The 115,343-nt window shown below is 49.1% G+C and carries 89 protein-coding genes, 4 tRNA genes, 4 rRNA genes, 1 other RNA gene and 1 pseudogene (2 of these 99 only partly in view); 36 read left to right on the forward strand and 63 right to left on the reverse strand.

All coding sequences use genetic code 11. The annotated features are described in order from the left end of the window. A protein-coding gene (gene modA / locus NFHSH190041_RS17985) for a molybdate ABC transporter substrate-binding protein (protein WP_261923082.1) crosses the window boundary here: on the forward strand, window positions 1-77 show its 3' portion. 706 nt of this gene lie to the left of the window's left edge; only the last 77 of its 783 coding nucleotides appear in the window; its start codon lies off the left edge, out of view; its stop codon occupies window positions 75-77. A gap of 108 nt (window positions 78-185) precedes the next feature. Continuing rightward, a complete protein-coding gene (locus NFHSH190041_RS17990) occupies window positions 186-509 on the forward strand; it encodes a hypothetical protein (protein ID WP_261923083.1) in 324 nt (107 codons plus the stop codon). Between the two features lie 114 nt (window positions 510-623). Here the strand turns inward: NFHSH190041_RS17990 and NFHSH190041_RS17995 are convergent, their stop codons facing one another. From NFHSH190041_RS17995 to NFHSH190041_RS18025, 7 genes are all read right to left on the reverse strand, one after another. Beyond that, entirely contained in the window at window positions 624-3,071 is a 2,448-nt protein-coding gene (locus NFHSH190041_RS17995; protein WP_261923084.1) for a DUF1561 domain-containing protein, read from the reverse strand. Between the two features lie 886 nt (window positions 3,072-3,957). Beyond that, complete coding sequence (locus tag NFHSH190041_RS18000) at window positions 3,958-6,363, reverse strand: RICIN domain-containing protein (RefSeq protein ID WP_261923085.1); 2,406 nt, start codon at window positions 6,361-6,363, stop codon at window positions 3,958-3,960. Window positions 6,364-6,386: 23 nt separating this feature from the next. Further along, window positions 6,387-8,837 (reverse strand): DUF1561 domain-containing protein, encoded by a 2,451-nt coding sequence (locus tag NFHSH190041_RS18005; RefSeq protein WP_261923086.1) that lies wholly within the window; start codon window positions 8,835-8,837, stop codon window positions 6,387-6,389. Between the two features lie 1,355 nt (window positions 8,838-10,192). Continuing rightward, window positions 10,193-10,798: a hypothetical protein gene (locus NFHSH190041_RS18010; protein WP_261923087.1), complete on the reverse strand. Its 606-nt coding sequence runs from the start codon at window positions 10,796-10,798 to the stop codon at window positions 10,193-10,195. Between the two features lie 464 nt (window positions 10,799-11,262). Then, window positions 11,263-11,886, reverse strand: coding sequence for a C-GCAxxG-C-C family protein (locus NFHSH190041_RS18015; RefSeq protein WP_261923088.1), 624 nt, complete (start codon window positions 11,884-11,886; stop codon window positions 11,263-11,265). Between the two features lie 281 nt (window positions 11,887-12,167). Then, window positions 12,168-13,208 carry a YncE family protein gene (locus NFHSH190041_RS18020; protein WP_261923089.1) on the reverse strand — a complete coding sequence of 347 codons (1,041 nt, stop codon included), beginning with the start codon at window positions 13,206-13,208 and terminating at the stop codon, window positions 12,168-12,170. Between the two features lie 347 nt (window positions 13,209-13,555). After that, the gene (locus tag NFHSH190041_RS18025; RefSeq protein WP_261923090.1) at window positions 13,556-14,017 is read right to left on the reverse strand and encodes a hypothetical protein; all 462 of its coding nucleotides are present in this window, start codon (window positions 14,015-14,017) and stop codon (window positions 13,556-13,558) included. Between the two features lie 620 nt (window positions 14,018-14,637). Between NFHSH190041_RS18025 and NFHSH190041_RS18030 the strand changes: the two genes are divergently transcribed. Then, window positions 14,638-14,904, forward strand: a complete 267-nt coding sequence (locus NFHSH190041_RS18030; protein ID WP_261923091.1) for a hypothetical protein — start codon at window positions 14,638-14,640, stop codon at window positions 14,902-14,904. Between the two features lie 93 nt (window positions 14,905-14,997). Here NFHSH190041_RS18030 and NFHSH190041_RS18035 read toward each other — a convergent pair whose 3' ends face one another. The 3 genes from NFHSH190041_RS18035 to NFHSH190041_RS18045 form a co-directional block, all read right to left on the reverse strand. Continuing rightward, window positions 14,998-15,663, reverse strand: a complete 666-nt coding sequence (locus tag NFHSH190041_RS18035; RefSeq protein ID WP_261923092.1) for a molecular chaperone — start codon at window positions 15,661-15,663, stop codon at window positions 14,998-15,000. Window positions 15,664-15,956: 293 nt separating this feature from the next. After that, on the reverse strand, window positions 15,957-16,691 hold the full coding sequence (locus NFHSH190041_RS18040) for a DMSO/selenate family reductase complex B subunit (protein ID WP_261923093.1): 735 nt from the start codon (window positions 16,689-16,691) through the stop codon (window positions 15,957-15,959). A 3-nt stretch (window positions 16,692-16,694) separates the two neighbouring features. Continuing rightward, window positions 16,695-19,250: a DMSO/selenate family reductase complex A subunit gene (locus tag NFHSH190041_RS18045; protein WP_261923094.1), complete on the reverse strand. Its 2,556-nt coding sequence runs from the start codon at window positions 19,248-19,250 to the stop codon at window positions 16,695-16,697. A 724-nt stretch (window positions 19,251-19,974) separates the two neighbouring features. Between NFHSH190041_RS18045 and ung the strand changes: the two genes are divergently transcribed. The 3 genes from ung (at window position 19,975) to NFHSH190041_RS18060 (ending at window position 22,286) form a co-directional block, all read left to right on the forward strand. Continuing rightward, window positions 19,975-20,634 carry a uracil-DNA glycosylase gene (gene ung, locus NFHSH190041_RS18050; protein WP_261923095.1) on the forward strand — a complete coding sequence of 220 codons (660 nt, stop codon included), beginning with the start codon at window positions 19,975-19,977 and terminating at the stop codon, window positions 20,632-20,634. A 228-nt stretch (window positions 20,635-20,862) separates the two neighbouring features. Next, complete coding sequence (locus NFHSH190041_RS18055; RefSeq protein ID WP_261923096.1) at window positions 20,863-21,675, forward strand: tetratricopeptide repeat protein; 813 nt, start codon at window positions 20,863-20,865, stop codon at window positions 21,673-21,675. Between the two features lie 188 nt (window positions 21,676-21,863). Continuing rightward, window positions 21,864-22,286, forward strand: coding sequence for a hypothetical protein (locus tag NFHSH190041_RS18060; protein WP_261923097.1), 423 nt, complete (start codon window positions 21,864-21,866; stop codon window positions 22,284-22,286). A gap of 277 nt (window positions 22,287-22,563) precedes the next feature. Here the strand turns inward: NFHSH190041_RS18060 and NFHSH190041_RS18065 are convergent, their stop codons facing one another. Next, the gene (locus NFHSH190041_RS18065) at window positions 22,564-22,797 is read right to left on the reverse strand and encodes a hypothetical protein (protein WP_261923098.1); all 234 of its coding nucleotides are present in this window, start codon (window positions 22,795-22,797) and stop codon (window positions 22,564-22,566) included. 757 nt (window positions 22,798-23,554) lie between these two features. On the opposite strand from NFHSH190041_RS18065, the gene NFHSH190041_RS18070 reads away from it, so the two are divergent. Together NFHSH190041_RS18070 and NFHSH190041_RS18075 are read left to right on the forward strand one after the other, a co-directional pair. Next, window positions 23,555-24,436 (forward strand): acyltransferase, encoded by an 882-nt coding sequence (locus NFHSH190041_RS18070; RefSeq protein WP_261923099.1) that lies wholly within the window; start codon window positions 23,555-23,557, stop codon window positions 24,434-24,436. Between the two features lie 22 nt (window positions 24,437-24,458). Further along, window positions 24,459-25,406 carry an acyltransferase gene (locus NFHSH190041_RS18075; protein ID WP_261923100.1) on the forward strand — a complete coding sequence of 316 codons (948 nt, stop codon included), beginning with the start codon at window positions 24,459-24,461 and terminating at the stop codon, window positions 25,404-25,406. A gap of 46 nt (window positions 25,407-25,452) precedes the next feature. Here NFHSH190041_RS18075 and NFHSH190041_RS18080 read toward each other — a convergent pair whose 3' ends face one another. Continuing rightward, complete coding sequence (locus tag NFHSH190041_RS18080) at window positions 25,453-25,950, reverse strand: DUF523 domain-containing protein (RefSeq protein WP_261923101.1); 498 nt, start codon at window positions 25,948-25,950, stop codon at window positions 25,453-25,455. A 281-nt stretch (window positions 25,951-26,231) separates the two neighbouring features. Between NFHSH190041_RS18080 and NFHSH190041_RS18085 the strand changes: the two genes are divergently transcribed. The 6 genes from NFHSH190041_RS18085 (at window position 26,232) to prpF (ending at window position 33,299) form a co-directional block, all read left to right on the forward strand. After that, window positions 26,232-26,945: a GntR family transcriptional regulator gene (locus NFHSH190041_RS18085; RefSeq protein WP_261923102.1), complete on the forward strand. Its 714-nt coding sequence runs from the start codon at window positions 26,232-26,234 to the stop codon at window positions 26,943-26,945. 10 nt (window positions 26,946-26,955) lie between these two features. After that, window positions 26,956-27,828, forward strand: a complete 873-nt coding sequence (prpB, locus tag NFHSH190041_RS18090; protein WP_261923103.1) for a methylisocitrate lyase — start codon at window positions 26,956-26,958, stop codon at window positions 27,826-27,828. A gap of 156 nt (window positions 27,829-27,984) precedes the next feature. Beyond that, a complete protein-coding gene (gene prpC, locus NFHSH190041_RS18095) occupies window positions 27,985-29,112 on the forward strand; it encodes a 2-methylcitrate synthase (protein WP_261923104.1) in 1,128 nt (375 codons plus the stop codon). An 81-nt stretch (window positions 29,113-29,193) separates the two neighbouring features. Then, window positions 29,194-31,836: a Fe/S-dependent 2-methylisocitrate dehydratase AcnD gene (gene acnD / locus NFHSH190041_RS18100; protein WP_261923105.1), complete on the forward strand. Its 2,643-nt coding sequence runs from the start codon at window positions 29,194-29,196 to the stop codon at window positions 31,834-31,836. A 56-nt stretch (window positions 31,837-31,892) separates the two neighbouring features. Next, window positions 31,893-32,093: a hypothetical protein gene (locus NFHSH190041_RS18105; RefSeq protein WP_261923106.1), complete on the forward strand. Its 201-nt coding sequence runs from the start codon at window positions 31,893-31,895 to the stop codon at window positions 32,091-32,093. A gap of 3 nt (window positions 32,094-32,096) precedes the next feature. Further along, the gene (prpF, locus tag NFHSH190041_RS18110; RefSeq protein ID WP_261923107.1) at window positions 32,097-33,299 is read left to right on the forward strand and encodes a 2-methylaconitate cis-trans isomerase PrpF; all 1,203 of its coding nucleotides are present in this window, start codon (window positions 32,097-32,099) and stop codon (window positions 33,297-33,299) included. Window positions 33,300-33,389: 90 nt separating this feature from the next. Here the strand turns inward: prpF and NFHSH190041_RS18115 are convergent, their stop codons facing one another. Continuing rightward, a complete protein-coding gene (locus NFHSH190041_RS18115; protein WP_261923108.1) occupies window positions 33,390-34,481 on the reverse strand; it encodes a branched-chain amino acid aminotransferase in 1,092 nt (363 codons plus the stop codon). A 703-nt stretch (window positions 34,482-35,184) separates the two neighbouring features. Here NFHSH190041_RS18115 and NFHSH190041_RS18120 point away from each other — a divergent pair. Together NFHSH190041_RS18120 and NFHSH190041_RS18125 are read left to right on the forward strand one after the other, a co-directional pair. Then, complete coding sequence (locus NFHSH190041_RS18120) at window positions 35,185-36,324, forward strand: hypothetical protein (RefSeq protein WP_261923109.1); 1,140 nt, start codon at window positions 35,185-35,187, stop codon at window positions 36,322-36,324. 126 nt (window positions 36,325-36,450) lie between these two features. Beyond that, the gene (locus tag NFHSH190041_RS18125; protein WP_261925175.1) at window positions 36,451-36,753 is read left to right on the forward strand and encodes a Rho-binding antiterminator; all 303 of its coding nucleotides are present in this window, start codon (window positions 36,451-36,453) and stop codon (window positions 36,751-36,753) included. 40 nt (window positions 36,754-36,793) lie between these two features. Here the strand turns inward: NFHSH190041_RS18125 and NFHSH190041_RS18130 are convergent, their stop codons facing one another. Continuing rightward, window positions 36,794-38,269, reverse strand: coding sequence for a Na+/H+ antiporter NhaC family protein (locus tag NFHSH190041_RS18130; RefSeq protein ID WP_261923110.1), 1,476 nt, complete (start codon window positions 38,267-38,269; stop codon window positions 36,794-36,796). Between the two features lie 235 nt (window positions 38,270-38,504). Between NFHSH190041_RS18130 and NFHSH190041_RS18135 the strand changes: the two genes are divergently transcribed. Next, window positions 38,505-38,729 (forward strand): cell division protein ZapB, encoded by a 225-nt coding sequence (locus tag NFHSH190041_RS18135; RefSeq protein ID WP_261923111.1) that lies wholly within the window; start codon window positions 38,505-38,507, stop codon window positions 38,727-38,729. Between the two features lie 96 nt (window positions 38,730-38,825). On the opposite strand, the gene NFHSH190041_RS18140 is transcribed toward NFHSH190041_RS18135, so the two are convergent. The 8 genes from NFHSH190041_RS18140 to NFHSH190041_RS18175 all read right to left on the reverse strand — a co-directional run bounded on the left by NFHSH190041_RS18140 (window position 38,826) and on the right by NFHSH190041_RS18175 (window position 45,357). After that, window positions 38,826-39,038 (reverse strand): DUF1107 domain-containing protein, encoded by a 213-nt coding sequence (locus NFHSH190041_RS18140; RefSeq protein WP_261923112.1) that lies wholly within the window; start codon window positions 39,036-39,038, stop codon window positions 38,826-38,828. Window positions 39,039-39,296: 258 nt separating this feature from the next. Then, entirely contained in the window at window positions 39,297-39,938 is a 642-nt protein-coding gene (locus tag NFHSH190041_RS18145) for a thiol:disulfide interchange protein DsbA/DsbL (RefSeq protein WP_261923113.1), read from the reverse strand. A 119-nt stretch (window positions 39,939-40,057) separates the two neighbouring features. Beyond that, the gene (locus tag NFHSH190041_RS18150; protein ID WP_261923114.1) at window positions 40,058-40,672 is read right to left on the reverse strand and encodes a thiol:disulfide interchange protein DsbA/DsbL; all 615 of its coding nucleotides are present in this window, start codon (window positions 40,670-40,672) and stop codon (window positions 40,058-40,060) included. 234 nt (window positions 40,673-40,906) lie between these two features. Next, window positions 40,907-41,917, reverse strand: a complete 1,011-nt coding sequence (locus NFHSH190041_RS18155) for a serine/threonine protein kinase (protein ID WP_261923115.1) — start codon at window positions 41,915-41,917, stop codon at window positions 40,907-40,909. Next, window positions 41,914-42,213, reverse strand: a complete 300-nt coding sequence (locus NFHSH190041_RS18160; RefSeq protein ID WP_261923116.1) for a DUF3630 family protein — start codon at window positions 42,211-42,213, stop codon at window positions 41,914-41,916. The genes NFHSH190041_RS18155 and NFHSH190041_RS18160 overlap by 4 nt, the downstream gene beginning before the upstream one ends. 16 nt (window positions 42,214-42,229) lie before the next feature. After that, the gene (locus tag NFHSH190041_RS18165; RefSeq protein WP_261923117.1) at window positions 42,230-43,693 is read right to left on the reverse strand and encodes a protein adenylyltransferase SelO; all 1,464 of its coding nucleotides are present in this window, start codon (window positions 43,691-43,693) and stop codon (window positions 42,230-42,232) included. A gap of 33 nt (window positions 43,694-43,726) precedes the next feature. Continuing rightward, entirely contained in the window at window positions 43,727-44,014 is a 288-nt protein-coding gene (locus tag NFHSH190041_RS18170) for a hypothetical protein (RefSeq protein ID WP_261923118.1), read from the reverse strand. A 356-nt stretch (window positions 44,015-44,370) separates the two neighbouring features. Beyond that, the gene (locus NFHSH190041_RS18175) at window positions 44,371-45,357 is read right to left on the reverse strand and encodes a hypothetical protein (protein ID WP_261923119.1); all 987 of its coding nucleotides are present in this window, start codon (window positions 45,355-45,357) and stop codon (window positions 44,371-44,373) included. Window positions 45,358-45,641: 284 nt separating this feature from the next. Between NFHSH190041_RS18175 and NFHSH190041_RS18180 the strand changes: the two genes are divergently transcribed. From NFHSH190041_RS18180 to NFHSH190041_RS18190, 3 genes are all read left to right on the forward strand, one after another. Beyond that, window positions 45,642-46,001, forward strand: coding sequence for a DsrE/DsrF/TusD sulfur relay family protein (locus NFHSH190041_RS18180; protein ID WP_261923120.1), 360 nt, complete (start codon window positions 45,642-45,644; stop codon window positions 45,999-46,001). A gap of 88 nt (window positions 46,002-46,089) precedes the next feature. Continuing rightward, window positions 46,090-46,494: a nitrous oxide-stimulated promoter family protein gene (locus NFHSH190041_RS18185; protein WP_261923121.1), complete on the forward strand. Its 405-nt coding sequence runs from the start codon at window positions 46,090-46,092 to the stop codon at window positions 46,492-46,494. Window positions 46,495-46,591: 97 nt separating this feature from the next. Continuing rightward, window positions 46,592-47,473 carry a hypothetical protein gene (locus NFHSH190041_RS18190; protein ID WP_261923122.1) on the forward strand — a complete coding sequence of 294 codons (882 nt, stop codon included), beginning with the start codon at window positions 46,592-46,594 and terminating at the stop codon, window positions 47,471-47,473. An 88-nt stretch (window positions 47,474-47,561) separates the two neighbouring features. On the opposite strand, the pseudogene NFHSH190041_RS18195 reads toward NFHSH190041_RS18190, so the two are convergent. The 4 genes and pseudogenes from NFHSH190041_RS18195 to NFHSH190041_RS18210 form a co-directional block, all read right to left on the reverse strand. Beyond that, window positions 47,562-48,490, reverse strand: a pseudogene (locus NFHSH190041_RS18195) (IS5 family transposase). A 311-nt stretch (window positions 48,491-48,801) separates the two neighbouring features. Further along, window positions 48,802-49,752, reverse strand: a complete 951-nt coding sequence (locus NFHSH190041_RS18200; RefSeq protein WP_261921717.1) for an IS30 family transposase — start codon at window positions 49,750-49,752, stop codon at window positions 48,802-48,804. A 107-nt stretch (window positions 49,753-49,859) separates the two neighbouring features. Continuing rightward, window positions 49,860-50,354, reverse strand: a complete 495-nt coding sequence (locus tag NFHSH190041_RS18205) for a hypothetical protein (RefSeq protein ID WP_261923123.1) — start codon at window positions 50,352-50,354, stop codon at window positions 49,860-49,862. A 59-nt stretch (window positions 50,355-50,413) separates the two neighbouring features. Beyond that, entirely contained in the window at window positions 50,414-51,868 is a 1,455-nt protein-coding gene (locus NFHSH190041_RS18210) for a YfcC family protein (RefSeq protein ID WP_261923124.1), read from the reverse strand. A gap of 638 nt (window positions 51,869-52,506) precedes the next feature. Here NFHSH190041_RS18210 and arcA point away from each other — a divergent pair. The 4 genes from arcA to NFHSH190041_RS18230 all read left to right on the forward strand — a co-directional run bounded on the left by arcA (window position 52,507) and on the right by NFHSH190041_RS18230 (window position 57,265). Then, window positions 52,507-53,727, forward strand: a complete 1,221-nt coding sequence (arcA, locus tag NFHSH190041_RS18215) for an arginine deiminase (protein ID WP_261923125.1) — start codon at window positions 52,507-52,509, stop codon at window positions 53,725-53,727. Between the two features lie 61 nt (window positions 53,728-53,788). Beyond that, a complete protein-coding gene (gene arcC / locus NFHSH190041_RS18220) occupies window positions 53,789-54,700 on the forward strand; it encodes a carbamate kinase (RefSeq protein WP_261923126.1) in 912 nt (303 codons plus the stop codon). A 39-nt stretch (window positions 54,701-54,739) separates the two neighbouring features. Continuing rightward, a complete protein-coding gene (argF, locus tag NFHSH190041_RS18225) occupies window positions 54,740-55,744 on the forward strand; it encodes an ornithine carbamoyltransferase (protein ID WP_261923127.1) in 1,005 nt (334 codons plus the stop codon). Window positions 55,745-55,846: 102 nt separating this feature from the next. Continuing rightward, the gene (locus NFHSH190041_RS18230) at window positions 55,847-57,265 is read left to right on the forward strand and encodes a basic amino acid/polyamine antiporter (protein WP_261923128.1); all 1,419 of its coding nucleotides are present in this window, start codon (window positions 55,847-55,849) and stop codon (window positions 57,263-57,265) included. 79 nt (window positions 57,266-57,344) lie between these two features. Here the strand turns inward: NFHSH190041_RS18230 and NFHSH190041_RS18235 are convergent, their stop codons facing one another. Further along, on the reverse strand, window positions 57,345-59,684 hold the full coding sequence (locus NFHSH190041_RS18235; RefSeq protein ID WP_261923129.1) for a YgiQ family radical SAM protein: 2,340 nt from the start codon (window positions 59,682-59,684) through the stop codon (window positions 57,345-57,347). A 591-nt stretch (window positions 59,685-60,275) separates the two neighbouring features. Here NFHSH190041_RS18235 and NFHSH190041_RS18240 point away from each other — a divergent pair. Beyond that, complete coding sequence (locus NFHSH190041_RS18240; RefSeq protein WP_261923130.1) at window positions 60,276-61,874, forward strand: hypothetical protein; 1,599 nt, start codon at window positions 60,276-60,278, stop codon at window positions 61,872-61,874. Window positions 61,875-62,254: 380 nt separating this feature from the next. Here the strand turns inward: NFHSH190041_RS18240 and rnpB are convergent. Together rnpB and rsmI are read right to left on the reverse strand one after the other, a co-directional pair. Continuing rightward, window positions 62,255-62,618: RNase P RNA component class A (gene rnpB, locus NFHSH190041_RS18245), an RNA gene on the reverse strand. A 65-nt stretch (window positions 62,619-62,683) separates the two neighbouring features. After that, the gene (rsmI, locus tag NFHSH190041_RS18250) at window positions 62,684-63,529 is read right to left on the reverse strand and encodes a 16S rRNA (cytidine(1402)-2'-O)-methyltransferase (protein WP_261923131.1); all 846 of its coding nucleotides are present in this window, start codon (window positions 63,527-63,529) and stop codon (window positions 62,684-62,686) included. A 207-nt stretch (window positions 63,530-63,736) separates the two neighbouring features. Between rsmI and NFHSH190041_RS18255 the strand changes: the two genes are divergently transcribed. From NFHSH190041_RS18255 to NFHSH190041_RS18270, 4 genes are all read left to right on the forward strand, one after another. Further along, a complete protein-coding gene (locus NFHSH190041_RS18255; protein WP_261923132.1) occupies window positions 63,737-65,569 on the forward strand; it encodes a penicillin-binding protein activator in 1,833 nt (610 codons plus the stop codon). Next, window positions 65,566-65,892, forward strand: a complete 327-nt coding sequence (locus NFHSH190041_RS18260) for a YraN family protein (RefSeq protein ID WP_261923133.1) — start codon at window positions 65,566-65,568, stop codon at window positions 65,890-65,892. Before NFHSH190041_RS18255 ends, NFHSH190041_RS18260 begins: the two co-directional genes overlap by 4 nt. A gap of 107 nt (window positions 65,893-65,999) precedes the next feature. Beyond that, entirely contained in the window at window positions 66,000-66,593 is a 594-nt protein-coding gene (locus NFHSH190041_RS18265) for a phosphoheptose isomerase (protein ID WP_261923134.1), read from the forward strand. Next, on the forward strand, window positions 66,590-67,156 hold the full coding sequence (locus NFHSH190041_RS18270; RefSeq protein WP_261923135.1) for a BON domain-containing protein: 567 nt from the start codon (window positions 66,590-66,592) through the stop codon (window positions 67,154-67,156). Before NFHSH190041_RS18265 ends, NFHSH190041_RS18270 begins: the two co-directional genes overlap by 4 nt. Window positions 67,157-67,169: 13 nt before the next feature. Here NFHSH190041_RS18270 and NFHSH190041_RS18275 read toward each other — a convergent pair whose 3' ends face one another. Further along, complete coding sequence (locus NFHSH190041_RS18275; RefSeq protein ID WP_261923136.1) at window positions 67,170-68,042, reverse strand: DMT family transporter; 873 nt, start codon at window positions 68,040-68,042, stop codon at window positions 67,170-67,172. A gap of 119 nt (window positions 68,043-68,161) precedes the next feature. On the opposite strand from NFHSH190041_RS18275, the gene NFHSH190041_RS18280 reads away from it, so the two are divergent. Next, complete coding sequence (locus NFHSH190041_RS18280; protein WP_261923137.1) at window positions 68,162-69,046, forward strand: LysR substrate-binding domain-containing protein; 885 nt, start codon at window positions 68,162-68,164, stop codon at window positions 69,044-69,046. Window positions 69,047-69,171: 125 nt separating this feature from the next. Here the strand turns inward: NFHSH190041_RS18280 and rrf (NFHSH190041_RS18285) are convergent. The 10 genes from rrf (NFHSH190041_RS18285) to NFHSH190041_RS18330 form a co-directional block, all read right to left on the reverse strand. Continuing rightward, window positions 69,172-69,287: ribosomal RNA gene (gene rrf / locus NFHSH190041_RS18285) — 5S ribosomal RNA — on the reverse strand. 38 nt (window positions 69,288-69,325) lie between these two features. Then, window positions 69,326-69,401 (reverse strand) — tRNA-Thr (locus tag NFHSH190041_RS18290). 10 nt (window positions 69,402-69,411) lie between these two features. Continuing rightward, window positions 69,412-69,527: ribosomal RNA gene (gene rrf / locus NFHSH190041_RS18295) — 5S ribosomal RNA — on the reverse strand. Between the two features lie 35 nt (window positions 69,528-69,562). Further along, window positions 69,563-69,638: transfer RNA gene (locus tag NFHSH190041_RS18300), tRNA-Val, on the reverse strand. An 85-nt stretch (window positions 69,639-69,723) separates the two neighbouring features. Continuing rightward, a 23S ribosomal RNA gene (locus NFHSH190041_RS18305) occupies window positions 69,724-72,616 on the reverse strand. 336 nt (window positions 72,617-72,952) lie between these two features. Continuing rightward, window positions 72,953-73,028, reverse strand: a tRNA-Ala gene (locus NFHSH190041_RS18310). 28 nt (window positions 73,029-73,056) lie between these two features. After that, a tRNA-Ile gene (locus NFHSH190041_RS18315) sits at window positions 73,057-73,133 on the reverse strand. A gap of 80 nt (window positions 73,134-73,213) precedes the next feature. Beyond that, window positions 73,214-74,756, reverse strand: a 16S ribosomal RNA gene (locus NFHSH190041_RS18320). Together the 16S, 23S and 5S rRNA genes with 4 tRNA genes alongside form the textbook arrangement of a ribosomal RNA operon. Window positions 74,757-75,406: 650 nt before the next feature. Then, complete coding sequence (gene secA / locus NFHSH190041_RS18325; RefSeq protein ID WP_261923138.1) at window positions 75,407-78,130, reverse strand: preprotein translocase subunit SecA; 2,724 nt, start codon at window positions 78,128-78,130, stop codon at window positions 75,407-75,409. A 55-nt stretch (window positions 78,131-78,185) separates the two neighbouring features. Then, a complete protein-coding gene (locus NFHSH190041_RS18330) occupies window positions 78,186-79,088 on the reverse strand; it encodes a M23 family metallopeptidase (protein WP_261923139.1) in 903 nt (300 codons plus the stop codon). Between the two features lie 28 nt (window positions 79,089-79,116). On the opposite strand from NFHSH190041_RS18330, the gene NFHSH190041_RS18335 reads away from it, so the two are divergent. After that, entirely contained in the window at window positions 79,117-79,569 is a 453-nt protein-coding gene (locus NFHSH190041_RS18335) for a DUF721 domain-containing protein (protein WP_261923140.1), read from the forward strand. A gap of 5 nt (window positions 79,570-79,574) precedes the next feature. Here NFHSH190041_RS18335 and lpxC read toward each other — a convergent pair whose 3' ends face one another. From lpxC to NFHSH190041_RS18420, 17 genes are all read right to left on the reverse strand, one after another. Next, entirely contained in the window at window positions 79,575-80,495 is a 921-nt protein-coding gene (lpxC, locus tag NFHSH190041_RS18340) for a UDP-3-O-acyl-N-acetylglucosamine deacetylase (protein ID WP_261923141.1), read from the reverse strand. Window positions 80,496-80,689: 194 nt separating this feature from the next. After that, window positions 80,690-81,862 carry a cell division protein FtsZ gene (ftsZ, locus tag NFHSH190041_RS18345; RefSeq protein WP_261923142.1) on the reverse strand — a complete coding sequence of 391 codons (1,173 nt, stop codon included), beginning with the start codon at window positions 81,860-81,862 and terminating at the stop codon, window positions 80,690-80,692. 29 nt (window positions 81,863-81,891) lie between these two features. After that, window positions 81,892-83,127 carry a cell division protein FtsA gene (gene ftsA, locus NFHSH190041_RS18350; protein ID WP_261923143.1) on the reverse strand — a complete coding sequence of 412 codons (1,236 nt, stop codon included), beginning with the start codon at window positions 83,125-83,127 and terminating at the stop codon, window positions 81,892-81,894. 2 nt (window positions 83,128-83,129) lie between these two features. Then, window positions 83,130-83,855, reverse strand: a complete 726-nt coding sequence (locus NFHSH190041_RS18355) for a cell division protein FtsQ/DivIB (RefSeq protein WP_261925176.1) — start codon at window positions 83,853-83,855, stop codon at window positions 83,130-83,132. 144 nt (window positions 83,856-83,999) lie between these two features. Beyond that, window positions 84,000-85,463, reverse strand: coding sequence for a UDP-N-acetylmuramate--L-alanine ligase (gene murC, locus NFHSH190041_RS18360; RefSeq protein WP_261923144.1), 1,464 nt, complete (start codon window positions 85,461-85,463; stop codon window positions 84,000-84,002). Beyond that, the gene (gene murG, locus NFHSH190041_RS18365; RefSeq protein ID WP_261923145.1) at window positions 85,460-86,572 is read right to left on the reverse strand and encodes an undecaprenyldiphospho-muramoylpentapeptide beta-N-acetylglucosaminyltransferase; all 1,113 of its coding nucleotides are present in this window, start codon (window positions 86,570-86,572) and stop codon (window positions 85,460-85,462) included. The genes murC and murG overlap by 4 nt, the downstream gene beginning before the upstream one ends. Continuing rightward, the gene (gene ftsW / locus NFHSH190041_RS18370) at window positions 86,572-87,786 is read right to left on the reverse strand and encodes a cell division protein FtsW (protein WP_261923146.1); all 1,215 of its coding nucleotides are present in this window, start codon (window positions 87,784-87,786) and stop codon (window positions 86,572-86,574) included. The genes murG and ftsW overlap by 1 nt, the downstream gene beginning before the upstream one ends. Continuing rightward, window positions 87,773-89,119 (reverse strand): UDP-N-acetylmuramoyl-L-alanine--D-glutamate ligase, encoded by a 1,347-nt coding sequence (murD, locus tag NFHSH190041_RS18375; RefSeq protein ID WP_261923147.1) that lies wholly within the window; start codon window positions 89,117-89,119, stop codon window positions 87,773-87,775. The genes ftsW and murD overlap by 14 nt, the downstream gene beginning before the upstream one ends. A 4-nt stretch (window positions 89,120-89,123) precedes the next feature. Next, on the reverse strand, window positions 89,124-90,206 hold the full coding sequence (gene mraY, locus NFHSH190041_RS18380; protein WP_261923148.1) for a phospho-N-acetylmuramoyl-pentapeptide-transferase: 1,083 nt from the start codon (window positions 90,204-90,206) through the stop codon (window positions 89,124-89,126). Further along, window positions 90,207-91,586, reverse strand: coding sequence for a UDP-N-acetylmuramoyl-tripeptide--D-alanyl-D-alanine ligase (gene murF / locus NFHSH190041_RS18385; protein ID WP_261923149.1), 1,380 nt, complete (start codon window positions 91,584-91,586; stop codon window positions 90,207-90,209). Then, complete coding sequence (gene murE, locus NFHSH190041_RS18390) at window positions 91,583-93,070, reverse strand: UDP-N-acetylmuramoyl-L-alanyl-D-glutamate--2,6-diaminopimelate ligase (RefSeq protein WP_261923150.1); 1,488 nt, start codon at window positions 93,068-93,070, stop codon at window positions 91,583-91,585. The genes murF and murE overlap by 4 nt, the downstream gene beginning before the upstream one ends. After that, window positions 93,067-94,815, reverse strand: a complete 1,749-nt coding sequence (locus NFHSH190041_RS18395; protein ID WP_261923151.1) for a penicillin-binding transpeptidase domain-containing protein — start codon at window positions 94,813-94,815, stop codon at window positions 93,067-93,069. Before NFHSH190041_RS18395 ends, murE begins: the two co-directional genes overlap by 4 nt. Then, window positions 94,812-95,126, reverse strand: a complete 315-nt coding sequence (ftsL, locus tag NFHSH190041_RS18400) for a cell division protein FtsL (protein ID WP_261923152.1) — start codon at window positions 95,124-95,126, stop codon at window positions 94,812-94,814. Before ftsL ends, NFHSH190041_RS18395 begins: the two co-directional genes overlap by 4 nt. 16 nt (window positions 95,127-95,142) lie before the next feature. Next, window positions 95,143-96,084 carry a 16S rRNA (cytosine(1402)-N(4))-methyltransferase RsmH gene (rsmH, locus tag NFHSH190041_RS18405; RefSeq protein WP_261923153.1) on the reverse strand — a complete coding sequence of 314 codons (942 nt, stop codon included), beginning with the start codon at window positions 96,082-96,084 and terminating at the stop codon, window positions 95,143-95,145. Window positions 96,085-96,114: 30 nt separating this feature from the next. Continuing rightward, window positions 96,115-96,585 carry a division/cell wall cluster transcriptional repressor MraZ gene (mraZ, locus tag NFHSH190041_RS18410; RefSeq protein ID WP_261923154.1) on the reverse strand — a complete coding sequence of 157 codons (471 nt, stop codon included), beginning with the start codon at window positions 96,583-96,585 and terminating at the stop codon, window positions 96,115-96,117. Between the two features lie 548 nt (window positions 96,586-97,133). Further along, complete coding sequence (glpK, locus tag NFHSH190041_RS18415; RefSeq protein WP_261923155.1) at window positions 97,134-98,615, reverse strand: glycerol kinase GlpK; 1,482 nt, start codon at window positions 98,613-98,615, stop codon at window positions 97,134-97,136. A 68-nt stretch (window positions 98,616-98,683) separates the two neighbouring features. Beyond that, entirely contained in the window at window positions 98,684-99,307 is a 624-nt protein-coding gene (locus NFHSH190041_RS18420) for a response regulator transcription factor (RefSeq protein ID WP_261923156.1), read from the reverse strand. Between the two features lie 220 nt (window positions 99,308-99,527). Here NFHSH190041_RS18420 and NFHSH190041_RS18425 point away from each other — a divergent pair, with 220 nt between their 5' ends. From NFHSH190041_RS18425 to nrfD, 4 genes are all read left to right on the forward strand, one after another. Next, window positions 99,528-101,396 carry a sensor histidine kinase gene (locus tag NFHSH190041_RS18425; RefSeq protein ID WP_261923157.1) on the forward strand — a complete coding sequence of 623 codons (1,869 nt, stop codon included), beginning with the start codon at window positions 99,528-99,530 and terminating at the stop codon, window positions 101,394-101,396. Between the two features lie 381 nt (window positions 101,397-101,777). Next, a complete protein-coding gene (gene phsA / locus NFHSH190041_RS18430; protein WP_261923158.1) occupies window positions 101,778-104,057 on the forward strand; it encodes a thiosulfate reductase PhsA in 2,280 nt (759 codons plus the stop codon). A 4-nt stretch (window positions 104,058-104,061) separates the two neighbouring features. Further along, window positions 104,062-104,634, forward strand: a complete 573-nt coding sequence (locus tag NFHSH190041_RS18435) for a 4Fe-4S dicluster domain-containing protein (RefSeq protein WP_261923159.1) — start codon at window positions 104,062-104,064, stop codon at window positions 104,632-104,634. Next, window positions 104,631-105,578, forward strand: a complete 948-nt coding sequence (nrfD, locus tag NFHSH190041_RS18440) for an NrfD/PsrC family molybdoenzyme membrane anchor subunit (protein WP_261923160.1) — start codon at window positions 104,631-104,633, stop codon at window positions 105,576-105,578. Before NFHSH190041_RS18435 ends, nrfD begins: the two co-directional genes overlap by 4 nt. A 126-nt stretch (window positions 105,579-105,704) precedes the next feature. Here nrfD and NFHSH190041_RS18445 read toward each other — a convergent pair whose 3' ends face one another. From NFHSH190041_RS18445 to recQ, 6 genes are all read right to left on the reverse strand, one after another. Then, the gene (locus NFHSH190041_RS18445) at window positions 105,705-107,105 is read right to left on the reverse strand and encodes an outer membrane protein transport protein (protein WP_261923161.1); all 1,401 of its coding nucleotides are present in this window, start codon (window positions 107,103-107,105) and stop codon (window positions 105,705-105,707) included. 496 nt (window positions 107,106-107,601) lie between these two features. Then, window positions 107,602-108,207, reverse strand: a complete 606-nt coding sequence (leuD, locus tag NFHSH190041_RS18450) for a 3-isopropylmalate dehydratase small subunit (RefSeq protein ID WP_261923162.1) — start codon at window positions 108,205-108,207, stop codon at window positions 107,602-107,604. Then, entirely contained in the window at window positions 108,207-109,643 is a 1,437-nt protein-coding gene (gene leuC / locus NFHSH190041_RS18455; protein WP_261923163.1) for a 3-isopropylmalate dehydratase large subunit, read from the reverse strand. The genes leuD and leuC overlap by 1 nt, the downstream gene beginning before the upstream one ends. Further along, window positions 109,643-110,731 carry a 3-isopropylmalate dehydrogenase gene (gene leuB / locus NFHSH190041_RS18460; RefSeq protein ID WP_261923164.1) on the reverse strand — a complete coding sequence of 363 codons (1,089 nt, stop codon included), beginning with the start codon at window positions 110,729-110,731 and terminating at the stop codon, window positions 109,643-109,645. The genes leuC and leuB overlap by 1 nt, the downstream gene beginning before the upstream one ends. Next, the gene (leuA, locus tag NFHSH190041_RS18465; RefSeq protein ID WP_261923165.1) at window positions 110,728-112,296 is read right to left on the reverse strand and encodes a 2-isopropylmalate synthase; all 1,569 of its coding nucleotides are present in this window, start codon (window positions 112,294-112,296) and stop codon (window positions 110,728-110,730) included. The genes leuB and leuA overlap by 4 nt, the downstream gene beginning before the upstream one ends. A 373-nt stretch (window positions 112,297-112,669) precedes the next feature. Beyond that, window positions 112,670-114,496, reverse strand: coding sequence for a DNA helicase RecQ (gene recQ / locus NFHSH190041_RS18470; RefSeq protein ID WP_261923166.1), 1,827 nt, complete (start codon window positions 114,494-114,496; stop codon window positions 112,670-112,672). Between the two features lie 240 nt (window positions 114,497-114,736). Here recQ and rarD point away from each other — a divergent pair, with 240 nt between their 5' ends. Beyond that, window positions 114,737-115,343 carry the 5' portion of an EamA family transporter RarD gene (gene rarD / locus NFHSH190041_RS18475; RefSeq protein WP_261923167.1) on the forward strand. It continues 317 nt past the right edge of the window, so only the first 607 of its 924 coding nucleotides appear in the window; the start codon lies at window positions 114,737-114,739; its stop codon lies off the right edge, out of view.

The following is a 115,343-nucleotide window of genomic DNA, read 5'->3' on the forward strand; positions in this document are numbered from 1 at the left end:
CCGATTTTTACCATTACCTGCAAACTCCGGCAGCACAGCAAGTCTTTACTCAATATGGCTTTGGCATTGCCCACTAACAGACCTTACGCAAAATTCATCGGCATAAAATTGCATACGGCGGTGCGGCAGATAAGATAGCTGTCGCACCATCCCTTTGATGGATAGCTAAATGGAGCGACTGAGCGATGATCCATATCTCCAATATTTTGCCCTTGATTGCCACCGAGTTAGATAACATGCAGCCCAAGGACGCGATGCAATTTAGAACCTATAAAAAAGATCGGGGCTTTATCATCTATTGCCTTGCACCCAACCAATTTCAACTGCTTGAAACCGGCTTTATACATGGGTCTTACCTAGGGGACCTATCCGCGACACAGAAAATGGCCAAAAAAGTACTGAAAAAGGAATTTCCACGCAGCAACATGGTCTGGGTCGACCATTATCAACAGGTTGAAAACCCACAGGCCATAGATGCCCACCATGCAAGGCAGGGAAGTTTATTTTAGTCTCCCCCGCCCTTATCAGGCTTTTATCCCTTTCTCATTATCCTTTTCTCATTACCCCTTCCGTCCCATCCTTTTGACCCATCACGTTGGTGACAATCCAACTTAGGGTAAGGATTAGTCTGGGCGCCCTTCATGCCAACGGAAGCACGGGCCATAACCATTACACTGATTGGCATCGCGGCAGGCTTTTTCCCGGGTGTAATAACTGAATTTGAACCACTTCCACTGACCGCGCCAATTACGCCATAAATGCTCACACTGGCCGATGTCGCGAGTGTTTGACCAGCGGTAACAAGCCCCGCCCTGACGACAGCGGTTTGCAGCCCGGCAACTCTGCTCGGTGCGCAGCCGTTTCGCCCAGTAAGAGCCGCCATTCCAATCCCATTTCCCCCGCACCCATTCCAGCAATTCACATTGCCCGGGCCAATCGGGATCAAAGTCATCATCCCCATTTGCGGCGGCCTGCTTACTACTGGTATCACAGCGACCATCACTGCATTGGAACAGGTTTTCCGGCACGGTAAATGACAAGCCACTGCCGGCGCCATGATCGGTATTGGGAATATCCCCGGCCGCGCCGCCATTCGTGCAATTCCCCACCGACAGTACGCTTTGGTCAAACGTCACCTCCGCCGGTTCAGGATCGGTCGGAGACAGGGAAAACAGCACCGCCTCCTGCAGATAAGGAAAGCGCTGAGGATCTGGGTTCATCGCCGTCTCTAACTGGGCTGGCGTATTAATCACTGCCATGGTTTCCCGGCTAAAATCTTCCAGCGGCATCCCCGGCACCCGGGACTGCAGTGCATGCACGCCATCCCGGGTGCGGATCAGGGCAATAGCATGGCCTGCGGTCAAGGTGCCTTGGGAGTCATGCAGATTAAAGTTGGTGACAAACATCGTCCCCACCGCACTGGCTTGCAGATCAATCAGCATCTGGCGGTAATCATCCTCGACCAGATGTCGATTACGGTTGTAGTAAATTGATGGTGTCACCGTCAGGCCAGAGCCCCCGGTCAACTGCGACACTATCTGTCCGGCAAAATGCTGTGCAGACAGTACATTGACCAAGGTGGGATCATTCGGCGCAAATACCCGAGGCGGTGGATTGTTCAGCTGCATTTGGAATATGCGGCTCAGGGTTCGGAAACGAGTCGTAAAACTGTCCATGGTGGTCTGGGCTGGATTCAACGTGAAGTACTGCGGTCGGACTGAATCCCCTGGCACATTATTGCCATGACGATTCATCTCCAGCACCATTTCAATACTGTGCAACAAACAGGCACCACAAACACCGGACTGACCGGATGTACCGCCGGGATGGGAAGCAATCAACCATAGCCGCCGTAGCCAACGGGACAAGTCAAAATTTCCCGGCAAACGCAAAGCGGCAGTACTGTTGCCGCCATCAATCGCATCTTTGAACACCCCGGGCGCAGGGCAGATCCCCGGCCGCAATGAACCGGCATAATTCCCTGCCACATAGGTCTGGCGGCCATAATGTTCGCCACCATCCTGAAACACATACCAAGGTTTAAAGACATCGGGAATGCTGGCGATAGCGCTGGGTTTAATCGTGTAACCCGTACCGATATTAATACCGCCGCTACGTTCCACCCCGAAGAGATTGCCTTTGGCATCTTCAATAATCAGGCTAAAAGCCCGGCCATGGGATTGCGCGCTGACACTCGTGGTAATACTCCATTTCAGCGGGTTCGGCACAATGCCGTCACCATAGCTGTCAGGGCAGCGCTGAAAACTGACAAACTCACTGTCCGTCGTGGTGCCAAGCATATTGGAACGTAAACAGTACTGATAACCGTCCGGCATCACCTTGCTGATCTGCCGAGTCTGAGGATCGTAACGCAGCGCCCCCTGACTGATACGGCCATCCTTACCTAAAATCTGGGTATAGGATTTACCTTCAAAGGGATAATGGAAGTTAAACTGATACGCTAAGGTAAAAGGCGCTGGCACCAACGCAAAAATAATCTCCCGGCCGGTGACTTTCAGATCATACAGATTGCTCGATTTTGCCGAAGTGGCTAAATACCAGTTATTCTCCTGCAGCCGGTAGCCGGTATGCTGGTTGACCATCTGTTTAGTGGTCTCATTATATTTCCAGATTTGACGGGTATTATTCACCGAGCAAGGCTTAAGCTGAATATAGGAATACGTTGAGGTGTCATCGGATGCCACATCCGTCATACAAAGATAAAAGTTATCCGGCTGGTCGCCTTCGGTAGTGATCACAGTAGAAATATGGCCGTGCACATCATAACGCCAGTCATAACCAATACAGTCGGTGCTGTCTTTACGCGCAGTTTCGTAGGCATAGTAAATATTGTCTTTTGCCAGATACGGCGCCACACAATAGGTGTAACCATTGCGCAGTTCTACTTCAAAATTGGAATCCAGTGCTTTGTCTACTTTTTGTGGATAAGGTGATGCGTGCGTGACAGATGTGCCCCCGAGCAGTAATAACAGGGCGGCAAAACACATCATCAGTCGCCTGACAAAGTGAACAGAGTGAACGGGTAACGCTGAGGTTGATAAATAAAGCATGGCATATCCTTTATTTATGCTGTCATCCACAGTACTGCATTCATAACCATGTGAATGAAATAACAATGAATTAAATTAATGATGGAGCGCAGTAAACCGTCGCAGTGATGTTATCCCGACATAATCGCCTCCCGCACAATAACCGGAATAAGATTAATCAGGCTGTGTGCATGGTGAATAATTTAATCAGTTAACTTCTGGTTAGTTACCACTTTCTGACTAAATTAATAATGGATTTATTGGCATAACGTCGCTAATGCTTTAGCTAAAACGACTGCGCCAAAATATTTAATATCTCTTTTGGTATAACCATTTTACGCTAACGTTAATCTCAGCAATATTGGCTTGATAGATATCAGCGCATTATTGCATTTCAGCTTAATGCCCGAGCAACTGTTGTTTTGCCAATCATTGTTCGCTGACAATTTTCCGCTATTCGCTGAGAATTTTTTGCTAATAGCTTTTTGCTGATAGCTTTTCGCTAATAGTTTTGCGCGCTAGTTTATTGGGTAATACCGCTACATTCTCCAGGCGATGTTATCTCCCAAGCAATAACAATATTGGCAGACATTAAGCATCCGAAGTTTGTCTTTCGCTAAACCACATCAACAGTCAGTAATAGGCGTATCTTCTGGCAGAGGTGATACGCCAAACGCACACCTCTATCTTATCTCCACGGGTATTGTTCCACTTTTGGCCATAACCCGACTGTATTAATAATGAGAAGCTAACAGCTCACTTCCAGCGCAACAATAACCATTAGTTTGCCCTATAGAACAAAATGACTACATCTATGGCAATACGCCTCATTTTGACTGCTAGATTACGCTTCGTGCTGCCGCAACAAAATGCCAGCAGCGCTAGTTCTGTATTTCTCGCTTACCCGCTAGGGCCGACCATCATTCCAACGGAAACAGGGGCCGTAGCCATTACACTGGTTAGCGTCCCGACAAGCCTTTTCCCGGGTGAAGTAGCCATAAGCAAACCATTGCCACTGTCCTTTGCTATTACGCCATAAATGTTCACACTGGCCGATATCCCGGGTCTCAGACCAGCGGAAACAGGCGCCACCTTGACGACAGCGATTCGCGGCCCGACAACGCGGTGCGGTATTGAGCCGCTTGGCCCAGTAAGCACCACCATTCCAGTCCCATTTACCCCGCACCCACTCCAACAGTTCACACTGTCCCGGCCAATGGGGTTGGAAATTATCATCGCCGTTGGCTGAAGCCTGGGTTGAGCTGGTATCACAGCGACCACCAACACATTGAAACAGGTTTTCCGGCACGGTAAATGACAGCCCACTGCCGGCACCATGTTCAGTATCCGGCTGACCGCCTACCGCCCCACCTATAGTGCAGTTTCCTACCGACAACATATCCAAATCAAAGCTTTCTGCCGGTGTTGCCGCTTGCGCCTCAGGGGACAGGGTGATCACTACCGCCTCGGTCATATACAGAAAACGTTGGGGCCGGTAGTTTCGCAGCACCGCACTGAGACCATCAACCGAATTGATATTGGCGTTGACCAACTGGGAAAATAAATTAAATGAGTACTGGGATGACTCGGACGTGGGCACAGCATGTAGCCCATCAGGTGTACGGATCAACATAGATGCATGACTGACTTCCTGCCCGGCCTGTTGATTCCAAATCGAGTTTGCCACAATAAACATGGTGCCTACCGGGCTGCCACGCATGTGATTCAACATCGCCTGCACATCGGCGTTACCCAGGCGTCTGGCCGCATTAAAATAAATGCTCGGTGTCATGCTCAGCCCTGAACCGCCGAACAAAGACGACAACACCCCAGTACTTAAATATTGCAAATACAAGACTTCATCCCGAGCATGATCCTGTGCATCAAACGTGCCGGAAACAATGGGCCCCATCAACTGCTGAAATTGTGCTGCATAACCGGGAAAACGCTGCACAAAACTGTTCACCGACGTCTGCCCCGCATCCAAAGCAAAAAATTGCGGACTGACATCCTCAGCCGGAGGATGATTACCGTGTCTGTGCATCTCTAACGCCATTTCCGCACTGTGCAACAGGCAGGTACCACAAGGGCCTGACGTTTCCGGGCCGCCGGGGTGGGTAGAGATCTGGTACAAACGTCGCAGCCAGCGGCTGAGATCAAAGTCATCAGGCAATCTGCGCTGCGCGCGATTATCAGGCGCATCGGCAAAGACCCCTGGCGCGGGACAAATTTGCTGCTGTAAAGAGCCTAAATAGTTGCCCCAGCGGTAACTTTGCCGCCCTAAGGTTTCCCCGCCATCCTGAAAACGGTATAGCGGTTTAAAGCGATCTGGGATCTGACTGACAGCCTTGGGTTTGATGGTATAACCGGTACCTATATTAATGCCGCCACTGCGCTCCACCCCAAACAGGTTGCCCTTAATATCTTCAATAAACAACGGGAATTCCCGCCCATGGGACTGGGCACTGACACTGGCGCGGATAGTCCATTTCAGCGGGTTCGGCACAATGCCGTCACCATAACTGTCAGGGCAACGCTGAAAACTGACAAACTCACTGTCTGTGGTGGTGCCAAGCATATTGGAGCGCAAACAGTACTGATAACCGTCTGGCATCACTTTGCTGATCTGCCGGGTTTGAGGATCGTAACGCAGCGGGCCGTCACTGATGCGGCCATCCTTCCCCAAAATGCGGGTGTAAGATTTCCCCTCAAAGGAATAATGAAAATTAAACTGATATGCCAACGTCAGAGGCGCTGGCACTAAGGCAAACAGGATCTGACGGCCAGTAACTTTCAGATCATACAGATTGCTCGATTTTGCCGAAGTGGCTAAATACCAGTTAATTTCCTGCAACCGATTACCTGTGTGCTGATTAACCATCTGTTGGCTGCTGTCGTTATATTTCCAGATCTGGCGGGCATTATTCACCGAGCAGGGCTTGAGCTGGATATAGGAATAGATAGATGTATCACTGGACGCCACATCCGTCATACAAAGATAAAAATTATCCGGCTGATCGCCTTCGGTGGTAATTACGGTAGAAATGTGGCCATGCACATCATAACGCCAGTCATAGCCGATACAGTCTGTGCTGTCTTTACGCGCGGTTTCATAGGCGTAATAAATATTATCTTTTGCCAGATAGGGCGCCACACAGTAGCTGTAGCCATTGCGCAGTGCGACCTCAAAGTTGGAATCCAGCGCCTTATCCACTTTTTGCGGATAAGACGACGCCGATGCCTGCGGCAATGTGGCACAGACCAGCAGCACAATGGCACCGAGCAATCGCCTTATATTTTTTAAATCAAACATAACTGCCCCTTGTTAGATGTCAGTTAAGGTCGTCCTTCATTCCAACGGAAGCATGGGCCGTTGCCATTACATTGATTTGCATCTCGACAAGCCTTTTCCCGGGTGTAATAGCGATAGGGGAACCATTGCCACTGCCCTTGGCTGTTACGCCATAAATGTTCACACTGGCCAATATCCAATGCACCACTCCAGCGATAACAGCCCCCGCCACTGGCGCAACGATTTGCCTGTCGGCAACTGGCTGCCGAGGTATGTTGCTTGGCCCAAACCGAGCCACCATTCCAGCTCCAGCGATGATTCACTCGCTCCAGCCATTCACACTGCTGCGGCCAGCTGGGCACAAAATTATCATCGCCATTGGCGGCGGCCTGGCGGGCACTGGTGTCACAACGACCATCAGAGCATTGATACAATGTCGCCGGCAGTGCCAGAAATTGACCGCCACCGGCACTGTGATCAACCCCAGCGCCACCTACCGCGCCGCCAACAGTACAATTACCAACAGAAAACATGTTTTCATCAAAGGTTTCAGCAGGCGTTTGCTGGATATCCGGGCGGAAGGTAAAAATCACCGCTTCGGTAATAATCGGGTAATCTGCGGGGCGAAACAGTTGCAAAGCACGCTGCAATAAATCCGGATGGTTCAGATCCTCATTAACCATTTGGTTAAACCGGGCCTGACTGGTGGAATCACGGGGCTCAGAGGTGGGGATGGCATGTAACTCCCCGCCTGGGGTGCGGATAAATGCGGTGGCATGACCATCCCGGATGCCTTGAGCATTCACATTGCCATTAACCACCACAAACAAGGTACCCTGGGGCGCATCGAACATTTCATCATGCATACGGGAAAAGTCGTCATCCCCCAATACGCCACTCAAATTAAAATAATTTGAGGTGGTCATCACCAAGCCCTCCCGCCCCAACAAGGTCGATAAAAACACGCCATTGAGATACTCGGAGGCCAGCACGGCATGTAACGCCGCAGAAGGGTGAAAAGGAATTAAATTGGCCCGATCAAAATCATTATCCATGCTCAGTGCAAGCAGCGGGAAACGTTGCCTGAAACTGGCCATACTGGTTGCCGCTTGGAAGCTGAACATCTGCGCATCGATATTATCCCCCGGCGGGGTATTACCATGGCGCTGGATTTCAATCAGCATCTCGGCGGCATGCAGCAAACAAGGACCACAGACCCCTGCTGCCTGAGTCACATCCCCGCCGGGATGGGTAGAAATGCGATACAGCCGATTCAGCCAAGTCTGTAAATTAAAGTTGGGTGGCAATTGCCGGTGTTGATTGCCACTGTCTTGATACACGCCCGATGCCGGGCAAATACCGTCCCGCAGGGTACCGAGATAATTCCCCGCCATATAAGTCTTACGGCCATAAACTTCGCCACCATCTTGGAAGAGATACCAAGGTTTGAATCTGTCTGGAATATCCCGCGCCGCTTTGGGTTTAATGGTATAGGCAGTACCGATGTTGATGCCGCCGCTGCGCTCTACCCCCAGCAGATTCTGATTGTAATCACGAATAACCAGCTTAAAAGTCCGGCCATTTTCACCGCTGGTTAAACTGGTACTGATCCGCCATTTCAATGGATTGGGCACAATGCCATCACCATAACTGTCTGGGCAAGCCTGAAAGCTGACAAACTCACTGTCCTTAGCTGAGCCAAGCATATTAGAACGCAGGCAGTACTGCTGCCCATCAGGCATCAAGGTGCTGATCTGCCGGGTTTGAGGGTCGTAACGCAACGGCCCTTGGCTGATGCGGCCATCCTTCCCCAGCAACTGGGTATAGGATTTACCGTCAAAGGGATAATGGAAGTTGAACTGGTAAGCCGAGGTAAAAGGTGCCGGCACCAGCGCAAACAAAATCGGCCGCCCGGTCACCTTCAGATCATACAAATGGCTTGATTTTGCCGAGGTGGCCAGATACCAGTTAATTTCTTGCAACCGGTTGCCGGTGTGCTGATTCACCAGTTGCTGACTGGTGTCATTATATTTCCAAATCTGGCGAACATTATTCACCGAGCAGGGCTTGAGCTGGACGTAGGAGTATGTGGATGTGTCATCGGAGGCCACATCTGTCATACAGAGATAGCGCTCATTAGTGCGCCCGCCTTCATCGGTGCGGATAATAGTGGAAATATGGCCATGCACATCATAGCGCCAGTCGTAACCGATACAGTCCGTACTGTCTGTACGTGCGGTCTCATAGGCGTAGTAGATATTATCCTTCCCCTGATAGGGGGCAACACAGTAGCTATAGCCATTGCGCAGGGCGACCTCAAAATTGGAATCCAACGCTTTATCGACTTTTTGTGGATTAGGTGATGCATGGGTAACCGATATGCCCCCAGCCAGTAATAACATGGCAAAAAACATCATCAGTCGCTTGATAAAATAAACAGGATGAACGAATAACACTGAGCGTGATAAATAAAGCATGGCATATCCTTTATTCATGCTGTCATCCACAGTACAGCATTCATAACCATGTGAATGAAATAACAATGACTTAAATTAATAAGGGTGCTGAGTCAGGCGTCCCGATGATGTTATTGGGATATAACATCACTCCCACACAATAACCGAAATAGGGACAACCAGGCCGGGCATGGTGAACGATTAAATCAGTTAACATCCATTTAATTACCTCTTTCTGACTAAATTAATAATAGGTATATTGGCTAGGTTTATTTTTTCGAGTTTATGGGCATAACCTCGCAAATTATTTACTCAAAACAAAAAAACTATACCCGAAATATATTTAATATCTCTTTTGGTATAACACTTTTACGCTAACGTTAGTCTCAGCAATATTTACTCGATAAATATCGGCGCATTATTGTCACTTAATGACCTAGCACAATTGTTTTGCCGATAGTTTTTTCTGAAATTTTTTCGCTGATAGTTTTTCACAATAGCTTAGTGGGTAATGCAGTTAAATTTTTTAGGCCGATTTTATCCCTCCAGCAATAACAGTATTAGCTGGTATTAAGTATCCGATACTTGTTTCTCACTTAGCTACATCAACACCAACAGTACGTAATAGGCGTACTTCTGGCAAAGGTGGTATGCCAAACGCGCTCCCCTATCTTATCTCCGCAGGTATTGCTCCCCTTTTGGCCATAACCAGACTGTATTAATAGTGAGAAGCTAACAGCTCACCCCTACAGCAACAATAACCATTAGTTTGCTCTATAGAACAAAATGACTATACCCATGGTGACACTACAAATTTTTACCGCGAGATGAAGCCGTTAGTTATGCTCTTGGTCACCGCGCTACCACAAGCATATGCCGGTAGTACCTCACACATACCGGCCGCTATCGCTAGTAGTGCTGGCAACGCTGAACTCAGGCCAAGCGACAGCGTTTTTGTCAAAAAAACACGTTTCCCTAAAACAAGGAGATACAGCCTGAATACAGGTGCTGTTTTATTTGTATGGAAAATCTTATCCAGCAAGTTTTCCCTAAGCTTGTTCCACGCTTACATATTTATAAGGCCAACAGGCTGACATGGAAAAGAATAGTTCTTCAGGGGATTGACCGGATCTTATGCAGTAAATATCTGCTGTCGAGATTGGTTGGAAAGATATGTGAAACTACTTAAGCAATATTCCTTAAGCATTATCATCAGGCTGTTGTATCTGACCTGATTGCTCAGCTATGCAAAAGGTCTACAAAGTACCTATGTCATTGTCGACGGCATTTGGGTAGAAAATTTCGTTCTCACTACCTAAGAAAACAGTCCTAGCTCTACAACCATTGACTGGCGATATTGTTATAGGTAGTCATGTTGTAAACCACTATTGCTTTTATCCTAACAACTCTTTTTGCATAAGAATTAGCCTAGCTAATTTTTCATTATAGGCATCTAGAGCCGCCTCAAGTTGAATTAAATAATCGGATGCTAAGATACTTTTAAGGGAATCTACATTATTTAAATTTAGATTATTTCTAGAAATAATACACTCTGCGTGGCACTTGATATAAACCTTCTTTTGTTTGTCGGTAAGATAATATGATGTAGTATTCTGTTTCATTGTTTCATTTAAAAATGCGGTTGCTAAAGCATAATACTGCTTATCCAGTTCAACACCTTCTAATGTAATATCTATATTATCTTTTCCGAATTTAACTTCTATATCAGTTTGTATTTTTATTATTTCATTTATGACATTCTCTGTGGATGAAATCAGTTCAATAATTGCCTTATATCTTTCGGTATGTCTATGTTGTTGTTTCCATGTAGATAATGCACTGTAGGCTATAAATAAAGTTCCTGCGCCAAACGCAATACTCAGAAGGTCCTTAGCGTATTTCCATATCGAAAAATTAGTTTGGCTCACCTCTGTTCCTGCCGCAAACGCAAAGCCAACCAAGGCAATATATAAGAGAAATTTCATATTTTCTTTGATCATTAGTTTTGCCATCACTGATTAAAATGGTAACTTTTTGGGTGTTCAACTAAAAGTCTACCGTATTGAATTCACACCTTTTAGATGGTGATATTGTTATGATTTTTCAAGGCATTATTATTAATCAGATTTGAAATCTTAGTTTGTGCAAGCACCTCTTAGCAATAGCTGCATACTAATAAAATTGAAAGGATAAGATAGAGAACCTTTACTTCACACCTTCGGGATACACTATACTTCATCGGAGCCGCCGAAAAGCATCAGGGGCCGTCGAAATGATTCCCTTTTAGGGGGGGGTAACCCACTTAGTACAGCCGCATCTGATATCAGAAAAAGTCTTTGCTTGATTGAGCTGGCAGCATACTCATGCAGCGCCAGAGTAATACGCAAGCTTTCTCATTGTCGCAAGAACTGTCAGTACAAAAGCCAGCCAGTCTCATTCAAGGCTGGCTTTGGGATTCATGCTGTTAAAGACGAGCGTTGTCGCAGCCACCGCAATCTTGGTCAGCAGCTCCCGCCCCCTCAGCAGCCGAGTTAGCCGCTTTCAGGCGCGGATCGGCACCTTGCACCCCATTTTCAATCAGATCCACCACATCAGCGGCAATATCCCCGGTAAAGCGGATACATTGCTTAATATGCTCAGGCGAGCCGAACTCGACCTTTTGCAGCAATTTCTTGCAGCATACAGAGCCATTACGATGTTCAAACCGATCATGCAACTCAGCTGACAGCGGGAAAATATCATCGGACAGGGCTTCGCCTTCCTGCTCGCGGCCATATTTCAGTCCTAACGCCATTACGCCCCCCGCCAGTGCGCCGCAGATACAACCTGACATGCCAACACCCACTGGAAAACCCGAGGCCATTTTCACCATTAATGGATTGGCAGGCTGCCCCAGATGATCATTTACCACCGCAAATACCGCCTCGGAGCAGAGAAACTTCCCATCAGCATACAATTGCTCTGCCCGCTGTCGCGCAGCCAAGGCAACCGGCTCATATTGGCGGTTCTGCTCACGCTGCTGATCCAACTCTCGCTGCTCGCGCATAGACAGATGGCTGTTGGGACGTTTCTTTTTCGGTAAAGGCATAGCTCACCTCTTCAAATCATGCCGTGGTGTTCAATGGATCAGACAACAAGCTGATTGCTGGCTCGGCGTCAGGCGGCGGATTGTACCGCGTTAATTCATCACTGAGGAAATAATCCCGCTATATCGGCTTTAGCAAAGGTGGCAAGTCAGCATCACAGTAGCAAGCGGTTACTGGGGTAAGAACTGGGGGGACACAACGTCATCGAGCGCGCATTAGCACCCGATGACGGAAGAGAACAACTACAAATTCAATCACTAATCATCGACATTCCCGCAGAAATTTAGTGAGGCACATAGGCCAGCCCAAAGGGATTGGTACCCACGGTCACCGTGGTCTTTAAATTAGGCTGTCGCCATGGCGCATGGGTATCAAACACGGACACCTTATCCTGAGACGCTCCCGAGTGGGTGATATAGAGCTTTTTACCATTACGGGTCACAGAAATATTATGGGGGGTTGGCTGAGGGGTATCATTAGTAAAGCGGCTACGCAGATGACGACGGTTAAGGGTATACAGGCCATTGGTGCCACCGTCAGCAATGTCTGTCACATAGACCCGGTTGTAGTGCGCAAAAATGCCATGGGCATTGGGGACATTGGCTTGACGTCTCATGCCCAGATGTCGGGTGCTTAGCTCAGTGACTGTGCCCTCATCTTGGGATGCCACCAGCAAGGAGCGATCTCGTTTGACCAAAAACAAATGCGGATCACCGCCAACTTGTCTGCGGGCGGTTTGGTAAGCCCTACCCCACCAATATTGGTATTTGAGGATCCATCCTTGATCTGTATTCCCCAGCAAACTGACAAACCACTGGCGGCCATTTGCTGAAATAAACACATCATGGGGTTTAAAACCGGCATTGACTAAATCTTGCGGGATTGCCACCGTGGTTTTAACCGTCAGATTATTGGTATCAATCACTGAGATGCTGTTATCGACATCGTTGACGACCAGCAACAACTCCGCATATTTAGAGGCCCACATATGGAATACCCCTCTACCCACCGGAATTTTTTTAATTAATTGGTATGCATGACTGTCGAATACCAGCACCTGATTATTGGCCCGGTCACCCACATACAAGAGGTTCTTTTTATACACCACATACATGGGCTCAGGTGTGGCTTCATCATCAGCTTTGGGTAAGCGAATGGTGTGTTTTACCGTGTCGGTTTTAACGTCAATCACTGACACAGTGCCGCCAGCCCGGTCCGCCACCGCCATCGAGCCCTGTGTCGCTTGATAATAACGGGCCATCACTGGCATGCTGAATATCATTAAGGATACGGGAAGCCATATCCATTTGTTTGGATTACGCATAATGTGTTCCTTTTCTTCAAATAACCCATCAACAACAGATCGGCCCATGACAAAAGGCTAACCATCAAATTATCTTGCGCGCTAAATCTCACAGAATTATCACAGAACAATTTCATGGTTATCACGGAGGGGAATCTTTTTGGCGGCGAATAATCGCAGACAAAAATGACGGTAATAAAGGAGAACACTAAGGTGTTAATAATGAGCGGCGAAGATGGAACGCAAGGGGAGAGCAGGCGTTAGCCAAGCCATCAGACTTGGCTCATAACGTATAAAAGTTCTGTGCTCAGCATAAGCTGTCAGACACATAGCGCGGTGAACAGGGATATCACAAAAGCGCTGTCGCCCTAGCGCATATTTTTCGACGCACTGCGACGTTGGCGGTACAAGCCTTCTAACTGCTCACTGAACTGGATCATCTGTTGGCGCTGCACAACTGCCGCATCCTGCAATGATTCCACCGCCGTATCTGTCGCGATCCGTTTTGCCAGCGCCAGAATTAATTGCTCTGCCTGACTTAGGCCACCAGCCTGAACGTCTTTGATAAATAGCAGCCGAAAACAATCATGGAAGATGGAAATCAAGGTGTCATTGCTCAGCACAAAGCCATCCTGATGTACGGGATCTTTTGTAAATCTGGCGTCATCCGCCTGATAGCTCATCCCGGCAATTAAATTACACACTGTGGTTAAAGTGGTTGCACCGCTGAACAGCTCTGCCACTCCGGGGCGGGATGCCAGCACCAATGCCAGTTGATGGGCAAACTCTGCTTTACTCCATTGATCGCCAAGGGCATGGATCACACTCATCGCCTACTCCTTAAAATAATGGCGAAACATCAAAACCATAATAATGGCTAGACCTAACAGCCATTCACCACGAAGCGCTGTGCTTCCCGAAGAGCACGAAGGAAAGCTGAAGGCATGCATCCAAGCTGTGCCGCAATAGCAGCAGCCCTAATGGTTCACTGTGATTGAACCAGTTTAAGCTTTTGCTCTTCTTCGTGTCCTTCGTGTCCTTCGTGTCCTTCGTGTCCTTCGTGGTGATCCGCTTTTATTTGTTGTTTCAAAGATAACAGCCATGAACCACGAAGCGCTGCGCTTCACGAAGAGCACGAAGGAAAGCTGAAGGCATGCATCCAAGCTGTGCCAACACTTCAGCCCTACTTCCCTTTATTCTGCCTGTCCTAGCTTTTCCATTCTCTGTCCCAGCTTTCGTTCTCGCTTTTGCTCTTCTTCGTGGCCTTCGTGTCCTTCGTGGTGATCCGCTTTTATTTGTTGTTTCCAAGATAAAAGCCATGAACCACGAAGCGCTGCACTTCACAAAGAGCACGAAGGAAAGCTGAAGGCATGCATCCAAGCTGTGCCAGCATCTCCGGCTCTGTGTCGCTGGGATGCGACAGTGAAGCCTACAGGGAGGTATCCACGGCGTGCCGGAGATGTGGCGCAGCGGCAGCACTTCAGCCCTACTTCCCTTTATTCTGCCTGTCCTCACTTTTCCTTTCCCTGTCCCAGCTTTCGTTCTCGCTCTCGCTTTTGCTCTTCTTCGTGCCTTTCGTGCTCTTCGTGGTGATCCGCTTTTATTTGTTGTTTCCAAGATAAAAACCATCAACCACGAAGCGCTGCGCTACACGGCGAATATGGCGCAGCCATATGCTTATGAGCGAGAGCCAAGGACTGGCGAACTGGCTTTTTAACAGGGATGTTATTGAGCACGAAGGAAAGCTGGAGACTGCAATCCAAGCCAAGCTCTGTTTTATCCAAACTATTCAGCTTTAATTTCTGTTCTCTTATGCCTGTTTGTCTGCCAGCTCAGTTTCCAGTTGTGCTTGCAGGCTTTGCAGATAATTCAGGGTTAATGGCGCTAGGGCTTGGTAAAAGTCTGTTTTCGCCTTGCTCGCCAGCAGTGCAATACATTGCGGTGCAAATGGCATCAGGAATTCCCGCAGCAGGCGTACTATCCAAGCCGTGCTAAAGGCAACATCATCATAGCTGTCCATAAAGGCCGGAATAGTGCTTTGCCCCGCTTCATCACAATTTTGTGCCAACGCATTGGCAACCACTGCCAGCATCAAGCCGAGGTGATCCACAGGTTCATTACGGGTGGCATCCAGCTCTAATCCGGTATCACGGTAAAACTGTGCCAATGCCTGGGTGCTGACATCATTGAGCAGGCCGGTATCACATAGGTACACACTGCCCCATGGCGGACACAGCGGCACACCCGGGCCAACAAACAGCCGGGTGTAATCCATCTGCAATTCAGCCTGATTGGCATCACTGTTATCCAATGCCCGACAAGCCTGCATGACGTCAGGCGCACTGTCGCCCAATGGCCACTGCTCGGCAAATGGGATTTGAGCCACCATTTCCAGTAACTCTTCTCCCGGAGGCTCAAACCAAAGGTTATGAAGAATTTGGGCCATGGCTTGCAGTTCAATGCGATTGATCGACATAGGTGTTTCTCTTAAAAATTCGGTATGTAATAACAAGCAGAGTTTACCCTTGAAGCACCTTTACCTTAAGTACTTCAGGGGTAAACACGTCTATAAATCACATTCAATCAAGAGTAAAGACAACCAAGAAAAGACAAAAGCGCTAACCACGAAGTTCAGAAAGAACACGAAGATTAACAGCCAAGAGATAATCTCTTGCTCCTCTTCGTGTCCCTTGTGTTGTGAACGAAGTGAGCGCTTCGTGGTTAACAGCTTTTAAAGCTGGTATTAGTTTTATACACAGCCCGGTGAAATTAAACCTCAGCCGGGTTCAGTACCGACCCCTCAACCAGATCCAGCTTAGGCTCACTGCCAACTGGCCAAGGCTCACCGTAACAGATCCCTACACTTTCTTTCACCGGGCGGCCATGGCGGTTAGCCTTAATAATCAGATTGGGCTTAGTAATGTCCGGTGATGGCAGCGGCGCAATATGCCCATCGCCCTCACCATACTTGGCTTTCAGGTTGTCCATAGTGTCGAAGTCCAGCGCCCGCAGCGGGCAGGATTCAACACAAATGGGCTGACGGCCGATGGCCAGGCGGTCAAAACAACCGTCACACTTGGTCATCACTTTACGCTCAGGGTCCAGCTGCGGCGCATCATAGGGGCAGGCGCAGGCACAGCTTTCACAGCCGATACACAGATCCTGCTTAATGTGCACCAAGCCATCTTCCTTGCGCTTATGCATCGCCCCGGTTGGGCAATATTTCACACAGGCTGGCTCACTACAGTGGTTACAGCCAATCGACATATAATAAGCAAACACGTTTTGCTCAAAACTGCCGTCAGCATTAGCCGTCCACTCACCGCCACCATATTCATATACCCGACGCCACAACACACCTTTCATGGCCGAAATGCCCTTAGCACCCTCACCTTCGCCCCGCTGGGAGCCAACCATGCGATCCTTACAGGCCACATGACAGGTTTTACAACCGGTGCACTTGGTGGTGTCGAGGTAAAAACCATACTGCTTATCAACTTTCATGGATTATGCCTCCTGCTTCGCGGCAATCTGTACCCGGTTGGTGTGCTGGGGATTCCCCTTCACGATCGGCGTAGGGTGATACTTGGTCAGCACATTTAATGCTCCGTTAGTGTCCACCGGCCTACCCTTATGGTCTTGCTCCGTCCCTGGCTTATACCAGCGGCCCTCCCCCATGGCCGCCACACCCGGCGCGATCCGTGGCGTAATACGTACCGGCAGTTCCGTCATGCCCCGGTCATTCCATACCCGTACTGTCTCGCCGGACGTCAGATTACGTGCGGCGGCATCCATAGGATTCATCCATACCGCATCTTCCACCGCTTCACGCAACCAAGGCACATTGTCATAACTGGAGTGCACCCGCCCCTTGGTGTGGTAACCAATCAGCTGCAATGGATACTCCACTGCGGTTTCTTTATCTTCATAACCTTCCCAGGTCACCACATACTGGGGCAGCGGCGTGATCTTGTATCTGTCACTGAGCTGCTCAGCGCTGAAACGCTGTTTCTCTTCTGCTGACCAGTAATCTTGCAGCTGCCAGTTAGCGCGGCGATCGGCCATGGTCAGCGAGTAGATCTCGATTTTTCCGGAAGGGGTTTTAACCCCATAAGCATCTTCCCGGCCGGCAACCCAGTCCTGCAACACCACAAAACTTTCAGGCATATATTTGCGGAATACCCCCTGTTGGGTGGCTTCAGCATAGGTCGGCGGCAGGCCGATATCCGGGTTATTCGCCCGGGTGGCGGCATACAGCTCATTGTTCCAGTCGGCGACGGTTTTACCTTCGGTGTAATCATCACAGCCCATGGCATTGGCTAACCCGGCGCAAATGTCATACATATTCTTCGCTTCGCCCAGAGGCTTAACCGCCGTGCTCATCATGGTCATATACCCCATCTGCCCGGAAGCATATGAATCGCCGGCCAAATCATCTGACTCCAGCCAGGTGGCAGCGGGCAGAATATAGTCGGCATATCGTGCCGAGGGGGTCATCCAACAATCACACACCACGATCAATTCACACTTGCTGGTATCAGCCAAAATGGCGGTGGTGCCATTAATGTCTGAGTGCTGGTTCACAATGGCATTACCACTGACATTGATAATCGCCTTGATATTGCTATCCAGCTTATCCGCCCCTTTCAGGTTATGGCTGTAGGGGGTAAATTCCTTGCCCCGCTCAATGGCCTCAGCGAAGGTAAACACAGGAATAGTCGCCTTCACAGCATTGTTGCCAATATCAATTCCGGCCACGCCCAGACCATAATTCATCGGCATACCGCCGGTATTCACACCGGGCTGCCCCAGCTTACCGGTCAAAATCGACAGCATATACAGGGCGCGCACCGCCTGATCACCATTGGCATGACGGCTCACGCCAGCGCCGATGCTGACATAGGGCGCTTTAGCCGCCATCAGTGCTGCGGCCAGTTCACGGATCTGCGCGGCACTGATACCACAGCGAGCCGCTGCCCATTCCGGCGTACGAGCCAACCCGGTATAGGTACCGAGGATATAATCTTTGTAGTTTTCTTTGGGATCGATCAGCGCGGCATAACGCTGCTGCTCGGCATCATCCGATGCCGCCCACTGCGCCTTAAAGCTGTCCAGCGAAGCAAAGTCATAGCCCAAACAGTGCTGATCCAAAAAGGCTTTGGAATTGGCATCAATCCAACCGGAGGTGATCATCTCCCACGCCACCGCCTCAGCTAATGCGGCATCGGTTCCCGGGCGGATCGGCATCCACTTGTGCTCTTTGCCCAACATGGAGTCGGTATAACGGGTATCAATCATGTACACCTTGATATCCCCGGGATGATTATGCAGCGCCTGAATAAAATCGTAGCCTTCACCACTGCCGCTCATACGCATTTCATTGGGGTTAAAGGCGATCCCGATAAACAGATCCGCATTGGCAATTTCCGCCAATCGCGAGCCATAGTAAGCATGGCCGGCATCGCCGTAAGTGGCTTCAGCCGCGGAATACAGCTGCGCCCAGGAGTAATCCCAGTGGTGATCCAGATAACCGCCGGTTTTATTCAATAACCGTTGCCACACCTGATAACCGGCAAAACCATAATAGGCACCGCTGCGATAATGGAAATAGGTCGAGGCGGGGCCATGCTTGGCACGGATCTGATTGAGTTTTTCACCCACTTCCCGATAAGCCTGCTCCCAGCTGATAGCGACAAACTGATCCACTTCACCGCTGCGGGTAGCACCAATGCGCTTCATCGGCGTGCGCAGACGATCCGGCGCATAGGTTCGCTGCCGCAATGAACGGCCTCGGGTACAGCAACGGATCTGATGATTGTCACCATACTGATCTGAGGTTTCATGATCGGTTTCAATACGGGTGATCACGCCATCGCGGCTGAACACCTTAATAGGACAGTTGGAACCACAGTTCACCAGACAGGCGGACCAGTTCTGCATTTCTTCACCGGTTGGCTGCAGCGGTTTGGTAAAGACGGGATCTTTCCCGCTTGGGCTGCACGCGCTAACCGTAGCAGCACACCCCATAGCGGCACTCATTTTCAAGAAAGTTCTGCGTTCCAAATTTCAAATCCTTATCAGCCTGCGAAAAGACGGCCCCGGTATCAGGCATCAGCCCGGGGATACGATTCATGGAGAGGGTTTGTCCTACGCATGCTCAGCCCGGTTTAGAAATGCGATTTATCAAATGCATCAGACAAATGTGATGGCAAGTGCAGACCGGGGTTATGGCATCCGGCCTGCACTTATTCCCTGGCCTTTCTCTCTGGTATGACGCCGCCTGATCCCGGCAGCGTGTTTTGCAACGCGGCTATTGTAAAAGAGTCAATTGCAAAAACTGGATTTGTTATATTCTGATTTTGAAATATTGCGCAGAATCACCCATAAGCCGCTGATTTTGATGTTTGATCACAAAATAATTGTGACAACACGGCAAACGCCACATGTGTAACCAATTGATTTTTAAGATGTTCAAATAGCGATTCAGTAAACGCTGATACAGAGGTAAGCAAAGAGAAATAAAACTGTAATAACAGACGATTAGCGCCCAAAACCCGGCTGTGAGCCGGGTCAAAATTTCGGCAAAAACAAGCCGATTTTAAGCGATTGGCAGCTTGGCTATGTCACTGACAGATGTCAGATCTTCGCTCCCAATACTAACAATATCGTTTACAGAGAGCGGGAATCACTATGGCAAATACCAATCTGTATCTAAGATGGGGATAAACTCAGTCATCGATTCGTATTACTATGATGGCTAGTGTTTTATTGTAGGCAAACCTCAGGTATGAACAGCTGGCCAGATATGCTGGCAGCAGAAAAAAGCCAAGCTTACTTTATTGATACCCTGAAATATATCGCCCATCGAAGGGCTGAAGGCGTTCCAGTTTATCCTCCTCAAGCTGATGTGTTTAATGCCTTTGCAGCTACGCAATTTGAACAAGTGAAAGTGGTGATTCTGGGGCAAGATCCTTACCATGGTCTGGGACAGGCTCATGGATTAAGTTTTTCTGTCCGTCCGGGGATCCAGCCGCCACCGTCTCTGCTGAATATCTACCAGGAACTGAGTCATGATATTGCCGGGTTTGCTTTACCCGAACATGGCTGCCTGCAATCTTGGGCAAATCAAGGCGTGTTATTGCTCAACACGGTACTGACAGTGGAAGCTGGACGTCCTAACTCCCATCAACAACTGGGCTGGGAGCGCTTTACTGATAAAGTGATTGCACAACTTAATCAACATAGAGAAGGCTTGGTATTTCTGCTCTGGGGTTCCCATGCCCGGCGTAAAGGTCAGGGGATAGATCCACACCGCCATCATATTCTTATCGCACCACACCCATCACCGTTATCTGCCCATCGCGGATTTTTTGGCTGCCGCCATTTTTCCCGAACCAATCAGCTACTGCTTGCGCAAGGGCTGACACAGATCAATTGGCAAATCTAAGCTGTGTTAGTTATCAGATCTTGTCGCGATAATGCCGCACAATAAGCGGCTTTATTACATGGCTTAAGCCAAAATTTCCGCGCCATATCACACCGCAGTCTAATCGGCCTTCTCCCTTGCTGACACAGGTCAAAAATTCACATTTTGAAACTTTTTGGCAGCAATCAGGGTGGTAAACTGCACACAAACAATGATTTACTAATCACTAATTAACATCGCAGAGCCACTATGAAAAAAACACTTACCCTCGCTATTGCCCTGTGTTTCTCCGCCGGCGCCTTTGCCTCGGACCTACAGCAGGCAACTCAGGCCGCCGCCAAAGGTGATTACCAAACGGCCTATCAGCAATTGCTCCCCTTAGCTGAACAAGGGAGTGCTGATGCGCAATATCAACTCGGTATTATGTATTCCCGCAGTCAAGGCGTTAGTCTTGATACCAAAACCGCAGCCAATTGGTTTAAAAAGGCCGCTGAGCAAGGTAACGCCGATGCCCAGTATAATCTGGCCATCAGTTACAGCTTAGGGCGAGGGTTACCACAAGATGCCCAACAAGCTCTGCATTGGTTACAACAAGCAGCAGAACAACAACAGCCTGATGCGCAATTCCGCCTCGGCAGTTTATATGAACAGGGGCAGCAAGGACTCAGTCAGGACGATCACAAAGCACTGGCGCTGTATCAGGCATCAGCTGCGCAAGGAAACAGCGAAGCCCAATTAAACTTGGGCATGATGTTAACCAATGGCCGGGGCACAGATGTGGATCATATTAAAGCCCTTGAATGGTTCCAGCGGGCTGCCGAGCAGGGTAATGCCGATGCACAAAATAACCTCGCCATTATGTATGCTCTGGGTAAAGGCACCAGCAAAAATGAAAAAATGGCGTATATGTGGGCGAACCTGTCTCACTACAATGGTGGGCCAGGGGATGAGATTGTCGAAATTCTTAACCACACCATGAAATTTACCGACATCCGTCAAGCACAAAAAATGACAGAAACCTGCCTGCAGCAGGGATTGCAAAACTGCAACACCCAAAGCTGATAACACTCACGTCCGGCAACCCACGCCGGACGTTTTTCATCATCATTAAGATAAGAAGGAAAAAAGGGACAGCAAATAACAATGAAGCTTTACCGTTCGCAAGGTAACTCACGCTCAATCTATTTCAATATGGTTTAGCATTGGTATTGCATTCATTTGAAAAATGCACGACATGGAGGAAGCTAACAATGGATAATTTGAGTTGTGGGGATAGGCTAATCAAAAATCCCATACTGACTACCAGTCGCGCATTGTCGGTAACGATATTAGTGATCATGTCCCTTAGCGCTTGTCAGCATAATATGGCTTCTAAATCCACCTCAACCGTATTATCTCCTCAGCCGACGCAAACGAGCCCCCAAAACCAGAGTCACACTCAACCGCATGTTTTGCCATCAAGATGCCAACCCGCAACGCCTCTCACTGCCGCGCAACAACAGTTATTAGATCAACAAGCTTTGGCGTATCAATATCTAGCCGGTTGTATTACCGAATATCTAAATGATCACTGTGAATATCAATGCCAAGCTGAGCAATGCCGACGTCAGCCGGAAAATTATCTCGGCTTTACTCTCTGGCAAGCGATATATCAAGATTGCCGGGCGCAATAAAATCTAACTCATACTTAAATACATAATTAAATACAGAATTAAATACAAACTAGGAGGAATTTTAACTCAGCGGAAATAGATAGAGACCTATCTCAGCATGGTCGGAATACTCGATTTAAACTAGTAAAGAATTAACGCGCGAAGTTACTATTGAAGCAAAATAATTTAGTACGCCAATATTAATGCAACACGTCCCTGTGCAACTTCACTATGAATATAAACTGACAATAGGATAATTTGGTAAATAACTGTTTTATTTATCAAGTATCCAACTTAATTATTTTACTCGGATAGGAATGGTAAAACTAAAACTGCGGCTATTGAGACTACCATGCAATCGGTAACCAGTATCACCGCGATCATCAAACTGCACTTCCCGGGTGACATATCCCGCAGGGTTGCTACTCGCAGAACGGAATGAAGTTAAGGCAAATATAGTCCCTATGGTCGAGCTGCCTTCGCGGAACTCATTTTTAGCATCAATATAGTTAGTGCCGGCATTCAATGTCATAATCAGTCGGATGCTATATGTACGGTGCAATTGGAATCTAAATATATTACAAGGTGTTGCTGTTTCATGACTGTTTTTAAAACTGTAAGCATAAACCACCCGATAATTATCAGTTGGATCATATATTTCTATTCGGTAAGCCCCTTTCAGATTACCCGGATTATATGAACCAGGTTGTGGTGGTCCTGCCTGCACACTGGTTGAAATCAAACACATTGCCAATATCAAAAATAATAGCTGTCTCATATTAATTCTATCTGCCAGAGTTTAATTAAGACTCTCTACGCTACCCCAGATGTTAAAACAAATAAAGATTATGTTAATGAATAAGCATATTTACATATAACCATTTGATTATTACTTTATTATTCATACTGTTTATTATTTTTTAGATAAATACTTCAGCAATGATACCGATTGCATATTTATATTTTATCCTTTTAACTCAATTGATAATCCCAGATATATAACTAATTTATTGATTATCTACCCTTGATAGACGATCTTCTTGTATCTCCCACAAGCTACATCAATAGCCAATCATACTCTCTTGGATGAACTTATATGATCTGGTTACAATTTTTTGCAACAATAACAACACCTAACAGATAAAATAGTCGTCTTTATTACATAGTTTGTAATTCTAGGCGCAACATGGATAAATCCTGCGTCAACTCTGTGACTTTTTCCGGGTAAATTTGAGGAAAACACGGACTGCAGGTACCATATTGCTCCAATTTGTATCTGAGGATGCTGTATGAAGTCACTGTTGTCTCAGCTCAGAGGATGTTTGGTCTTTACCGGGTATTTTATCAATACCTTGTTCTGGGCTGCGCCACTGTTAGTGATTAGCTTATTTAAACTTTTACCTATCAAGGCACTGCGGCACTTATGCAGCGGTATTCTCGACCAATTGGCCAGCGGCTGGATCAGCACCAATAGCCTGATGGAGCGCTGTTTTCATCCGGTCAAACTGACTGTCACCGGCGATACGGAGCTCGCCCGCCATCAATGGTATATGGTGGTCGCTAACCACCAGTCTTGGGTGGATATTTTAATTCTGCAGCGACTGTTTAACCGCAATATCCCCTTCTTAAAATTCTTTTTAAAACAAGAACTGATCTATGTGCCGGTATTGGGGTTAGCTTGGTGGGCGTTAGATTTTCCTTTTATGCGCCGTTATTCCACTGCCCAGTTGAAAAAGGACCCCAAGCTAAGAGGCAAAGATATTGAAATCACACGTAAAGCCTGTGCCAAATTTAAGCACCAACCGGTCAGCGTGATGAACTTTGTCGAAGGTACCCGCTTTACCTCGGCTAAACATGGAAAACAGAATTCACCCTACCAACACCTGCTACGCCCAAAAGCAGGCGGAATGGCATTTGCTTTGTCGGCCATGACAGAGATCGATAAACTGGTGGATGTCACCATCTGCTACTGCAATGGCGTACCCAGTTTTTGGGATTACATCTGTGGTCGTGGCGGTGAAATCCGGGTGAATATCAAGCTGCGTGACATCGATGATGCCATGCGCGGTGATTACCAGAATGACAAGGCATTCAAAAAATCCTTCCAGCAACAATTAAATCAAATTTGGCAGCACAAGGATCAAGTGCTCGGTCAGCTCAAAGCTGGCTGACAGAAAGAGGTTAATGCACACAATGTTGAATTTTTTACCCGGCCCACTGTTATATGCCATCAGTAGCATACTACTGGTACTGAACACCTTTGCCTGGGGAGGGCTTATCTTTATCGGCGGACTGATAAAGCTGCTGGTTCCTTGGCAAAGTGGCAAGCTGGCCATGACCAGAGCAATGAACCGGCTCATGTGGCTATGGGCCACTGGTAACGGTAATACCCTAAAACTAGTCACTCAAATAGAATGGGATGTTCAAGGGCTAGAACATCTGGACAAAAACAGCTGGTATCTGGTGATCAGTAACCACCTTAGTGCTTTGGATATTATTGTACACAGCTATCTGCTACGTAACCATATCCCCATGCTGAAGTATTTTCTGAAAAAAGAACTGCTGTACGTACCTGTGATGGGACTCAGTTGCTGGGCGCTAGATATGCCCTTTATGAATCGCACCAGTCCAGCAAAGCTAAAGCGTAATCCTAAGCTTAAAGGTAAGGATCTCGCTTCGACCCGTCGCGCCTGTGAAAAATTCCGCTATATTCCCACCAGCATTATGAATTATGTGGAAGGCACCCGTTTCACAGAGGAAAAACGTCAACGGCAAAACTCCCCTTACCGTTATTTATTACGGGCAAAGGCCGGCGGTATCGCATTTGCGCTGTCCGCCATGGGAGAACAATTTACTAATCTGCTCAATATCACCGTTGTGTACCCAGATGCACCCAGCGATATTATGGCTGGAGCGATGAAAGGCAAATTAAGTAAAGTTGTGGTGCGGATTGAAGCGCTGCCGGTTCCGGAAGTCGATGCGGATGAATACTTTACTAACAGTGCCTATCGGGCAACCTTCCAACGCTGGTTGAATCAGCTGTGGCGTGACAAAGATGAGCAGATCCACCAACTGCTGCTGGAGCATAATGCCAGCACCAGCTGTTATGCGCTGCATACTACCGAGCCAACTCAATCCTGAGTCGACTAGATAACATCTGCATCAAAGGCTGCCATAGGCAGCCTTTTTATTTCCCGTCCAGTTCAGTTATGCCTGAGGTCTCTCGCCCTTCCAATGCGGCTAACAAACTTTCAGCCTGAGCCAATTCCAACTCAGTAAATACCGTCACACCCGTCTGTTTTAATGCGGCCGCGGTTATCCCATCCCCCGGGATTACAGTGCGGCTGAAACTGCCATCATAAATGAGTCCGCTGCCACAAGATGGACTACGGGCTTTTAAAATCGCCAATCGGATCCCCTGCGCTTTCACCTTTGCCACCGCCAGTGTCGCACCGCGACGAAACTGCGCTGTCACATCCTGCCCGTCACAGGTCATTACTCGGCCATGTCCCTGCTCAGCTGGCGGGCGTGGGATAGGCAATCCACCTTCCACCTCAGGGCAGACAGGCACTAAGCGCCCCTGTGACTGCCACAGGGCTAAACAGGCAAGATCTAGGCGATTATCCCCTCCGTCATACCGTACCGGATGCCCCAGTAAACAACGGCTAATTAAAATTTTTTCCATGATATCTCCCGCTCCCCAAAGGCAAACACCAGTCTACTGAAGCCGCGCCCATCCCTCAAACAGGGGATGATTGTGATAACAAAGCTGCTAGGTGCCCCCGATTCATTGTCGACAATGATACCAATATCTATTTCCCCACCATTAACAAGTGTAATCAACAAGTACCAATTAAACCGCTATTTACAGTTATCTTTACAACTTAAAGTTACTTTTTGGTTAATTTATTGTTGACAACAACACGATAAAAGCCTAGTTTTTGACCATACAAAAAGGGAGCCAGCATGCGCAGTAATGGAACAGACAACCACAGCGTCACAATCAAAAGCGGTCGGCTGGTTGATCAGGTGCTGGCTGAACTGCAACGCCGCATTATCCACGGTGAACTGGCCCCGGGCAGCAAAATCAATGAGCAAGATATTGCCGGCGATTTTGGTATTAGCCGCGGGCCGGCACGGGAAGCTCTGCAAGCGTTAGAACGCCAGCGGCTAGTCGTCAGAGCGCCCCATATTGGTGCCAGGGTCGCCAGTTTGAGCATCAGTGAATTAAATGAGCTGTATCAACTGCGCAGCGTGCTGGAATCAATGGCTTGTGAGTTAGCCGCCAGTCGGATCACGCCGGCGCAATTGGACAAACTCAACACCCTGATTGCAGCCCAACAAACGGCGTTAACGGCAGAAGATAGCGATTTTCAACAGCAGCGCGATGTGGATTTTCACTACCAGATTATTCAGGCTAGTGGTAACCGCCACCTGCAGGAAACCCTGATGGGCGGGCTGTACCACTTGCTGCGCATGTACCGTTATCAAACCTCCAACCGACAGCGGCCAGTACAGGCTATTGCCGAACACAGAGCCATTGTTGATGCCATCGCGGATCGTGATGGCGAGCTGGCCGCCCTTTTAATGCGGCGGCATATCGAACAAGGCCGCATCAATACCGAACAGACACTGAAAACCATGCAGCAGGCCGACGCCGGGCTGCCTCCCATCGAATAAGGAATTGAATATGAGCGCAGGATTACGCTTCCGTCAGGCTCTGGCCAATGCCAGCCCACTGCAGATCGTCGGCACCATGAATGCCTATTTTGCCAAAATGGCTGAGCAAAGCGGAGTTCAGGCACTGTACCTGTCGGGAGCCGGGGTTGCCAATGCGTCTTATGGTTTGCCGGATCTGGGCATGACCTCGATGAATGACGTACTGATCGATGCCGGGCGCATTACGTCCGCCACCGATGTGCCACTGCTGGTTGATATCGATACCGGCTGGGGCGGCGCATTCAATATCGCCCGCACTATTCAAGAATTTGAAAAAGCCGGCGTAGCAGCAGTGCATATGGAAGATCAAGTGGCACAAAAACGCTGTGGCCACAGACCCAATAAAGCCGTGGTCAGCACCGCAGAAATGGTTGACCGTATCAAGGCGGCAGTGGATGCCCGCCGGGATGACAACTTTGTCATTATGGCCCGTACCGATGCCGTCGCCGTTGAAGGGCTGGAGTCAGGGATTGAGCGCGCCCAGGCTTATCTGGCGGCGGGGGCCGATATGATTTTTGCCGAAGCCCTGACTAAATTGGAGCAATACACTCACTTTCGGGAGGCAGTAAATGCCCCGATTCTGGCCAATATGACCGAGTTTGGTAAAACCGAACTATTTTCCACCCACCAGCTAGCCGAGGCTGGCGCAGATATGGTGTTGTATCCACTCAGTACATTCCGCGCCGCCAATAAAGCTGCGCTGGAGGTGATGCAGGCACTGCTCAATGATGGCCACCAGCGCAATGTGGTAGACAAAATGCAAACCCGCGCCGAGCTGTACCAGTTCCTCGGCTATCACGATTTTGAAGACAAACTGGATCGACTGTTCAGTCAGCCAGAGTAAACGCAATATTTCAGTGCAGTAACGGCTAACGCCGTATCACTGCGCGCCCTAACGGGCACCAGCAGCAGGGGCACGATGCCCGATGTCGTTGCTGACCATGACCGCAATGAATGCGGCTCATCAGGCACAAGAACGAACGCAAAGAGGGAACAAGCAATGGTCGATAAGAAATTAGGTGGCGCAGGACTGCGTGGGCAATCAGCTGGAGATACCGCGCTGAGTACAGTCGGCAAATCCGGCTCAGGGCTGACCTATCGTGGTTATGACATCAAGGATCTGGCGGCCAATACCCGCTTTGAAGAAGTCGCATACCTCATCCTCCACGGTGAACTGCCCACTCAAGTGCAGCTGGATGCTTACCGGCAAAAACTCAAGGGGCTACGTGCTCTGCCTCAGGCACTGAAAGATGTGCTGGAACGCATTCCCGCTGACGCCCACCCGATGGATGTGATGCGTACCGGCTGCTCTATGCTGGGCAATCTGGAAATGGAGCAAGACTTTAGCCAACAAAGTGACGTAGCGGATCGCTTACTGGCGGCATTCCCCGCCATCATCTGCTATTGGTACCGCTTCAGTCATGATGGTGTGCGGATCGAAACCGAAACCGATGATGAAGAAATCGGTGCCCACTTTCTGCACCTGCTGCACGGTAAAAAGCCCTCGGCACTGCATGCCGATGTGATGAGCGCGTCGCTGATCCTCTATGCTGAACATGAGTTTAATGCCTCCACCTTTACCGCTCGGGTATGCGCTTCCACCTTGTCGGATATGCATTCCTGTATTACTGGCGCCATCGGTTCACTGCGCGGCCCGCTGCACGGTGGTGCGAATGAAGCGGCAATGGAGCTCATTCAAGATCTACAAAACGAGCAACACGCCCGGGATACCCTAATGGGTATGCTGGAACGTAAAGATAAGATCATGGGCTTTGGTCACGCCATCTACCGCGAGTCAGACCCCCGCAACGCCATTATTAAAGATTGGTCAGCCAAACTGGCTGATGAGTTCGGAGACGACAGGCTCTACAAGGTTTCCGTTGCGTGTGAATCCCTGATGTGGGAACAGAAAAAGTTGTTCTGTAATGCGGACTTTTTCCACGCCAGTGCTTATCACTACATGGGCATTCCCACTAAGCTGTTTACCCCCATCTTTGTGTGCTCCCGCCTAACGGGTTGGGCTGCCCACGTGATGGAACAGCGGGCCAATAACCGCATTATCCGCCCCAGCGCCGATTACGTCGGAGAAGAGCCACGGGAAGTGACCCCAATCGCCCAGCGCAGTTAACGTCCCCACTGGGGCACCGGAGCCGGCAGTACCACTGCCGGTTTCCTGAGTATGGACGCCTGATGGACAGGCAACAGATGTATGGATAACGCCATGACTACGCCAGTAAACAGCCAATATCGCAAACCTTTACCCGGTACCCAGCTGAGTTTTTTTGATGCCAGAGCAGCAGTGGATGCTATCAGCCCCGGCGCCTACGATACCCTCCCCTACACCTCCCGCGTATTGGCAGAAAATCTGGTACGCCGCTGTGATCCACAGACGTTGACAGACAGTTTGCGCCAGTTAATTGAGCGCCGACGGGATCTGGACTTTCCTTGGTATCCGGCTCGGGTGGTCTGCCACGATATTCTGGGGCAGACCGCTTTAGTTGATCTAGCCGGGCTGCGGGATGCAATTGCTGAAAAAGGCGGTGATCCGGCCAAGGTCAACCCTGTGGTGCCAACCCAGCTGATTGTGGATCATTCCCTGGCCGTAGAGCATGCCGGCTTTGAGCCCGACGCCTTTGCCAAAAACCGCGCTATTGAAGACAGACGCAATGATGACAGATTCCACTTTATCAACTGGACCAAGACCGCGTTTAAAAATGTGGATGTGATCCCGCCGGGTAACGGCATCATGCACCAAATTAATCTGGAAAAGATGTCACCGGTGATCCAGGTGCGTGATGGTGTCGCTTTCCCCGACACTTGTGTCGGCACTGACAGTCACACGCCACATGTGGATGCCCTAGGGGTTATCGCCATTGGTGTCGGCGGGCTGGAAGCGGAAAGCGTAATGCTCGGCCGCGCCTCTTGGATGCGACTACCGGATATTGTCGGGGTGGAACTGACCGGCAAACCACAAAGTGGCATTACCGCCACGGATATTGTGCTGGCGCTGACAGAGTTTTTGCGCCAAGAGCGAGTAGTCGGTGCTTATCTGGAGTTTTTTGGTCAAGGCGCTGCCGCATTAACCTTAGGGGATCGCGCAACCATCTCCAATATGACTCCTGAGTACGGCGCCACCGCCGCCATGTTCTATATCGACCAAGCCACCTTGGATTATCTGCGCCTTACCGGCCGGGAAGAGCAGCAAGTCGCCTTGGTAGAGCAATACGCTAAACAAACCGGGCTGTGGGCTGATACCCTCAAGCAGGTGGAATATGAGCGGGTGCTGCGCTTTGATCTGTCACAGGTGGAGCGTAATATGGCCGGCCCATCGAATCCCCACGCCCGGGTCGCCACGGCAGAATTAGCAAGTCGGGGCATTGCCCAAGCGCAATACGACACGACAGCTCAGGATCAGATGCCGGATGGCGCGGTCATTATTGCGGCCATTACCAGCTGTACTAATACCAGTAATCCCCGCAACGTCATTGCCGCCGGGCTGCTGGCCCGCAATGCAGTACAAAAAGGGCTGGTTCGTAAACCTTGGGTGAAAACCTCACTGGCTCCCGGCTCCAAAGCGGTAGAGCTGTATCTTAAAGAAGCCGGATTACTCCACTATCTTGAAGCCTTAGGCTTTGGCATTGTCGCCTTTGCCTGCACCACCTGTAACGGTATGAGTGGTGCACTTGACCCGAGCATCCAGCAAGAAATTATCGAGCGTGATCTGTACGCCACCGCGGTATTGTCAGGAAATCGCAATTTTGATGGCCGCATTCATCCCCATGCCAAACAAGCGTTTCTCGCCTCACCACCATTAGTGGTCGCCTACGCCATTGCAGGTAGCGTGCGTTTTAATATTGAAAAAGACATACTGGGCAAAGATGAGCATGGTCAACCGATCACGCTGCAGGATATCTGGCCCAGTGATGCCGAGATTGATGCGGTGATCAAAGAGTGTGTTAAGCCCGAACAGTTCCGCCAGGTGTACCAGCCAATGTTTGATCTCAGTGTGGATTACGGCGAGCACAATGATCCCCTGTATCAATGGCGCCCACAAAGCACCTATATTCGCCGCCCGCCCTATTGGCAGGAAGAGGGCGAAGGGGCGCTGGCTGGCAAACGGGCGTTGACTGGCATGCGGCCACTGGCCGTACTGGGAGACAATATCACCACGGATCACCTGTCTCCTTCCAATGCAATTTTACCCAGCTCGGCGGCCGGGGAATATCTGGCGAAAATGGGGCTGCCGGAAGCTGATTTTAACTCCTATGCCACCCACAGGGGCGATCACCTCACCGCACAGCGCGCTACCTTTGCCAACCCCAAGTTGTTTAATGAAATGGTGCAGGAACCCGACCCGGACGGCACATTACAGGTGCAGCAAGGCTCGCTGGCAAGAGTCGAGCCAGAGGGCAAAGTAATGCGGATGTGGGAAGCTATCGAAACCTACATGGGGCGTCAACAACCCCTGTGCATTATTGCCGGGGCAGATTACGGCCAAGGCTCCAGCCGCGACTGGGCAGCGAAAGGAGTACGACTGGCCGGGGTAGAAGTCATTGTCGCCGAAGGCTTTGAGCGTATCCACCGCACCAATTTAATCGGTATGGGCGTACTGCCACTGGAATTTGAACCCGGAACGACCCGCCACACGCTGGGCATAGATGGCAGCGAAACCTTTGATGTTACCGGCGAGCGACAGCCGGGTACGACCTTGACACTGAACATACATAAAACCGATGGTCAGATCATCAAAGTGCCTGTGCTGTGCCGGTTGGACACCGCCGAAGAGCTGACAATTTATGAAGCGGGCGGCGTATTACAGCGCTTCGCCAAGGACTTTCTGGCAAATGCATAACGCCTAGGGGGAGCCAAGTTCCCCCATTATTCATGTCCCGCCATAAGAGAGACGACATGATTAAACGACTGTACCGATTGTTACTGTTAGCGACGCTACTACTGGCCGCACTGATCTGTTATCTGCTAGGGCAAAGCTCTGGGGCATTGGGCTTGCTTGTTCTGGGGATCACACTGGAACTACTGTTCTGGCTACAACTGCTAAGCCATCACACATCTAGACACAAACCAAATCAGGCGGAACATCACAAGGAATAAATCATGAGCGCTAAACCACAAATTACCCTCCCTGCCACCTATATGCGCGGCGGCACCAGTAAAGGGGTGTTTTTCCGTTTAGAAGATTTACCTCTGGCAGCTCAAACTCCGGGGCAAGTACGTGACGCCCTGTTGATGCGGGTTATCGGCAGCCCAGATCCCTACGGCAAACATACTGATGGTATGGGTGGCGCCACCTCCAGTACCAGTAAGTGTGTGATTATGAATAAAAGCGCTGTGCCCGATCACGATGTGGACTACCTCTATGGTCAGGTGGCAATTGATCACCCCTTTGTCGACTGGAGCGGCAACTGCGGTAACCTATCTACCGCCGCCGGCGCATTTGCTATTCATGCCGGATTGGTGGATCCGACTCGAGTCCCACATAACGGCATCTGTGAAGTGCGAATTTGGCAGGCGAATATTCACAAAACCATTATCGCCAAGGTTCCCATTACCCAAGGGCGTGTGCAGGAAACCGGCGATTTTATGTTAGATGGCGTGACCTTTCCGGCAGCGGAAATCGTGCTGGAATTTGTTGATCCCGTCGATGGCGATGGTGCCATTTTCCCCACCGGCAATCTGATCGACCGCCTAGAAGTACCCGAAACCCTGATTCCCGGTGGCGTATTGCATGCCACTTTGATCAATGCCGGTATTCCAACTATTTTTCTGAACGCCGAAGAACTGGGCTATCAGGGCACTGAGCTACAACAAGCAATCAATAGTGACAATGCGGCGTTAGCCAAATTCGAAACCCTACGCGCCATCGGGGCGGTCAAAATGGGATTAATTGACCGTGAGGAACAAGCCAAAACCCGGCAACACACCCCCAAAATTGCCTTTGTGGCACCGGCGCAGGATTATCAGACATCCAGTGGTAAAGCAATATCAGCGGGGGAGCTGGATTTACATGTTCGAGCATTATCCATGGGCAAATTGCACCATGCCATGATGGGCACCTGCGCCGTCGCTATTGGTACCGCTGCGGCCATTCCCGGCACCTTAGTCAATCTAGCCGCCTGCGCTCATGAGTCCAGTCAGCCATTATCATCAGTTACCTTTGGCCATCCCTCTGGCACATTAACAGTCGGCGCAAAAGCCTGTTACCAAGATGGCAAATGGCAAGTAAGCAAAGCCATTATGAGCCGCAGCGCCCGGATCCTGATGGCGGGAGAAGTGTATATTCCGGCGATGCCTGAATAAGTATCACCGCGAAACCGCCGCTCGGTTTAAATACAACCTGGTATGAAAAAACTGTGTCTGGGATGACCAGACACAGATATCTCGCAGCGATTAACCGAATCGATGCGGCACCGGCATCAACCAGCCAGCAGGCCCTGGTACCCGGCCATACTGAATGTCGGTGAACAATTGATAAATACGGCGCACATGGGGGCCGACCTCACCATCTCCCACTGTCACAGTGCGACCATCTTCAAAGACATAAGATCCCACCGGTGACACCACAGCCGCGGTACCAAATCCACCCGCTTCAACAATCTCACCGGCTTCAATATCAGCAATAAACTGATCCAACATAACAGTCTCTTGGCGCACTTCGCAGCCCAGCATGCTGCTCAATTCCATAATCGACAAGGAAGTAATGGACTTCAGAATGGTGTCAGTAAATTTAGGGATAATCACAGTGCCATCTTTGAGCACATGAAAATGGTTCATGGCTCCGACTTCTTCAATCTGGCGATTGTTAGCATCCAGATACAAGACCTGAGCAGCCCCCATTTCGGCTGCAGCTTTAGCCGCCCGCAATGATGCCGCATAGTTACCGGCCGCCTTAGAGGCTCCGGTGCCCCCTGATACCGCCCGGTGATATTGCGTGGTGATCAGCAAGCGAATGGCTTTATCAAAACCATCTTTGTAATACACGCCACTGGGGCTAAGCATCACACAGAAGGTATAGCGGCTGCTGGGACTAACGGACAGTCGGTCTTCGGTGGCAAAAATAAAGGGGCGGATATACAGACAAGCCCCGCTCTGACGTGGGAACCACAAGCGGTCAACATCAATCAGTGCTTGTATCGCCTCTACCTGCATCTCTTCTGGCAAATGGGGAATGCAAACAATCTCCCCACTGCGGTTCATTCGCTTGGCATTCTGATCAATGCGGAAGGTGTAAATTTCACCGTCATCATGCATAAAGGCCTTAGCCCCTTCAAAAATGGACTGGCCATAATGCAGTGACATGGTCCCAGGCATCAGCTCAAACGGCCCATAGGGAACAATGCGGGGATCCCGCCACTGGCCGTCATAATAATCCATCACAAACATATGATCGGTGCGGGTAACACCGAAGCCAACATTGCCAGTCGGGCAAAATGGTTCGGTGCGACGCTCAGCAGCGGGTTTTACGTTATAGGTTATTTCCATTGCATACCACCTTGTTGATTATTTCAGCAGACTAGAGGAGCGGCTGGAATAAAGTCAAGTAAGTCACAGTTACCAGTCATATTTTGCATCTGAACCGGTGTAAAGCCACTAATGCAAAACCGGCCTTTTTCGACTATCCAATCCCTTTTGCGCACAAAAAAGCAGCAGTAGCACATGCCGAACAGGTTAAACCCATTAGTTATGTAGGTGATAAAAGCAGCATATCGGCTGAGATAAAGAAGATGTTAATGCGGTAAAAGCTCGCCACAAACATTAACGCTGATTTCAACGCAAAATCACAAATGAATAATCCAAATACACCATTACTGTTAACTCTGTCACTTATTGGAAATATTCACTCTGGTAGTCGGGTTCCGGTCAAAGGTACACTCCTCGCCCGCGACTGACGTAGCAAATGCTATGACGATGGCTGCCAAGCCTGCCCAGAAAACTGGCTGATAGAGGCGAGTGATGGCAACGGCATGACGCTGTTGGCGCACAAAAGGATACACGTAAATTGGCAATCGGATGCCCATCCCACTACGTCGCTGCATGATGGACAAGGAATCAGTTTCAGGCAGGTCACCATGCCTCTGGATGCATGCGGCCGGTCACCCCGCCTGTCTGGCTTCCCAACGTAATTAAAAAAAGGGCGTGTCGATCTTTGAATGGACGAACACCTCCCTCAGTACCTAGGAAAAAGATGATGAACAACACTAAGTTTATGTTGTCCTTAGTGGCGGCAGCAGTCAGCATGAGTGGCTTTGCCGCACACGCTGACACCCAGGAAGATGGCCTGAAGTTCGGTGGTTCTGTACGCGTAAACTACAAATACGTTGAATATGACGAAGCCAACCGTAACAAGGGTGGCGATTTTGCATTTGATGTACTGACAGCAAAAATCAGTGGTAAACACGGCGATTTCGGTATGGAAGCGGAATACCGCATCGTCTCCGGTGACAACTTTATCCGTTACGGCTACGGCTATTACAACATTGATGAACACCAGCAGGTGCAAGTGGGTATTTCCCGTGTACCATTCGGTAACCCGGATTATATCTCCAACTCCTGGTGGCTGAGTCTGGGCTACTATCTGGGCTTTGAAGATGATTTCGATACGGGTATCAAATGGAGCTATGCTCGTGATGGCTGGAATACAGACGCGGCCTTCTACAAAGCACCGGAATTTAGTTCCAGCATCGCTGGCCGCTATGCCCCTGATATCTATAACGGCGAAGCTAACGGTAGCCAATATCACAACGAAGAATCCAACCAGTTTAACCTGCGTCAGACCTATACCTGGTCTTATGATCATGGCCGCACCATGCTGGGGGCATCAGCTCAATATGGCCAGATTGAATCAACCGATACCACTACTGGCGTAAAAGCAGATGGCGACCGCGTCGCGGCGGCTATCCACTTAGATACCCTGTACCAAGGCTGGAACCTGCAGCTGCAAGCGTTGCACTATGAATACAGCCCAGAATTAGGCCCTGACACGGGAGCTATCGCCATGGCCGTTTCTGGTAGCAGCTATGAAGTCGCCCTGAAAGGTCAGGTATACACCATGAACGTCTCTAAAGCGTTTAACACTAGCTACGGTGCCATGAAGATCTATAACGACTACAGCGTGATGACGCCAGATTCTGATAAGCCAGACTTCAGCAACAGCTACCAGAACGTCACAGGTGCCACGCTGAACAATGGCCCGATTTCACTGCAATTAGACTTTATCATGGGTAAGAACATGGTGATGTCCACCACGAACAATCACATTGGTATGACGCCGGGAGATAACAGCTGGGAGCATCGTGTGAACTTCAATATCGGTTATAACTTCTAACCGATAGGGGACTGAGCCCATCTTGCCATGGGTCAAAGACCTGCCAACGCAGGTCTTTTTTATTGGTCGGCGCAAACAGTGTCAGCTGGAGTATGATAGAAACAAATACCCGTTGGAGTGTGAATGATGCCTTCTTATCAAGCCATTGCCTGTGCCCGTTATGACTATCTGGAATTAGCCTGTCTGCGCCACTATCACTTACAGCTTGAACTAAGTGATGGCAGCACACTGACTGGCCGGGCAAGAGATACCCAAACCCGCAAAGACAAAACCGAATGGCTATTAGTTGAAACTGATGCCGGTCAACAAAGCTTCAGACTTGATACCGTTGTCGCAATAACGCCGACAGATCCCGGGGCTGAATTTGGCCGGGTTGAAATCGCTGGGCATCATAACGCCTGCTTTCCAAATGGTGGCCTGGCAGAGTAATCAAGTCCTTCGCCCCTAGTTCGGCTTAGCACTTAATCACTCAAGCCTGCTCCGGTTGCCGCCGGTCATGAAACTGGGTGAGCCATAATAGGCCGGCTGCCACCGCAAACACCAACAGCAAACACCAGATATACCCGAGGCCGAGATTTAGCAGTTGAAAACCTACCAAGGTTGCCGTTGCGGCGATCAGAGCAAATGGAATTTGAGTCAAAACATGGGTCCGGGGCTCGCAACCACTGGCGGTGGCACTGAGGACACTGGTATCAGAAATCGGTGAGCAGTGATCGCCAAATACTGAGCCTGCCAGCACGGCACTTAAGGTCGGCAACAATAAAGCTGGGTCTACCTGAGCGGCCACTTCCGCGGCAATAGGGATCATAATGGCAAAGGTGCCCCAGCTGGAGCCGGTGGCAAATGCCATCATGGCGCAAAGCAAAAACATTCCCCCCACCAGCACATGGGGGCTAAGATACAGATCCGCCCACCCTGCCAGCATGGATGCCACTTTTAAGTCCCTAATCACAGCTCCAATCATCCAGGTACAGAGCAAAATGCCAATAGCGAGCCCCATGGTTTTGACCCCATGCAGCAGGTCCAGCGCTAATGCTCGCACCGGCCGCCCCTGTCGCGCTAACAGCATTATGGCTACCGCCACAGCCAATAGTGCGGCATTGCGCATAGCAGCGCCAATATCTGCCGCCGCAAGCCAAGCCATAATACCTGGCTGTTGACTATGCTCAACCCCGGACCACAGCGTCAATAATACCGAAGCAATCAACAAGGTGAGCATCGGCAATAACAGCAGCCAAGGGGTACCGGGATCATCATGTTGACGTAAATCCACTTCCGGCAAGGCCGCGCCAAAGCCGACCCCGCTCCAGGCCACAAATAGCGAAATGGCCAAAGTCGCGATGGCGTAAAAGTTCATCTGTGCCATATCCATAAATGCGGTTAATGGCGTAACAGGTAAAAAACTGATGCCGGCAAGCAAGGCGATCAAATAAGGCCCCCAGCTGGAAAATGGCAGCAAGGAACATAATGGCGAAGCGTTGGAATCAACAAAGTAGGCGAGTTGCTCACGGCGAATACGATACCGCTCAGCTAAGGGTTGGCACACATGTCCCACCGCCAGACAACTGAAGATACCATCAATAAACACCAGCCAACCTAACAGCACCACACCGAGCCTAGCTTGTCGCCGAGTATGGATCCGCCGGTATAACCAATCGCCAAAGGCTACTACAGCCCCACCGCGCGCAAATAACTGGGTCATCATCCCCAACAGCACCATGGCAACAAGCACATTCAGATGCCACAACTGCCATTGGTCATTACGGTAAACCTGTTGTAGCGCAATGCGACCAAGATAATCTAATGTTGCCTCGGGATGAAAATCGGACAATAACAGGGCACCGGCGACAATACCCGCCCCCAACGCCAACAATGTCCGACGCAAAAATAACGCCAGCGCTAATGTCAGTAACAAGGGTAAAAATGCCAGCCATACAGCATCCATCCGGGTCTTCTCTCTTTAATCTGCAACTGACAGCCAGCTTGAAAAAACACCGATTTTCAATCAAGTACTGTCAATGATTACCGCAGCTTACCCATAATCAGGCCCAAAAGCATACAGAATGCCGATTTGATGAATATTTTTTGTGCAATTGGGTTATTCACCTATTCCTAAGCTGTATGTCACTGCTAGAATCACAGACTTATAGTGAACCCTTTGCATTAGGTAGGGACATCCCATGAGCTTTGAATTACTGTCAAAACTGGAAACTAAAATCCAGGCCGCATTGGAAACCATCGAACTTCAGAAAATGGAGTTGGAAGAAGAAAAGCAAAAAGCTGTTGAACTGCAACAGCAACTAGAAGACGAAAAACGTAAGAGTGAGCAGCTGCAACAGGAACTGCACAACTGGAACGAAAAAGTCACCGGTTTGGTTGGTCTGCTGAACAACGAAGTAGCCTAATCGCATTATCTGGTGTTGTGCCAGATAAAAACGGCCTCAATAACAATTGCTATTGAGGCCGATGATCACTGCTGCCGTGTGGGCAGCATGTTTCTGCTAAATACTGTTTGCCGCCTGGGTTTGCTGTTCGATCAGCTGATTCAATTCAAGCACGGCCTCCCGGATCTGGGGCAAGCTCTTCTTCGGCAATAAAAATTTACCCTTTTCAAACTCCAGACGACCCAAATTCTTGACCCACACCACCCCAGTGAAAAAAATGCGGGCATGTTTTACGATCAGTTTAGGGGCATATACCGGAAATACTCTCACTTGACCTCCTTTTTCTCTGTCCAGTACAAGCTGTCAACCCGTTCCCACGGCTGACACCGGCACATTTTATTGTCTCAGACTGTGCGCAATTTGCTGGCGCAACATCCAGCCACTGTCAGTCAAACTACTGTTACGCATATAATTACAGTGTTTTGACCATCAAAATGCCAGTTGGTTTAAGTTACAGATAGTAAATTATTGTAAACCTACCATTCCGACCAACTAGCTCATGGTTGATTCATCTACTTAAATCAGGTGCTAACTTGCTTTTGTTACCGCTGATTTATTCAGCAAAAATTGTGCTAACTCAATCATTTCGCTATAAGAGCCGATAGCATTATTGTTAATACGATACTGGCCATTTACCACCAGTGCCGGCACACCAGTAATGCCAGCTTTACGCATCTCCCGCGCCATTGCCGCCATTTGTACCCGCACCACAAAATCATCGGCCACAGCGTCAAATTCTGCAGGGGAAATACCATTAACCACAAATAACGCCCGGATATCGGCCAGTGACACAAAACGGCGTTGCTGTTCATGGATAGCATTAAATAATTCTTGCTCTATACGACCACTAACCCCTAAACGCTCAGCGATAACGAAAGCTTTAGACAACAACGCTCCCCGCTCCCCACCCAGTGAGCTGACGTGGTTCTGGTGTAACGTGGTATTCGCTGGCAGAGCGCGTTTTAATTTCGGTAAAGAATTGAGATAAAAGCGGTAACAGTTACCACATAAGAAGGAGAAATATTCTGTCACCTGAGGTGTAGGGGAAGGAGTATCGCTGATGCGACTGTAGTGCACTCCCTCTTTGAAGACTGTCGCCGAGGCTGGTAACACAGGCAATAAGACCAGCAACAGAGCCAGCCTGATAAAAAAAGGTTTGAATCCATTCATTTTTATATCACCTCCAATGTGAGATCGGCGCAATTGTACTACCAATTTAGCCAAAGCGGTACGCCGACCAGCAGACATAAAAAAGGCACCCTCAGGTGCCTCTTTCAATGATTATCAGCTTATGGCTTTTTCTGCGCCAAGTAGTAAGCGATATCCAGCATATCCTGGTAGGTTTTGATGTGATCAGTCAGGACCAGATATTTGCCATTAACCACCAAAGAAGGCACACCTTGAATTCCGGCGTTTTCAGTATCACGGCGCATCTTCGCAATTTGTGAGTTCACCACAAATGAGTTAGCCGCCTGATCGAATTCTTTGCCTGATACCCCGTTAGCAATAAACAACTTACGGATATCATCACGACTGGTGAACTGCTGACGCTTTTCATGAATAGCAGCAAACAGCGCTGGCTCAATTTTCTTGGTCACACCCAGCTGCTCCGCAATGGCGAAAGCACGGGTCATCTCTTCGCCCATAGGGCCACCGATAAATTCAACATGCTCTTGATCGAATGTCACCCCTTTAGGCAGAGTGCGCTCAATCTGAGGTACCACTGTTCTGGAAAAGTTATAACAGTGACCACAGTAGAAAGAGAAAAACTCAGTGATTTCCGGCTTGGCACTGCCCGGGCCGTCGTTAATCACCTTATAGTGCACACCCTCTTTAAATTGCGTTGCATTGGCCAGCGCCGGAACCATCAGCAGGGCGGCTACCATCAATAATATTTTCTTCATCAGTTTTCCCTTTTTTCTGTCCTGCAGCCACCCGGCCGCGGACTTATCTCGGAGCAGATTCATATTCTTATGCAGAGCACTCTGCACTGCAGCTTTGATTGTTAACAGGGCAAAGAGTTCCCCACTCAAGCGGACAATACCTGTATCCCTATGACGGGAAATAAATTATGACATGTCTCAATAGCGTGAGGAAATGGCTGCTGATGATAGGTTATGTCAAAAAATGTATCAGTTTTAATACATCGGGCTCAGCGTTAAGGGCGGCTCATCTAATAACTGTAATTGCTCAACAAAGGCAGCCGTCTGCTGTTGCCAGTATCCCTGCTCGGCAAACCAAGGGAAATACATAGGAAATGCCGGGTCTTCCCAACGGCGGCTGATCCAGCCACAATGATGCAGCATTCGCATGGCGCGCAGGGGTTCTATCAGCGCCAATTGTCGGGTATCAAAATCGCAAAATTCTTCATAGCCTTCGAGCAAAATATCCAGCTGCAGCAATTGATTAGTTCGCTCCCCTGACAGCATCATCCAAATATCCTGCACCGCAGGCCCCATACAGGCATCATCCAGATCGACAAATCCAGGGCCATCGGGTGTCCAGAGGATATTACCCGGGTGCAAGTCACCGTGTAAGCGAATAAGCTGTCCACCGTCGGCGGGCCAACACTGTTCAACTCTGGCGATTAAGGCATCTGCTGCCTGAAAAAATGCCGGCTGCAGCCCTTGGGGAACATGGTCGGATTGACGCAACTGCGCAATAGCATCCCGTCCCCATAACGCCGGGCTCATAGTGATCCTGTGCTGAAATGAAGCGCTGCCAGCCAATTGATGAATACGGCCAATAAAACGTCCCACCTGTTCCAGATGGGTCAGGTTATCCACTTCAAACTGGCGGCCACCGATAGATGGAAACAGGGCAAAACGATAGCCTTGGTAAAAATGCAGCGTGGTACCATCGACAACTACCGGCGCCGCAACGGGGACTTCTGCCTCCGCCAATGCTTGGGTAAAGCTGTGTTCCTCGAGGATCTGGACATCCGTCCAACGACCGGGCCGGTAAAATTTCACCACATAACGCTGACCGCGGTCACAGCGAAACTGATATACCCGGTTCTCATAACTGTTCAGTGCCAGTAACCCGGTTTCCGGATAAATCTGCAAGCTTTCAATCGCGGTTAAAATCACATCCGGAGTTAAGCCGTGGTAGTCCACCGCTAAGGCAATTTGATTCATATCAATACTCATGCACAGTCGCCTGCAGGCAGCAGGCGGTGTAAAAACTGCAATATCTCAAACTCGCTGTCATGCTCCACACTCAGCCAGCAGATATCGCCATAAAACTCATAATGCAGCCATACCCGGCTGCCTTCAAAATCCAATAACCATTGATGCCGGTCGGCCCCCCACTGCCGCTCCACCACCCGGCAGTCCAGCATGGCGGCTAGGGCTGTGGCAAAACCATCAAAATGGTCAAAATCGGTATCAGCATCAATCTGCAGACTCAAATGCTCACGACTAAGCCCTGTGGTATGAATAGGCATGAATACTCCCTCAACCTCAACTGCTGCAGGAGCAATACAGCTCCTCGCCCCACGCCGGGGGGCGGCGGGCATACTGCGCCATCTGGGGCTGTTCGTCAAACGGGTGACGCAGCAGTTGATATAGTTGCTGCACAGGTGTCATATCGCCTTGCTCTGCCGCCGAAATCGCTTGCTGCGCGAGGTAATTACGCAGCAGATAAATCGGATTTGCCCGTTTCCTGTCCCGCTGCCACTGAGCAATATCTGTGATACCACTTAGCCGCTGACGATACATGCCAAGCCAATGCTGCAGCTCCGGGGTGCGTTGCTCAGGGGTTGGCGCTAAGACTTGCTCCAAAGCGGATAAATCAGCGCCACGAACCTGACAACAACCACGCAGGCTAAGATGATAATCCAGCCCGAAACGCGCTAAATGTTGCAATAGCGCGCCAATCAACACCATATCTTTTGCATCCGCTGCCGATGAATCGCCTGAAGTAACAAGCGGCAGCAACCCTAATCGCTGCCGCATCAACATCAGATAATGTTGCTCCAGCGCAGCCTGATAACCGGCCAAGCCATCTTGCAAATCTGCTTCCGGGATCAATGGCGCCAAGGCATCAGCCAAGCGCTGCAAATTCCACAAGCCAATCCCGGGCTGATGCTCAAAACGGTAGCGCCCTTCATGATCAGAAAGATTGGCCACGGCTGCCGGACGGTAGCTATCCATAAAGGCAAAGGGGCCAAAATCCAATGTATCCCCCAGAATCGACATATTGTCGGTATTCAACACGCCATGAATAAAGCCGGCAGCTTGCCAATGGGCAATCATCCGCGCGGTTAACTGCACAACGTGTGCAAACCAGCCAGCATAATTACCTTGATGTTGGGGAAAATAACGGGCAATCGTAAAGTCCACCAGCTGGGTTAACCCGGTAAGATCCCGCGCAGTATGAGTCAGATATTCAAAGTGACCGAAACGAATATGACTGCGTGCGAGCCGGACACAGATAGCCCCGGACTCCAGCGTTTCTCGCTGCACGGGAGTATCAGAACCAATAACGGCTAATGCCCGGGTGGTGGGGATCCCTAAATGATGCAAAGCTTCACTGCCCAGAAATTCCCGGATAGTAGAGCGCAGCACTGCCCGACCATCACCATGGCGAGAAAATGGGGTTCGGCCAGCGCCTTTAAGCGCCACATCCCAAGGCCGCGCCTGATGATCAGTTAACTCCCCTAACAAAATAGCCCGACCATCCCCTAACGTTGGGGTATAACCACCGAACTGATGTCCGGCATAAGCCTGAGCATAATAGTGCGCTTCAGGCAGTCGAACGTTACCGGAAAAGACCGCGAGCCAGTCCTTATCTGGTGGGCCCATTTCAAGCATCGCGGCGCAATCGTTGCTCCACAGCACCCAGTGGGGATGTGTCAGCCCGGCTGGCGTGACCGGGCGGCACAATTGCGGTAACTGCTGACAAAATGACTGCATCCACTGCATCTAGTAATTCCTTTTATGTTTAGCCACTGACTCTTAACGCTGACTCTGCTGACAAACCAACAGTCCGGCATCATCGGTACGACAGTGCAATCCACACAGATAGTCACCCTGATCATCATTCAAGGTAATCATCCCCTTGCCCTTTAATTGGCATTGTTCCAACGTATGGTAATAACCACTGATATCACTCATCTTAAATTGATGTAGCGACAATGGCCCATCTGCTTGTTTAGCCGATGGCACATAGATCAGACTCCAATTTGCAGGCTCAATGCAGCCACCCAACAACAGTGCGCCCAGCGCAATAACCCAGTATTTCATGTCGACTCCAATCCCTAGGGTCTGTTGACCTTTCGTGATTAAATTTCATTCGAGATAAAAGCGTGTTAATCGCGGCGAGTGGTTTGCTGCCTAGTTATGCTAAGCAAGAACCGCTCAACAAAACGTAAAACGCTTTTAGCCGAACCCTGCGGGCAGCGTTTGAGACGCCTTTCTACTGCGTATCAGGTAGCGCACTACCGATCAAAGCCTCGGCCTTGTATAAAGCATCCTCAAATCGCTGCAAAAACAAACTTGAAAGCTCAACAGCTCCTAGATATTCAACCTAAGGTACAAAAAAAGCGGGCTGTCAGGCACCGCTTCATCACCAATCACCACCGTCTGACTGGCGCCATATTTTACCCGCCAGCTTTGTTTTTGGCTCTGGCGATCCGGGTTTTACGCCCGGTAAATCCGGTGACTGTGCCATCATCAAGTCCCAATGCCAAAGCGTCATCACACAATGCTAGTGCATTATCAAAATCCCCTCGATCACTTAATAAGGTGCTGAGCTGCATATGTCCATGTCCGTTGAGGGGGTTGGCTCCCGCTTGGATCAGCTGCCGAAAACGGGGCAGACGCGCTGCGCCAAATTCGAGATAATCATGCTGTTTACGGTGGCGGTAACACTGGTCAATCACCGCCAGCAGTGTCTTAAATGCGCCCTCTATATCTTGCGGCGCTGCATCCTCTGTATCGTCTGCGGCATAATAAGCAGACAAAACTGTCACCATGGATTTATCAGCCCAATCCGGTATTTCCATGGCACTTATCGCAAGAGTCGGCTTGTCAGCGTCTGGTGACGCGGCTTGATTTTCACAGGCTTGAGTCTTGACTAAATCTGCTGTTACTGACTCAGTATCAGCAACTTGCGCCATATCAGGCTCACGCGTAGCAGGTTCAGAATCAATGGATGTCGACTCAGATGCTACCGTATCAACCACCTCGTCAGCAGCGTCATCTTGGCTGTTAGTATCCGATACAGCGCAAAGCTCCTGCGAGGTGTCGTTAGATGCCGACACCGCAGTATTGTCAGACAAAGTATCAGACTGAGGTATTGACGTATGCTCGGTTGGCACTGATGAGGACGACGATTCAGGAGGGGCAAAACGGCTATTATCAGCGTCCAGCTTAGTCGCTTCAGATTCTGATGCTGTCGGTGTATCTGTCGCTTGAGACATGCTGGGTGGCGCTAAAGGCTCTCCACCAGCTTCATCGAGGATCTGCTTGGCATTGCGCTCCGCCTCATGTCGACTTTGCTGCAATTCATGCTCTGCCAGACGCTTAGCGCGCAAATAGAGAAATATCCCCAGTGCCAATAAAATTATAATTGCCAACAGCTTCATTATATTATTTCCCCTATCTGCGGTGAAAACGGATGATTCCGTTCTGCCTTCATCCCTGAACCTCCCGCGCTTTCCCCTGTCGCATATCATTTTATGGTACTTACGGAAGCGTTTGATTACCTTACCTCAAATTAGGTTAATCGCTCAAACAGCAATCATGCCAACTGCTGGGACATTTTGTTAATCACGCATCCATCGGCAGTAAAACTTGGTACAATCCCTGCCTTGTCCACCGGGTGCGGTTTTCCACCCGGGACTGCCCACACGCCCAAAAGGACGCAACCATGCAAAATATCTTAATTGTGGCTCACGCTACCCCCTACGGCAGCGAAAAATTCTTTAATGCTATGCGTATCGCCCTGTCACTGCAGGAGCAGGAAGAAACGCCAGTCTCACTCAAGCTGTTCTTGATGTCCGATGCGGTGTTTGGCGCAATCAAACATCAAAGCACCCCAGATTTAAGTTATAACCTGCAACAGATGCTGGAAATTCTTACTGCCCAACAAGTTCCTGTTTCCCTGTGCAAAACCTGCTGTGAAGCCCGGGGCGTGAAGGCCGAAATGTTAGTTGAAGGCGCTGAAATTGGCACCTTGACACAGTTAACGCAATGGACTCTGGCTGCCGATAAAGTTATCCATATTTAAGGCTGCGTCAGTTCAAATTTTGACACACACCTTTTGTCAGCTATGTAAGCAGCTTCTAAAATAGATTTATTTTTCAAAGGAGTAGTATATGGCTGACAAAATCCCTCTCTCTGGCGGTCTAGAGCAGGAATACCAAACTATTGCCGCCATGGTGAACCTGTATTGCCGCAAACATCACGGCAAAAACAGCCCCTGTGATGAATGCCAACAATTTTTGCACTATGTCAGAATGCGACTAGATCGCTGCCCTTATGGCACAGCAAAACCTACCTGTAACCGCTGTCCGGTTCACTGTTACAAACCAGCAGAAAAAGCCCAAGCCAAAACGATCATGCGCTTTGCCGGCCCACGAATGCTATTGCATCACCCATTGTTGGCAATAAAGCACCTTTGGCATGAACGTCGTCCAGCCCCGGGCTTACCACCCAAAGCACAATCTAATCGCCATCTGCGACAAGCTAAACCGCAAAGTGATTCTGACCAACATCAATAATTTGTTAATATCCCAGTCTTGGCAATTTTTATCCGGCCACCTGACTAGCGCCGGTGGCTGATATTCCTCACAGCTGTCACTGGAAGTAAATTGAGTTATGAATGATCTCAGCCTGATGCTGCGCAACGCCGAAACCTGGCTAGCCCTGATCGGTGGCAGCCACTGTTTGCTACTGCTTTGGTTGCTGCGCAAAGTGCGTTACCACAATCATACTCAAGCTAAGCTGCTGTCGGCCTTACTGGGACTCGTGACACTGTTTTTTTTCAGTCAATTACTGGAAGGAATTGCGCCTGAGCAACATAACCAAGCGCTATTGGCAGTCCTTCAGGGAAGTGCCTATCTGTTTGCCCCTTTATTGTATCTCTATTGCCGACAGCTCCAGGGGCAAGGTTGGCAACGCCTGCAGATATGGCATTTTCTCCCCAGCGGACTGATTTTTTGTGGGAGTCAGCTCCGGCTCGGTCCGTCAGAACAAGCCCATGTTCTTATGCTTGGTTTTATCCTACAAAGCAGCGGATATTTGCTGGTATTAGCTTGGTCGTTACGACGCCATCATCCAACCACTAACGCTAGTCTTAAAATTTCGCGCCGTTGGCAATGGGCCTTGCTACTAACCGCCACAGGTAACCTGCTGCTATATACATTTTTAACCGTATTACCCGCACTGCTGGCGATAATGGTACCGCCAATATTGCAGCTAACCCCGGAACTTGGCCTGCTACTCAGTATTTATGGTCTGGCCGTTTATGGCCTGATCCAAACTAACGAACTGGCCTATCAGCATGGATGGCAAACCGCCGCAATGAAACGCCAATCCCAGTCTGTTGAGCAAGTGTTAGAGCAAGAAGAGCTGGATTTTCTGCAGCAGGTGCTGAGTGAGCCTCCAGCTGTCACGCCAATGGCTACTGAGTTAGTGACGGATGTCCCCAAGGCGCCGGCGGCAATGGGACAGGATGATTCAAATCAAATACCACGGTAAAGCGCCGATTTTCCCGGGTACATCTAAAAGAGGCAATAATGATCAAATCATTTGCTTAAATACTAATGCCCTAGGGTTTTCAGCCGCTTTACGAGATTAGCTGGCGAATAGGTATACCAAGTCTTATGACCTTGTTTAATACTTTAACGCCAGCCAATGCTTCCCTCACTTGTGCATTGTAGTCACGCAGACTCAATTTGGCACTAATGAGCTGTTTGTAGCGATACATAGCAGTCTCAGATAGGGAACGCTTATGGTAATTTATGGTAATGATTCATCAATTTCCATTGCTTCAACTCTCCAGCTTTAAGCGCATCTACGGCTTCATTTCTAGGGTGCCCTCGTTCCCAATATCCAGCATTTGAGCGGGGTGGAATTGTCGGCTTCGCCTGCTTTTGTCGCAATAGCTTGTGACAAGTCTTGGTATCGTAAGCCCCGTCAGCAGAGACTTGTCTAACCCTTCATCTGAGTGGATTTAGCAATGCTAAAAGCACTTCATTATCTGCCACATTTTCGAGACTTACTTGAGCACCTATGATGTCGTGTGTAGTAGCATCGATTACCAAATGAAGCTTACGCCAAATCTGGCGTTTTTCTTTGTCATGCTTATGCATTTTCCATTCACCTTCACCATACACTTTGAGACCCGTAACATCGACAACAACATGCGCAACTGTACCTCTAGCGGGATTGCGGTACTTAATGTCAACAGTCTTGGCGCGTTTACTGATACAACTGTAATTGGGGGGGAATTAACGATATCTTCATCAGTTGAAACAGGGAATTGATAAAGCCTTCTGTCGCACGCAAAGACAGCTTAAAAATCTCTTTGAGCATCAAGGCCGTTTCAATGGCGGTATCGCTGAATTGAAAGCCTCTACCGCGACCACCATGATGCTGGGTACAATGCCAAGCGTTAATCGCCGTCTCGTCCAACTAAAAAGTGACCGAGCCACGATTGACAAATGCCTGATTGTATTGCCTCTAATTGGTGATATTGCGTTTCGACTTACCTATGACACAGTCCGTAAACCTACACTGCATGATCAGATCATGGAGGACCAAAAAGGTTCCGCAGATTTAGGCAACAACGCCCCATCAACGTTGTCTCAGTTATCAATCTATTTTGAGGAAAAACTGGAAACCGACACGATCTGTTAGTGATCTTAATACATAAACTTAAACATCTTATATAGTTTCAATATGTCTTTAACTAAGACAGCTAATCCTTACAGATCAACTCAAAAAAAATAAACCCCTAACATCCAAAATTGGATTGTTAAGGGTTTAACACGCGCATTCAACCCCGAAGTGCACCACTCGCTTCATTAAGCTGCTTTTCGTAATTCATCGAATACTACAGCAGGCTGTTTGAAACCAAGGCACTTTCTCGGACGTGAGTTAAGTGCTCGTTCGATGTCAGCAATTTGCTTATCCGTTACCGTGCGTAAATCAGTTCCCTTGCGGATATACTGCCGCAACAGACCATTGAAATTCTCATTCAACCCACGTTCCCATGATGAGTATGGGTTGGCGAAATAGATATCTACCTTCAGTGCTTGTGCAACCTTTTGATGGTCACAGAACTCGCTGCCATTGTCCGCTGTGATAGTGTGAACGTGACTGCGATACCGCCAAAGCATGCCTATCATGGCTCGGCTCACATCGGCTGCGCTTTTGGCGGGCACTTTACGGATTAGATACAGTTTGCTTTTGCGTTCAACCAAACTGACTATAGCGCCAGTGCCTTGTTTTCCCAACACCGTATCGGCTTCCCAATCACCTAATCGTGCTTTTTCGTCGACAACTGCCGGCCGGTGTTCAATACCTATGCGATTTGGAATGATAACCCGTTTCGCACGACAGCCTTTGCGGTATTTACGATGACCGCGTCTCAGCGCTTTATAGAGCTTTCCGCCACGCTGCTTGTCCTGCTGAACAAAGCCATAAATCCATGCATGACTGACAGGGTAACCGATAAGTTGACCTACGCCCGCGATTTGTTCTGGACTCCACTTTTGCTTCAGTCCGAACTCAACGAAAGTGACGGTCGTTACAGACACTCGATTTTTGGCAGCCTGGCAGCGGCGCTTAACTGTCTTGGCCTGTGCAACTTCAGGCAAATAATGATTGTCACGAATACGGTTACGACGAACCTCTCTACTCACCGTGCTGTGGCTCACTTTTAAGCGTTTGCCGATTGCTCGATAGCTGAAGCCCTCGCGTAGGTAGGCTTCGATCTGGTATCGTTGCCCTTCGATCAACTGCTTGTAACTCATGGTAATGACTTCTATTTGTTTGGCGACGATAGAGTACCACCTACAGGCAGTTGATCTCTTCTTACCGTTTAACCATGAGTGGTGCACTTATTATCTGAATTCAAGCATCAAGCATTTTTATATTTATTTATAAATTCTATTAATTCTTGTTCACACTGTAAAGCTGTGAGATGTTTTGCAGGCATAACCATAATTGAATTAAAACCAGCAATACAAGACAATATAAAATCTTTACAATTAAAATTAATGAGCTGCTCAATTGATTTACTAAATCCATCTTTAGTCTTTACAATAATACAGTGATCGTTGTGGCTGATATCTTTTATATAATCAATTAATAGATAATTAAACGAAAAGACAGAGTCATCAAAAATTTTTTTATAAAATTTATCACCTGCTGCATTTTTACATTTTGCAATACCAATGTTAGATAATAGATTTGATAGCTTAACAATATTAATATTGTCAAATCCCATTCCTATTAACAAACTTCTTAATTGAATGTGACTAGAAACATTTTCATTTTCTAATAAAAATAAACAAGCATCAATCAAATTTTTTTCATACTGGTTTTGCTGCACTCTATTATAATCTAAAAGCATAAATATTTTCCTATGACAAATTTATAGCTAATAAATATTAGAAAAATATTCTTTTATACTTATAACAAAGCACCTATTGAAAGCATTACCATATTAACAATCGTGATAATTGCCAATAAAGGCGCTACCCACTTTAACCAACGTATATAAGAAACACGACCAATAGCCAACCCCCCCATCACAACAGCTGAGGTTGGGGTCATAAGATTCACTACACCAGAAGCAGACTGAAATGCGGTAACAACTAGATCGCGGCCAACTCCAGAGAAATCAGCAAGAGGAGCCATAATTGGCATAGATAAAACTGCCAATCCTGATGAAGAGGGAACTAAAAAGGAAAGAGCAACTTCAATCCAATACATCACATTAATAAAGACTATTGATGAAAGTCCACTGACGGCCTGCTCTGCTGAATGTAGGATGGAATCGGTGATCATCCCTTTATCCATGATGACAACAATGCCGCGAGCAATACCAATAATCAATGCAACACCAAGTAAATCTCGGGCTCCATCAATAAAAGTTCCTGTAAATTCTTGCTCACTCATACGAGCAACAAAACAAATAATAATTGAAGATGCTAAAAACATAGCTGAAATCTCAGCCATCCACCACCCTTCAGCAGCAACACCATAAATCATTACTGCAAATGAAATCAAAAATACCCACAAAACAGCTTTACGGGTAGCAGTAAACTCCAATACTTCGCCACTTTTTTGGCCTAAAAAATGGGCTTTATTTTCTTCATATTGATCATAAACAATCGATTTTGTTTTATCGGCGCGAATTTTCTTAGCATAGCGCATCACAAAAGCTACGCTAATCAACCATGCAACAACCAAAATTGCAACACGTAATCCTATCCCGTCTGATAATGGAATACCTGCAGCATTGGATGCGATCACTGTAGCAAATGGGTTAATAGTTGAACCTAGAGTACCAATACCCGCTCCAAGCATAACAGTAGCAACAGCAACCACAGGGTCAAATCTAGCCGCAATCATAATAGGTACAAGAATAGAATAAAATGGCAGAGACTCTTCGGCCATACCATAAATCGTTCCTCCTGCAGAAAACAACCCCATCAGAATAGGGATCATCAACTCTTCTCTACCTTTTAAACGAACAATAACTCGTTCAATACCTGCATCAATAGCCCCAGTTTTAGTAACAGTCCCTAAAAATCCGCCAATGATTAAGATAAACAAGCAAACATCAATAGCCCCCGCTTCATATGTCTCATGGTTATAAAATCCATCAATAGGAGCAAATAATACATCCATCCATCCTTGTGGATTAGCGTCTACATGATGATATGTACCAGCAACAGGAACTTCTTTACCAAGAACCTCATTCATTTGCCTGTCATATTGACCTGCTGGAATAATCCAGGTTAGTGCTGCAATGATGATAATCAATAAAAACAAAATGGTATGTGCAGAAGGAAATTTAAGATTAGAAAAAAATCCTTTTTTCGCTCCTTCTCTGCCTTTTGGATTAGCCACAGATGTCATACAAACCCCTCAAAATTCAATTTATAAAGAAGTATTCAATATCAATAATCAGTTGTTTACAACGTATATAACCTAAACAAAATATATATCAACGTAAAAAAGATTAACTATCTAATTCTGTATAATCTTTGTCATTAATCACGTTTCAAGATTCCTAACAAGGAAAATATTTTAAATTTAATACTCAATAAATTAAAAATAAATTTATATATGCAACCACAATCTAGTTATGGTTATATGCATAATTATCCATTTTTTATGTCATAAAATAATATGATTTGAGCAATAAATCACATATATTCCACCAGTAGATAATTAATAACTTTTATGTGATCTTGTTCAAAGATAGTAAACCAACCATTGGTAATATTTAACCAGCATTGAAACAAACTGATTCAAATATAATTTATTTATATTTATTGATATATTTAAATTTATTAGTAGTTATGTCACTTTGCTTTTATATTGAGAACTGATTTTTATTTGACTAACCAGCTTTAAGATAATCAATACTAATATGAGCAAAAATATAACTGATAGAGATAAATATATTTTTAACTTAAGTAAATTAAAAATCGATCTCAATAACAATCTAACTCTATATTAACCTACTACTAGATTCATACGAGAGAGGATCTATGAAAGATTTTCATGTTGGTTCTGAAATTGGACAATTACGTAAAGTTATTCTACATCGACCAGGCAGAGATTTAGAACATTTAACACCATCTAATTGCCAAGATTTATTATTTGATGACGTATTGAATGTAGCAGAAGCAGGAAAAGAACATGATGTATTTTCCAATCTGTTGCGAGATAACGGTGTTGAAGTTTTTTTACTTAAAGATTTATTAACTGAAACTTTAGCTGTACCTGAAGCTAAAGATTGGCTGTTAAACCAACAAGTCTCTAACTATCGATTTGGTCTGACTTTTGCAAATGATTTGCGTTGCTATCTCGGTGATCTTTCAAATAACGAATTAGCTGAAATTTTACTTGGTGGTCTCGCTTATTCCGAAATGCCGTTACCCTCCTCTTCCATGATCCGGGCAATGCATAAACCAACCGATTTTATCATTAAGCCACTTCCGAATCATCTATTCACCCGCGACACTTCTTGTTGGGTATATGGTGGCGTATCCATTAACCCGATGGCAAAAGCAGCCCGTCGTCGTGAAACAAACCATCTTCGTGCCATTTATAAATGGCATCCAATGTTTGCTCAAGCAGATTTCATCAAATACTACGGTGATAAAGACGAAATCTATGACCACTCCACTATTGAAGGCGGTGACGTACTCGTTATCGGCCGGGGTGCAGTGCTGATTGGTATGTCAGAACGTACCACGCCACAGGGGGTTGAGCATCTGGCGTCCAGTCTGTTCAAACACGGACAAGCAAAACAAGTGATAGCTATGGAGCTGCCAAAACTGCGTTCCTGTATGCACTTAGATACAGTGATGACTCATATGGCTGAAGACACTTTCTCCGTCTATCCCGACGTCATTCGCAATGATATCAAATGCTGGACACTAACAGGCTCAGAAACAGGTGCAATTCAGGCTAAACAGGAAAACAGTTTTATTACTGCAATAGAACGTGCGCTGGGTGTGCCTCAACTGAATCTGATCACCACAGGCGGTGACGAATTTGAAGCAGAACGTGAACAGTGGAATGACGCCAATAACGTGCTAACAGTCCGTCCTGGGGTGGTTGTTGGTTATGAGCGTAATACTTATACCAATGAAAAATATGACAAAGCCGGTATCACTGTCCTGCCAATTCCAGGGGATGAATTAGGCCGTGGCCGTGGTGGTGCCCGCTGTATGAGCTGTCCAATTCAACGTGATGATATCTAGCTATCAGTATGATCTTTATTGCCCGGTATGACATATACCGGGTCAAAAAAAGGGATATTTTATGTCAAGAAAAACCGTTGTTGTTGCTTTGGGTGGAAATGCTCTGCTACGTCGGGGCGAACCATTGGAAGCGGAAACCCAAAGACAGAATGTCAAAATTGCCGCCAAAACCATTGCTCAAATTGCTGAAGAATACAATGTGGTACTGGTTCATGGTAATGGCCCTCAGGTCGGCCTGCTTGCACTACAGGGGCTGGAATATAAAAAAGTAAATCCTTACCCACTGGATGTACTGGGCGCCGAAACCCAGGGCATGATCGGCTATATGCTAATGCAGGAACTGAAAAATCTGCTGCCACATCAGGAAGTATCCTGTGTATTAACCCAGATGAAAGTCGATCCACAGGACCCAGCCTTTACTGACCCAACCAAGCCCATTGGCCCTGTGTATGAAGAAGCTGAAGCCCGTGAGCTGGCTGAAAAATATCACTGGATTGTCAAACCCGACGGCAAACATTTCCGCCGTGTGGTACCCAGCCCACAACCCGTTGGTATTGTGGAAAAAGAAACCATCGAATCTCTTATTGCTAAAAATCATCTGGTGATTTGTACCGGGGGCGGTGGTATTCCCGTCAAATGTGAACATAAAACCATTACAGGGGTAGAAGCTGTGATTGATAAAGATATGTCATCAGCATACCTCGCTCGCCAAATCCATGCTGATGCGTTACTGATCCTGACTGATGCTGATGCGGTTTACCTGCACTGGGGAACCAGTAAGCAAACAGCCTTAACAAATACCACACCATCTCAACTGGAAAAAATTGAATTTGATGCTGGCTCTATGGGGCCAAAAATTCAGGCTTCCTGTGAATTTATTAAACAGGGAGGTGAACTGGTTGGTATTGGTGCTTTACATGATGGTTTGCAAATCCTGAAAGGATTGGCAGGCACGAATATCGTAGCAGATTAATTTACTAATAATATTAAATGAATTTAAAAGGAACAAATCATGGCTTTTAATCTACGTAACCGTAATTTTTTAAAACTGCTTGACTTTACTCCACGTGAAATCCAATTTCTGTTGGATATGGCTGCTGATCTGAAAAAAGCAAAATATAACGGTACCGAACAGCCTAAGCTCACAGGTAAAAATATTGCTTTAATCTTTGAAAAAACCTCTACCCGTACTCGTTGTGCATTTGAAGTGGCTGCATTCGATCAGGGCGCCAAAGTAACCTATATCGGTGCTTCAGGCTCACAAATCGGTCACAAAGAGTCTATGAAAGATACCGCTCGAGTACTGGGCCGTTTCTATGATGGTATTGAATACCGTGGCTTTGCTCAGGATATCGTTGAAGAGCTGGGCGAATTTGCCGGTGTTCCAGTCTGGAACGGTCTGACCAATGAATTCCACCCAACTCAGATTCTGGCTGACTTTATGACTATGCAGGAATACGCTCAGGGTAAACAATTGCGTGAGATCAAGTTTGCCTATCTGGGTGACGCCCGCAACAACATGGGTAACTCTCTGATGGTGGGTGCTGCCAAAATGGGGATGGATATCCGTCTGGTTGCCCCAAAAGCTTTTTGGCCTGAAGAAGCACTGGTTGCCCAATGCCGTGAAATTGCCACTCAAACCGGTGCTAAAATCACCATGACTGAAAATGTTCAGGAAGGTGTTCAGGGTTGTGACTTCCTGTACACTGACGTATGGGTATCCATGGGTGAGTCCAAAGATGCATGGGATGAGCGGGTTAAACTAATGACACCATATCAGGTTAATATGGATGTAATTAAGGCAACCGGCAATCCAGATGTTAAATTCCTGCACTGTCTGCCAGCTTTCCACAACGATGAAACTACCGTGGGTAAAGAAGTTGCTGAAAAATATGGCATGAAAGGTCTGGAAGTAACTGAGGATGTATTTGAATCCGAGTACTCCATCGTCTTTGATGAAGCAGAAAATAGAATGCACAGTATTAAAGCTGTTATGGTTGCTACTCTGGGCCAATAACTTCTGGCGATTCAAGATTTATTTTTAAATTTATTAAACGAGTTGATAGTGTTACTACCAACTCGTTTTTTCAAAAATCGCCAGTTGGAAGAGAAGCTATTTATGAAAACAAAAACAAGATCACCAATAAATAATAAACTGGGTTTAGGATCGTTAACCGCTTTGGTAATTGGTTCCATAATTGGTGCAGGTGTTTTCAGTCTACCGCAAAATATGGCCTCAGCGGCGAGTCCCTTAGCCGTTATCATTGGTTGGATTATCACAGGCTTTGGTATGATTTTTCTGGCGCTGACATTTCAACGCTTATGTATCACCAAACCTGAAATCAATACTGGTGTATTTGGTTATGCTAAAGAAGGATTTGGTGATCTAATCGGTTTTTTTTCAGCGTGGGGATACTGGCTTTGCGCCGTGATCGCCAACGTGTCTTATTTAGTGATTATATTCAGTACGCTGGGACTTTTTTTTGATACCAGCCACCATATTATTTTTGGTGAAGGAAATAATCTGTTATCCATTACTCTGGCCTCCGTATATGTATGGATTATTCATTTTTTACTGTTAAAAGGGATTAAAACTGCATCAGTTATTAATATCATTACTACTATCGCCAAACTGATCCCCATAGGGATTTTTATTGTTGCAACCTTAATCGCTTTTAAAGCTAATACCTTCACTCTAGATTTAACCGGTGTACATTCACATACAGGAAAATCTTTAATGGAGCAGGTTAAAGATACTATGTTATTTACTGTATGGGTATTTATTGGTATCGAAGGTGCTGTCATTGTTTCTGGGCGAGCTAAAAATCAAAAAGCAGTAGGTATTGCAACTATTCTAGGATTATTGACTACTTTATCTATTTATGTACTAATTAGTTTGTTATCGATGGGAGTCATTAGTACCCCAGAGTTAGCAAACATGCAAAATCCTTCAACTGCAAAAATATTAGAACATATATTAGGTCCAGTAGGGCTGGTTATTATTGGGGTTGGTTTACTCATTTCTGTGTTAGGGGCATATTTAAGCTGGACATTATTAACTGTAGAGTCTCCATATATAGCAGCAAAAGAAAAAATGTTTCCAAAAATATTTGCTAAAGTAAATAAAAATGGAACATCTAAATATAGTTTGATAATCTCGACTTTATTTGTTCAGATAACTCTTATTCTAATAATATTCTTTGGTGGCACTTATAATAATTTATTAAATATTGCATCTGTTATGGTGCTAGTACCTTATTTATTAGTTGCTGCGTTTGCAGTGAAAGTTGGATTAAACACCAAAAGTAAAACAACAATATTTATTGGGAGTATCGGTACAATATATGGAATTTGGTTATTATATGCTGCAGGAATTCATAATTTATTCGTAGCCTGCTTACTTTATTTACCAGGAATTATATTTTTTATCTACACTAAATATGAATATGCAGATAAATGGTTTTATGGAAAGAATAGAATTATTATTTTTATACTTATAGCACTGGGCATTATTGGGCTATCGACTTCATATCAATAACGAATAAAGCCGGTGACGATTGCACCGGCTTTGGTTTATCAACTAGCGATTTAACACACTAGTAGTCAATACCACACCATTATTTTGATTGGCGCGCTTTGGCTTTAGATTTTCCGGCCTCTTGTGGCTTAGTACCAAACACAGGTTTAGCTCCGGGTCTTGGACTGCCCTTCCCGCCCCCCTTACCTTTACTTGTCGGTTGTGATTTTCCACCCTGTGAGACTTTATTTTTTGTCGCCGGTTTGCGCGCATCATGCTGGTTATCACTAAATCGAGTCGCGGCCTGTTGCCCCTTGCCCGCTTTAGCAACACTGGGGCGAGAGCCTTGATTCCCGTTAGTTTTATTCTGCCAGCCCTTATTGCCATGCCGACCTTCATTGCGCCCTTCAGCCGGGACTAGGCAGTCAGGTCCATTACCGATCAGATAGCTTTTACCCATCGCCTGCAAGGCCTCACGGATAATCAGCCAAGAGGCCGGATCATGGTAACGCAGCAAGGCTTTATGCAACCGGCGCTGCCGGCCTTTTTTCGGCACAGGCACAGGCTCGCTGTCATGTTTGATATTTTTCAGCGAGTTAAGCTCGGTATGATAAATCGCTGTGGCATTAGCCATTGGTGATGGATAAAAGTTTTGCACCTGATCCAATTTGAATTTATTCGCTTTTAACCACAGCGCTAAATTCACCATGTCTTCATCTTCCGTCCCCGGGTGGGCCGAGATGAAGTAGGGGATCAAATACTGTTGCTTACCGGCTTCTTTAGAGTATTGATCAAACAACTCTTTAAAACGGTAGTAGGTGCCCATGCCTGGCTTGAGCATTTTTGACAGCGGCCCTTCCTCGGTATGCTCAGGAGCAATTTTCAGATAGCCACCCACATGGTATTTGGCCAGCTCCCGTACATAACGGGGATCTTCAATCGCCAGATCGTAACGCACCCCTGAAGCGATCAGCACCTTCTTGATCCCCGGCATATCCCTTGCGGCGCGGTACAAGTCAATCACATGCTGATGATCTGTATTTAGATGCCCACAGATCCCGGGATACACACAGGACAATCGGCGGCAGGTCTGCTCAGCTTTTTCACTGCTACAACCCAGGCGGTACATATTGGCCGTCGGACCACCCAGATCTGAAATCACCCCGGTAAAACCGGGCACTTTTTCTTGGATCTCACGGATTTCCCGCAAAATAGATTCTTGGGATCGGCTCTGAATAATGCGGCCCTCATGCTCTGTAATCGAGCAAAAAGAGCAGCCCCCGAAACAGCCCCGCATAATATTGATCGAAGTTTTGATCATGTCATAGGCAGGGATCTTGGCCTTACCGTAAACAGGATGGGGGATCCGCTGATAGGGCAAATCAAAGACAGCATCCATTTCATCTGTGTTGAGCGGATAGGCTGGCGGGTTAACCCACACCGCCCGATCGCCATGACTTTGGTACAGCGCCCGGGCACAACCTGGGTTAGTTTCCTGATGCATCACCCGGGAAGCATGGGCATAGAGATATCTATCCTGGGAGACTTTTTCAAACCCCGGCAACATCACATAGGATTTTTTCCACGGCTTGGGTTTGGGCGGTTGTACCGTAATAGCTTTAGGCGCGTCGTTATCAAAAATCTTGTTATCCGTAGGCCCAGACAGATTCTGACAGCCAACATCATCGGCGCCATAAGGATTGGGAATAGGCTCGATTTTATGCAACTGATCCAGTTTGCGAGAATCCATCCCGCGCCACAGCGGTAACGGTTGTTTCACAATCACAGCCGTGCCCCGGACATCCTGCAGATTAGCCACGGGCTCACCGGCAGCTAATCTGTGGGCCACTTCTACCAGCGGACGTTCAGCATTGCCGTAAATCAGCATGTCGGCTTTAGCATCAAAAATCACACTGCGGCGAACTTTATCTGACCAGTAATCATAGTGAGCCAAACGGCGAAGACTCGCCTCAATGCCCCCCAACACCACAGGCACCTCTTTATAAGCTTCCTTACAGCGTTGAGTGTATACAGTAACAGCCCGATCCGGCCGCTTACCGCCTTCATTATTCGGGGTGTAGGCATCGTCATGCCGTAATTTGCGATCAGCTGTGTAGCGGTTGATCATTGAGTCCATATTGCCAGCCGTCACGCCGAAAAACAGATTCGGCTTGCCCAGCTGCATAAAATCAGCCTTACTGGACCAATCTGGCTGAGCAATAATTCCCACTCGGAAACCTTGGGCCTCTAGCAATCGACCAATAACGGCCATGCCGAAACTCGGGTGATCCACATAGGCATCGCCAGTCACAATAATGATGTCGCAGCTGTCCCAGCCAAGCTTATCCATTTCCTTTCTGGACATCGGCAGAAATGGCGCATGGCCATAGCACTCCGCCCAATATTTGGGATAGGTAAATAAAGTCGACTCTACCTGCATAACGCTACACCTGATGAAAGCAAATCACGCCGGAATCATGACAAAATCCGGCATTTAAAGGGGGCGGAGTATACCAGTTGCCGCCTGTCGGCGCGAATAAAAATCCACCGATGCTGTTGCCAGACGCCCGTTCTCTATCCGTTATAAATAGCCCATCGCGATGGTGAAATCACTCATAGCGAGCGATTCGCTCATCCCCTAAACTAAGTCCTAAACACTTTGGCGTAATCTGTGGCAAAAAACCAAATAAGGTGTGATAGCAAAAGTAAATGAGCATGACAGTATTTATCTATACTGAAAAATGACATGTATCAGAACGATTATCTTGGCAAACTTTGCGTTTTAGACCGCCCAAAAACCAGCTAATGACCATACTAAATGGTTTACAACATAAAACATGTGTTATTAATTTGTAACGCTGTTTTTTGTGCCTGAGCCCACGACATTTACTGCTGGGCAAGCATGACAGGTGGAACTCACCTCTGACGGCTGCGGGACGCTGACGCAGTAAGATTCCAGGGAGGACGCACATCAATGATGCATCCGCTCCAGCCAAAAAACCTATCGGGTACACGCTTATCAAGGTGCCACATGCTGCTGTGGCTTAGTAGCCTGTTTAGCGCTGCCAGCTATGCAACGCCCCAATCAACCAAAGATACAGCAACAACGTCTGTGACTGTGGGTACGATTAAGATCATCAATCATCCCATTTTTGATGAAGATGATCCCGATGCTTTTTTCCTGCACCGCTGGGCGAACTTTCTGCATATCAACACGCAAGAAAGTACCATTTTAGATAAACTCAGCTTTGCACCCGGCGATCAGGTCAATCAGCACACATTGGCAGAGGCTCAGCGGATTCTTAGAGCCCAACCTTACCTGCGTGACAGCCAAATCCAAATATTGCCAGATGCAGCAGGTAATACTGCCCACCAAGATGCCACCATTGAAGTCAAAACGTGGGATAACTGGTCGTTGTTACCGACCTTGAGTATTGGTCGCAGTGGTGGCAACAACCGCTTTTCATTTGGCATCAAAGAAGACAATCTGCTGGGTAAAGGCATACGCACCCGGCTGAAATACCAATCCAATGCTGACCGCACTGGCTATAAATTGGCATTTGATACCCCATTAAAATGGGTCCACCACGCCAGATTACAGGCGGAAATTCAAGACAATGATGATGGTCAGGCTCATCAATTGGCATTTGATAAACCCTTTTACACCCTGGATGGTAAACGAAAGTACCGGATTGAATATGCCGATAACAACCGCATTGATACCCTACGCCAAAATGGTGAGGAAACTGACAGCTTTCGCCATCGCTCCCAGTTTATTAATGCCAGCTATGGCTGGCTGCATCACACTGAGACGGATAGCATTCAACGCTTAATCACTGGGATAACTCAGGATCAGCATCTGTTTAGCCGTAATAATCAGGTACCTAATAGCACACTACCGCAGGATCGTCGCTTTCTCTACCCTTGGTTAGCTTGGGAATATATCGAAGATGATTTTAAGGTGCTCAACAATGTTCATCTCATCAATTACAACGAGGACTTTAATCTAGGTTGGCAACACTACGTTCAATTAGGAGTGGAAACCCGGGATATTCACCATAGCCCTGGCTATCACCTGCAATGGTACTCCAGTCGGGGCTATCATGATGACAACCTGATCCTCTTACTCAGTCTGGCGGGAAAATCTGTACTTAATACCCAGCAGAAAAATTTTTACCGGCTCGATCTTAGCTCTGAGCTATTTTATCAACTCACCCCAAAGTGGACCCTGTACCAGCGACTACAGTTAGCTAGCAGTAAAAATAACTATTTGGATCAGCCTTTTTCACTTGGCGACAGCACAGGGATCCGCGGTTATCCGGATGGCTATCAGCAAGGCGATCAACAGTGGCAGCTGACAGGTGAAGTGCGCAATTACCCCAATATCAACCTGTATCAATTGGCTGAGCTGGGTTGGGCTGTATTTGCTGATATCGGCCGGGCGTTTGGTGACAACGCCGACACTAACGTCATCAAAGGAGCTATTGGCAGTATCGGGATTGGCGCGCGTATTTATTCATCTCGGTCAAGTTATGGCAATGTTGCCCATATTGACCTTAGTGTACCGCTGAATAAAGGCCCAGGACTGGATAATTGGGAGTGGCGGTTTGAGGTAAGAAATCGCTTTTGACCCCTGATATGCATACATCATATAAAGCCGAATTTGACATAGCGATTAATTATAATGTTGCAAAATTGTGAGACATAGCGCAAAAAATTCGCTATGTTGGTGTTAGGGCGCAGAATACAACCCCTCCATGATGGAGCGACACCTCAGCCCACTGGACCTCCGGGAACAGCTGTTCTATGCACGGCTGAATCGGGGATCACAGTGTTGAGATGCCGCTTACTAGAGCTTGATATCCCGCGGCCTTTTCCGTCCGGCATTTTCCCACTATCTCGGACATAATAAAGCCGCCTTCTGGCGGTTTTATTATGTCTACATCATTATTCCGCTAGGGTTAAAAACAAAAAAACCGCATTCCTTTCGGAATGCGGTTTTCTCAAAATTTAGTGAGTTGGCCGATAAGCCGGGTCTTGTCTTGGACAGTCATTCATCTAGGCCTGCAATTGCTCACAGGCTCGAGCGATCTACCCGGTTCCAACGCGAGCCGCGCATTAGCTTACCGAAATAAGCCGTGGAACCCTATTTGATCTTGCTCCGGGTGGAGTTTACCGTGCCACGAACTGTTACCAGCCGCGCGGTGCGCTCTTACCGCACCCTTTCACCCTTACCGGCCCGAAGGCAGGCGGTCTACTCTCTGTTGCACTGGTCGTCGGCTCACGCCGCCCAGGCGTTACCTGGCACCCTGCTCTATGGAGCCCGGACTTTCCTCCCCGCTCTTACGAGCGCAGCGACTGTCTGGCCAACTCGGCAGCGATTATACCCAAGGGGACGGTGCAAACCAACTAAAAAAAACCGCTCAACCGGTTAATCGCTTAAAGCCCAGCCTCTAAACCGTGTTTATACAGGGCATTCTTCTTCAAACCGTGGATCTGGGCGGCCAATGCAGCGGCCTTTTTCAGTGGCAATTCCTGACACAACAAGGTCAAAGTGGTCACCGCCACAGCAGGGATTTGTTCTTCCCCTTCTGCTGCTCGGTATCCATGACACATCAGAACAATTTCACCTTTTTGCTGATTATCGTCAGCCATTACCCGGGCTAACACCTCGGCAGCAGTGCCTGTAAGAAAGGTTTCAAAGGTTTTCGTCACTTCCCGCGCCATCACAATCTGCCGGTCAGCCCCCAAAACTTGAGCGATAGCCTCTAGGCTATACACAATCCGGTGAGGGGACTCATAGAAGATCAGAGTGCGGGGATCTTCTTTCATTTCAGCCAACTTATCGAGCCGGGCTTTTTCTTTTGCCGGTAAAAAACCTTCAAATGAAAAACGATCTGATGGTAAACCAGAAGCGCTAAGGGCGGTAATCGCAGCACAAGGGCCCGGCAAAGGCACCACATCATACCCTTGAGCCCGCACATGGGTGACAAGATGATAACCAGGATCAGAAATCAGGGGCGTTCCAGCATCAGAGATCAAGGCAATCGCCTGACCAGCAGCAAGCTGTTCCACCACCCACTGCGCGCGGGCACGCTCATTATGATCGTGCAGCGCGGTAGTGCGGGTACTGATACCGAAATGGCTCAACAGTTTGCCGCTGTGACGGGTATCCTCACAGGCGATAAGTGCCACCTGCTCCAGCACCTCAACCGCCCGAGGGCTCAGATCCTGCAAATTTCCAATTGGGGTGGGAACAATATAAAGCGCGACCGGAAGGGTCATAATTACCTCTGTGATGACTCATGCTCAGTGCATTGCTGTCATTTTCACAACAGTAAACTGAACGATTAAAAATGCATGACAGCCAATGCTGCCACCTGCCATCCGCCAGCAATGCACTGAGCAGGCTCAGGTTGGCCCGCTTCTCTAGTCACATTCTGGGGCGGATTGGTATAAACTACAGCCAGCATTTTATCAGAGTGAAGCCAAGTGTTGAAAAGCCTGAAAACAATTAAGTTTATTCCTGCAGCCATTTTAGCGGCAATCCTTGCAGGATGCGCCAGCGCACCCAAACCGGTACATTACCCTGATACCGTCGTATCTCTTGCAGATGCTAGCCAAACCCCGGGGTGGTATCTCTCTAAAATTACCTCGGTTTTATCTATTCAGGCACAGCAGAGTTACACCCTGCTCGCAGCACATGCGTATTTAAATCAGGGCGACTACAGCAGTGCAGATAAATTACTGCAGGCCTTAAATGGTAAGCTCAAAACACCGCAGCTACAGGCCGAATACGCTTATCTTAGTGCACTGTCTTTGAAGCAACAATCCAAGCCTAATGAAGCCCTTAACGCATTATCTTATCCAACAGCATGGGAGCTGCCCGACTGGCAATGGCGTAACTATTACAGCCTGAAAGCCAAATTATACGAACAGTTACAGAAGCCTATTGATGAGGTTCGACAGCTCAGCCTGTTAGAAAACTATCTGCAACCCGGACATCGCACTGAATTGAATGACACTATCTGGCATGCGCTTGAGCCTATCGATGAAGCGACGCTAGAACCTTACGTCAATACTCAGAATAACCCAACCTTTGCAGGCTGGATGCAATTGGCTTATATCGCTAAACATTATGCGATTGCCCCGAATGAACTGGTGAAATATTTAGGTCAATGGCAACAACAAAATCCATCACACCCGGGTGCCATCAAGCTCCCGACTGATCTGGAAAAAGCGCTCAGCGCCAAACCATATCGCCCGGAGCAAATTGCCGTATTGTTGCCGCTGACAGGCCCTCGGGCTATTGTTGCCAACCCGATAAAGCAGGGAATACTAAGCAACTATCTCGCCTCTGGTAATAATCAGATTACTATCAATTTTTATGATACCGCTAAGAATGTCACGTTAGCCTATCAACAGGCGCAAGCTGCTGGCGCTGAATTTATCCTGGGCCCCTTGCTACCCAGCAATGTGGATAAACTACAAACATATTTGGCTCAACCCGCACAGCAGGGTCATGATATTCCGCAGTTATTTTTGAACCAGACAGATAGCTTCACACCCAAAGCCGATCTCTTTTACTTTGCGCTCTCACCATCGCAAGAAGCCTCAGATGCAGCACAAAAGATGTATCAAGATGGGATCCGTACCCCTCTGCTTTTGGTCAGCAGTGATAGCACTGGCAGACGGATGGCTGACGCATTCAATCTAGCTTGGCAGCAATTGACCGGAAAAGACGCCGAAGTACATTACTATCAAAATGGCGACAAAATGAGTCTGGCAGTTAAAGAAGCCCTCGGCGTTAAAGACAGTCAAGCCCGAATTGCTCGAATGAAAGCGCTGATCGGCCCACAATTAAAGGCCGATTTCCGCTCTAGACGGGATATTGATGCTATTTATATGATTGCCGGCGATACCGATTTACCCCTGCTAAAACCGTTTATTGATGTTAATTTCAGTGTCTTTGCTCAACCGGTCCCACTGTACACCACCAGTCGTAGTCGACTGGAGCAAGATACCAGTCAAACCGCCGTGGAGCTGAACAATATCACGATCAGTGATAGCCCGTGGTTAATGCGCCCAACAGAGGAAAATCAAGAAGTCAGCAAGCTGTGGCCCAACTGGAACAACAGGCAAAAACGCCTTTATACCATGGGATATGATGCGCTGGATCTCGTTAGCCGCTTAGCACAAATGCGTGCTTTCCCAGGGTATCAATTCCAAGGCCGCAGTGGCACGCTATCTGCGACGGCTTATGGGGTGATTGACCGTCATCTAAGTTGGGGTAAATACCAAAGAGGTCGGCTAAAACCACTATGAGTAGTGGCCACCAGGCTGAATTAATCGCCAAGGACTATTTGCAAAAACAGGGGCTGACTTGGGTCGCATCTAATGTCAGCTACCCCTTTGGCGAGCTAGATATCATCATGCAAGAGCATGATGCTTGGGTGTTTGTTGAAGTAAAATACCGAGCAACACAACACTTTGGTGGCGCGATCTCAGCCATTAGTAACAAAAAAATAGCCAGACTGCGAAAAGCAGCAGCATATTATCTGCAACAACACCAGATCAACGCACCATGCCGGTTTGATTTACTGGCGATTGAAGGCAGCGAGATACACTGGCTGAAAAATATTTTTTGAATTGTATGTGACCGATGATAGTGTCGCAGGAATTTTATCATCACGGCCTCAACTCCCCGGATGGAATGTGGCATGATTACAACTCGTTAGAGAGAAAGGGTTCATCCATGTTAGAACGAATTAAAGACACCTTTACCGAATCTATTCAAACCAAAATAGATGCGGCTGAAGCCCTGCCGGATGCCATTGCTAAAGCTGCGGAAATGATGGTTCATTGTTTACTGGGCGGCAATAAAATTTTGGCTTGTGGCAACGGTGGCAGCGCCGGGGATGCCCAGCATTTTTCTGCCGAGCTGCTAAACCGCTTTGAAGTTGAACGCCCACCACTGCCAGCCATTGCCCTCACAACTGACACATCAACAATCACGGCCATTGCTAATGACTATAGCTATGATGAGATTTTCTCTAAGCAGATCCTCGCACTGGGCCAGCCTGGCGATATTCTGCTGGCTATCTCTACCAGTGGTAACTCAGGCAACGTAATTAAGGCAATGGAAGCCGCTTTAAGCCGGGATATGACCATTGTCGCACTGACTGGTAAAGATGGTGGCGCTATGGCAGGACTACTGGGTGCTAACGATGTCGAAATTCGTGTGCCATCTAATGTTACTGCTCGCATCCAAGAAGTACACCTGCTGGTGATCCACTGCCTGTGCGACAACATTGACCGCACCTTGTTCCCACAGGATGAACAGGCATGATTAAACTGCTCCCACTGCTACTGGCACTGAATCTGCTGTCCGGCTGCGCCGGTGTTGTGGCTGTGGGCGCAGTAGGCGGCACCGTCATGGCCAATGATGAGCGCAGTCTGCGTACTCAACTGGATGATACTAATGCTGATTTTGAGATTGCTAGTGCATTGTCCGCTCATCAGGACCTGAAAAATCAAACGAATATTACCGGTGTAGTGATGAACGGTAATACGCTATTGATTGGTCAAGCTCCTAATTCCATGTTACGGGATAAAGCAATACGAGTCGTCAAGCAATTGAAACTCGGTGGGAAATTGCATAATCAAATCAGAATAGGTAACCCTACCTCCTTCACAACCCGCAGCAACGACGCTTGGATCACCACTAAGGTAAAGGGGCGAATGTTGCATCAAGATGGTTTGGATATCTCTAAAATCAAAGTTATTACTGAAAATGGAGAAGTCTTCCTCCTCGGCCTAGTAAACCGACAGGAAGCAAACCAGGCGGTTGAGGTGACCCGTAATACCGCCGGGGTAAGAAAAGTTATCAAAGTTTTTGAGTATACCGATTAAACAGCACTTACCGTCAGTGACTTGGTACCGCAGGCACTGCGCTGCGCAATAGCTTAATTAACGCAGGCAATATCAGCGATGGCAACACCACTAAAGCCGCACCTAGCCAAGTCAGGCTATCCAGCCACTCATCAAATAACAGCCACCCGAAGAACACTATGAACAATAAGCCAGTATATTCCGCAATGGCGATATCACTGGCCTGCGCTTGACGGTACGCTAGGACACACAACCAATGGTAAGCTAATAAAAAAGCATTACTCGCAATAGCAACAACCAAGACCTGCCAAGAAAAACCAGCAAAGCCCTGATAAGCGGCAATCAACACAGCTAAAGGGATCCCAAGCAGGTTATACATGATTAAGGGCATGATAGGGTGCTCGGTATCAGGCAATTTTTTTAACGCCATCTGATTAATGGCAAAGGTAAACGCACTGAAAAGTACAATAATCCCAGCAATATTCAGCTCTCCGGGGCGCAAGATAATCATAATACCCAAAAATCCCAACAAGGCACATATCCACTGCACCTTAGTTACTTTCTCTTTCAGCAGAAAAAAGCCCAATAACATAATCATCAATGGCGCAGAATAAAACAGCGAGCTCACTGTCGCTAAGGGCATAACCATCAGCCCCATCACCAAGCTCAGCGCCCCAACGACCCCAATATTGGCTCGAGCCGCATGCACTTTAAATGTGACAGGACGTGGACGGCCAGCACATAGCCAAAAGGGCAATAACATCAACACTGAAGTGACTTGCCGCAGCATCAAATAACTCGCGGCATTGGCATCATCAGGAAGCCATTTCACCGAAACATCATACCAGGCACTGAAAAAATTACCGCCAATCAGCAGTAACAAGCCAATCATTACATTTTTCTGCATTTCTCACTCGGAATCGCTCTCTTTAGCAGCATGATAAAATCCACATAACACAAATTAAAATGATGTTTTCTTATTCAACATGAATTAAATTCATCACATTAACTTTATGAATACTTATTATGCGCAAACTGCCCCCCCTGAGATCCCTGCAAGTTTTTGAAGCAGCAGCAAGACTGCAGCATTTTTCCCGTGCGGGAGAAGAATTGTGTATCTCACAAAGTGCGGTTTCGCACCAAATTCGGCAGTTAGAAGAATATTTTGAAACACCGCTCTTTCAACGCAAAAGCAAACAATTACAACTGTCTGATAAAGGTAGACTTTTAGCTGAGGAGTTACACGGTAGCCTGAATCATTTAGCAGAATTGTGCCAACAGATAAAAGGCGAAAAAAGACATGAAATCCGGTTAGCGCTCTACAGTTCTTTTGCAGTGAAATGGCTTATTCCCCGGTTGAGTGATTTCCGCCGCCAAAATCCGCTGATTAAAATCAGATTAGAAATGATGAGCCAAGATCCTGAGCTATCAGAAACGGTAGCTGATATCTTTATTACCGGTCGCACAGCGCCAAAAGGATATTGGCACCATACCTTGCACCAAGAGCGTCTCATTGCCGTCTGCGCCCCCCATCTGCTACCACAACATCTTGCCGCCACCACAGAGGTATTTCAGCAACAGACCTTACTGGCTGTCGATGAAGGGCCTATCGGAATAGATTGGCAGCGCTGGAGTGAAACTAATGACATGCCGCTATCAGACACCCAATCAATTCAAGTCTTCAGCCATATGTTGTTAGCCATGGAGGCGGCTATTGCCGGACTTGGTATCGCATTGGTTTCAGATTTTATCGTGCAAGGAGATATTGATAATGGCAGGCTGATAGCCTTAGAGTGGCCTGATATTCATACTGGTTTCCAATTTAACCTCTGCTGTAAGTCACGCCGTCGTAACGAGGCAGATATCCACGCCTTCACCCAGTGGTTAATTAATCAAGCCGAAGCGCTATAACCAGTAATACTTGTCCCTAAGCTTATTACGTCCATTATTTGTGGGGAACTCAGCAATGCATAAACGAAAAAAGCCCGTTGCATTAGCAACGGGCTTTTTCGCTTCTCTTACGAGAAAAATTAGGCACTTGGCAATGACCTACTCTCACATGGGGAAGCCCCACACTACCATCGGCGCGACTGCGTTTCACTTCTGAGTTCGGAATGGGATCAGGTGGGACCACAGTGCTATTGTCACCAAGTAATTCTGTTACTGCTATTTAGTGCCTAGCAGTGAAAATGGTGCTGATACCCAGAATCGAACTGGGGACCTCATCCTTACCAAGGATGCGCTCTACCGACTGAGCCATATCAGCAAAATTGGGCGCTTGGCGATGACCTACTCTCACATGGGGAAACCCCACACTACCATCGGCGCGACTGCGTTTCACTTCTGAGTTCGGAATGGGATCAGGTGGGACCACAGTGCTATTGTCACCAAGCAAATTCGTTAATTCGGAAAGCTGTACAAAAAATATGGTGGTCGCTACTGGGCTCGAACCAGTGACCCCCTCCTTGTAAGGGAGGTGCTCTCCCAGCTGAGCTAAGCGACCTGGGATTCTTTTCGCTTTGAGTTCAAAACTTCAATCAAGTCTTGATTATTCTATCAAGGTTTCCAACAAAACCCTTTTGGGTTGTATGGTTAAGCCTCTCGGGTCATTAGTACAGGTTAGCTCAACGCCTCACAACGCTTACACACCCTGCCTATCAACGTCCTAGTCTCGGACGGCCCTTCAGTAGACTCTAGGTCTAAGGGATGACTCATCTTGGGGCTCGCTTCCCGCTTAGATGCTTTCAGCGGTTATCGATTCCGAACGTAGCTACCGGGCAATGCCATTGGCATGACAACCCGAACACCAGCGGTTCGTCCACTCCGGTCCTCTCGTACTAGGAGCAGCTCCCCTCAATCATCCAACGCCCACGGCAGATAGGGACCGAACTGTCTCACGACGTTCTGAACCCAGCTCGCGTACCACTTTAAATGGCGAACAGCCATACCCTTGGGACCGACTTCAGCCCCAGGATGTGATGAGCCGACATCGAGGTGCCAAACACCGCCGTCGATATGAACTCTTGGGCGGTATCAGCCTGTTATCCCCGGAGTACCTTTTATCCGTTGAGCGATGGCCCTTCCATTCAGAACCACCGGATCACTATGACCTACTTTCGTACCTGCTCGACGTGTCTGTCTCGCAGTTAAGCTGGCTTATGCCATTGCACTAACCGTACGATGTCCGACCGTACTTAGCCAACCTTCGTGCTCCTCCGTTACTCTTTGGGAGGAGACCGCCCCAGTCAAACTACCCACCAGGCACTGTCCTCAACCCCGATTCAGGGGCCAGAGTTAGAACATCAACACTACAAGGGTGGTATTTCAAGGTTGACTCCACGATGACTGGCGTCACCGCTTCAAAGTCTCCCACCTATCCTACACATGTAGGGTCAATGTTCAGTGCCAAGCTATAGTAAAGGTTCACGGGGTCTTTCCGTCTAGCCGCGGGTATACGGCATCTTCACCGCAATTTCAACTTCACTGAGTCTCGGCTGGAGACAGCGTGGCCATCATTACGCCATTCGTGCAGGTCGGAACTTACCCGACAAGGAATTTCGCTACCTTAGGACCGTTATAGTTACGGCCGCCGTTTACCGGGGCTTCGATCATGAGCTTCTCCGAAGATAACCCAATCAATTAACCTTCCGGCACCGGGCAGGCGTCACACCGTATACTTCCTCTTGCGAGTTCGCACAGTGCTGTGTTTTTGATAAACAGTTGCAGCCACCTGGTATCTGCGACTCCCGTCAGCTTAGAGAGCAAGTCTCATCACCAACAGGAGCGTACCTTCTCCCGAAGTTACGGTACCATTTTGCCTAGTTCCTTCAGCCGAGTTCTCTCAAGCGCCTTGGTATTCTCTACCCGACCACCTGTGTCGGTTTGGGGTACGATTCCTACTAACCTGAAGCTTAGAAGATTTTCCTGGAAGCATGGCATCAACCACTTCAGTGCCGTAGCACCTCGTCATCAATTCTCAGCATTATGTGTCCGGATTTGCCTAAACACACTGCCTACCATCTTAAACACGGACAACCAACGCCGTGCTGGCCTAGCCTTCTCCGTCTCTCCATCGCAGTTAGCAGAAGTACGGGAATATTAACCCGTTTCCCATCGACTACGCCTTTCGGCCTCGCCTTAGGGGTCGACTCACCCTGCCCCGATTAACGTTGGACAGGAACCCTTGGTCTTTCGGCGAGGGAGTTTTTCACTCCCTTTATCGTTACTCATGTCAGCATTCGCACTTCTGATACGTCCACGGTGCCTTACGGCTTCCGCTTCAACCGCTTACAGAACGCTCCTCTACCGCACTAGCACAAGTGCTAGTACCCATAGCTTCGGTGTATTGCTTAGCCCCGTTACATCTTCCGCGCAGGCCGACTCGACTAGTGAGCTATTACGCTTTCTTTAAATGATGGCTGCTTCTAAGCCAACATCCTAGCTGTCTAAGCCTTCCCACATCGTTTCCCACTTAGCAATAACTTTGGGACCTTAGCTGATGGTCTGGGTTGTTTCCCTTTTGACAACGGACGTTAGCACCCGCTGTCTGTCTCCCGCATAGTACTCATTGGTATTCGGAGTTTGCAAAGGGTTGGTAAGTCGGGATGACCCCCTAGCCTTAACAGTGCTCTACCCCCAATGGTATTCGTGCGAGGCGCTACCTAAATAGCTTTCGAGGAGAACCAGATATCTCCCGGTTTGATTGGCCTTTCACCCCCAGCCACAAGTCATCCGCTAATTTTTCAACATTAGTCGGTTCGGTCCTCCAGTTGATGTTACTCAACCTTCAACCTGCCCATGGCTAGATCACCGGGTTTCGGGTCTACACCTAGCAACTAAACGCGCAGTTAACACTCGGTTTCCCTACGGCTCCGCTATTCGCTTAACCTCGCTACTAAATGTAAGTCGCTGACCCATTATACAAAAGGTACGCAGTCACGGTCTCAAGAACCGCTCCCACTGCTTGTACGTATACGGTTTCAGGTTCTATTTCACTCCCCTCACAGGGGTTCTTTTCGCCTTTCCCTCACGGTACTGGTTCACTATCGGTCAGTCAGGAGTATTTAGCCTTGGAGGATGGTCCCCCCATGTTCAGACAACATATCACGTGTGCCGCCTTACTCGATTTCATCTTCAGTTAGTTTTCGTGTACGGGACTATCACCCTGTACCGTTAAGCTTTCCAACTTATTCCACTAACACCCTGAAGACTTAAGGGCTGGTCCCCGTTCGCTCGCCGCTACTTGGGGAATCTCGGTTGATTTCTTTTCCTAAGGGTACTTAGATGTTTCAGTTCCCCTCGTTCGCCTCATATACCTATGTATTCAGTATATGATGACACCTTATGGTGCCGGGTTTCCCCATTCGGACATCTGTGCCTCAAGTGCCTTTTATCGGCTAAGCACAGCTTTTCGCAGATTAACACGTCCTTCATCGCCTCTGACTGCCAAGGCATCCACCGTATACGCTTAGTCGCTTAACCATACAACCCAAATGAGTTTCATTCAGGTTGCATTGCAACTTGCTGGTTTGATAATTGTAATTCTTTCGAATCACAACGCCTTGATTAGAATACTCAATTCACTTGATTGAAGTGTTTGAGAACTCAATTTTGTATTAACAAAGCCTTTCTTAAAAAGAGAGGTTTGTTTCTACTATCAGCTTTCCAAATTGTTAAAGAGCAATGATTTTTGACCTTTCAGCCTAAAATCGGGCTTAAAAAAGCCAAAGATAAATCATATTTATCTTTGGCGTCTCCATCCCCTGAGACTGTATGAGTCACTTCCATCTCTTCATCCCCGAAGAGTGTTGAAGGAAGTGGTGGAGCTATGCGGGATCGAACCGCAGACCTCCTGCGTGCAAGGCAGGCGCTCTCCCAGCTGAGCTATAGCCCCATACAGTTGAACTCTATCGTAGAGATGTTGGTGGGTCTGAGTGGACTTGAACCACCGACCTCTCGCTTATCAGGCGAACGCTCTAACCACCTGAGCTACAGACCCCCGTCTTTATCTCACGATAGTTGTTCTTACTTTCTATCAGACAATCTGTGTGAACACTCAAAGCAATTTCATCGCTTAGGTAAGGAGGTGATCCAGCCCCAGGTTCCCCTAGGGCTACCTTGTTACGACTTCACCCCAGTCATGAACCACACCGTGGTAAACGCCCTCCCGAAGGTTAAGCTATCTACTTCTGGTGCAGCCCACTCCCATGGTGTGACGGGCGGTGTGTACAAGGCCCGGGAACGTATTCACCGTGGCATTCTGATCCACGATTACTAGCGATTCCGACTTCACGGAGTCGAGTTGCAGACTCCGATCCGGACTACGACCGGCTTTCTGGGATTAGCTCCACCTCGCGGCTTGGCAACCCTCTGTACCGACCATTGTAGCACGTGTGTAGCCCTACTCGTAAGGGCCATGATGACTTGACGTCGTCCCCACCTTCCTCCGGTTTATCACCGGCAGTCTCCCTAAAGTTCCCGGCATGACCCGCTGGCAAGTAAGGATAAGGGTTGCGCTCGTTGCGGGACTTAACCCAACATTTCACAACACGAGCTGACGACAGCCATGCAGCACCTGTCTCAGAGTTCCCGAAGGCACTAAGCTATCTCTAGCGAATTCTCTGGATGTCAAGAGTAGGTAAGGTTCTTCGCGTTGCATCGAATTAAACCACATGCTCCACCGCTTGTGCGGGCCCCCGTCAATTCATTTGAGTTTTAACCTTGCGGCCGTACTCCCCAGGCGGTCTACTTAATGCGTTAGCTTGAGAGCCCAGTGCTCAAGGCACCAAACTCCGAGTAGACATCGTTTACGGCGTGGACTACCAGGGTATCTAATCCTGTTTGCTCCCCACGCTTTCGTGCATGAGCGTCAGTCTTTGTCCAGGGGGCCGCCTTCGCCACTGGTATTCCTCCAGATCTCTACGCATTTCACCGCTACACCTGGAATTCTACCCCCCTCTACAAGACTCTAGTTCGCCAGTTCGAAATGCGGTTCCCAGGTTGAGCCCGGGGCTTTCACATCTCGCTTAACAAACCGCCTGCGCACGCTTTACGCCCAGTAATTCCGATTAACGCTCGGACCCTCCGTATTACCGCGGCTGCTGGCACGGAGTTAGCCGGTCCTTCTTCTGCGAGTAACGTCACAGCTACTGGATATTAGCCAGTAACCTTTCCTCCTCGCTGAAAGTGCTTTACAACCCGAAGGCCTTCTTCACACACGCGGCATGGCTGCATCAGGGTTTCCCCCATTGTGCAATATTCCCCACTGCTGCCTCCCGTAGGAGTCTGGGCCGTGTCTCAGTCCCAGTGTGGCTGATCATCCTCTCAGAACAGCTAGGGATCGTCGCCTAGGTGAGCCTTTACCTCACCTACTAGCTAATCCCACCTGGGCTAATCAAGATGCGCAAGGCCCGAAAGTCCCCTGCTTTGACCCGTAGGTATTATGCGGTATTAGCAGTCGTTTCCAACTGTTATCCCCCTCATCTCGGCATATTCCCAGGCATTACTCACCCGTCCGCCGCTCGTCAGCAAAGTAGCAAGCTACTTCCTGTTACCGCTCGACTTGCATGTGTTAGGCCTGCCGCCAGCGTTCAATCTGAGCCATGATCAAACTCTTCAATTAAAAGTTTTGGTTGAACCCGAAGGTTCTGCTCAATGAATTCTGTCTTTGCATCATTACCAATAAAGGCAATGACTGCATTTGCATGCTGCGCGAACTTCATCATTGATTAAAATCGTTTGTCGATGTCAATCACTGTGAATGTCCACACAGATTGTCTGATAAATTGTTAAAGAACGAACCGGTAACACCGGCCGGGATAGTTATTTTCAATCCCGAGGGCTGTGCATTCTACACATCCCGTTTTTGGCGTCAAGCTCTTTTTTTAAAGTTTTTCAACCGAAGCTGAAAACAACAAAAAGCTTTCAAACCAAGGATATTCATCCGATGGGATGCTTACCCTGCCGACCTGCTCACCAAGCTGTTTAGCTCGTTGCGCCGTGTCGATGGAGGCGCATTATAGGGAACCGTTTTTTTTGCGCAAGCCTTTTTTTGAAAAAAATCAGCTTTTTCGCAAAAAAATGCATTAACCACAAGCTAACCACGATTTACCCCCAGAGTTATCAACAAAAGCCTAAGTTATCACCACAATATCAGTAATTCTTCAGCAGATAAGACTGGCGATAACAACTTAAAGCTGGAGGAAAACTGGCTTGAATTAGTCAGATAATAAAAAAGCGACCTTAGTGGTCGCTTTTTACAGTTTCTATGAATTAGGACAGCTTACCGCAGCACTGCTTGTACTTCTTACCACTGCCACAAGGACAAGGGTCATTACGGCCAACTTTATCGCCATCACGCACAACAGGGGTATTAGGCTGTGCTGGAGGCATTACTGGGTCACCGGTCAGTGATTCCGCTTCTGCATGATGAAAATCCCGTTGCAGCTGCGCTTCTTCTTGACGACGACGCTCTTCCATCTCTTCAACATCAGACTGAGCCTGCACCTGAACTTTAGATAGAATGCTAATCACATCATGCTTCAAACTTTCCAGCATCTGCTGGAACAGCTCAAAAGATTCGCGCTTATATTCCTGCTTAGGGTTCTTTTGTGCGTATCCACGTAAATGGATACCCTGGCGCAGATGATCCATTGCCGCTAAATGCTCTTTCCACAGACCATCGAGCGTCTGCAACATTACCGCCTTTTCAAACTGACGCAGTACTGATGCCCCAACCATCTCTTCCTTGGCTTTGTATGCATCACTCCATGCAGTAATAATGCGCTCACGGAGAGTATCTTCGTAAAGGTCTTCTTCTTCATCCAGCCACTTCTGTACTGGTAACTGCAGCGCAAACTCCTGGTTCAGGCGTAGCTCAAGACCCGGAACATCCCATAGCTCTTCAATTGATTGAGGCGGAATAGACTCGTCAATCAGACTGGTCAACACATCAGCCTGAATATTCTGAATGGTATCTTCAATGCTTTCAGCATCCATCAACTCATTACGCTGAGCATAAACGACCTGACGCTGGTCATTCGCCACATCATCGAACTCCAGCAATTGCTTACGGATATCGAAGTTACGCGCCTCAACTTTACGCTGCGCATTTTCAATGGCTCGGGATACCCATGGGTGCTCAATGGCTTCCCCTTCTTCCATACCCAGTTTTTTCATCATGTTAGAAACACGCTCTGAAGCGAAAATACGCATCAGGCTGTCTTCCATAGACAGATAGAAACGAGATGAACCCGCATCTCCCTGACGGCCGGAACGACCACGGAGCTGATTATCGATACGACGAGACTCATGCCGCTCGGTACCGAGAATATGCAGACCACCGGCGGCGACAACCGCATCATGACGCTCCTGCCAATCCGCTTTCAGCTTAGCAACTTGCTCTTCTGAAGGGTTGTTCAGCGCTTCAAGTTCCTCTTTCCAGCTGCCACCCAATACAATGTCGGTACCCCGACCGGCCATATTTGTTGCCACAGTAACCGCACCGGCGCGACCGGCCTGAGCAACAATATCAGCTTCTTTTTCGTGGAACTTCGCGTTCAATACTTGGTGCGAAATTTTTTCTTGTTTCAACAGGCGGGACAGTAATTCTGATTGCTCGATGGAAACCGTACCCACCAAAACTGGCTGGCCACGTTCTTGACAATCTTTAACATCCGCGATGATGGCACGGTACTTCTCTGCCGCGGTCAGATACACCAGATCCGACATATCCTTACGGATCATCGGACGGTTGGTTGGCACCACAACAGTATCTAAACCATAAATAGTTTGAAATTCGAAAGCTTCGGTATCAGCAGTACCAGTCATCCCAGCCAGCTTTTCATACTGACGGAAATAGTTCTGGAAAGTGATGGATGCTAGGGTCTGGTTTTCATTCTGAATTTTAACCCCTTCCTTCGCTTCAACCGCTTGGTGCAGGCCTTCAGACCAACGACGCCCAGCCATAGTCCGGCCGGTGTGCTCATCCACAATCACCACTTCACCGTTTTGCACCACATAGTCGACATCTTTTTCGAACAGAGTGTGAGCGCGCAGCGCCGCATTAACATGGTGTAGCAAAGAGATATTAGCCGCAGAGTAGAGTGAATCACCATCAGCCAACATACCGCGTTCAATCAGCAGCAGTTCTACTTTTTCTTGACCACGTTCAGTCAGATAAACCTGCTTGGCTTTTTCATCAATGGTGTAATCGCCATCCCCGACATAATCATCACTGTCTTCCTTATCCTGACGGATCAGATTAGGAATAACGGAATTCATTTTGATGTACAGTTCAGAGCTATCTTCTGCTGCACCGGAAATGATCAGCGGCGTACGGGCTTCATCAATCAAAATGGAGTCAACTTCGTCGATAAGGGCATAATGCAGCGGACGCTGAACCCGTTCGGACGGCGAAAAAGCCATATTGTCCCGCAGATAGTCGAAACCAAACTCATTGTTGGTGCCATAGGTAATATCCGCGTTGTAAGCATCTTTTTTCTGCTGAGGATTTAAACCCGCAACGTTGATACCCACAGACATGCCCAGAAACTCAAACAGTGGACGGTTAGTTTCAGCATCGCGGCGAGCCAGATAATCGTTCACAGTGATCACGTGAACCCCTTTGCCGGTCAACGCATTGAGGTAAGCGGGCAAAGTTGCAGTTAACGTTTTACCTTCACCAGTACGCATTTCTGCGATCCGGTTACTATCCAATACCATGCCACCTAGCATCTGCACATCGAAATGACGCATTTCAAATACACGGCGAGAGGCTTCCCGGACAGTAGCAAATGCTTCGGGGATCAAATCCTGTAGCTTTTCCCCTTTTTCCAAACGGTCGTGGAATTCTTGGGTTTTTGCTTTTAGCTCTTCATCGGTGAGTTTTTCGAAATCCGTTTCTAAAGAATTAATTTTGTTGACGACTTTGCCAAGGGCTTTAAGGGTGCGGTCATTGCGACTGCCAAAAACTTTTGTCAGTAATTTACCTAACATCTCAATCACTTATTATTTGAAGGCTCAATCCATGAAAAATGGTACAGCCACTATATTAATTAATCGCCTTGCGGTAGACATACTGACTTGGATCTATCGGTTGTCCGCCCCGCAACACCTCATAATGCACATGGGGGCCCGTCGACCGTCCCGTGCTTCCCATACTGGCAATCTTCTCGCCCTTCGTCACCACGTCACCGACAGCAACAGCAACACTCTTGTTATGACCATAACGGGTACGTAATCCATTCCCGTGGTCAATCTCAACCAGGTTTCCGTAGCCAAAACGGCTACCAGCCCAAGTCACAACACCGCCTGCTGTTGCTACAACCTCCGACCCTTCTGCACCGGCAAAATCCATTCCTTTGTGCATAGCCCGACGCCCATTAAAAGGATCGTTACGCAAACCAAAGTGGGATGACAGCCAGCCTTTCTTAATCGGACGTCCTGAAATATAACGTTCTTTATCTATATTGAGATTGGTTGCCACAGTTTCAAGTATTGGCAACTGAACATTACTTTTATCCATACGCTGAACCATATCATCCATATCTTGGATAAGCTGTGTCAGCTCGATGCTCTGCCCAAGATCACTAAGTCCTCCCACACCGGTCTCGGTTGAGAAATCAAATTGATCATTGAGTTTATAAGTCTGAGCAACCTGTTGTCCCAGCGCTTCGAGACGTGTCATATCTGCCTGCATCCGCGCAACATGGGCGGCCAAGGTTGCCAGTTGGGATTCTGTAGCTTGTTTGAGATCTTTAACCTGCTGCTGTTGTTTTTCTCGGGAGAGACGCTCATGGTCGACCCGCTTTTCTTGTGCAGCAAATTGATCGTAGGAATATTGGAAGATACCGGCTCCAGCTGCGATCAGCAGGATCGGTAAAAGCAACCATGCTTTACCTGGTTGCCAACGGGTGACGCCATTTCGACCCTGGATTAAAACTGTTACACTCATAGCCTGATTTCAGCCGTTTAATTATCGAATGAAAAAGCACCCCAAGGATCTCAATCAGCTCGTGTATCAGTCCTGTGGACTACCTGATATCGCTGAAAAAGCGGAGCTGCTGCGACAATTGAATCAACAGGTGAAGCAAATTGTGGCAGGCCACGTTGCAGAACAACTTAAAGTTGCCAATCTCCGAGATGGTACTTTAGTGATTGAAACGACAACCTCTGCTTGGGCCGCCAGAATAAATTTTCAAAAATCGGCGTTACTCGCACAACTGCGACAACGCACTCTACCAATGCTCACTGCTATTGACGTTAAAGTCAACCCAGCACTGGCCAGAACCCAGCCTACCTCGAAAGTAGTTCATCGGCAACTAAGCGAAACCGCAGCTTCGCATATTCAAGCGCTCGCAGAACATACTGAAGGCCGTCTGGGGCAGAAACTAAAACGGCTGGCTGCATTAGCCAGCCGTTCTCGGCAATCTTAAATCCGTTAAGCCAGCGCCAGAGAGCCGGGAACCGCAAAACTTACCGGCACTTCTGTTTCATGCTCAAAGCTAACCAGCTCCCAAGCATCCGCCTGCGCCAATACCGCTCGAACCAAACGGTTATTCAGTGCATGACCGGTTTTATAAGCACAAAATTCACCAACAATGGCATGACCAGAAACATACAGGTCGCCAAATGCATCAAGAATTTTATGTTTCACAAATTCGTCATCAAAGCGCAGCCCATCAGGGTTCAGCACTTTGAACTCATCCAGAACAACAGCATTTTCCATGCTGCCACCCAATGCCAGATTGTTAGCTCGCAGATATTCAATATCACGCATAAAGCCAAAGGTTCTAGCCCGGCTGATATCGCGAACAAAGGCTGCAGTAGAAAAATCCATAATCACATGTTGCTGACTACGGGCAATTTCTGGGTGATCAAAATCAATGGCAAAGTTCACTCTAAAACCATCAAAAGGTCTTAACTCAGCCCATTTATCACCATCTTCAACACGAACAGTCTGCTTGATACGCAGATACTTTTTCGCGGCGCGCTGATCTTCAATACCCGCAGATTGCAGCAGAAAAACGAATGGACTAGCACTGCCATCCATAATCGGAATTTCCGGTGCGTCCACTTCAATAATCGCGTTATCGATACCTAAACCGGCTAAGGCTGAAAACAGATGCTCAATGGTTGAGATCCGTACGCCATCATCATTAACCAGTGCTGTACACATTGTTGTTTCACGGACTTGGTCTGCCAACGCAGGAATAACCACCGCGGGCTCCAAGTCTGTACGAACCAATTTAATGCCGGCGTTGATAGGTGCAGGCTTGATGGTCAAGGTCACCTTATTGCCTGAATGCAGGCCAACACCGGTAGTTTTTACCATTTTTTGAACAGTTCTTTGAAAAATCATTCAGTTACCCGCTAAAAATTCAACAATCACCTGACATTTCTGGTCAGAAAAACAACGTACAACAGCTAAGCTGGTCGGATATGCTAGCATAAATTCGCCAATTGACAAAAAAATCACACCAGCACAACCGAGCAGCTTTATTTATGCTAACAGCGATCATTCGGTTACAAACCGAGCAAGGCTAAACACCCTGTTTAATCAGCCTGTTTACGCAAAAATGCCGGAATATCCAGATAATCCAGATCATTCTTTTGGCTCACAGCTGGCTGAGGTTGTGACTGTGGCGCAGTATTACCGATAACTTGTGGCTGAACCGCTGCGGTATCTTCCACATAGCTCTTCTGCTCAACATGCACTTCTGGCTCAGTCCGCGCAGCAGGCTTAGATACCAGCTGAATATCAGGCTTTTTCTCTGCACCGATACCGGTAGCCACCACAGTAACGCGCAGCTCATCGCTCATTTCCGGATCAATCACAGCACCGACAACCACATTGGCATTATCAGAAGCGTATGCTTTAACGTGGTTACCCACTGTTTCAAACTCTTCAATGCTCATGTCCATACCGGCGGTAATATTCACCAGTACGCCACGAGCACCAGCCAAGTCAATATCTTCCAGTAATGGGCTGGCAACCGCAGCTTCAGCAGCTTCTTCAGCACGGTCTTCACCAGATGCAAAACCTGTCCCCATCATGGCATTACCCATTTCGGACATAACTGTTTTCACATCAGCAAAGTCGACGTTGATAAGACCTGGGCGAGTGATCAGCTCAGCAATACCCTGCACAGCACCTAACAGCACGTTATTGGCAGCAGCAAATGCATCCAACAGTGAGGTACCACGGCCCAATACTTTCAGCAGCTTTTCGTTAGGAATGGTAATCAACGAATCCACATGCTTAGCCAGCTCACTGATCCCCTGCTCGGCGTAAGACATACGGCGTTTGCCTTCAAAAGGAAATGGCTTAGTGACCACAGCTACGGTCAAAATGCCTTCTTCCTTAGCTATCTCAGCCACCACAGGTGCTGCACCGGTACCAGTACCGCCCCCCATACCGGCGGCGATGAAAATCATATCTGAACCTTTAATCGCTGCGCGGATGTTTTCTTTATCTTCCTCTGCTGCTGCGCGACCCACTTCAGGATTCGCACCAGCGCCAAGACCTTTAGTGACATCTCGACCCAGCTGGATAGTTGAACCGGCTGAAGATTTACGCAGCGCCTGGGCATCTGTATTTGTTGCGATGAACTCAACACCTTCAATGTTGTGTTTCACCATGTGTTCTACGGCATTACCGCCGCCGCCACCGACGCCAATGACCTTAATCACCGCCTCATCGGAATGGGTGTCCATGATCTCAAACATGGTCTTTTCTCCGTTTTGTCCGCGTTATTCTAAAATTCGCCCTTAAACCAGCTCTGAACCCGATTCCAAATACTGGTCATTCCCTGCCGCTCCGGCCGCTCAAACTGACGCTCCAACACTCGCCGGGCACCATAATGCAACAGACCAACCCCGGTTGCGTATATGGGTTGATCAACATACTCATATAATCCTTTCACCGGCAGAGGTGATGCCACCCGCACCGGCATACCAAAGGTGGCCTCGGCAATATCGACCGCGCCCTCAATGGATGCAGTTCCTCCGGTTAACACAATCCCTGCGGCTATTTGATCTTCCAGGCCGCTTTTACGCAATTCTTTCAGTACCAACTCAAATAGCTCCTGATAACGGGGCTCAACCACTTCGGCCAAGGTATGGCGCGACATGGTCCGAGATGGTCGCCCGCCGACAGATGGCACTTCAATGCTGTCTTCTCGGCTCACTAAATCACTACGAGCACTGGCATACTGCACTTTAATTTGTTCAGCATGGGACAGTGGCGTGCGGAAAATCTTTGCAATATCACTAGTTACCTGATTACCAGCAACAGGTACCACAGCACAATGACGCAGCGCCCCATTGGTATACACAGCAATATCCGTGGTGCCACCACCGATATCCACGATGCAGACACCTAAATCTTTTTCATCATTGGTCAACACGGAATCTGCTGAAGCAATCCCAGAAAAAACCAAATCATCTACTTTAAGTCCGCAACGCTCAACGCTTTTTGTAATATTTTTCGCCATATCATTGGCGCAAGTAACAATATGCACCTTGGCTTCCATCCGCATCCCAGACATCCCGATAGGACTGCGGATCCCTTCCTGCACATCAATGGCATACTCTTGTGGTAAAACGTGCAAAATACGTCTTTCAGTTGGGATCTTCACCGAACGAGCAGTGTGGATCACATTGTCCACATCTTCTTGTGTCACTTCTTCATCATTGATGGAGACCATGCCGTTTTCATTCTGACAGGCAATATGTTTACCTGAAATACTCAGATAAACCGAAGACACTTGGCAGTCTGCCATTAATTCGGCTTGATCCAGTGCCCGCTGGACACTGCGCACAATCGAGTCCAGATCATTGACGCCGCCTTTATCCATCCCGCGGGACTGATGACTGCCCAGACCGACGACACTGATCTCGCCATCTGGCAATACTTCACCAATAATTACGGCGACCTTGGAAGTCCCAATGTCCAACCCGACGATAAGGTTTCTATCCTGGTTCTTGGTCATCTTTATCGGCTCTCTGATTTGGCGTTGTCCCAGCCAACGGCCATTCCTGTGTCATAACGTAAATCTACCCTTGCCACTTTTTTATCTTGTTTGGCCAGCACAGGGTAAACATTTATAAACCTTTGTATCCTTGCCATTTTATCCTCCCTGCCCAGCTCAAGCAAAATGCCGTTATCCAGCACTGCCCGCCAGGCATGACGGGGATTTAACGTCAAACTTTTCAAGCCAAAGCCATGCAACTTTAGCAAGGCTCTGATTTGTCTGTAGCCCTGTAGTACATCTTCTGCACTGGCTTCAGGTCCGGCCAAATACGGCAGATAATCCAACGCTGTTTCTGCCGGAGCAGTAAACACCTGACCATGGGTATTTAACCATTCCCCTTGGTTCCAATGTGCCACGGGTTGCTGTTCTTGCAATACCACCTTGAGCTTATCCGGCCAGTCACGCCGCACTGATGCTCGGTATACCCAGGGCAGCTGCTCCAGCGCAGTCTGCACCTGATTCACATTGGTGGTAAACAGGCTGCGCTGCATCAAACCATGCAGCGCCTGTTGGATCTCAGTGTCAGTGGTAAATTGTCGCGTACCACTCACCGCAACAGTGGCTACGGGTACAGCATTGGCATCACTCAGTACCCGATGTAATTTCCAGGCACCCATACCAAAGCCGCCGATAACCAGCAGCAAAAAAAACAAACCGCAGCACAGATACCAATTCACCTTGGTCATTCTCTGCCTGCACTGCTGCGCTTTCTCCTTCCAGCCCACCTGACACCGCCCTAAATCCGGCATTTCAGCAAAAGCCGGCAATTATATATTGCTGCAACACATGGTCAAAAAAATCATTTAAACCATTCGGTTAACGGTTAAAAATCACGCTTTATCCGTTTGATGCTCCCGGGCAAAACCCAGCTGAGTTGCGGCTAACTCCCGGGACAAGGCGCCAATATTGCCAGCGCCTTGGGTCAGCAGCAAATCACCATCCTGCAGCACATCTGGCAGAATATCGGCCAATTGCTCAGGCGAGGCGACAAACACAGGATCTACCTGACCACGCACCCGAATAGATCGACTTAATGCCCGACCATCAGCGCCCGCAATTGGGGTTTCACCAGCGCTATAAACATCAAGCAGCAATAGCGCATCCACCTGGGACAATACATCGACAAAATCTTCATACAGATCGCGAGTACGGGTGTATCTGTGAGGCTGATAGGCCATCACTAACCGGCGATCTGGCCAACCGGCACGGGCCGCCCGAATGGTAGCCGCCACTTCACTCGGGTGGTGACCATAATCATCCACCAGCATGACCTGACCTTTCGGCGTATCAAATTCACCCAAGTGCTGGAAACGACGCCCAATACCTTCAAATTCAGCCAAGGCCTTGATGATTACCTCATCTTCAATATCGTCTTCCGAGGCCACGGCAATGGCCGCCAACGCATTTTGCACATTGTGGCGACCGGGTAGATTCAACACTAAGTCCAGATCCTCCCGATCCCGACGGCGTAAAGTAAAGCTGCATTGATGGCCGTGCTGTTGGAAGTTCAACGCCTGCACATCAGCATCTTCACTAAAGCCATAGGTCACAATATGCCGGCCAACCCGAGGCATAATATCCCGCACCACTTCATCGTCGATGCATAATACTGACACACCATAAAACGGCAGATTGTGCAGGAAATCGACAAATGTCGTTTTCAACTGTTCAAAATCACCGCCATAGGTATCCATATGATCCGCTTCAATATTGGTCACAACACTGACCATTGGTTGCAGATGCAAGAAACTGGCATCACTTTCATCCGCTTCAGCAATCAGATACCGGCTAGTGCCTAATCTGGCATTGGTACCGGCACTATTGAGCAAACCACCGATAACAAAGGTCGGGTCTCGACCAGCCTGACCATACAAGCTGGCAATCAAGCTAGTAGTGGTTGTTTTACCATGGGTTCCGGCAACTGCGACGCCATGACGATAACGCATCAGCTCTGCCAGCATCTCCGCTCGGCGCACAACAGGAATACGCAACTCGCGGGCAGCAAGCACTTCAGGATTCTGCGGATTGATAGCAGTGGAAACCACCACAACATCAGTCCCTTTCACACTGGCCTCGGTATGACCGATAGTAATTACTGCCCCTAACGCCTCTAATCGATCCGTCACACCATTGCGGGCGATGTCTGAACCACTGACTTTATACCCTTCATTTACCAGTACTTCCGCAATACCGCCCATACCGGCACCGCCGATACCAACGAAATGAATATGGTGTACCCGGCGCATTTCCGGGATCATCTTGCGAAACTGTTTGTATTTTTCTGTCTTTGTCATTGCAAACCTTTCTCAGCCAGAGCGCGGCAGATATCAGCCACCTTAGTGGTTGAATCCAAAATGGCTACGCCTCTTGCATCTTGTCCCATTCGGACTAATTCTGTTCTATCACCCGCCAGCTTCAGCAATTGCTCAGCCAAGCTCTGGGCAGTTAATGCTTGTTGTGGCATCAGTACAGCCGCATTGGCGTGCACTAAGATGCTGGCATTCAGCGTCTGATGATCATCTACAGCATGGGGATAAGGCACCAAAATACTTGGCAACCCCACGGCAGCTAATTCAGACACAGTCAATGCACCACTGCGGCAAATCACCACATCGGCCCACTGGTATGCCGCTTCCATATCATCAATAAATTCAGCGACCTTCACACTATTTTGCTGACCCAACTGGGCATAATGCGCTTCCACGGCGGCGGCATTTTCCCGCCCGACCTGATGCCACAGGGTCAATGGCTGCTGCTTGCTCACCAACGCGCAAACTTCAGGCATTAAATCATTGAATACCTTGGCGCCTAAGCTGCCCCCGACAATCAATACTTTCAGCGCTGCGTCATCATGGCTAATACGAGGGCGGCTACCTAACTGAATAAGCTCCTCTCGTACCGGATTCCCCACCACAGTGACATTCTGACGTAACCCTTTAAAAGTATCATTATCAAAAGCACACAGTACCCGAGCGGCGATGCGGGACAATAACTTGTTGGTCATGCCGGGGATGGCATTTTGCTCATGCAATACCAAAGGTATCCCCGCCAATCTGGCTGCAACCCCACCCGGGCCACTGGCAAAACCGCCCATCCCCATCACCACATCTGGCTTAAATTCCCGGATAACCGACAACGCCTGACATACTGAGCGGAGGATCTTAATCGGAGCGGCCAATTTTCGCAGCAAACCATTACCACGCACACCTTTGATATCAATGAAATTAATATCAAAACCATGCTGAGGAACCAGCCGAGCTTCCATGCGGTCAGCCGTGCCTAACCAGCGAACCTGCCACCCTTGTTTAGCCAGCGCCTTTGCTACAGCCAATGCCGGGAAAACATGCCCCCCGGTTCCACCGGCCATCACCAAAATACGCTTACTCTGTTGTCCATCCTTCATTACTGTCCCCGCCCCTGAACTGCCTGTACTTGGTCCAGACGCCGCTCATAATCAATGCGAATTAAAATCATGGCTGCTGCTGTCATCACCCATAAACTGCTGCCGCCATAACTAATAAACGGTAGCGTCAATCCCTTGGTGGGCAGCATACCAATGCTGGCACCAATGTTGACCACAGTCTGAAAGCAGACCCATATTCCCAGCCCATAGGCCAGATATCCCTCAAAGGCCCGTTCTGCTGCTAGACACATGCTGCCCAGACGGATCGCCCGCAGCGCAACAAACATCAGTACCGCCAACACGCCAATAATGCCGACAAAGCCCAACTCTTCGCCGACCACAGCAAAAATAAAGTCGGTGTGAGCTTCTGGCAAATATTCCAATTTTTGAATACTGTTGCCCAACCCTTGGCCAAACCACCCACCACGGCCATAGGCCATCAAGGACTGGGTCAACTGGTAGCCGGTACCAAATGGGTCCTTCCAAGGATCCATAAAGGAGGTTACCCGGGCCATACGGTAAGGCTCGGTCACCACCAGCAGCACAAACAGCGCCAACCCTGCGATGATCAGGATAATAAAGTCCTTCAGTCTGGCGCCGGCTAACCACAACAAACCAACGGTGATCACAAACAGCACCACCACAGTACCCAAGTCAGGCTGCAACAGGATCAAAAAGGCATAAACAGCTAGCACCCCAATGGGTTTATAAAACCCAATGGCCAACTCTCTCACTTCTTGATGCCGCCGCACCAAGTAACCTGCGAGGTAAATAGAGAAAGCAAATTTTGCCAGTTCAGCCACCTGGATACGGATAGGGCCAAATGATAACCAGCGGGTTGCCCCATTGACGGTATGGCCAACAAACAGCACCAAAACCAATGCCAGGAACACCCCAATCAGCAGCTTGTTACTGTACTCATCCCAAGCTTTCATCGGGATTCTCAGTACAACAGCAGCGATGACCACACACCCCGCCAGATAAAACAGGTGACGCACAACAAAATAAAAAGGATCACCTTTTAATGTCTGGGCTTCAGCCAAAGAGGCGGACATCACCATAACGAAGCCAAATGCAATCAGCGCAATAACAGCCACCAGCAGGGAACGGTCATATAACTGAGTTCCCGACGGTCTAGCGCCATCAAACCAACTCAGCTTAGGCAAGTGGAGATGTCGCCATCTCCGCTCACCTTTAGGCTCAGCCCTGGCCATTGAGTAGCTCCACCTGGGCACGGAAATCATCACCTCTGGCCATAAAGTTGGGGTACATATCTAGGCTGGCACAAGCAGGTGACAACAAGACAATATCCCCGGCCTCGGCAACTTCTGCAGCCTTAGCGACGGCCTCTGCCATATCTTTTACTGGCATAGCACCGTCTTTTAGCGCAGCGATTTTATCGCCGTCACGCCCCAAGGTGATCAGGGTGGAGACTTTTTCCAGTAATGGCTTGAGCGCACTAAAATCAGCCCCTTTGCCATCGCCACCAGCAATCAAAATTACCTTACCTGGATAATCTTCTAAGCCAGACAGTGCTGCGGCAGTCGCGCCCACGTTGGTAGCCTTAGAATCATTCACCCAAGTCACACTGTTGCGACGGGCAACCCGCTCACAACGGTGCCGTAGCCCGGAAAAACTCGATGCCACCTTAACCATGGCGTCTTTACTGATCCCGGCAGCATCAGCCAGCGCCATCGCCGCCAGCACGTTGGCAATATTATGCCGACCAATCAACGCCACATCGCCAATGGACATCAGCTCACTATCACCATGAACTAACATGCCATCACGTAAGCCCCAGTCATCACCATCGGGTTCATTCAAACCAAAACTGATCAGGTTACCCGGCTCAAATGGCTTAGACAGCTCATCATCCCGGTTATAAATGCTCAAATGGGTCTGCTGATACAGCGTCATCTTGGCTTCACGATAACCATTCAGATCGGTATATCTGTCCATATGATCTTCACTGATATTGAGACAGGTGGCGGCAATACAGTTCAAGCTACGGGTGGTTTCCAACTGAAAACTGGATAGCTCAAGTACATACAGCTCTTTACCTTGCCCCAGCAAATCCAGCGCAGGAGTGCCAATATTGCCTCCGACACCGATGGCTTTACCATCAGCTTCAGCCATCATGCCCACCAAGGTGGTCACAGTGCTTTTACCATTAGAGCCGGTGATCCCGAGTACATTAGGTGCAGCGTCTTTTAGCTCCCGGGCAAACAGCTCAATATCGCCGATCACTTCAATTTCCATATCCAGTGCGACCCGCACTTCCGGGGTGCTTAAGGCAATCCCAGGACTGATAATGATCTGCTGTGCCTGCACCAGATAGCGGCAATCAAAACCGCCGGTATGCAACATGACATCAGGAAACTCTTCGGCCAACTGCGCAGAACCCGGTGGGTTACTGCGGCTGTCCATCACCATAGGGACAATGCCCCGGGCACAGAGGTAACGTACTACTGACAGCCCGGTCGCACCCAGTCCAAGGACAATGTGCGAATAGGTTTTTGGCTGCACCGCAACGTCTGTACAACTCATATATCTACCTCAGTTTCAATGTGGCTAAGCCGAGTAATACCAAGAACAGCGAGATAATCCAGAAACGCACAATTACTCTCGGCTCAGGCCAGCCTTTTAATTCATAGTGGTGGTGAATTGGTGCCATGCGGAAAATCCGCTGACCACGCAGCTTATAGCTGCCCACCTGCAGGATCACCGACAGGGTTTCCATCACAAAAACACCGCCCATGATCACCAATAAAATTTCCTGACGCACAAGGACAGCCATGGTCCCCAGTGCAGCGCCAAGCGACAATGAGCCCACATCCCCCATAAATACCTGAGCGGGATAGGTGTTAAACCATAAGAAGCCCAGCCCCGCCCCGACAATCGCGGTGCAGACAATCACTAATTCGCCAGAGCCTGGCAGATATGGAATATGCAGGTAATTAGAAAATTCGTAGTGACCGGAAAGATAGGCAATCAAGGCAAACGCCGCGGCCACCATCACGGTTGGCATGATGGCCAAGCCGTCCAGACCATCGGTTAAATTCACCGCATTACTGGAGCCCACAATGGTGAAATAGGCCAACAGAATAAAGAGCGCGCCCAACTGTGGCATCACTTCCTTAAAGAAGGGCACCACCAACTGTGTTTCGCCAGGATTGGCAGAGCTGAAATAAAGATAAAATGCGACAACTAATGCGCCGAGTGACTGCAACAGGTATTTCCACCGAGCAATCAGCCCATCGGTATTTTTCCGCACCACTTTGCGGTAATCATCAATAAAACCAATCAGACCAAATGCGGCCAGAACAAACAGCATCACCCAGACATAACGGCTGGTGAGGTCGCCCCACAACAGCACTGAAATAAAAATCCCCGCCAGGATCAGTAGGCCACCCATGGTTGGCGTGCCACGCTTACTGAAGTGAGACTCCGGCCCATCGTTACGTACAACCTGGCCAATCTGCAACAACTGCAGCCGCTCAATCAGGTGCGGTCCCCACCACAAACTGAATGAAAGTGCAGTCAATAGCCCTAAGATCGCCCTGAACGTCAAATAAGAAAAGACATTAAACCCGGTATAAAACTGGGTCAGATATTCAGCCAGATAGACCAGCATTTAGATTAACTCCCCGCGCCCGCAGGCGGTACTCAATGCCGCCACAACACGCTCCATCCCCGCGCTGCGCGACCCTTTTATCAGTACGGTTACCTGTCCCGGTAACTGTTGAATATGGTGGATCAGTGCCCTATTCAAGACATCCAGTTCAGTGAAATGTTCACTGCCAAATGCCTCACTAGCAGCACGGGACAGCGTCCCGAGACAGAACAGGTTATTAATCCCTGCCGCCTTGGCTTTCGCGCCCAATTCACCATGTAAAAGGGACGCATTGTCACCCAATTCCCCTAAATCGCCCAGTACCAATACGCGATTTTCCGCAATTTCTTTCAGCCAGTCGATAGCCGCACCAACTGAAGCCGGGTTGGCGTTATAGCTATCATCCACCAGCAAGATCCGGCCAAACTGATGGGGAACCATACGGCCTTTGACTGGCGTCAACCCTGCCAGTCCACTGGCAATTTCTGCCAAAGAGAAACCCGCTGCAATACAAATACCACTGGCGGCGAGAGCATTACTGACCTGATGCCGTCCCGCAAGGGGCAAGACGATATCGATCTGCTTTTCGAGATAATTAAGGGTAAAACGGTAGCAGCCCGCAGCATCAGCCTGCAGTGCGGTGGCACGGATGTCAGCCTCAGCGGCAACACCAAACGTCAGCTGACGGTGCTGCCCCGCTGCCTGATGCATCACTGCCGCATACTTATCATCAGCATTGATAATGGCAACGCCGTTAGGTGCTAAATGGCGAAAAATCTCAGATTTTGTACGTGCTACACCGGCTTCTGAACCAAAACCTGCCAAATGAGCACTGGCTACGTTATTGACCAAGGCAACATCAGGACGAACCAGTGCTGAGGTGTAATCAATCTCTCCGGGGTGGTTAGCTCCCAGTTCGAAGACACCAATCTCATCGCCCTCAGTCAGCCGCAGCAGCGTCAGAGGAACCCCGATATCATTATTGAAGTTACCGGCAGTAAACAGCACCTGTTTGCGTTGCGCGCAGATAGCCGCCACCATTTCTTTGACTGTGGTTTTACCATTGGAGCCGGTCAGAGCAAGACACAGCGGATTCACCACATCACGCACTAAGGCGCCTAACTGCCCTAAAGCCCGGTGACAATCTGGCACCACAATCTGCGCCACATCGAGAGGCAACTGGCGCTCGACCAATAAGGCCTTAGCGCCATTTGCCACTGCCGTTGCAGCAAATTCATGGCCATCAAAACGCTCACCACGCAGGGCGATAAACAAGCCGTCATTATCGATATGCCGACTGTCAGTCGTGACGCTGGCAATCGTGCCACTTTGCTGTTTTGTGACAAACACCAATTTACCGTCCAACTGCTTTGCTAATTGAGCCAAATCAAAACGGATCATTGCCCTGCTCCCGCCAGCTCAGCCGCAAAGGCCCGCTCGCTGTAATGATGTTTAATACCGGCAATTTCCTGGTAGGTTTCATGCCCTTTTCCAGCCAGCAGCACTATGTCTCCTGGCGCGGCGAGTGCAAACACCTGCTGGATAGCCGCCTGGCGGTCTGGATTGACCAGCGCCTGTGATGGCTGGCTCAAGCCCGCCTGCATATCGGCAATAATGGCCAGTGGATCTTCACTACGGGCATTATCGGATGTCAGCATAATATGATCTGCATTGGCCTCAGCTACCGCCGCCATCATCGGCCGCTTGCCTTTATCCCGGTCACCACCACAGCCAAATAAGCACCAAAGTTTACCCTGACTGTGGCTACGGGCGGCCTTTAATGCCTGCTCTAAGCCATCTGGAGTATGGGCATAATCCACTACCAAGGTTGCCCGGCCGGGCGCAGGAAAACATTCCATCCGTCCAGCGACAGGACGAATATGGCTGACGCAAGTGCACAGATGCGGCATATCCATACCTAAGGCATGTAACGCTGCCAACGCTGCCAGTAAATTAGACAGGTTAAACTGTCCCAGTAATGGAGAGTCAAGCTCACCTTCACCACCGGGCCAAGCTATATGTGCCCTGACGCCATGGGGATGATATTCCGCACTGAGCACCCGGTAAGCAGCCTGATGGTTGCCCGCGACAGAAAAACCCTGATAACGGCCATCAGCATCAGCAAACCATGCCGCGCCAGTCGCATCATCCAGATTCACCAGCGCGCATTGCACCGCATTGAAATCCAGCAAGCGTTTTTTGGCCGCGCCATAACTGGCCATATCGCCGTGATAATCCAGATGATCCCGTGTCAAATTAGTAAACAGCGCAACAGTAAAGGGCACAGCCTCAACCCGGCCCTGCACCAAGGCATGACTGGACACTTCCATGGCACAGGTATCAATGCCGCAATTGGCAAATTGCTGTAGCTGATGCATCACAGTCAAAGGATCTGCCGTGGTATTGCCAGCATCGACTAATTGGCGGTCCCCCTGCGTACCTGGCTGCCACTCCCCATTACCGATAGTGCCCATTACCGCGCAACGCCGACCAGCCAACACCTGTAATTGCGCAATAATCTGGCTGACGGAGGTTTTACCATTGGTGCCGGTAATGCCTATGATTTGCAATGCCCCGGCTGCCAATGGCCATGCTTGGGCAGCCAAAGCAGAAAGCTGCTGACGCAGCTGGAAAAATTCAATCGTCAGACCTTGATCATGACTCACCCGACCATGATGCGCTGGCTCATCAGTGTGCACCAAACAGGCCAGCGCACCCGCGGCGCGAGCATTAGCCAAATACTGTCGACCATCGACGGCATGTCCCGGTACAGCCACAAAGACATCGCCGGGCACAATGGCCCGGCTATCCAAGGTTATATTTCTAAATTGTTCATCACCGGCATAATGAAACCAGGGTGCCAGCAGATCCCGCAATAACATCATTCTGCTCTCCCATGAGCGGAGGAGGCCAACTTCGTTTGTTCAGCCTCACTGATAGGTTCGACATTCAGCATCTGCAGCGCACCGGACATCACCTTGGCAAACACAGGGCCTGCCACCACGCCACCATAATATCGGTCGCCTTTAGGGTCATTCACCACCACTGCAATCGCTAATCTGGGGTTATTCACCGGCGCAACACCGGCAAACAGTGACCAGTAATCATCACCGTAGCCACCGGCAATGGCTTTACGGCTGGTACCGGTTTTACCCGCCACAGGATAACCGTCGATATGAGCCTCGATAGCTGTACCGCCTTTTTCTGTTACCCCTTGCAGCATATGCATCACTTCTTTGGCCACGTGTGCATCTAGCACCCGCTGCCCTTCTGGTGGCTGCTTTAATTTGAGAATGGAGACAGGCCGTAACACGCCATCGGCGCCAAGGGTAGCGTACATACGTGCCAGCTGTAACGTGGTCATGGTCAGACCATAACCGAAGGATAATGTGGCGCGTTCAAACTCTGACCAATTGTGTCGTTCACTGATCACACCGGCGCTTTCACCAGCCAGATTACTCCCTGAATAACTGCCTAGCCCCACGCTGTAATAAGTACCCAGTAACTGATTTACCGGCATGGACAATGCCAATTTACTGATACCGACGTTACTGGATTTAGCCAGAATTTTGCCCAGCGTCATATCGCCATAATTGGTGGTATCCCGCACCTGACGACCACCAATACGCATCCAGCCCGGAGAGGTGCTGACAATATCGTTATCCTTAACCACGCCAGCTTCCAGCGCTGCCGCCATCACAAATGGCTTGATCGTTGAGCCCGGCTCAAAGGTGTCAGTCACGGCCCGGTTACGCATGCGAAAACTCTGCAGATGCTCCCGGGAGTTAGGGTTATATGATGGGGTGTTGACCATGGCGAGGATTTCCCCGGTGCGCACATCCAGCACGACCACAGAGCCACCAGTGGCCTGATTCATTTCGGTGGATTTTTTCAGCTCCCGATAGGCCAACTGCTGAATGCGCTGATCAATACTCAGCACTAAATCGTTAGGCTTTTCCCCTTCTTGGACAATGCCGAGACGCTCAACCACATGACCATCACGTGATTTACGCACCTTTTCTTTGGATGGCGTGCCGGTCAGCCAGTCGTTATAAGTCTTTTCAATCCCTTCAATCCCCACATCATCGATATTGGTGATCCCCAGTAATTGAGCGGTAATCTCCCCACTGGGGTAATAACGACGGGACTCAGGTTTAAGGTAAATGCCACGGATACGCAGCTCATTGATATAGTCAGCAACTTCAGGGGTAACCTGACGCGCCAGATAGACAAATCGTCGCTTAGGATTATCTTTTACCCTCGCAACCAAGGTATCGACATCCTGATGCAGTACATCGGCCAATGCGCGCCAACGCTGCATATTGGCAAAGCCATTGTTATCAAACACCACTTTAGGGTCGGCATAAATGGCTTTAACCGGCACACTCACGGCCAGCATATCGCCGTTACGATCCGTGATCAGGCCGCGCTGCACTTCCGTACTGGTGGTGCGCAATGAGCGCATATCACTTTCATGGCGCAGCTTGCCCGGCTCCAAAATTTGGATATAGGCCGCCCGAGCCACCAGTGAGCCAAATAACAGCACCACAAAAAAGACCACAATATAGACCCGCCAGTGGATTAACTGGGGTTTCTGGATCCGCTTTGCCTGTTTGACCTTTTTGTTCATGGCATCCTCACTACCACTTCTTCACTGGGCGCGGGTCGGTGCATATGCAACTCCTTGGTGGCAATGCTGGTTACCCGGCTGTGTTCGGCCAAAGACTGCTCTTCCAATAGTAAATTTCGCCATTCGATATCCAGCCTATCCCTTTGCTGCATCAGCTGATCCCATTTACTCACCTGCTGGCGGTTCACATGGCTGGCATAAACCACTGCGGTGGCATTGAGCACAGTCAATAACGCCAACAAGGCTATCCATTTGTGGTGCCAAAGATCCTGCACCACAATGCGGGGTAAGCTAAGTTGTGATTTACTCACAAACTATCCCTAGTCATTAATATTCGAGCCGCTCGGCCACTCGCAGCACACTACTGCGGGCCCGCGGATTACGCTCAAGTTCGGCCTCAGATGGCTTCAGTGCCTTACCCACTGGCATGAGTTTACGGGAGCTATTGAGCTGCTCTTCCGTTACCGGCAAACCAAAAGGCACTTCTTCCCGTTGGGAGTTTTTACGGATAAACCGTTTTACCAAGCGATCCTCTAAGGAATGGAAGCTGATAATGGACAGGCGACCATGGGGTGCCAGCACTGTCATAGCGCCATTTAGCGCTTGATCAATCTGCTCTAATTCACTGTTGATATAGATACGGATTGCTTGAAACACCCGGGTTGCCGGGTGCTTATTACGTTCTTTACTCTTACTGATACGAGCTATTAGATCAGCCAACTGTTTAGTGCGGGTAAATGGCTCTTTTTCCCGATCAGCAGCAATACAGCGGGCAATATGGCGGCTGTTGCGCTCTTCACCATAGGTTTTAAATACCCATGCCATATCTTCAATTTCAGCGCGCGCCAACCACTGGGCAGCGGTTTCACCCTGGCTGTTATCCATACGCATATCCAGCGGGCCATCACGCAGGAAACTGAATCCCCGCTCAGCATCATCTAACTGTGGTGATGACACGCCCAGATCCAGTAGCACACCATCAATCTTGCCTGCTAAGCCTAACTCGCTGATGTAATCCGCCAGCTGACCAAATCCACCGTGAACAATCTGAAAACGGGGATCATCAGCAAATTGTTTTGCGGCTTCAATCGCCTGCGGGTCGCGGTCAATGGCAATCAAACGGCCATGCTCACCCAAACGTTTTAATACTTGACGAGAGTGCCCGCCGCGGCCGAAAGTACCGTCGATATAAATCCCGTCCGGACGGATATTCAAACCGTCTACGGTTTCTTCAAGCAGTACTGATAAATGGGCAAAATCCTGGCTCATGGCTCTCTTCTTACTTTGGTTTATTTCACCTTACAGTGAAAAATCGGCCAGCCGCTCACTGACAGCCAGCGACTGGTGCTGAATCAACTGCTGATCCTGTGCTATCTGTTGCATCCATGCCTGCTCATCCCAGAGCTCAAATTTATTTAACTGTCCAACCAGCATGGCTTTTTTTTCCAAACCGGCATATTGTCTCAAAGGAGGTGGCAATAAAATGCGGCCATTACCATCCGCGTCAAGCTCATGGGCGTATCCCAATAACATGCGCTTCAATGCCCGCTCTGTGGGTTGAGTATCTGACAGCAGCAATAACTTCTGCTCTATCCGGGACCATTCCGTTATGGGATAAAGTAACAGGCAGGGAGAGGAGATATCGACCGTCAGCACCAAGCTGCCAGCCTCAGTTTGCTCATCCTGCCCATACAGCGAATCCCGGTACCGCCTTGGTATAGCGATCCGGCCTTTACTGTCGAGATTGATGGCGCTCGCCCCGCGAAACACTGTTGTCTATTCCTTGTAATCCGTTTACATGATCCACAAATATCCACAACTTCCCACTAATGCTAAGTTTAGGGACAGGTGACAAGCCTTGTCAAGCTGGACAAATTTATTAAAAACCAGCCAGAAAGCGGGTTACAAGGCAATTTTTCCATACGCAAAAATAACGGCTTACCGTGGATAAAAGTGGGGAAAAACAACAACGAAATCCCAGATTGTCATGCAGGAAAGCAGCAAAGCGCCTCAGAGAGCTGCACGATTCCCTTTCGCGACAGGTGTTATCCCATCTGTCGCCAATCTTAGCGATGGATGTCAGCAAAAAAAGACAGCAGAGCATGGATAGCTGGCAGCAGAAGTGAACCAATTTTCATGCTTTTGCATGATATTTCAGCGCACATAGCCAGAAGATTGCAGAGACTTGCAGAGACTTGCAGGGGAAGAATCAATAAAAGCGATAAAATACAACAGATTAAATATTTTTAAACGATAAATTACTCCCGCTGCTGAATATCATTGCAGCGGAAGTATCCCCTAGCGGGCTCAAACCTCGCTTAGCGGGTCCGAGTCACGGCATCTTGCCAACCGGTATAAAGCTGCTCGCGGGTAGTGGCATCAATCACTGGCTCAAAATACCGTTCAATCACACTTTTATGCTGCAACTCTTCCGTTGACTGCCAGAACCCCACGGCAAGGCCCGCCAGAAATGCCGCTCCCATGGCGGTGGTTTCAGTCAACTCCGGCCGCAACACTTCCATATTGGTAATGTCAGCCTGAAACTGCATTAAGAAGTCATTAGCCACCGCGCCGCCATCCACTTTTAAATGTTTCAGCGGTAAACCTGAATCTTTGGCCATTGCATCCAGCAGATCTCGGCTTTGATAAGCAATCGATTCCAATGCGGCGCGGATAATATGATTACGGTTCGCGCCCCGGGTCAAACCAACTAACGCGCCACGAGCATTAGGATCCCAATAGGGCGCTCCCAGACCAACAAATGCCGGCACCAGATAAACGCCATTGGTATCGCCGACCCGGGAGGCAAAATATTCAGTATCCTGTGCATCGCGGATCAGCCCCAGCTCATCGCGCAACCATTGAATGGTCGCGCCGGCCATAAATACCGACCCTTCTAGGGCATAATTCACTTCTCCACGGGGCCCCACGGCCACAGTGGTTAATAAACCATGCTCGGATACGACGGCATCTGTGCCAGTATTCATCAACAGAAAACAACCGGTACCATAGGTATTTTTCGCGGTGCCCTTTTCCGTGCACAAATGGCCAAATAACGCCGACTGCTGATCCCCCGCCATACCCGCTACCGGGATATCACAGCCTTGGCCCGTGATACGGGTAGTGCCGTAAATTTCGGACGATGACTTCACCTCAGGCAAAATACCGGCAGGAATATCAAAAATTTCCAGCAGCCGCTTATCCCACTCTAACTTATGGATGTTATACAGCATGGTGCGAGACGCATTGGTAGGATCGGTGACATGCACCGCACCCTCAGTCAACTTCCACAGCAGCCAAGTATCAACTGTGCCAAACAGCAAATCGCCTTGCTCCGCCTGCTCTCGCACACCGGGCACATTATCTAGGATCCATTTCAGCTTAGAAGCCGAAAAATAGGGGTCCAGCACTAACCCTGTACGGTCACGGATCTCCTGCTCGAACCCTTGCGCTCGCAGGGACTGGCAAATATCCCCAGAGCGGCGACACTGCCACACAATGGCGTTATACACGGGTTTGCCTGTATGCCGATTCCACAGTACTGTGGTTTCCCGCTGATTGGTAATGCCGATGGCGGCGACATCGTGGCTTTGAATACCGGCCCGGGCCAGCGCCTCAATCAAAGTGGAAGACTGACTGGCCCAGATTTCCATGGGATCATGCTCAACCCAACCCGGCTGAGGATAAATCTGGCTGAACTCGCGCTGGGACACAGCGACAATATTGGCGTTGTGATCAAATACTATTGCCCTTGAGCTGGTCGTTCCCTGATCCAGTGCGACGACAAACTTTTTTTGCACCCTTGGTCTTCCTAATGGTTTTTAGCTTTATTTAATTAGCGGCATTTAACCACAGCTGAGATCGCCAGTCAGCTACCTTCCTGCTCCCGACGCTGCAAAAGCGGTGCTAGTTTAATCAATTCAGCCATATTGGTGACATCTAGCTTCTTCATCACCTTAGCGCGGTGCACTTCAATGGTCCGCACAGCCACACACAAAGTGTTGGCCATCTGCTTATTAGTGCAGCCATTGACGACCAGATGAAAAATCTCCCGCTCCCGTTCAGTCAGGCTATTAATCAATGCTTGGTTACGGGATTTCCACAACTGGCGTTCACTGTACTGCAAGCCTTTTGCTATCGCGCCAGCAAGTGCTTGCCCCTGTACCGGTTTTTGAAAGAAATCAAATGCGCCATTTTTAAACGCATCCACCGCCATCGGCACATCACCATGGCCGGTCAAAAAAATCACTGATAACGGACTATTCGCTTCTTTCAGCAACAGCTGGACTTGTTGGCCACTCAATCCCGGCATACGGGAGTCCAGAATCACACAGCCACTGGCATGCAGATCCACCCGTTGTAAAAATGCATCCCCGGCTGCAAACCATTTAAGTTGATAGCCAAACCCTTCCATCAGAAAGCACAGTGAATCAGCAATGGCCTCATCATCGTCCACCAGATACACCGGACCGTTGGCAGCAACCTGTGACATAACACCCTCAAATAGCTTAAAAACAATTTGGAGAGTCATATCCCAGTTTCAGTAAATTAGCGAATAAAGCTGCGGGAAATTTGAGCCCAGACACACAGGATTTTTTCTGCGCTGGTTTATGGTTAGCAGCACCTTAATCCCGCGAGCGCCAGCAGTGACCAAGAGTTTCCTCTCAACAGTGTTTAGATTACCTTCTCATCTACTGCAGCAATGGCTACTAATGACTGCGCTGATATCCTTACTTATCTCAATATCGGCAGTGGCAGCGGCCCCGGTGCCGCATAATGACAGTGAAAGTAACAGTCACAGCAAGGCACTCCTCACTAAGGCAAGCGCCACTTCAGATGAAAAAGAGGCGCAACCGCCGGTAAAACAATTCACCGTCGGGGTATTGGCCAATTGGGGACAGCAACGGGCCATTGAGCGCTGGCAGCCGATGATGGATTACCTGGCCGACAAGGTGCCAGGCACCCGCTTTACGGTGCGGCCGGGTACGTTTGAGCAACTGAATCAAGCACTGCTACGGGGGGAAATCCAATTTATTATCACCAACCCCGGGCAATATCTGTATCTGGCCAATCGCTATCCGCTCTCTTGGCTAGCAACCATGCGCTCACGCCGCCATCAAGGGGCGACTCAGGCAATTGGCTCTGCTATTTTGGTGCGCGCCGGCAGCCCATACCGCACCTTATATGATTTGAAAAACAAAGTGGTTGCCGCCAGCGGCCCCCATGCCCTGGGTGGATATCAGGCAACCGTTGGCCTGATGCATAAACTGGGGATGGAGCCAGATAGCTGGTTTGCCAAAGTAAAGTTTCTAGGCTTTCCGCTGGACCCTCTGGTCTATCAGGTACGAGATGGCAATGTGGATGCAGCAATCACACCTTTGTGCACTCTGGAAGATATGGTCAAACGCGGGCAAGTTAACCGGCAGGACTTTCGAATTCTCAACCCCAGCCGGCCACCAGGTTATGACTGCCAATGCTCAACTAACCTGTATCCCAACTGGTCCTTTGCCGCCAGTGAGTCAGTCAGTGTCAATCTGACCAAAGCGATTACGCAAGCGCTACTAGCGCTAAAGCCGAATAACCCGGCAGCCATCAAGGCTGATTTAATGGGCTGGACTTCCCCCATCAGCCAACTGACGGTGATCCAGCTGTTCAGTGACTTAAATGTTGACCATACTCCACCGCCAAGGTGGGATGCGGTAAAGAAATGGCTAGAAGAAAACCGCCACTGGGGCATTCTAGCGGTCCTCATCCTGTTAGTCGCTACACTTTACCATCTGTGGATTGAATATAAGTTTCGCCAGAAAAGTGAAACCTTAATTGAAACCGAGCGACAGCTGAAACAAAAGGCCATTGCCCTTGAGCGGTTACAAAGTGCGGCGATTATTGGAGAAATCGGCGCAGGACTTGCCCATGAGCTCAACCAGCCAATTGCAGCCATCACCAGTTACAGCGAAGGCGGACTGATGCGCTTACAAGCCGCCAGCGCCGACAATTCGCCAGATTGCGCAGCTCTGCTGGAAAAAATCCACCGCCAATCCGTGCGGGCCGGAGAAGTGGTTCACCGCATTAGGGGGTTGTTAAAGCGGCGAGAGGCTGTGATGCAAGACGTTAATCTGCTGACCTTGGTGGAAGAAAGTATCGCCCTGCTTAAACTGGAATGTGAGCGGCGCGCCGTCCGTATCACCACCCAAGTCAAAGGCGAACCCTTTTTTGTCACCGCTGACCGGGTTGGCTTGCAGCAAGTTCTGGTTAATCTGATTAAAAACAGCTTGGATGCCATAGGAGAACTGACGCAACCCCGGCTTGGCACCATTGAGATTGAATTTGATTTTAATGCCACGCAAGTCAACCTCAGGGTTATCGATAATGGCCCTGGGCTGACCCACCCGGCTGATGAACTGATGGCCACCTTCTACACCACCAAGGCCGACGGCCTTGGTCTTGGGCTGGCGATTTGCAGTGATGTGATAAAAGAACATCAAGGCCGCTTCAGCCTGTGTAACCGCCCGGCACCACAACAAGGCTGCATCGCCACCATCAGCTTGAAACGCCGCGGCAGCAGTGCTGCTGTAGTCTAAACAACACACGGACTTTCCGCACCTTGCGCTGCTCAGTTAAAGCATCCAAGGTGTGGTAAGCCAACATTGAACAGTAAATTCCTCCTCAAAGTAGAGATAACACTCACACGCTTTTTAGCACTGAGATATCAGCCCGGTTTTACCTCTTTCAATATCGCAAATGTGGTTTACCACAATAGACATTTCCCCCGGCACCTGCTGGTCAAAAAACAAACTTTGACCCGATTCACAAAGCCTGCAGCGCGCTGTCAGGTATGTGGTTTACCACAATAGGCAGCCCATTATCCCAACGACAGAATGACTGGCATCAGCCCAGCTAAGTTGCCGGGCAACCCATACAAGATCCGACAGGATTGGCGATTCAACACAGGGAAAATAACCATGAAATTAGATCGGCGAACCTTTATTAAAGGCGCTGGAGCTGGCACCGCAGGTTGCGCTCTGGCCACCATGCTGCCGGGTTCCCTCGCGGCACTGGAACGCACCGAATTAAAAGGCACTGGCAGTGAAGTCGCCAGTATCTGTGAAATGTGCTCAACCCGCTGTCCAATCTCTGCCCGGGTAGTCGATGGCAAGAATGTATCGATTCTCGGCAACCCAAGAGCCAAAGCCTTCGGCGGCGCAGTTTGTGCCCGGGGTGGCGCAGGTCACAGCCAACTGTATGACAAGCAGCGTATCGTAAAACCCCTTAAGCGAGTTGGCGAGCGGGGTGAAGGAAAATGGCAAGAAATTGAATGGGATGAAGCCTATCGCATTATTGCCGACAACTTAAACCGGATTAAAACCGAGCATGGCCCACAGGCTGTGGCCTTCTCCTCCAAATCTGGCTCTTTGGCTGGGCACCTGTTCCATCTGGCCAATGCTTACGGCACCCCAAATACCTTTACCCACGCCTCCACCTGTCCCGGTGGCTATGTCATTGCGGCGAAAGCCATGTTCGGTGGCAAACTCAAGCGGGATCTGGCCAATTCCAAATACATTATCAACTTCGGCCATAACCTGTATGAAGGCATCAATATGTCCGAAACCCGCGGCATGATGCACGCCCAAATGGACCGAGGCGCCAAACTGGTGGTGTTTGAACCCCGTTTCTCCATTGTGGCTGACAAGGCAGATGAATGGTACGCCATCAAGCCAGGCACTGACGTCGCCGTTGCATTGGCGATTTGCCATGTGCTGATCGCAGAAAATCTCTATGACAAAGCCTTTGTACAACGTTATGTCACTGGCTTTGATGCCTTTGCTGCTGAGGTTGCCGGCTATACCCCAGAATGGGCTGAAGCCATTTCTGATGTACCCGCTGCGGATATCCGCCGCATCACCCGTGAATATGCCGGCGCAGCGCCCCATGCCTGTGTTGACTTTGGTCACCGCTCCAGCTTTACCACTGAAGAGTTTGAATTACGCCGCGCCCTGTATGCCGCCAACGTACTGATTGGCAATATTGAGCGTAAAGGCGGCCTGTATTTTGGTAAAAAAGCCCCGGCTTACAATAAATTTGCCGGAGAGCCGGTTGCACCGGTGCTGGCCAAGCCCGGGGTAAAAAATATGCCCAAGGCTGACGCAAAACGGATCGACATGGTGGATGAGCAATACGCCATGATGTGGTCATCCGGTGGGGTTTATCAATCCATCCTTGATGCCACTTTGCAGGCACAACCTTATCAACTGCGTGGCTGGGTGATGAGCCGCACCAATCCGATGCAGACCATGACCGACCGAGCCCGCATCGTCGACACGCTGAAAAAATTAGAGTTTGTAGTCAGCTGCGATATCTATATCAGTGAAACTGCCGCCTATGCCGATATCTTCCTGCCTGAGTCCACCTATCTGGAGCGGGATGAAGAGATCACTGATAAATCAGGCAAAAATCCGGCCTACTATGTGCGACAAAAAGTGGTTGAGCCCATTGGTGATACCCGCCCAAGCTGGCAGATCTGGAAAGAAGCCGGGCAAGCGTTAGGACTGGGTCAGTACTTCCCTTGGGAGACCATGGATACCCTGCAGCTGTTCCAAGTCAGTAAAGATGCCGCACTGCTGAACAAGATCAAACAAGATGGTTTTGTCAGTTACGGTAAGCCCCTGATGCTACGCGAACCGGCCATGGTGCAGCAGTTTACTAACAGCTATGCCAACGCATGGCAACCAGATGCTGATGGCACTTATGCCAGTGCGCTGAGCTTCAAAACGCCTAGCGGCAAAATTGAATTGAGCTCAGCTAAGGTGGAAAAAATGGCGCCGGGCCGCGGGGTTATCCGCTACCGCGAAGTGACCATGAAAAAAGCCGATGAGCTGTTCTTTATTCAGGGCAAAGTGGCCGTCCATACCAACTCAGGTAGCCAGAATGTCCCCATGTTGGCCAATCTGATGTCGGATAACGCCGTGTGGATCCACCCGGTAACAGCCGGCCTGCTGGATATCCACAGTGGTGACCGCATTCGCCTGTACAACGCCACTGGCAGTGAAGAGGGCCATGCGCTGGTCACCCCGGGTATCCGCCCCGACACAGTGTTTGCCTATATGGGCTTTGGTTCTAAAAACAAAGAACTGGCTCGGGCAACCGGCAAAGGCGTGCACTGCGGTAATTTGCTCCCCCATGTAACTTCTCCGGTGACAGGCATGAACCTGCACACCACAGGCGTAAAAATAGAAAAGGTTTAACACTATGACCAAACGTTATGTTCTAGTGCACGATGAAAACAAGTGCATCGGCTGTCAGGCCTGTAACGTGGCCTGCCGCAGTGAAAACAATGTGCCTGAGTCTGTCACCCGGCTACAGGTTCGTATTGAAGGGCCATACGGTAACTTCCCTCACCTGCATTTCAAGTACAACCGGGTGTCCTGTGAGCAATGTGAAAATGCGCCTTGCGTCAAAGTCTGCCCAACCGGCGCAGCCTATGTGGATGACAATGGCATTGTCTCCATCAAAGAAGATAAATGCGTCGGCTGCCTCTACTGTGTTGCCGCCTGTCCATATAAGGTGCGGTTTGTTAATCCGGAAACCCGTGTACCGGACAAGTGTAACTACTGTAAAGACACCCGATTGGCCCGGGGTGAGCAGCCAGCTTGTGTCAGCGTCTGCCCGACTCAAGCACTAGTATTTGGCGATGCCAATGACCCGACCAGTGAAGTACGCCGGGTACTGGATACCAAACCGAGTTATCAGCAAAAGGTACACCTGGGCACCCAACCCCGTCTGTACCGCATTCCTGGCCGTAAAGGAGGGATCCAAGCATGAACAATATCTGGGGCTCTATGGAGCAATACGTTCCCGTCGTCTGGAACTGGATTATCGCCGTCTACCTGTTTATGGCCGGGCTCTCCGCCGGCTCCATGTTAGTTGCCATTGGTCTGAAGTGGTACAAGCAAGCCCGCGGGCTGCCGTCTGAAGGCTTGCCGGTTATTAAGGCCGCTGCGGTTATCGGCCCGGTTGCCATCTGTCTCGGCATGGCATTGCTGGTACTGGATTTAACCAAGCCGTTTGAGTTCTACCATATTTTGCTGAACTACAACCTCACCTCAGTGATGGCGTGGGGGGTCATTGCCCTGCTGCTGTACATCCCACTGGTGTTTGTATTTACCGCGCTGGTGTTCGAGCAACAGGTGCTAAAATTTGCCCCTTGGCTGGGCAGCATACTGACCATTTGTCATAAAGCCGAAGGCACTCTGAATAAGGTGATTTTTGCACTGGCAGTTTGTGTTGGCGTCTATACCGGCTTCTTGCTGTCAGCCCTGATCAGTTACCCCATTCTCAATACTGCGGTACTGCCAGCGCTGTTTCTGGTGTCAGCTCTGTCCGTCGGTAGCGCGGGGAATATTCTGGTCGCCACCTTGTTTTTCAGCAAAAAAGAATCCGATTGTATTGAACAGGTACACCGTATCGAATACCCGGTGGCCTTTAACGAAGCCCTGTGTCTGGTACTGCTGTTTGTCGGCCTAAACTTCTCAGGCCCAGCGGCACAGGCAGCAACCGCAGCGATTACGACCGGTACTTGGGCCGGGGTATTCTGGCTTGGAGTGGTCGGGCTAGGTCTGGCGGTACCGGTACTGGCAACCACCTTGGCACCCAAAAGCTGGCGTCACAGCAAGGGCTTTTTGATTACCGTGTCTAGCTGCACCATTCTTGGGGTATTGGCACTGCGCCACTTCGTGGTTTACGCCGGTCAAAGCTATATCAGTTAATCTGGCGGCGAAATATCTTTGGATGCAAAAGGGAGTGCCAATGGCACTCCCTTTTTGATCTCAACGCTGATGCGATAACCGCTAAACGCTCGAGATGATTGCGCAGCAAGCGCTCAAGTTCTCTTATTAAAACTTGTAGCTCGCCTGCAGACCGAACAGCAGGATATTACCTTCGGTGGTACCGCTAAAACTACCACCGAAAGGCAATGAATCCCTATCAGAAGCAATGCCAGGGCGTGGCTCAGAGACGTTCGCCTTATCGGCAACAATATAGGTCAGGCCCATATCCACATTGAAGTTTTCAGTGAACTTGTAACCATAACCGGCGCTAAACCAGTAACGATTCATCTCTGGGATAGTCATGGTGCGAGTATTCTCATCCACTGCAGACTTATCATAAGCAACCCCGACCCGAACCAGTGATTGGCGGTCTAGGTTATATGTTGCGCCCAGTGCAAAGCGGTAGCTGTCATGCCAGTTTTCCTGCTTCACCAATTGTGTCGCACGGTTACCTAAGGCTGGAATATCAGCTTCCAGCTTGTCAAAGGCACTCCAGTCGGTCCAGTTAACACTGGCATGCATGGCCAATTTGTCAGTTAACTGATTGAAAGAAGAGATTTCAGCTGTCGCTGGCAGAGTCAGCTCCATACTGCCATCAAACTTCATGCTTGGATTTAATGGATTAAACGCAAAGCCGTTCGCGTGACCGGCCAGCTTCAGGTCTACCGCAGAGCGGTAGTTAAAACCGATACGGTTATTGGCATCCAGTTGCCAAGCAGCACCTGCCTGCCAGCCCCAAGCGGTATCATCCCCTTCCATATACTTCAAAGTGGTACCCATTGGCACAGGTATCGCACCCGGAACCTGCTTATGCTGCAGAACCGCTAACGGGATTTGAGTATCAACAGAGCTGGTTGCCCCTATGCTGCCTTTGCCCATCACAAAGCGAACGCCGCCGCCAATGCTGAACTGATCATTGATGCGATAAGCAATATTAGGGTTCAGTTCCACAGTTTTAATGGACGCTTCATTACCAAACTGGGTGCCACGGAATCCCTGCTGCAACTCTGTAGACATACCATAGTTACTGCCCACGGCCAGACCGATAAACAGCTGGTCATCAAGTTGATGGCTCAGATACAGGTTAGGAATAAAAGCATTACCGGCCACATCCTCAGCAGACGATGCAACCGTCGAACCTGGTACATCAACAAGGTCAAAGTTACCTGTCGCCAGATCGTTAGGCTTCATTGAACTCGGCATCACTTGAGTTGCATGCCCGTGAATATCAACATTTGGCATCACCATGATACCGCCGCCGGAAATCTGGGTACCTTGCAGCTGGGTCAGCATCGCAGGGTTACGTACCTGAGCAGAGGCATTATCTGCCATCGCAGCTTCACCGGCAAAAGCCCGGCCTAACCCTGTGGCAGATGTTTCTGCCAGTTGAAAACCCGCTGCTTGAACCTGTGCAGCCATCCCCAAAAGTGCCGACGCAACGGCTAAAGTCAAAGTGTGCTTTTTCATTGTTATTCTCAGCCAATGTGGTTGGAACAGATATAGAGTAAAGACTCAAAATTTGAGCGGCGAAGTTTACCCATGCAGCATATCTTTGCAAGCTTTGACACAAAAACAGTTGAAAACACTAGCGCTATACGTAATTGGTAACAGCAAAGTGACCAAATTCACTGAAAATCGACTTTTCGCAGCGCACATTTATTCCAAAATGTACGCCGAGCGCTATTTTGGCACACAAATAAAAACAACAAAAAATCCTATATATCATGATGATATACAGGCTTTTGCGGCTGAAACACTTGTTCATTAATTTTTTACACTGTTTTCAGCATAATTCACTAGCCGTGAAAATTATGTTGAAATTTCACCCAGCCCAAAGTTGATAAAACTCATTATTTTCATATACATATAGATTTTCGCTCAATAAAAACAGGGGGTAAAGCATTAGTTATATCTAATGCAATTTCAGCAATATACCGTACAAAGTACATTTGTACGCTGAATTTTAGCGCCGCCAATGGGGGATATGTTGCTCATAATCCGTTATCTGTTGCACCAAACTTAAGGTTTGCCCCACAGCATCCAATCCATTCAGTAATTTATGTTTAGCTGAGGCAGCAATATCAAACTCAAACCTATGGCCGGCAGGGGAATAAACCCGCTGCGCGGCAAGATCGACGGTAACCACTGCGCCCTGAACAGCCATCACCTCATCCATCAACTGCTGTAATTGCAGCTCTGATAAGGCGACGGGCAGCAAGCCATTGTTAATGGCATTACCATAGAAAATATCCGCAAAACTGCTAGCGATAATGACCCGAAGGCCATAATCGGCCAGTGCCCAAGGAGCATGTTCCCGGCTAGAACCACAGCCAAAATTCTCCCCAGCGAGCAATACACTTGCGCCGCTAAACCTGGGCTGATTCAGCACAAAATCAGGATTGGGGATCTCCCCGGCATCGTCCAGATAACGCCAGTCATGAAATAGATGTACACCAAAGCCGTCGCGGGTAACTTTGGACAAAAACTGCTTAGGAATAATCTGATCGGTATCCACATTGGCGTTATCCAGCACCACGGCCAGACCAGTATGTTGGGTAAATGGCTGCATTACTGTTCTCCTGTAGGCTGCCTTGGCACACGGATATCAACAAAATGGCCGGCAATAGCCGCCGCAGCCGCCATCGCCGGGCTCACTAGGTGAGTGCGACTCCCCCGTCCCTGACGCCCTTCAAAATTACGGTTACTGGTTGATGCGCAGCGATCTCCTGGCGCCAACCTGTCATCATTCATCGCCAGACACATGGAGCATCCGGGTAAGCGCCACTCAAAACCGGCATCGATAAACTGCTGATGCAGCCCTTCCGCCTCAGCTTGCAGTTTGACTTGCCCTGAACCCGGCACCACGATTGCTGTGACGCCATCAGCCACTTTGCCTCCCTTGATTTGCGCAGCGGCCGAGCGCAGATCTTCAATCCGGGAATTGGTACAGGAGCCAATAAAGACTTTATTGATAGGCACCTCAGTCATTCTGGTTCCTGCTTGCAACCCGATATACTCTAATGCTTTGGCCATACTCTCCCGTACCGCAGTATCTGTTTGCCCGGCTGGATCCGGCACAGGTTGATCAATGGCCACCACCTGGCCGGGATTAGTGCCCCAGGTCAGTTGCGGGGCAATGTCTTCGCCCCTAAGCACCACTTCAGTATCAAAACTGGCGCCATCATCGGTTTGTAATGCCTGCCAATCAGCGACGGCCTGTTGCCAGTCATCCCCTTGAGGGGCAAACTCCCGCCCTTGCAAATAGGCGATGGTTTTAGCATCCGGTGCTACCAGCCCAGCCTTGGCGCCCATTTCGATGGCCATATTGCACAGGGTCATACGCCCTTCCATCGACAAGGCCCGGATCGCCTCACCGCAAAACTCCACCACATGGCCGGTGCCGCCATCCATACCAATTTTGCCGATAATCGCCAGCACAATATCCTTGGCGGTAATGCCATCCTCAACCTTTCCCTTAACTTCGATTTTCATGGTTTTGGCTTTCAATTGCCGCAGCGTCTGCGTGGCTAACACATGCTCTACTTCAGAGGTGCCAATACCGAAGGCGAGGGCGCCAAATGCCCCATGGGTGGCAGTATGAGAATCACCACAAACAATCACGCTACCTGGCAAAGTGATGCCCAGCTCCGGCCCCATCACATGCACTATGCCCTGATTAGGATGGTGAATGTCATAGAGGCGAATCCCAAAGGTTTTACAGTTCTGCGCCAAGGTTTCTACCTGAGTCCGCGCCATAGGGCTTAAGGCATCTAAACTGGCCTGCTTGGTTGAGGTATTGTGATCCATAGTGGCAAAGGTTTTTTGCGGCGCGCGCACCGGCCGACCCGCAGCTTGCAAACCGCTAAAGGCCTGAGGCGAAGTCACTTCATGTACCAGATGCCGGTCGACATATAACAGCGGCGCCTCCCCCTCTGGGGTAGCGATAAGATGACTGTGCCAAATTTTTTCATACAAGGTGGCTGGGGCTGAAGTGTTATGGGTCATCAGATCCCCTCCGCAATCGCATGGGCAATAAAGTCGCCCATTTCCGCAGTGGTTTTAGCACAGGTTTGATTGGTAGCCAGCTCAGCAGTCAAAAAGCCCTGTGACAGCGCCTTCCCCACCGCGCGTTCAATGGCCGCAGCGGCATCCTCGCGCTTCAAGCTGTGGCGCAACATCAAGGCGGCAGAGAGGATCTGAGCAATCGGATTGGCTATCCCTTTACCGGCAATATCCGGCGCACTGCCACCGGCAGGTTCATATAGACCAAACCCGGATGCATTCATACTGGCAGACGACAACAACCCCATAGAGCCGGTCAACATAGCGATTTCATCGGAAATAATGTCACCGAACAGGTTGGAGCACAGCATCACATCAAACTCATCGGGACGACGCAGCAGCTGCATAGTGGCATTATCTATATAGATATGTTCCAGCGTTACCTCGGGAAAGTCCTTGGCAACCTCCTCCACCACTTCGCGCCACAGTACCGAGCAGGCCAACACATTGGCTTTATCCACCGAAGTCACTTTACTGCGACGGCCTTGGGCAGCTTCAAAAGCAATCGTGGCAATACGGCGGATCTCTTTGCGGCTGTAGCGCATGGTATCAAAGGCTTCTTCAGCTTCCCCTTCCCCCTGCCGCCCCTTGGGTTTGCCAAAATAGATGCCGCCGGTCAGCTCCCGCACACAGAGCAGATCGAAACCCCGGGCAGCAATATCGGCCCGCAGCGGACTTAAATGCTCCAGCCCATCATGAAGTTTGGCCGGACGTAGATTACAAAATAGACCAAAGTGCGCCCGCAGTGGCAACAGGGCGCCGCGTTCCGGCTGGCTATCCGGTGGTAAATGCTCCCACTTGGGGCCACCCACAGAGCCAAATAAAATCGCATCGGCAGCTTCACAACCCGCCAAAGTTTCCGACGGCAGCGGGCAGCCATGCCGATCGATAGCCGCGCCGCCAATATCGTACTCACTGTACTCAATACTCAGGTTAAAGCGCTGCTCAACGGCGGTGAGCACCTTGCGCGCCTGCGCCATAATTTCTGGGCCAATACCATCACCCGGCAATACTGCTATCTGATAACTCATACGCCACCTAACTCCCTTGTTTGCTGAATTTCCTGTTTTCTGTCTGCCACTTCATCGGCTCGATGCACCAAATTCATCACATGTACCAGCGCCCGAGCCGATGCCTCAACCACATCCGTGGCAAGGCCCACGCCGTGAAAATGCCGTTGCTGGTAACTGGCGGTAATGTCCACTTGTCCCAAGGCGTTTTGGCCCGCGCCCTTACTGCCCAACTTATAAGCTGTGATGGCAATATGCCGACCTGAGGCGCGGGCTATGGCGTTATAGGCGGCATCAACCGGGCCATTGCCGGTCGCCGCTTCCGTCACTTTTTCACCATTTATGTCCAACCTAACCGTGGCAGTCGCTTCCCCGGCACTGGAATCTGAGTGCACCACCAACTGCTTGAGCCGGTAATGATCATCGTCCCGGCGCTGCGCCTTGATAAACACCAAGGCTTCCAGATCGTAATCAAACACCTGCCCCTTTTTATCCGCTAACTTGAGAAAGGCCTGATACAGGGCATCCATGTCATAATCCTGCTCGCTGTACCCCATTTCACTCATGCGATGCTTAATCACATGGCGACCAGAGCGAGAGGTCATATTCAGATGATTACGGGTCAGCCCAATGCTTTCCGGGGTCATAATTTCGTAGGTATTTTGTGCCTTGAGCACACCATCTTGATGAATGCCGGAGGAATGACTAAAAGCATTGGCGCCCACAATCGCCTTATTGGCCTGAACAGGCATATTGCACAGCTGACTTACCAGCGTGGAAGTGCGGTGGATTTCTTTGGCATTGATATTGGTTTCTAGCCCCAACAGCCCACGACGGGTGGCAAGGATCATCGCCACCTCTTCCAATGAACAGTTACCGGCTCGCTCACCGATACCATTGACGGTACATTCAATCTGCCTCGCGCCTTGCTGCACCGCAGTAATTGAATTAGCCACCGACAACCCGAGATCATCATGGCAATGGACTGAAATGACCGCTTGGTCGATATTGGGGACGCGATTAAACAAGGTTTGAATAATACCGCCAAATTCACCGGGCACTGTGTAGCCAACGGTATCTGGGATATTCACTGTCGCAGCGCCGGCCTTAATCGCCGCTTCCACCATGCGGCACAAATTATCAATCGGCGTGCGACCGGCGTCTTCACAGGAAAACTCCACATCATCAGTAAAGCGCCGAGCATATTTTACGGCGTTGACCGCCATCGCCAGCACGTCATCAAACGAACGCTTTAGCTTGCTCTGCACATGGATATCCGAAGTGGAGATAAAGGTATGAATACGAAACTGCTCAGCGACAGATAACGACTGGGCGGCGGCATCAATATCTTTTTCCAGTGCCCGGGCCAAGGCGCAGACCCGGCTGTTTTTTACTTGCTGGGCGATGGTTTTAACCGACTCAAAATCCCCGGGGGAAGAGACAGGGAAGCCGACTTCCATCACATCGACACCTAAGCGTTCAAGTGCCTGCGCTATCAGCAGTTTTTCTTTTACCGACAGACTGGCAGCCAATGCCTGCTCACCATCCCTCAGTGTGGTATCAAAAATGATTACCCGATCTGACATCGTATTTCTCCCTCAATACCGGTAAAAAAGCCAAAAAAAACCCCGCGTTGTCAGCGCGGGGTGGTTGGATTAGGTGTCTCAGTTAGCCAGCATCACCAAACCTTCCGCGCCGAGAGGGGCAGAATGAGTAGGGGTAGCAAAGTGACTAAATGAGTAAAATGCATGGACTAAAACCTGTTTAAACTCAATCGATAAAATCCAGTAAGTTGCTATATTCCTGTGTGCCCTATGCCCAAAATCATTCTTAGATCAGCTCTTAGAAAATACACAATATTGCAACAAGTGTTTATTAATTAACCTGAGATTCCGGCCAGAGTCAAGAAGTAGTTTGTCCCGAGCAAAAACACTGGGGAACGAATACGGCCAACCGAGCCTATCCGCCTCGGGTTAAGAAGGCTTCGATTTCATCGAGAAATTGATTACCAAAACGATCCAGTTTTCGCTCACCAACGCCGTTGACGGCGAGCAACTCAGCTTCTGTGGTGGGCAACATGGCAGCCATTTCAGCCAAAGTGGCATCATTAAACACCAGATACGGCGGCACATCTTGCTCTTCCGCGATAGTGCGGCGCAATGATTTAAGCCGGGCAAATAGCTTGCGATCATAGTGCAGTGGCACCCGGGCACTACTGCGCCGCCGAGGGGCAACCGGAATACTAATACGCGGCACCGCCAACATTAGCGCCACTTCACCTTTGAGTACTGGTCGCGCGGCAGGATTGAGCCGCACCCGAGATCCCCGGGTAATATCTTGACTGGCCAGCCCAAGGTGGATCAGCTGCCGAGTAACACTGAGCCAATGCTCATGACTTTTCTCTTTGCCGATCCCCCAAGTGGACAATTTATCATGGCCCCGCTCCACCACGGATGCGGCTTTCGAGCCCCGCAACACCTCAATCACATGATTGATGCCAAACCCCTGATTTAGCCTGTATATACAAGAGAGCACCTTACGGGCATCTAAAGTTCCATCGTAGCGCTTAGGCGGGTCAAGGCAGATATCACAGTTACCACAGGGCTCGCTGGCGCTTTCATCAAAATAGTGCAGCAAGACTTGGCGGCGACAGGTCTGAGCTTCGGCAAACGCCGCCATGGAGTTTAATTTATGCTGTTCAACTTGCTGTTGTGGCCCGGGTTCTTGCTGCTCAATTAAATGTTTCACCCGACCAATATCTGCCGGGTCAAACAACATAAAGGCTTCAGCGTCCATTCCATCGCGCCCCGCACGGCCAGTTTCCTGATAATACGCTTCAATACTTTTGGGGATATCGTAATGCACCACAAAGCGGACATTGGATTTATTGATCCCCATACCAAAGGCCACAGTTGCCACCACAATATCCAGTTGGTCTTTTAAGAAGCGTTCCTGCACACTGGCTCGCTCATCTTGCTCCATTCCGGCATGGTATCCCTCAGCCCGATAGCCTTGCAGCCGCAACCGCTGGGCGACTTCATCCACCCGTCGCCGACTGCTGCAATAAATAATCCCGCTGGCACCGCGATGGGCATCAACAAACTGCTTCAACTGATTGCTGGCATTGAGCTTTTCCGCCACCGTGTAACGGATATTAGGCCGATCAAAACTGGAAAGCAGAGTATAGGGATTGATCCCCAGTCGCTCACAAATGTCCTGCCGGGTGGCCTGATCGGCTGTTGCTGTCAGTGCCATCTGGGGAATATGGGGAAACGTGTGTTTTAGGCGACCAAGGGCTGCATATTCCGGCCGGAAATCATGCCCCCATTGACTGATACAGTGCGCCTCATCAATGGCAAAAAAGCTGACTTGCCAATCTTGCAGCCGCTGCAAAAAATCGCCACTGAGCAGCCGCTCCGGAGACACATACAACAGCTTTATCTCACCACAGCGCAACTGGCGATACACCTCCAGCAATTGTTCCCGAGGCAGTGCAGAGTTAATGCAGGCGGCCTGTACGCCGGTTTGCAATAAACTATCTACCTGATCTTTCATCAGCGAAATCAGTGGTGAAATCACCACGGTTAGCCCGGGTAACATCAGGGCGGGAAGCTGATAACACAGGCTTTTACCGCCGCCAGTGGGCATGATAACCATGCAATCTTCACCCCGGCAGATCCGCTCAATCACATCCCGCTGTCCCTGACGGAAACTGCGGTAACCAAACACCTGCTGCAGACAATCCAGGTAAGGATCCGATGAAGATAATTGTGTATTTTCCTGCATGTCCGCCCTGTCAGCTCCCGGCCAAATAATCTTGCTAGCACCTGTATGATGGCACCTGTCAAAGCCGACCATTCTATACCGAAACCCGCCGTAATTGCAGGCAGCCCCATGGGGATTTTACCGATTGCATCGCGACAACTTGTTACACTGACTAAACGGCAATCTGGCTGACAGCCCAGATAATAGCCCGTACAATCGCCTGCCCGACATCAAGACAAACAACCGATAAAACTGACCGATATGGAACACGCTGAACAGAAAAAAGGCATAGTGCTGGCACTACTGGCTTACAGTATGTGGGGCTTTGCGCCGCTGTATTTCAAACACCTGCAACAGGTACCGGCCAGTGAAATTTTGCTGCACCGCATTATCTGGTCATTTGTCTTTATGTTGCTGCTATTGGGCTGTTTCACTGGTTTTCAGCGGGTGCGCAGTGTGCTGAGACAACCCAAACAACTGGCCATTCTGGCCGTCACCTCAGTGCTGATTGCCGGTAACTGGCTGCTATTTATCTGGGCGGTTAACAATGATCATATGCTCGATGCCAGCCTGGGCTATTACATCAACCCACTGCTGAATGTGATGCTGGGGATGATTTTTCTCGGTGAGCGGCTGCGTAAACTGCAATGGCTGGCTGTAGGATTAGCGGCAACCGGCGTTCTGATCCAATTAATCTCGTTTGGCTCAGTACCCGTGGTATCCATCGGCTTGGCGACCTCATTCGGTCTGTACGCCTTACTGCGTAAGAAGGTCAATGTTGACGCTCAAAGTGGCTTGGTGTTGGAAACTGCGCTACTGATGCCTTTGGCATTGGGGTATCTGCTGTTGGTGCCACAGGATGCCGGAG

This window comes from Shewanella sp. NFH-SH190041 (assembly GCF_024363255.1).
Lineage (GTDB): Bacteria > Pseudomonadota > Gammaproteobacteria > Enterobacterales > Shewanellaceae > Shewanella.

Coding starts and splice junctions, on each gene's coding strand:
- NFHSH190041_RS18015 (WP_261923088.1), bottom strand. CDS start 11,886: ATGCCTTTACCGAAAAAGAAACGTCCCAACAGCCATCTGTCTATGCGC.
- NFHSH190041_RS18355 (WP_261925176.1), bottom strand. CDS start 83,855: ATGACCAAGGTGAATTGGTATCTGTGCTGCGGTTTGTTTTTTTTGCTG.
- NFHSH190041_RS18085 (WP_261923102.1), top strand. CDS start 26,232: ATGCGCAGTAATGGAACAGACAACCACAGCGTCACAATCAAAAGCGGT.
- mraY (WP_261923148.1), bottom strand. CDS start 90,206: ATGCTGGTCTATCTGGCTGAATATCTGACCCAGTTTTATACCGGGTTT.
- NFHSH190041_RS18445 (WP_261923161.1), bottom strand. CDS start 107,105: ATGAAAAAGCACACTTTGACTTTAGCCGTTGCGTCGGCACTTTTGGGG.
- leuD (WP_261923162.1), bottom strand. CDS start 108,207: ATGCAGCCATTTACCCAACATACTGGTCTGGCCGTGGTGCTGGATAAC.
- secA (WP_261923138.1), bottom strand. CDS start 78,130: ATGTTAGGTAAATTACTGACAAAAGTTTTTGGCAGTCGCAATGACCGC.
- NFHSH190041_RS18065 (WP_261923098.1), bottom strand. CDS start 22,797: ATGACATTGAATGCCGGCACTAACTATATTGATGCTAAAAATGAGTTC.
- NFHSH190041_RS18395 (WP_261923151.1), bottom strand. CDS start 94,815: ATGAACAAAAAGGTCAAACAGGCAAAGCGGATCCAGAAACCCCAGTTA.
- leuB (WP_261923164.1), bottom strand. CDS start 110,731: ATGAGTTATCAGATAGCAGTATTGCCGGGTGATGGTATTGGCCCAGAA.
- prpF (WP_261923107.1), top strand. CDS start 32,097: ATGAGCGCTAAACCACAAATTACCCTCCCTGCCACCTATATGCGCGGC.
- NFHSH190041_RS18135 (WP_261923111.1), top strand. CDS start 38,505: ATGAGCTTTGAATTACTGTCAAAACTGGAAACTAAAATCCAGGCCGCA.
- arcA (WP_261923125.1), top strand. CDS start 52,507: ATGAAAGATTTTCATGTTGGTTCTGAAATTGGACAATTACGTAAAGTT.
- NFHSH190041_RS18070 (WP_261923099.1), top strand. CDS start 23,555: ATGAAGTCACTGTTGTCTCAGCTCAGAGGATGTTTGGTCTTTACCGGG.
- NFHSH190041_RS18265 (WP_261923134.1), top strand. CDS start 66,000: ATGTTAGAACGAATTAAAGACACCTTTACCGAATCTATTCAAACCAAA.
- ftsA (WP_261923143.1), bottom strand. CDS start 83,127: ATGACCAAGAACCAGGATAGAAACCTTATCGTCGGGTTGGACATTGGG.
- NFHSH190041_RS18150 (WP_261923114.1), bottom strand. CDS start 40,672: ATGAAGAAAATATTATTGATGGTAGCCGCCCTGCTGATGGTTCCGGCG.
- NFHSH190041_RS18425 (WP_261923157.1), top strand. CDS start 99,528: ATGACTGCGCTGATATCCTTACTTATCTCAATATCGGCAGTGGCAGCG.
- NFHSH190041_RS18230 (WP_261923128.1), top strand. CDS start 55,847: ATGAAAACAAAAACAAGATCACCAATAAATAATAAACTGGGTTTAGGA.
- ftsZ (WP_261923142.1), bottom strand. CDS start 81,862: ATGTTTGAGATCATGGACACCCATTCCGATGAGGCGGTGATTAAGGTC.
- NFHSH190041_RS18210 (WP_261923124.1), bottom strand. CDS start 51,868: ATGACATCTGTGGCTAATCCAAAAGGCAGAGAAGGAGCGAAAAAAGGA.
- leuC (WP_261923163.1), bottom strand. CDS start 109,643: ATGACCCATAACACTTCAGCCCCAGCCACCTTGTATGAAAAAATTTGG.
- NFHSH190041_RS18105 (WP_261923106.1), top strand. CDS start 31,893: ATGATTAAACGACTGTACCGATTGTTACTGTTAGCGACGCTACTACTG.
- NFHSH190041_RS18120 (WP_261923109.1), top strand. CDS start 35,185: ATGATGAACAACACTAAGTTTATGTTGTCCTTAGTGGCGGCAGCAGTC.
- NFHSH190041_RS18180 (WP_261923120.1), top strand. CDS start 45,642: ATGCAAAATATCTTAATTGTGGCTCACGCTACCCCCTACGGCAGCGAA.
- arcC (WP_261923126.1), top strand. CDS start 53,789: ATGTCAAGAAAAACCGTTGTTGTTGCTTTGGGTGGAAATGCTCTGCTA.
- NFHSH190041_RS18420 (WP_261923156.1), bottom strand. CDS start 99,307: ATGTCACAGGTTGCTGCCAACGGTCCGGTGTATCTGGTGGACGATGAT.
- murD (WP_261923147.1), bottom strand. CDS start 89,119: ATGAGTTGTACAGACGTTGCGGTGCAGCCAAAAACCTATTCGCACATT.
- NFHSH190041_RS18145 (WP_261923113.1), bottom strand. CDS start 39,938: ATGAATGGATTCAAACCTTTTTTTATCAGGCTGGCTCTGTTGCTGGTC.
- NFHSH190041_RS18080 (WP_261923101.1), bottom strand. CDS start 25,950: ATGGAAAAAATTTTAATTAGCCGTTGTTTACTGGGGCATCCGGTACGG.
- recQ (WP_261923166.1), bottom strand. CDS start 114,496: ATGCAGGAAAATACACAATTATCTTCATCGGATCCTTACCTGGATTGT.
- NFHSH190041_RS18200 (WP_261921717.1), bottom strand. CDS start 49,752: ATGAGTTACAAGCAGTTGATCGAAGGGCAACGATACCAGATCGAAGCC.
- murC (WP_261923144.1), bottom strand. CDS start 85,463: ATGACAAAGACAGAAAAATACAAACAGTTTCGCAAGATGATCCCGGAA.
- NFHSH190041_RS18275 (WP_261923136.1), bottom strand. CDS start 68,042: ATGCAGAAAAATGTAATGATTGGCTTGTTACTGCTGATTGGCGGTAAT.
- NFHSH190041_RS18185 (WP_261923121.1), top strand. CDS start 46,090: ATGGCTGACAAAATCCCTCTCTCTGGCGGTCTAGAGCAGGAATACCAA.
- phsA (WP_261923158.1), top strand. CDS start 101,778: ATGAAATTAGATCGGCGAACCTTTATTAAAGGCGCTGGAGCTGGCACC.
- ftsW (WP_261923146.1), bottom strand. CDS start 87,786: ATGGCCAGGGCTGAGCCTAAAGGTGAGCGGAGATGGCGACATCTCCAC.
- NFHSH190041_RS18190 (WP_261923122.1), top strand. CDS start 46,592: ATGAATGATCTCAGCCTGATGCTGCGCAACGCCGAAACCTGGCTAGCC.
- ung (WP_261923095.1), top strand. CDS start 19,975: ATGAACAGCTGGCCAGATATGCTGGCAGCAGAAAAAAGCCAAGCTTAC.
- NFHSH190041_RS18130 (WP_261923110.1), bottom strand. CDS start 38,269: ATGGATGCTGTATGGCTGGCATTTTTACCCTTGTTACTGACATTAGCG.
- NFHSH190041_RS18170 (WP_261923118.1), bottom strand. CDS start 44,014: ATGAAATACTGGGTTATTGCGCTGGGCGCACTGTTGTTGGGTGGCTGC.
- prpB (WP_261923103.1), top strand. CDS start 26,956: ATGAGCGCAGGATTACGCTTCCGTCAGGCTCTGGCCAATGCCAGCCCA.
- NFHSH190041_RS18055 (WP_261923096.1), top strand. CDS start 20,863: ATGAAAAAAACACTTACCCTCGCTATTGCCCTGTGTTTCTCCGCCGGC.
- murF (WP_261923149.1), bottom strand. CDS start 91,586: ATGATCCGTTTTGATTTGGCTCAATTAGCAAAGCAGTTGGACGGTAAA.
- NFHSH190041_RS18115 (WP_261923108.1), bottom strand. CDS start 34,481: ATGGAAATAACCTATAACGTAAAACCCGCTGCTGAGCGTCGCACCGAA.
- NFHSH190041_RS17995 (WP_261923084.1), bottom strand. CDS start 3,071: ATGCTTTATTTATCAACCTCAGCGTTACCCGTTCACTCTGTTCACTTT.
- leuA (WP_261923165.1), bottom strand. CDS start 112,296: ATGTCAGATCGGGTAATCATTTTTGATACCACACTGAGGGATGGTGAG.
- NFHSH190041_RS18165 (WP_261923117.1), bottom strand. CDS start 43,693: ATGCAGTGGATGCAGTCATTTTGTCAGCAGTTACCGCAATTGTGCCGC.
- argF (WP_261923127.1), top strand. CDS start 54,740: ATGGCTTTTAATCTACGTAACCGTAATTTTTTAAAACTGCTTGACTTT.
- rsmI (WP_261923131.1), bottom strand. CDS start 63,529: ATGACCCTTCCGGTCGCGCTTTATATTGTTCCCACCCCAATTGGAAAT.
- NFHSH190041_RS18125 (WP_261925175.1), top strand. CDS start 36,451: ATGCCTTCTTATCAAGCCATTGCCTGTGCCCGTTATGACTATCTGGAA.
- NFHSH190041_RS18175 (WP_261923119.1), bottom strand. CDS start 45,357: ATGAAGCTGTTGGCAATTATAATTTTATTGGCACTGGGGATATTTCTC.
- NFHSH190041_RS17990 (WP_261923083.1), top strand. CDS start 186: ATGATCCATATCTCCAATATTTTGCCCTTGATTGCCACCGAGTTAGAT.
- NFHSH190041_RS18160 (WP_261923116.1), bottom strand. CDS start 42,213: ATGCCTATTCATACCACAGGGCTTAGTCGTGAGCATTTGAGTCTGCAG.
- NFHSH190041_RS18335 (WP_261923140.1), top strand. CDS start 79,117: ATGAAAAAGCACCCCAAGGATCTCAATCAGCTCGTGTATCAGTCCTGT.
- NFHSH190041_RS18060 (WP_261923097.1), top strand. CDS start 21,864: ATGGATAATTTGAGTTGTGGGGATAGGCTAATCAAAAATCCCATACTG.
- NFHSH190041_RS18035 (WP_261923092.1), bottom strand. CDS start 15,663: ATGTCGATCAATCGCATTGAACTGCAAGCCATGGCCCAAATTCTTCAT.
- nrfD (WP_261923160.1), top strand. CDS start 104,631: ATGAACAATATCTGGGGCTCTATGGAGCAATACGTTCCCGTCGTCTGG.
- NFHSH190041_RS18040 (WP_261923093.1), bottom strand. CDS start 16,691: ATGAAAGTTGATAAGCAGTATGGTTTTTACCTCGACACCACCAAGTGC.
- NFHSH190041_RS18005 (WP_261923086.1), bottom strand. CDS start 8,837: ATGAATAAAGGATATGCCATGCTTTATTTATCACGCTCAGTGTTATTC.
- NFHSH190041_RS18330 (WP_261923139.1), bottom strand. CDS start 79,088: ATGAGTGTAACAGTTTTAATCCAGGGTCGAAATGGCGTCACCCGTTGG.
- murE (WP_261923150.1), bottom strand. CDS start 93,070: ATGATGTTATTGCGGGATCTGCTGGCACCCTGGTTTCATTATGCCGGT.
- NFHSH190041_RS18270 (WP_261923135.1), top strand. CDS start 66,590: ATGATTAAACTGCTCCCACTGCTACTGGCACTGAATCTGCTGTCCGGC.
- NFHSH190041_RS18205 (WP_261923123.1), bottom strand. CDS start 50,354: ATGCTTTTAGATTATAATAGAGTGCAGCAAAACCAGTATGAAAAAAAT.
- NFHSH190041_RS18235 (WP_261923129.1), bottom strand. CDS start 59,684: ATGCAGGTAGAGTCGACTTTATTTACCTATCCCAAATATTGGGCGGAG.
- NFHSH190041_RS18025 (WP_261923090.1), bottom strand. CDS start 14,017: ATGAGTGTGATCCATGCCCTTGGCGATCAATGGAGTAAAGCAGAGTTT.
- NFHSH190041_RS18435 (WP_261923159.1), top strand. CDS start 104,062: ATGACCAAACGTTATGTTCTAGTGCACGATGAAAACAAGTGCATCGGC.
- NFHSH190041_RS18240 (WP_261923130.1), top strand. CDS start 60,276: ATGCTGCTGTGGCTTAGTAGCCTGTTTAGCGCTGCCAGCTATGCAACG.
- NFHSH190041_RS18075 (WP_261923100.1), top strand. CDS start 24,459: ATGTTGAATTTTTTACCCGGCCCACTGTTATATGCCATCAGTAGCATA.
- rsmH (WP_261923153.1), bottom strand. CDS start 96,084: ATGAGCCAGGATTTTGCCCATTTATCAGTACTGCTTGAAGAAACCGTA.
- prpC (WP_261923104.1), top strand. CDS start 27,985: ATGGTCGATAAGAAATTAGGTGGCGCAGGACTGCGTGGGCAATCAGCT.
- NFHSH190041_RS18280 (WP_261923137.1), top strand. CDS start 68,162: ATGCGCAAACTGCCCCCCCTGAGATCCCTGCAAGTTTTTGAAGCAGCA.
- NFHSH190041_RS18155 (WP_261923115.1), bottom strand. CDS start 41,917: ATGAGTATTGATATGAATCAAATTGCCTTAGCGGTGGACTACCACGGC.
- murG (WP_261923145.1), bottom strand. CDS start 86,572: ATGAAGGATGGACAACAGAGTAAGCGTATTTTGGTGATGGCCGGTGGA.
- NFHSH190041_RS18020 (WP_261923089.1), bottom strand. CDS start 13,208: ATGCGTAATCCAAACAAATGGATATGGCTTCCCGTATCCTTAATGATA.
- NFHSH190041_RS18260 (WP_261923133.1), top strand. CDS start 65,566: ATGAGTAGTGGCCACCAGGCTGAATTAATCGCCAAGGACTATTTGCAA.
- acnD (WP_261923105.1), top strand. CDS start 29,194: ATGGATAACGCCATGACTACGCCAGTAAACAGCCAATATCGCAAACCT.
- lpxC (WP_261923141.1), bottom strand. CDS start 80,495: ATGATTTTTCAAAGAACTGTTCAAAAAATGGTAAAAACTACCGGTGTT.
- NFHSH190041_RS18010 (WP_261923087.1), bottom strand. CDS start 10,798: ATGATCAAAGAAAATATGAAATTTCTCTTATATATTGCCTTGGTTGGC.
- NFHSH190041_RS18000 (WP_261923085.1), bottom strand. CDS start 6,363: ATGTTTGATTTAAAAAATATAAGGCGATTGCTCGGTGCCATTGTGCTG.